Below are 112,250 nucleotides of genomic sequence, written 5' to 3'. Positions count from 1 at the left end.
ATTAGTGCCCCTTGAATCATAAAAATATGCATGATACTGCGGCGCGATGCACCTTGTGTTCGCAAAATGGCAATGTCTGCCTGCTTATCATTGACCGTCATCACGAGCATGGAGACCAAATTAAAACCCGCGACGATTGTGATGATGAGCAAAATAATGGTCATCATGGTTTTTTCGGTTTTCACCGCAGAAAACCACGCGGGATTAATCGATGTCCAATCTTGTGTGAGTACGGGTTGGCTGGCGTTGTCTTCAATCCAGCGGCCGACCGTTTTGGCTTGATCCATGTCTTTGAGCTTTACTCGCAAGCCCATATTGCCTTCATGAAATAATTTTTTGGCATCATTAACATTAACGTAAGCATATGAATTGTCAATTTCATAATGCCCTGCTTTCAAAATACCCACCACATTAAATGGTCGCATGCGCGGCACCGCACCCGCAACCGTGATATTGGCTTCAGGCGCAAGCAAAGTCACTGGCTCACCTAATGCAAACGTATCTTTTTTAATCTCTAAACCCAGCCGACGAGCCAATTCAATACCCAAAACAATATTAAACTCGCCCTCTTTCAAGTCATCCAAGCGACCTTGAATGATTTTTTTCGGCACTTCAGAGACTTTACCCTCCTGCATTGGGTCGATTCCTTCGACCTTCACCCCAACCATCTCGCCATCTTGCAAAACAATAGACTGGCTGCTCATGTAGGGGGCAATACCAACCACCTCTTTATTTTTTTCAATACTTTGAGACAACGGCGACTCCCAGCCAGCGGGCGAGTCAGGTGCAGGATAGACTTGCACATGGGGCACGACCGACAACATTCGTTCGCGCACTTCGCGCTGAAAACCGTTCATCACGGACAGCACAATAATCAAAGCGGCCACGCCTAAGACAATGCCGACCATCGATAATGCGGAAATAAATGAAATAAATCGATTTTTAGTCGTGCCACGCGATGCCCGCGTGTATCGCCAACCCAACAGCCACTCAAAAGAATGTTTCATACAGCCCTTTTTATACTGTTTTTTATATAAACATAAAGAAACAGAATGTCGATAATATAATAATAAACACACAAAGTTAAAACCAAAATAAGGCAATAGTTTATCATGTACGGATAAATTTTCCCCGCTCGAATGCAATTTGAAAGCGGGCCAATTGAATCCATATTGAATCTATAAATACCCAATCCATCTAACACACCATGAATTCACGCCATTCCACCGTTTTTGAGAACATCACTTTGCCTGCTAAAGCACTTTCGTTTGCTCTGGCAAAAAACTTGCGCACGGGGGCGTCTTATAATTGGCACCGTACTTTTCCCGTACTCGCGCAACTTGACAAAATGGAGATGAAACGCAGTGCGGTGATTTTTCCAAATGATTGCCCTAACAGTGCGCATGATGCGTATGTTTTGGGACAAATTGGCCTCCCCCTTGATATGGGCATTGCTCTATTTGAAGCCATACATCAAGACATTCCACTTGCCATAAAAGACCTCGAGGATAAGTCTTTTGCCCAATGGTTCTGCCTATCACCAGTCCATTGGCGAGCGGGACGCGACCATGTCAACTTAATGGCGTTAACGGATGACGACATCACTTTAGACGAAACTAAAGTACTGGTGAACTCCATTGCGCCTTGGCTGGCAAAATGGGGCTGGCACATCCATGTTGCCTCACCTTCAAAATGGTTTGTACGCACCCTCGAACATTTCGATTACCACGCACCGAGCCTTAAACTGGCACAAAGCGACCAGTTAGAAAACTTTTTACCGCGCGGTCGCGCCCTTAGTCGCTGGCAAACCCTGTTGACAGAAATTCAAATGCTGTGGTTTGAAAATCCAGTGAATCAAGCTCGGGCAAAACGACAACAAGTTGCCATTAATAGTCTATGGTTGTACGGCGGCGTCAATACTCGCGTCATCAACGCAGATAAAGCACTACAATTTAGAGCCGTATCCGCCTCTATTGAAAAACCCAGTGTTAATAAAGTCAATGATATTCACGCGCATTTGGCTTGGTTAGACCAAAAAATGTTACCCGTATTGGATGCGGTTAAAACACATGGTAAAGCCACATTCAGCCTGCTGGGAGATACTTGGCAACAAGACATTGAGGTAACACAACCCTCATGGACCAACGCACTCAAAAGCAAAGTTTCCACGCAAAAAAAAGCACCGCTGCTTTGGTTGGAACAGCCTAAGTTTGATTTCATTCAATAAAACAGTTGTATGACCACCATTAATCAACGCCAGCCCAACCCGCACATTGCGGCCGAACTAGAATCGGCTGGACATTCAGCTTTACTGGCTCGCCTGCTTGCCGCACGCGGCGTCAATGGTGCGCAAGAAGCTCAACTTGAGTTAAACCAACTCATTTCACCCGCGTCTTTGCTCGGCATTGATGTCGCCGCACACGAATTGGCCAACGCCATTGAACAATCCAAGCACCTACTGATTATTGCCGACTATGATTGCGATGGCGCAACTGCTTGTGCGGTAGGACTTCGCGGTTTGCGCTCTTTGGGTGCTCATGTTGATTTTCTCGTGCCCAATCGCTTTGAATATGGTTATGGTTTATCGCCTGAAATTGTCACCTTAGCTGCGAATCATCCCGACTTTGACAAACCCGACCTCTTGCTCACTGTCGACAATGGGATGGCCAGCATTGAGGGCGTTGCTCATGCCAATGCCTTGGGCATGCCCGTGCTGATTACCGACCACCATTTACCCGCCGACGAAACACCCAGCGCAATAGCCATCGTCAACCCGAATCAACATGGTTGCCCATTCCCCAGCAAAAACTTAGCGGGAGTAGGCGTTATGTTTTATGTTTTAGTCGCTACCCGCGCAGAGCTAAAAAATCGTGGCTACTTCACACATCGCCCGATGCCCAATTTAGCAGAGCTACTCGATTTAGTCGCTTTGGGTACAGTGGCGGACGTGGTTAAACTCGATCATAACAATCGCATTCTCGTCGCGAATGGTTTGGCGCGCATGCGTGCAGGCAAAATGTGTGCAGGCATCAACGCCCTCCTCAATGTCGCAGGACGAGACTTTCGCAAGGCCTCAAGTTTTGATATGGGTTTCGCCATCGGCCCCCGCTTAAATGCAGCAGGTCGCTTGGATGACATGAGTTTGGGTATCCGTTGTCTGACAACCGATGACGAGCAAGAAGCATTGCAATTGGCGCAACAACTCGATGAAATGAACCGCGAGCGCAGAGCCATCGAACAACAAATGCGTGAAGAGGCTGAAGTCAATCTGTCTTCGCTCGATGTGGAAGTGCAATTTTCAATCTGTTTGACGCATGAAGAGTTTCATCAAGGGGTTATAGGCATCGTTGCGGGTCGCTTGAAAGAGAAATACCATCGCCCAACCATTGTTTTCGCACCCGATGGCAAAGAGTTCCTTAAAGGCTCTGGTCGTTCAATTAATGGCATCCATCTGCGCGATGTGCTGGACTGGGTCAATAAAAATGCCCCTGAAACCATTGTCAAATTTGGGGGGCATGCAATGGCCGCAGGCCTAACCATCGTGCGCGCAGACTTCGAACTGTTCAAAGATACTTTTGAACAAGCCGTCGTTGCCATGAGCGAACCTGAAGTGTTTACGAAGCAAATCGTCACCGATGGTCAGCTGCACTCGACTGATTTTAGTATTGCGAATGTGGATGCGATAAACAAACAAGTCTGGGGACAAGGTTTTGCAGCACCATTGTTTGAAGACCGCTTTGAAGTGATTGAACAACGGGTACTCAAAGACACTCATTTGAAATTAGTGCTTAAAAATCAAAATGGTACGTTCAATGCCATTTGGTTTTTTCATGCGGAAGAAATGCCTAAACATATCCAGTGCGTATATCAACTGCAACGCAATGACTGGAATGGCAAAACTGATTTACAATTTTTAATTGAATACGCCGTGCCGATTGACTAAACGTGCTTTGTTGTTTTAAATTCACGGGCATTTTTTAATCGTAATTTTTCCATATGAATCAATTTTGTTTACCCTTGTTTCTTAAGCACTTCATGACATTGTTGCTTTGCTTATCCATGTTTGATGCACGCGCCGAGCCTCGCGTGTTTGATAAAGCCACTTGGATAGAGTTGGCCAGTCAAACATGCATTCGCGAAGCACCACACAGTCGGACCGTTTCTGCACTACATATGAATGACAAGCAAATCCGTTACAGCTGCCGTTGCGTGGCCAAAGACATGCTCACGATTTTGCCAACAGAGGAGCGTTTGCGCTTGATGCAACAAATGCAAACACAGCACAACTTGCAACAAATTGAGCAACAAATGCTAAAAAATCCAAAAATTAAATCTTCGATTGCCGAATGCAGTGCGGCTTCATACTGGTGGAGCTAAATACGACTTAAATAAAAAACGCTTGCTCAAGCAAGCGTTTTTTATTGATGAAAAAATGAAGACATCGACGAAAAATCAATCGGTTTGAATTGTTCAATGATGTTTGCGCATTTTGGTTTTGCTCGAACTTGAACGATGAGCATGTTTGCCCCGCCCGCGCGAGGGAGCCGAGGCCTCTGCTGCATCCGCGGCATCGAATGCAATAAGGTCATCATCATTTTTGTCAGTACCCCCAAAAATAGAGAGTAAAATTTTGCCCAGCGATGATTTTTTCAAGTTTTCAGCCCCATCAACACTGTTTTCAGGCGTGGGCGCATCAATCAACTTTGCCGTACCAATGTCATATAAACGCACTTTAGAATGAGCCGCAAAAATCATTGGTTCTTTGCTGCTGGGGGTATCTTCGTCAGGTTTGGGGTTGTTTAAAACCACTCGTACCTTGGTGTCAGTCTGTACGACTTCACCCTTATTATTGAAGCCCAGTACTTCGGTTTGCTCCGACTCAGGCGCAATGAATTTTTTAAGGTTATCCATCACGCTCTTTTCAATATCGGTGTCAATGTCAACAGCTGTATCCATCTCCGCTGAGGCATCAACAGCTTTAGCTGCATCGATTGCTTGACCATCATTGTTTTTGGTTAACTCAGGTTTAAATATGCCCGCCACATCTTTAAAGATGTTCGGGAACATGTCCAAAGACTTTTGCACTGAAGTTTTGACTTGAACCTTACGAACCACGCCCTGATGTTTATCGTCATTATCCAAAGGCACATCGCTAAAGCTCGCCTTGTCTAATCCTTCATAGTGTCCGATGAAGTTCTTTTTCAACACATCTATGATTTTGCTGGATTTATCGAGATGATTGGAAAATGCATTGAGGTCAAATTCTGAATATTTACCAGAATTCTCGGGCGCATTTAAAAACATGTCTAACGCCGAAAAATCAGCAAAGAGATGTTTTTTCTGTCCATCATAAACGATTGGAAATGCCATCATGGTTTTTAAATTTTTGCTGTCATATCGAAAAGATGGCGTCATCTGATACATCTTATTGGGCATGTCTATCACGCCAATCGTCTCAGCACTTGAATGTTTTTGTAAACTGGACATGAACGAACTAAAAAAATTCGTCACATCCTCATCAGACTCCAGTTGATTTGTCGTGTTTAGTTTAATTTCATCTATGCCACTACTGGCGACAAAGCGATAATTGGGCATATCAAACGCATGTTCAATTCCTTTACTCACCAATTGTTGAGCAGGCATGTTTCGAATCTCAGTACTGGCGCAGCCAGTTAAAGATAAAACCGCCGCCACCGCACACCATCGCAACTCAAATTTCATACCTCTCCCAATCATGATATACCACGCTAAAATTTATAAATTGTATCCAAAATGATTTACTAATACCAACTTGATTTACGGATACAGGTTTTAATCAACTAAAGCGTAAGGCAAATCAAACCGTTTACCATCAACATCCATGCCTTGAACCGATAAGCAAGCATCACCATCTAACATGGCTAAACTCACCTCCAATAACGCATCAATCACATTCGTTTGCAATACATTTTGAGCCGCAGAGACCACCACACCTGCGGGTTGAGTTTCATCTAAACGACTGTACACATCGGCATTAACATTAAAACGCTCTAATGCAGCCTGAGCAAGAGCATCTCTTTCAAAACCCCAGCGTACAGCTATCATACGGCGTTTAAGTTTGCCAAGATAATGACTGCGAGCGACCACCTCTTGCCCAGGGTAACATCCTTTTTTGAAATTCACACCGCCGATACGGTCAAGATTAACCATTTGCGGTACAAATGCCTCGACCGTTGATACTTGGATAGACGGCTCGCCCGCCATCACAGCAAGCCAACGCCACGCCATCTCACTGATTGTAATAAACTCTTGTCGAGAAAGACTGGCAACATCAATAGCCCCCTTATCCGCAGGTACTATCATCAACTCGCGCGACAACTCGCTTCCTTCAACCATTGCGGGCAATATGCCCAAACGCGTTGTGTTGTTATCACGTTCTGCCACCCCAGCTGCCAAACACCCGTCGCCCGCGAAGCCGTACATATGATATTGCTCTGAGACATCATCCAAATTCACTTTAGCGCGCAAAACAAACATCCGCAAACGTTTCACAACTTGAACAATCAATTCTCGTTGCGTGATTAAAAACACATCATCGCCTTCGCAATACATTTGAAAAATAGCGTACAAACGCCCTTTTGCACTGCAATACCCCGCTAATTTAGTGATATCTTCGGTTAAATTTGAAACATTCTGCGTCAGTTGTGCATGCAAGAAGCTGCGTGCATCCTCGCCACTGACGCGAATCAGTCCGAGCTGCAAGGATAAATCACTAGATACCCCTTGTTTGAGTTGATTAAGAGTGAACTGCATTGAGTTGTGCATGCTTATGTTTCCCATTGTGTCCGATTGAAATCAAAAACTTGATTCAGATTAAGTATAAAATAACGACTTTCATTGTAAATCAAAAAACCCTCGTCCACCTAAATCGACTCTCGTCCTCACGTCTAATGAATTTACTGTTTAAATATAAAAAAGTCGCTATCTTCCTGTTGAGCTTATTGCTCATTATCTTTTGGGGCGCGACCCGCCTCGCATCGCCTCTGGGGGACAAAGGGCAAACCCAGACCCTCACTATTGCCAAAGGTGCAGGCGCATCAACTGTTGCCGAACAATTGGCTAAAATGTCTCGAGCATCAGGCGGTTCTGTCACTGCGTTTGAAATTGAAACCCTCTCTTTGCTGACTGGGCGCAGCAATGACTACAAAATGGGCGATTATGACATTAACCCTAAAGCCAGCTTAAGCAGTATTTTGGATAAAATTGCGCGGGGTGAAATTGCCCCGTTAAAAATTCGTATTGCTGAAGGTGCCACATGGGCGCAAATAAAATCGGTACTGCTTAAAGCCGACATGCAGCACGATGCGCAAGAGTTGGATGTCAAACAACTCGCGACCGTCCTCAAACTCGACACCGCCAGTGCAGAAGGCATGATTTTTCCAGACACCTATCAATACCGTCGCGGTGAAGCTGAAACCGCCGTGCTCAGTCGTGCTGCACAAATATTGCATAGTCGCCTCAATGCCGCGTGGGACAAACGCGCCGAAGGCTTACCTTACAAAACCCCTTACGAGGCTTTGACCATGGCCTCTATTATTGAAAAAGAGACGGGAGCCGCCGAAGACCGCGCAATGGTTGCGGCTGTATTTGTCAATCGCTTAAAAGTGCCAATGCGTTTACAAACAGACCCTACGGTCATTTACGGCATCGGTGCCGATTTCAATGGCAACTTGACCAAAGCCGACCTACAAACAGACACGCCTTTCAATACATACACCCAAGATGGTCTACCTCCCACACCGATTGCAACGGCGAGCATGGCCTCGATTGAAGCCGCACTTCATCCCGCTGACAGTAAAGTGCTCTATTTTGTTGCCCGTGGCGACGGCTCAAGTGAGTTTTCAGAAACGTTAAGTGAACATAACGCGGCGGTAAAAAAATATCAACTCAACCCAGTCAAAAAATCCGCGCAATAAAATGTATCAAATACCAACAAACACCGACGGCATCTACCGTTAAATGTTTGCTTTGTTCGCACTTAAAGACATCACGAAGGACACCATGACAAACACTGGTCTTTTCATCACAGTTGAAGGCGTTGACGGCGCAGGAAAATCGACACCGCTATCGTGGCTCAATCAAAGTTTACAAGCCATTGGTCGCACCGTTGTACTCACTCGCGAACCTGGTGGAACCGCTTTGGGTGAGCATTTGCGCGAGCTGCTTTTGCACGAAAAAATGGATTTGGAAACAGAAACCTTGTTGATGTTCGCCTCACGACGTGAGCACATTGCACAAGTGATTTTGCCTGCCTTGGCACGCGGCGACATCATCATCTCAGACCGTTTCACTGATGCGACTTACGCCTACCAAGGTGGCGGGCGGGGTGTAAGTTTAAGCAAAATTGAACAATTGGAAACTTGGGTTCAACATGACCTGCAACCGCATTTAACTTTATTATTTGATGTGCCTCTTGAGGTTGCGCAAGCTCGACTCGCGAAAGGCAGAAGCCAGCTCGACAAATTTGAACAAGAATCCATGGATTTTTTTCAACGCACCCGCCAAGCATACTTGGCTCGAGCCACTGCACACCCTGAGCGAATCGCCATCATCGACAGCACGGTTGACATTGAACAGACCCAAATTCAAATTGCCGCTGCTTTACAAACACATTTAAATATTGCCATTTGACATGACGACACTCCTACTGCCTTGGCACACCACATTTTTTGAACAATGGCATGCACAAAGCCAACGCTCTCATGCCTATCTACTCATTGCACCTGAAGACACGGGGGGTGAAGCCTTTTTGCATCAATTGGCCGCGAGCGTGTTGTGCGAAAAACCAAACGCAGACCACGCGCCTTGTGGTTCTTGCTCTGGTTGTCAACTATTGGCGGCATACAGCCACCCCGACTTAAGGGTGCTTCGCCCGAGCATTTTAGATGCCAATCATCCCGTTGAAGAGCTTCGACCTGAAAAACCAAGTAAACACATCACGATTGACGATGTCCGCGAATTGGCGAATATGGTCAATCAAACAAGCCATCGTGGTGGCACTCGCGTTGTTTTAATCTACCCCGCACACAAGCTGAACCTGAATGCGGCCAACGCTTTGCTTAAAACATTAGAAGAACCTCCTGCGAATACCTTATTCTTTTTGCTGGCACATGATGCCAAACAACTGTTACCGACCATCATTAGCCGCTGCCAGCGCGTCCATCTGTCTCGACCCAGCACCGCGCAAGCCATCGCTTATTTAAATCAACACTGCGGTGACAACCCAAACTGGTTGAATGATTTAACACAGGAAAATGGTGCGGTATTGCGAGTAGCTCAACTCCACTCAACGAATTACTTTACGCTACAAACACAATTTATCCATGCACTGGCTCAAGGCAAAGACATGGATGCACTGAAATTGGCAGAGCAGTTTGATAAACACATCAAAGATGCGGATAAAGCATACCTTTCAGGGGAAGCTCGAACATTAGACATGGGCGTGACACTGATGTGGTTACAACGCTGGTTGCACGATGGCCTGCTCACCGCTCAAGGTGTCGGCACGCCCCGCTACTACGCTCAACACGCCAAGGCTTTGACTTCGCTATTTAAAAACATGCCAACGTCATTGGTGCAGCGGGCTCACGCCATGCAAAACATGTTACTCAAAGAGCAACGCACCAGCGAACACCCGCTCAACATAAAAATTTGGCTGGAAAAACTACTGCTCCAATACACTCAACTTTTTTAATTGTGCGTATACTTCGTCACCGATTCTTTTGTTTTGTATTGAATTTTCATCAAACATAACCATTTAAACACCAAGAATCACTTGCATTCAACCTGCACGCAGTTGCACACGTCATCATTTTTAATTCATATAGGAGCATTTTATGCGTAAATTACTCGCCCTCATTGCCGCTGTAACCACCCTCACTTTAAGCGGCTGTGGCTACAACACCATGCAAGCTGAAGACGAAGCCATCAAGGCGAAATGGTCAGAAGTATTGAACCAATACCAGCGCCGTATTGATCTAATTCCAAACATTGTCAAAACCGCTCAAGCTGAAGCAAATTTTGAAAAAGGCACACTCGAAGAAGTGATTATGGCTCGCGCTTCGGCCACCAACGTCCAAGCCACTCCTGAACTGGTTAATGACCCCGAAGCATTCAAAAAATTTACTGAAGCACAAGGCTTATTACAAGGTTCTTTGTCTCGTTTGATGGTTGTTGCCGAGAACTACCCTAATCTAAAATCCAACCAAGCATTCCAAGAAGTGCGTGCACAATTGGAAGGCACAGAAAATCGCATCGCAGTGGCACGTAAAGCTTATATTGATGCCGTTCAAGCTTACAATACCACATTACGCACTTTTCCAAACAATTTGACCGCTAAAGCCATGGGCTACACCCCAAAAGCTAATTTCACAGTTGAAAATGAAGCCGCGTTGTCAAAAGCACCGTCTGTTGAATTTGACTCACCCAAGAAATAAGTTGTATTGCGCGTGATTAAACTGCTCGCTCTGAAGGTGTGAAAACAAACCAAACACCTCAGAACGAGCAGAGTAAAAATCAATGGCGGCGAAAGAGCCATACCGCAGAAGAAAATATTTTCACATGAAAAAAATAACATACCGCTGGTTTTATCGTGTCTTGCCGCTGTTGTTGAGTTGGACATTGTTATTCAGCACCATCCAAGTGGCACGGGCGCAAAATTTACAAGCCATTCCGCCCCTGACAGCACTGGTCATGGATGAGACCAATACGCTCTCTGCCGCTGAACTGGATAGACTCGATGCCAAACTTAAAACATATGAAAAAAACAAAGGCAGCCAGATAGGGATACTCATTGTGCCCACGACCGCGCCAGAAGATGTGTTCAGTTACGCTCAACGCGCTGCTGAGACCTACAAACTGGGCAGAAAAGGCGTGGGTGACGGCGTACTGATTGTCGTTGCTAAAAACGATCGCAAAATGCATCTGTACGTCATGCGTGCGCTTGAAGGCGCAATCCCTGATGCCTATGCCAAACGGATTATTAATGAACAAATGCAACCTGCATTTCGTCAGGGGCAATTTGCCGCAGGTTTAGATGCCGCCACCACACAAATCGAAAAATTGCTTGATGGGGAACAACTCCCCCCACCCACAGCCACGGCGGCCCAAAACAAAAACAATGATACAAACGACGTTTGGACACCCCTGCTGATGCTCACCCTCGCCGCCAGTTTCATCGGCTCTGGCATCGCCAAGTCCACCAATCGTTTATTGGTGGTACCCACTGCCGCTGCCATCACAGGTTTTATCGCACTCGACATGACTAGCCTGATCAGTGTCGCCGCACTGATTGCTGGGATTGTCGGTTTAGCCATCACGATTTTTGGCAAACACTATACGCAACTGGCGACACAACGCAGCAGCACACGCTCTCGATTTAATCAAAACTCGTCACGCCAAGGCCATGATGTTTTTTGGGGAGATGGCTTCGGTGGTAGAGGACATGGTGGTTTCAGCGGTGGCGGCTGGGGTGGCTCAGGTGGCGGCGGTGATGCTGGCGGCGGTGGCGCATCAGGAGGTTGGTAATGAAACATTTTAGCCCTTTAAATTTGACTTTTTTTGAACATACCAACCGACTTTTTCGTCATTGGTTCACCCCATCTTGGCGTTTAAAAAAGCTACTATCCAGCCATGACTTAGAAACCATTGCTCAACTTATAGAGGCATCGGAAACACATCACACGGCTGAAATCGCAGTGGCGCTCGAAACTCGCTTGCCTTGGTCATATCTCAGGCGTCAAGCATGCTCGCGTGAGCGTGCCTGGTCTATTTTTAGCAAAATGCAAGTTTGGGATACATCAGACAATAACGGCGTATTGCTGTATTTTTTATTGGCCGAACGCCGTATTGAAATCGTCGCTGACCGCGCATGCGCTCAAATCATCGACGAAGCACAATGGAACGCATGGTTACATATCCTGTACCTTGCCATACAAGAAAAAAACTTGGCTAACGGGATCCAAACGGTCATCTCTGAATTAAGTGCTCAATTAACTCTGTACTTTCCACAAACAGAACAGAATCAAAAAAACCTCGTGAGTAATCGACCTCACATTATTTAAAAAACATGAACACACAATTATCAAAAATTGATGAGTGGCTCATCAATCATCCCGAACAGCCTCAACTTAAAGGATTTAAGCGTTTTGTCTTTGAATTTTTATTTTTTGGTTTAAAGTGCGCCCGCGCCTGTTTATTTGCAGGTTTATTTTTCGCCTCCATCATGGTCATACCTAAAACAGGTGTATTAGGTATTCCCAAATACGATGTACTGCTCATCATTGCGCTCAGTATTCAGGGTTGGATGGTCTGGACTAAACTTGAAACATGGGACGAACTCAAAGCCATCACAGTATTTCATCTGGTGGGCTTTGCACTAGAAGCATTTAAAGTCTCTGGTAACGTTCAATCATGGTCATACCCAGATTTTGCTTATACAAAAGTACTCGGCGTACCTTTATTTTCGGGCTTCATGTACGCTGCGGTCGGCAGTTACATTATTCAAGCATGGCGACTATTCGACATGCGCATCCGCCATCATCCCTCGTATTGGCTTGCCACAATAGCAGCCTTGCTCATCTACATCAATTTTTTCACGCACCATTACATTGGCGACTATCGTTGGTACATCGGCGCATTTGTACTCGGCTTGTACTCGCGCACACGCGTGATTTTTCGCCCTTATGACAAAGACCGCTGGATGCCACTATTACTAGGCTTCATTCTAACGGGCTTTTTTATATGGCTGGCTGAAAATCTCGGTACATTTTTGGGGGTATGGCGATACCCCAACCAAATCGGGGCATGGGCAACCGTCCATATTGGCAAATGGAGCTCATGGGCGATGCTCGTGGTCATGACATTCACCATTATTGTTAACCTCAAACACGTGAAGGAAACAATCCACGTGCCTGAGCCTTGATTCATCTTTATCTTGAATCAAAATAAGCGTTTTAGTCCCCCAATTGGGTGGGCAACAAATTTAACCACGCTTGCACGGATGGGCGTTGCCATTGGCGACGGGCGTACGCTGCTAAGCGTGGAGGCACATCATCGCCATTGAGCAATAACCGATTGAGCATGATTGTCAAATCTAAATCAACTAGACTCCATTCTGCAAAAATATGCTCCCCGCCATGCGACAGCAGCTCCTCTGCCACTTTAAATAGCTTCTGCACAGCCACTTGCGCTTGAGCGGATAAAGGGGTCGTGGTGGGTTCGTAAAACACAACAATGGTTGAACGCTCCTGCCGTAAAATTAATAAGTCACTGCGTATCCAAGATTGGATTTGTCTTGCTCGTGCTCGATTCTCGGTATCTTTTGGATACATCGCATGCTCTGGAAAAAGGTCTTCCAAATATTCTGTAATCGCGCTGGACTCTGTTAATGAAAAATGACCATGCACTAAAGTCGGAACGCGATAAGTCAACGACGGGATGTCACGCTGCTCGCCCTTTTCTAAATCAACCGTTATAAGTTTAAACGGCAAATGTTTTTCTGTTAAAGCCACAAAGACCGACATTGCCCAAGGGCTGGTGTATGGTGCATCGACATATAACGTTAAGTCAGACATATAATCTCCAATACAATCGTGATATAAATAACATCACTTCTTAATTTAAATGTGAAAAAAATTAACACATCCCCATAGAATGAAAAATAATAAAATGCAATTATTTTTACTTTCACCGAGATATATTAAGTATATAAACGAAAAATGCCAATCGATATGTTTTCACTTATGATGTGAATTATTTTCACTTAAAATGAGTTTATTATGTTTAGTCTACCTCCACTTACGGCCCTTCGCGCTTTTGAATCAGTCGCCCGACTTGGCAGCGTCACGCGCGCTGCTGAAGAGCTACATGTCACACACAGCGCAATCAGTCACCAAGTGCGTTTGCTAGAAAAACACCTTGGCATAGCCCTCATAGACCGCCGCGCCCGACGCATGGATTTAACCCATGATGGCCGAGTATACGCTTATCAGATACGTCAATCATTACAACAAATCGGTGGAATCACAGAGCGCATCACCCAACGTAAGCAAAGTGAATATTTAACCATTGGAGTGATTCCATCATTTGCAACACATTGGCTGGTGCCTCGCTTACCTCTGTTTTGGCAAGAGTACCCTGATTGGAAAATTGAACTAATAGCCTCATTAGACATGCAAGACTTTGAGGACTCTTCTATCGACTGTCTTATTAGGTTTGGTGAAGTAAGAATGCAAGGCTTACACACTGAAAAAATCATGAGCGACTGGCAGTTGCTGGTCGCAAGAGATAATTATGACCGTTACACTGCCACACAAAACACAGCAGATGCTTTAAGTCTTGGCACGGCTATTTTAGCAAATGAAGATTTGGCAAATTGGTCTGTTACCGCCAATTTAGAAAACATCAGCGTCAGTGAAACACTGGTTGTCAATGATTCCAACCTTGCCATGGAGGCTTTACGCAATGGTGCTGTTGATTGCATACTGACCCGCTTGAGTATTGTAGCCCTTTGGATAGAGCAAGGCTGGCTTAAAAAAGTCACGCCTCACATGCCCTTACACCGTTCAAACTACCATTTACTCTGGCCCAATCGTAGTCACAACAGCCCTAAACTGAATATCTTTAAAAATTGGCTAAAAAATCAATGCAATGAATTTGAACAAAAAGTGTTGAGTGAGGCACTGTTTACACAACGAGACAACAGTCAAAATTTTAGTTTTTTAAAGACAAATAAACTCGATTTGCCCTTAAGTTTGAAGTAGATTCTGTGATTGAGCTACGCGCTGAAGGCGCACGGGGACAAACGTCGCACTGAACAAACCGCTGGCTTGCCATAGTTTGACGTGATGCTGTCGATAAGCGCGGTAATCAGCTTTGCTCATCCCTTTGCATGGATGGCTACGTTTGCTTGGTAGTGCTGAGTTTGACATGTGCGCCCCTGTAATTTATGGAGCACACAATATCGCAGGTTATTTAGGCGAGTTCAAGGTGGCTGGGGCGGACGCTTACAAAATTTTAGTCCTGATACATCATAAAAACGCGCGAAAAAAGAGTTCTAATCAATAAAGTTAGAACTCTTTTTCTTTGCGCCTTGCCACAAATCTGCTTTTATTTTTTATTTATTACATACAGAATAATTTGCAAGTTTTACTCATTAAAGTAACTCTGGTTTAATGGCCTTACGCATCATCACTGCATTCATTTTACTTGCCAAAGCCACAGGCGTTAACTTTGACATAATCGCCATCATGGTATTGCGAGCACCGGGAACAACAAGGGCTTTTTTACCAATCGCCCCTAGGCCTACTGCTGCAACATCTCTGGCTTCCATTGCTTTCATGGGTGTTTTATTCCAGTCCACAGGCACAGCTTTCGACATTGGCGTAATAGTCAAACCTGGAGACAAGACCGTGACATCAACGCCTTTAGATTTAAGTTCCCCATAGAGAGAAGCACCAAAATTAATCACGTATGCCTTTGTTCCCGCGTAACTCGCCAAATACGGATTGGGCATTTGACCTGAAAGACTCGCCAACATCAAGACACCACCTTGTTTTCTCGCAACCATCGGCTTGACATAATGGTGAGTTAACTGCATGGTCGCTTTGACATTCAAATCAATCATTTGCAACTCACGGGCCAAATCATTTTTTTCAAATGCGCCAGTCACTTCGACCGCCGCGCTGAGAATCAATAAGCCAATGTCAAGATGCTGGGTTTGTTCAAACAAACGAGCAATATCGTCTTGTTTAGACAAATCTGTGGCGATACTATGTGTCTGAACACCATACTTTGTCATGATTTTATGCGCTGATTGTTCTAACTCATCTTTGTTTCTAGCGACAAGAACAATGTTCAGCCCTTTTTCAGCGGCTTGTAGAGCAAGTTCTTCACCAATGCCCGATGTTGCACCCGTTACCAGCGCCCAAGGACCATATTTTTGACTCAATGACGACATGTGTTTCCTTTTTTAATGAATATAAGTTAATGAGATGTGGTTAAGCTTTTGAACAGCAAATTCATATTTGTAATGGCTTGGTGGTTTTGGCGCAAACCTCTAGCACATGTTAAGGCGCCATAGAAGCTGGCGTGCAGTAACTGTGCTATATCTTTGGCCGATAAATTTTTATCAAAAGCCCCTTGTTCTTGCGCCTCTAATACACAAGGCTGTATCGCCAGTACAAAACTATTGAACAATAAGGAGGTGCATTCTGCTACGGCCTCATTTTGCGCCCCAAGCTCTGACATGATGTTATTAACAAAGCAGCCCGCAAAGTTCAGTGAAGGCTGTTGCTCCAGCATTTGGATATAAAAATTTTTCAAACGTTCAACGGCAGGTTGCTCAGGTGGAAAAGACAATTGGTATCGAATTCTTTCTAAACTCGACTGCGCGAATACATTGAGCACTTCTATTAAAAAATTTTCTTTGCTTTTAAATGCGTTATAAAAAGCCCCTTTGGTCATACCTGTCTGTTGGCAAATCAGATTGACGCCAATGTTGTGATAGCTATTTTCGCAGAGGAGTTGCAATCCTTTTTCTAACGCCTCTTGTCGGTCATGTTTTTGGTTCATAGGAAGCCATTCTAATTCAAACAGACCGTTCGGTCAATTTAAAACAAAAAAATAATTAATAATGATAAATAAAAATACAGCTTATTTTGTTTGAGTAAATTTTCGGAAGCGCTCTCTGACGCTGCTTACCATTATTAATATTCATCCTATTGATTATTAATGCGATTTAAAAAAATTTAAAAAACTAAAGCCTGCTGAAAACTCTCAGCAGGCTTTAATGTATTTAGAATTCAAAGGATAAATGCTTTAGGAAAAATTTTTACAAAACCAGTCCGCCCCGCTCCGCAACGGTGTGCATATCTTTATCTCCGCGACCTGATAAATTGACCAAAAGCACCTGCTCAGGCGACATGGTTTTCGCCAATTTCAAGGCATACGCCACCGCATGAGAAGACTCAAGTGCAGGAATAATCCCTTCTACACGGCACAACGTATGAAAAGCCTCCAAAGCCTCATTGTCACTAATACCAACATATTCGGCGCGTTTAATGTCTTTTAAGTAAGCGTGTTCAGGGCCTACGCCAGGATAGTCAAGTCCAGCTGAAACAGAGTGTGTCTCGGTCACTTGACCATTTTTGTCTTGCAAAATATAGGTGCGATTGCCATGCAACACGCCGACACTGCCTTTATTTAGACTGGCGGCGTGACGCGGTGAATCCAAGCCATCACCCGCAGCCTCGACCCCAATCAGTCGCACATTTTCATGTGGAATATACGGATAAAAAATCCCCATTGCATTTGAGCCACCGCCAATGCAAGCCACCACCGCATCGGGTTGGCGTTGAATCATTTCTGGCATTTGCGTCAAACACTCATCACCGATGATGCGTTGAAAATCACGAACCATGGCAGGATATGGATGTGGTCCCGCCACAGTGCCAATGATATAAAACGTATTTTCCACGTTCGATACCCAATCGCGCATGGCTTCATTCAGAGCATCTTTTAGAGTTTTTGAGCCCGACTCAACAGGAATAACTCGCGCACCCAGTAATTTCATGCGATAAACATTGGCAGCTTGACGCGCAACATCTTCACTGCCCATATAAACATCACATTGCAAACCAAATCGTGCGCAGATTGTGGCTGTGGCGACACCGTGCTGCCCTGCTCCCGTTTCTGCGATGACACGGGGTTTGCCCATTTGGCGAGCCAGCAAGGCTTGTCCAATCACATTGTTAATTTTGTGCGCACCCGTATGATTTAAGTCTTCACGTTTAAGGTAAATCTGTGCACCACCATTTTCGGATGACAAGCGTTTGGCATGATAAATCGGAGATGGACGACCAACAAAATGCTTAAGTTCGTAAGCATATTCATCCTGAAACGCTTTGGTTGGCACAATGGTTTTGTAAGCTTCAAGTAACTCATCCAAGGCGGGAATCAAGGTTTCTGAAGCAAAGCGACCGCCATACACACCGAAATGGCCGTTGATGTCAGGAAAGTTATACATTTTAAAATCCTTAATATTTTAAATATCCATTTAAATGTTCAAGTAACCTCATCAGAGGCTCTTTTGTCTTGTATCTCAACACAGATACAACGAACACATTATTGTCTAGCGTCCGCTGCTTGTACCCGCTGTATAAATGCGTGCATTTTATCTTTGTCTTTCACGCCCTTAACGCCTGATTCAATCCCCGAAGATACATCCAACGCATAAGGTCGAACTGTCTGAATCGCACGGCTAATCGTATCAAGCCCTAGACCACCACTCAAAATAATTTTTTCACGCACATTATCTGGAATGACTTGCCAATCAAACTGATGCCCTGAACCACCATAACCAACACTATCGGCATCAAGTAAAACACCAGACACTTGATGAATATGAGCAGCCACTTCAGCCCAGTCCGTCTGCGCATTGACACGTACCGCCTTAATCACGGGGCGTTGTAAAATACGTTCCAGCCGCGTCGCAAAGGACCACGTTTCATCACCATGCAGCTGAACCGTGTGCAAAGGAACTTGATTCATTATGCTGACAATACCATCCGCTGCCGCATTGACAAATAAACCCACGGTATTGATAAAAGCAGGAATGTGTTTAACTAACTCAGCCACACGTTCAGGTTCAATGTAACGCGGACTTTGGTCATACAATACAAAACCCAGCGCATCCGCCCCTGCTTCAATCGCAGCATGAACGTCTTGCGCACGGGTGAAGCCACAAAATTTAACACGAGTTCTCATTATTTATAACCCAATTAACGCACTGGCATCGTCATTCGGCAAAGGCAAGCCAAAACGCTCATCATAATGGATAGCGGCTAAATACAGTCCGCTGGCGGAAAACGTGGGAGCAGACAAATTTCGGTTATTTTGTGTCAATAAAAAACCGAGCCAATCCACTTCTTGCTTACCCATGCCGACATAAATCAAGCTACCAACAATATTGCGCACCATGTGGTGTAAAAAAGCATTTGCAGTCACACTGACAACAACTAAATCACCCATTCGCTGGACCTTAATCGAATGCATGGTTTTTATCGGCGATTTGGCTTGACATTGCGAGGCACGAAAAGCCGAAAAATCATGTTCACCAATTAAAGCCTGTGCAGCAGCATTCATTTTTTCGGCATTTAATTGTCGATGAAACCAGCCTGCACGATTGGCCCAAATCGGCGAGCGTGTTGGATGATTATAAATCACATAATGGTAAGTTCGCTTGAAGGCATCAAAACGAGCATGAAAGTCATCAGGGACAGTTTTTGCCCACTGTACCGCAATGGTTTCAGGCAAAAATGCATTTGTTCCTCGAATCCACGACTGCTCATCTCGTTCAAAAGGTACATCAACATGTACCACCTGCGATAAAGCATGTACACCAGCATCTGTTCGTCCAGCGCACTGGACGAACAAAGGTAGTGTAGCAAATTGAGATAAGGCTGTTTGTAAAGTGTCTTGGACTGTTAGCCCATGCACTTGTGACTGCCAACCTTGAAAAGGCGTGCCGTCATATTGAATGCCGAGTGCGATGCGCGGCATTATACATACCCGTGGCTCAACCACTTCTTGCGCAACTGTGCCGCTAGGGTACACTGCTCTGCATCTCCACGGAATAAAACATCTGCGAGCATGCGTTCAGCAATTTGGTCATAGCCCGCATCGTGTGCCTCTTGTGCACGAGTCAACACCGCTTCAGGCGTGTTTTGATTCATCCATGATTGCAAGTAGGTGGGGTCAAGCATGCTTTCGAAATCCAACAGGTTAAATGATGGCTTAGTTGGCGCTTGTTGCAACGCAGGATTAACATAGCGATTCATAAATCCAGTCACATCTAAATCCAAACCGCTACTAAAAGAAGTCGTTGACGCATCGATTTCTGGATGGTTTTCAGCTTGCTCATCATGTTTTTTTGGTTGCAGATGGGTTTCATCAACCGATGACTTATGTTCAGTCGTCTGCGGAGTTTTTACAGCGGTTGTTAAATCAACGGTTTCATCCTCGTCACTGCGTACAGGCAATATGGCTACAGGTAAACCATATTTTGCCGTATTTAAGTATGGAAATGAAAAAGGTAAATTGGTTTTAACATCCTGAGCAGATTGAGTTATGCCGCTTTCAGATTGAACAACCGATTCGGTTTGAGCGACCAGAGATTCAACCACTGAACTCACTTCCTCTTTTTGCTCATTGCGCTCCGTTGATAACTCGGTTTTGAGATTATTGCCTGCTAATTTGACATCAACACGAGGCTGTGTAGCAATCATTGAGATTTGATTGCCATTTTCATCCGCCAACGACATGTTTGAACGGTCATTTTTAGTATCTTCACTTAAAACCGTTTTTGTATTGCGAGACCAGCGATAAACAAGACTCGCAAGCAATATCAACAAAACCACAACCAGTGCAACGACGGCCCAAACTGGAACGGCAATCATGGTATCCCAAGTTAATTTAGAGACAGAAGACAAATCTGTCAACGCAGGGGTTAACGTTTTAGACTCAGCGTCAGAGACGACAGCCGATGTTTGAGACAAAGCCTCTGTTGCAACAGGTGTAGACACAACAGCAGCTTCTGTCGTTGTTTTACTGTCAGAAGGAGTAGACTCAATTTTGAGTGGAGACTCCGTGACCATGGTGACGGATGCGGCTTGAGGCGCCACAGATGCACTCTCGCTTCCAGAGGCTTTAGGCTTCACCTGAACGTCTTGCGTTTTAGCTTGACCGAGTAAATCAGTTTTAGATGGTAAAACAAATTTTGAACCTATAATCAAAACATCTGGATTACCGCCTGCAAAAGCGTTGGGATTTGCCGCAATCAATTTCTCTAAGGTCTGATTAAAAGGAACGTTATGGGTTCGAGAGTATTTTTTTGCAATATCACGGACGTTATTGCCTTTTTGAATAACCATCGTAACCGCACCATCTTCAACTGCATTGACATGGCTTTGTATGCTCGTGGCTTGCGCACCTACTGAAGAATACACCAAAGCACCTGCAACACCTATTGTTGCAACCATTACTTTAAATGCTATCCGAGCGTTATATTTAGTTTTCATGTCAAATCCCAAAAGAGCACGCCGCCACTTTATTAAAAATGACGGCGAGACAGTTAAACACCATTGTTTAATCGCTTACGACGCCAAAACAATGCGCAGCATACGACGCAAAGGCTCTGCCGCACCCCACAGCAACTGATCACCAACTGTGAATGCTGATAAATACTCACCACCCATGGCCATTTTGCGTAAGCGTCCAACTGGAACGGTCAAAGTACCCGTCACCGCAGTAGGCGTTAAATCATTCATTGATGCAGTTCGCTCGTTCGGAACGAGCTTAACCCAGTCATTGGCTCGAGCCAACATGTCGTTGATTTCATCCAAAGGCACATCTTTTTTCAGCTTAATCGTCAATGCTTGGCTGTGACAACGCATCGCACCGATACGCACACATAACCCCTCAACATTAATAAAACCTGATTGCCCCGCTGTTTTGCCTAAAATTTTATTGGTTTCAGCCGCGCCCTTCCATTCTTCCTTAGATTGACCGTTGCCTAAGTCCTTGTCAATCCAAGGAATCAAACCACCTGCCAATGGCACACCAAAATGCTCTGCGGGATAGTCTGGTTCACGCATTTTAGCTGCGATTTTACGATCTATTTCAAGAATGCTTGAACGCGGGTCAGCCAATAAATCGCTCACTTCTGCATTTAATAAACCCATTTGTGAAATTAACTCACGCATATTCGCAGCACCGCCGCCAGAAGCAGCCTGATACGTCATGGAAGTCATCCAATCAATTAAATCGGCTTTAAACAAACCATCCAATGCCATCATCATCAAGCTGACTGTGCAATTGCCTCCAATGTAGTTTTTAACGCCTTTTGCCAAACCATCTTGAATCACATTCATATTGACAGGGTCAAGCACAATAATGGCATTATCGTCCATGCGCAACGATGAGGCTGCGTCAATCCAATAACCATTCCAACCCGCAGCTCGCAATTTTGGAAATATCGCGTTGGTGTAATCACCACCTTGACAGGTCACAATGATATCGCAAGTCTTTAAGGCATCTATACTGCTGCCATCATGTAAAACGCCATCACTTTTAGTAAAACTGGGCGCAGCACCACCCGCATTTGATGTGCTGAAAAAAACAGGCTCAAAATGTTCAAAATCTTTTTCTTGCAGCATACGATCCATTAAAACAGAACCAACCATACCGCGCCAACCGACCAAACCCACTCGTTGCATAACTCACTCCAAAAATACTTAAAAATTAAATCCTATTGACCAACTCGCTAGTGATGTCCATCACATCTCAGCCAATACAGCACCGCCCATTTCTACTGTACCGACTTTTATACCGCCTTCAGTCATGATATCGCCCGTGCGATAGCCTTTAGCCAAAACCGCTTTAACCGCATTATCAACGCGGTCGGCTGCTTCAGTTTGATTCAAACTGTGGCGCAGCATCATGGCAACAGATAAAATCATCGCCAGCGGATTTGCTAAGTTTTTGCCTGCAATATCAGGCGCCGAACCATGAATCGGTTCATACAACCCTTTACCATTGGCATCCAATGACGCCGAAGGTAGCATACCAATAGAGCCTGTCAACATAGAAGCGGCATCAGACAAAATATCACCAAACATATTGCCCGTGACCATGACATCGAACTGCTTAGGATTGCGCACCAGCTGCATCGCTGCATTATCAACCAACATGTGAGTCAACTCGACATCAGGATATTCTGCTGACACTTCAATCATGACGTCACGCCATAACTGCGTTGCTTCGAGTACATTCATTTTATCAACTGAACACAGCTTTTTATTGCGCTTTTGCGCTGTTTTAAAAGCACTGTGTGCAATACGACGAATTTCAGTTTCATTGTAAATCATGGTGTTGAAACCAACGCGTTCTTCGCCGTTTTCAGTCACTCGTTGCTCGATACCACGCGGCTCGCCAAAATAAATATCACCGACCAACTCACGCACAATAATGATGTCCAACCCCGCAATCACCTCAGGCTTCAGCGTTGAGGCCTCGACCAACTCTGGATAAACCACGGCTGGGCGCAAATTAGAAAACACTTGCATTTCTTTACGAATGGCCAATAAACCACGCTCGGGTCTTTGTTCTCGTGGCAATGAATCATATTGAGGCCCGCCCACTGCCGCAAGTAGCACCGCATCCGCTGCACGACATTTTTTTAGCGTTTCTTCAGGGAAAGGGTTACCCGTTTCGTCTACTGCGCAGCCCCCAATCAAAGCAGTGTCCCATTGAATATCTAAACCATCTGTTTTGAGTTTATTGAGCACACGAACCGCTTGCGCCATAATTTCAGGGCCAATACCGTCACCTGGGAGAAGTAAAATATTTTGTGTCATGTCTAAAATTCCAAACCGTAAAATGAGCCGCGCCCATTCTTTTCAATAATGATGAGCTGTGCTCACCTTGTATATGATCAAGCTGTTTTATTTAACCAAGGGTATAAGGTCAAGTGTTTTGTCTCAAAAGCTTTAATTTCTTCAGCATGACGCAACGTCAAACCAATGTCATCAAAACCATTCACTAAGCAATATTTACGAAATGTACTGATGTCAAATTGAAACGTCTCGTCCCCCGCTCGAACTACCTGCTCGGGCAAATCAATCGTGACCTCAAAGCCATTAAACGCAGCCGTCATATGAAACAGCTTATCCACTTGCGTCGCACTCAAAACGATGGGCAACACACCATTTTTATAACAGTTATTAAAAAAAATGTCTGCAAACGAAGGGGCAATAACAGCTCTAAAACCGTATTGCTGCAAAGCCCACGGTGCATGTTCACGCGACGAACCGCAGCCAAAATTATCACGCGCGATTAAAACACTTGCACCTTTGTAACGGGGTTGATTTAAAACAAAATCAGGGTTTATTGGGCGCTGGCTATTGTCTTGACCTGGCTGGCCCACATCTAAATAACGCCATTCATCAAACAAATTGTCACCAAAACCAGTGCGAGCAATAGACTTTAAAAACTGCTTGGGAATTATCGCATCAGTATCAACATTTTCGCGATCCAATGGCGCCACCAAGCCCTTATGTACGATAAATTTATCCATAAATTTTTCAATGATCAAAAACGGGAAACGCATTGCGGTAAAGACAGCAATGCGTTTTAAAATCAACCTTGATAAAACGGTTGATGCGCAAAGATATCAGTAACCAGTATTCGTATTGCTAGAAGGCGCAGTCGTACCTGGCGCAGGTACTTTTTCTTGCACATAATCACCGCCTTTTTTCACAGCACCGCCGACAGCCGACACATCTTTACCTATGCCATTGGCAAGGCCTTTGAATGTATTGCAACCTGCCAATACAACCGTAGCAAAGATTGATAAAGCGATAATTTTACGCATTTTTTCTACTCCTAAAAAATTACAAATATTGACCAATCACTGTTTAGTCAAAAAAACTGTTTTTTCACAAAAGTCAGGCAGACATAGCTTATGCCAACAAGCGAACATCAACAAAATGCCCTTCTATCGCCGCGGCAGCTGCCATTGCAGGGCTAACCAAGTGAGTGCGTCCACCTGCCCCCTGACGACCTTCAAAATTGCGATTTGAAGTTGAGGCGCAACGCTCACCCGCATCTAAGCGATCGGCATTCATGGCCAAACACATAGAGCAACCGGGTTCACGCCATTCAAATCCCGCATTTTTAAAAATAATATCTAAGCCTTCTGCTTCAGCCTGAGCTTTAACCAAACCCGAACCAGGGACAACCAAAGCCTGTTTAATATTACCAGCAACTTTTTTGCCTAAGCGCTTAACAACCCATGCCGCCGCGCGCATGTCTTCGATACGGCTGTTTGTGCATGAGCCAATAAAAACTTTGTCTACATTAATTGATGTCATTGGCACTCGTGGCTCTAATCCCATATAAGCCAAAGCGCGCTCCATTGCATCACGCTTAACGGGGTCTTTTTCAAGCTCTGGGTCAGGAACTTGAGCATCCACCGCCACGACCATTTCAGGCGATGTACCCCATGTGACTTGCGGTTTAATATGTTCAGCCTGTAGCTTCACCACCGCGTCAAAGGTTGCCCCCTCGTCTGAATGCAAAGTCCGCCAAACTTGTGCAGCCAATTCAAATTCTGCACCCTTAGGTCCAAACGGACGATTTTTCATGTAGTTGATTGTTAGCTCATCAACAGCCACCAAGCCTGCTCGCGCACCCGCTTCAATTGCCATGTTACAAATCGTCATTCGCCCTTCCATACTCAAAGCTCGAATGGCTGAACCTGCGAACTCAATCGTATAGCCAGTGCCACCCGCCGTACCAATTTCACCAATAACGGCAAGTACAATGTCTTTGGCGGTACAACCTGCGGGTAGCACACCATCGACTTGAACCAGCATGTTTTTAGCTTTTTTCATCATCATCGACTGGGTGGCCAACACATGTTCAACCTCAGAAGTGCCAATACCAAAAGCCAATGCACCCATAGCGCCATGCGTTGATGTATGAGAATCTCCACAAACAATGGTCATTCCTGGTAAGGTCGCGCCTTGCTCGGGTCCAATGACGTGCACAATCCCCTGACGGATGTCATTGATTTTAAATTCTGTAATGCCGTATTCATCGCAGTTTTTATCTAAAGTTTCTACTTGAATGCGTGAAATCGGGTCAACGATGCCTGCATTACCTTGCGATCGCTCCGTGGTCGGCACATTATGGTCACACACGGCCAAATTGGCATTCAGTCGCCACACGGGGCGAGAGGCTAAACGCAAGCCCTCAAACGCTTGTGGGCTCGTGACTTCGTGTAAAAGTTGACGGTCAATATAAATCAGTGCTGTGCCATCATCTTCAGTACGAATGACGTGCATGTCCCACAATTTGTCATACAATGTTTTCATTTTATTCCAAATCAAAAACTAAAAATTTACTGTGCTTTTTTTGAAGCTAAATAAAGCGGTCGAACTTTATCAGCCAGTTCGCGCAAGTTAGCTTGACGATTTTCGGGAGCGGGATGGGTACTCAAAATCTGTGGAACCCCGCCACCTTCAACTTTTTGCATCTTTTCCCAAAGTTTAGCCGCAGCATCCGGGTTATAACCCGCACGCGCGGCCAATTCTAGTCCTAACTGATCAGCCTCTGTTTCATGGGTTCGACTAAAAGGCAAATTAAAACCGACATCTGCGCCAATTGAAGCCAATTGACCTGCACTTGAAACACCATAGGCCTGTCCAACCGCTCCTAAAATGCCAGCAACGAAGTCAACACCTTGCTTGCGCGTGGCCTGTTCGCGGCTATGCTCGCGTAAAGCATGAGCAATTTCGTGCCCCATGACCTGAGCAATTTCATCATCTGTTAAATTTAAGCGCGTCACTAGACCGCTGTACACACCAATCTTGCCGCCTGGAAAACAAAACGCATTGATTTCTTTATCGGTAAAAACATTTTCCTCCCACGCCCATGTCTTAGCATCTGGCCGCAACACAGGTGCTTTGGCAATGAGGCGGTTGGCAATGCCACGAACTCGTGCCGTTAATGCTTTGTCCGTATTTAGTAGACCTTTGCTACGCGCATCGGCAACCATTTCAGCATAGCCTTTAGCGGCTTGAGCATTCATGGCCTGCGATGAAATAGAGAAGGACTGCTTGCGATTAACACCAACCACGTTATCGGTGGTGGTTACCTGCTGTGTGCCACATGAGGCTAACAATAAAGATGCAGCAACAATTGATGCTATTTTTGTTTTCATAAAATTCATTTTAAGTTCCACTGTCCAAATGCAAAACTGGGGTTGTCACCCGCACATCGGCATTTTGAGCGCGATTCAACAAAACATGGTCCATCAAAACTAAAGCCAACATGGCCTCTAAAATCGGGGTGGCTCTAATTCCTACGCATGGGTCATGACGCCCAAAAGTCTCAACTGTTGCAGCGTTGCCATGAACATCCATTGATTCGCGTGGAATACGAATGGACGATGTTGGCTTAATCGCCACATGGACAACCACAGGTTGACCTGTAGATATACCGCCAAGGACACCACCCGCGTGATTGGATTTAAAGCCTGATGGTGGCATTTCGTCTCCGTGCTGTGAGCCGCGCTGTTGCACGACATCAAAGCCATCACCCATTTCAACACCTTTAACGGCATTGACGCCCATCATGGCGTAAGCAATATCAGCATCCAGTTTGTCAAATAAAGGCGCACCTAAACCTACAGGGACATTGGTTGCACCGACCATAAGACGTGCGCCGACTGAATCGCCCTCTCGACGCAGTCCATCCATATATTCCTCTAGCGCGGGAACAATGTCCTTGTTGGCTGCAAAAAAAGGATTTTGATGGACGTAATCCCAATCTTGAAAAGGAATATCAATGTTGCCTAATGCCGTCATGCAACCAAAGAATTCGACACCGAACTTCTCATTCAACCATTTTTTTGCTACGGCTCCCGCAGCCACCATCGGGGCGGTCAAGCGCGCCGAAGAGCGCCCCCCCCCACGATAATCGCGAACACCATATTTATGCCAATAGGTATAATCAGCGTGACCTGGGCGAAATTGAACGGCAATATTACCATAATCGGCACTGCGTTGATCTTGGTTACGAATAAGTAAAGCAATTGGCGTACCTGTGGTTTTGCCTTCAAATACACCTGATAAAATTTCAACCTGATCGGCCTCTTGCCGCTGGGTCACATGGCGTGACGTGCCTGGACGGCGACGGTCAAGATCAGGCTGAATGTCTTCAACAGACAAGGCCAAGCCTGGCGGACAGCCATCAATCACACAGCCTATCGCAGGCCCGTGTGACTCACCAAAATTGGTGACACTAAAAAGCTGTCCAAAAGTGCTACCTGCCATAAAAAACCCTTCTGTTTATGTATAAGAATCATAATTTGATTGTTTATACGTTTTTTTGATGTCTTACACACAGTGAGGCACATCAAAAAATGATAAATTCTGACTGATTATAGCTGATTTTTTTGGCTTTTTGGCGCAAAAACAAAACCTGCAAACGGTGCTATTGCAGGTTTTTAGTAAAACAAACTATTAAACGTGATTTCAATTGAGAGTGTTGAGTTTTATCTAATCCGATTATTGCCAACACTGCTCTGAATTTGCGAATACAGCGGCTTGGCGTAAGCCTGATTGGTCAATGCTCAACGCGCCACAGAGGGCATCGATGGCTTTGGGTGTGGCATCCAAAATATAGGTATTTTGCCCTAGACTTCCGTTTCTGATGCTTAAAACATGTGAGGGTGCAGCCTGAGCAGACACGGATAATTTTTCTACAGTCGCATCCTCATAGGTGCTGGAACGTAAGAACTCTCGCTCCATTTGCTGTTGAGCCAAAAGTAGCATACTTTGCGCGGCCCATCGATTCGAGACCATCACATGGTTCTGGTAACGACCCACACTAATCATCGCCAGTATAGCGATGATTGCAATAACCAATAACAACTCTAATAATGTAAAGCCTTGATGATTAGTTTTATTTTTCATAAGACACTCCTAACGATGCCAAGCCACTTGAACCTGTCCGCCCAATAGAAAAGTCGGGCTGACTGTTTGTAACTGCTGATTTGAATTTAACAATTCAATATTGACATTGGCATAAACACAATTTGTTTTTATACAAGACGGATAGCGCAATTCACTTATTTCTGTGTAGCCTCCAGATTTTGTGGTTAAACGCAATACAGGCAACCACTCTTGCTGTCCAATGGCAGGAAGAGTGACGACATCGAGCATACATTGAGCCACCACACCATTCACCTGAGTGGACATCCGATTCATCCCTCCTTGCACCCAAGAAATTGAACGTGTAGCTGGCTTTAAATTCATACCTTGTAAATCACGGCGCAGTTGTGCCAAACACGCACGATGAATCCCATGAGAGCGCTGTTCATTATGCGCAGCGGCCAATATATTGGACGTTTCTTTCAAAGATAAACTTTGGTTTTGCAATAAGCTGCCCACAACCCCAGTCAGAATCAATAAAGTAACAAGCACAACAACGATGACAAAACCTTTTTGGCTTCCTTGCTTTTTAAACGCGCTCATGGTGCACCCGCAATGAACGACTCTGTATATACAGGCATGTCAATATGAGTTTTAACATACGCCTTACCTACGCCCGCAGGAGACAAAGCACCGCCTGCACAATCGGTATCGACAGGTACGGCTGGGGCAGCGGTTGCATTTTCTAACGTGATGATGCACAAGCTCACCAAGCGATTTGCAGGAGCTGTCATGCGCTTGCTCAGACCTAAATTATCATTAGTGACCGCCGTGTAATGAACGCTGGCATTGTCGTTCGCCAAATGACTTAAGCGTGCACGATAACCATTGCGTTCAGATGCCCCGCTGCCTCGACAGGTTAAGGTGTCAAGGACGCTATCTACACTATATTGATTGTAGACAATCGCCCACTTGCCGTCTTTTGAGAACACCGGCACATCAGTACCAGGTAAAAAGCTCCCACCTTTAGCATATTGCTCCGCCGTCAGCTGCCCATCTGCGCCACTGCCATTGCCGTTACAATCAGTCGCCGAGCCGACGGGCTGTATACTGCCTACATTCAAACCTGTACAGACGCCATTGTTTAAACAAACCAGTTGAACACCTAAATAATTTTTCTGTGTTTTTGAAAATAGCGATTTCGCCTCATCATCAAATCCAGCATCTACTAATAATGGATAAAAGCCTGATTGCGCAACGTCTCGCTGAATATTAGTCAACGCAATACGCGTCTGCGTCGATTGATCGTGATCTTCGCTGATATTCTTTTGATCGAAAACAACACCTGATGTAAACATCTGTACACCAACGACAACCAGCAATACCATGGACAAACTTATCAACAACTCGAGCAACGTAAACCCAGCCTGCTTGGGAAAATAACAAACAGAATTTCGCATCAAGGACCCACATCTATGTCAAGGCAATGCATCCCCAAAACAACCTCTCCGCAGTTTTTTCGCCAAACCGCATGACGCACATCATGCGCCTTCCATTGCAGGGTTATTCGCCGAACACCTTCGCCCACATGAGCGATTGAAAATTGTGCATTAGTCAAACCCGCATTCTTTGCTTGACTTTGTACTGCGGGTAAATCATTCATCTGCGCCCAACTGGATTTACTGACAGAGCCATCATCGTAATATCCAAGTAAAACCTCTTGATGGCTCACCAGCATGCGTTGAGATAAATTACTCAAAATCAAATGCCCCCGCCTCAACAACATATTGTCATGACTCTGCCGTAAGTTTTGAGCATGAGCCAGCATCACACCACCTACCACCACTGCGGCAATTAACATTGCGACCAGAACCTCTATCAGACTAAAACCCAACTGTTGAACGCTGGATTTTGTTTGATAACGATCTAAAAATTTGGATGACATGAATAATGGACTCATTGTTTTTGCATATTAGTTGAGCGTCACTCGCCCTGTACTCGCTAGGCTGATGCTTCGTACCGTCATCGCCTGAGCTGAGGCAACTGTAATTGTTCCATTAAATCCCGTCGCTAAACCTTGTGCCCCAAACACAATATGCATCCGCCCCCCCGTTGTGAGGCTCACCCCCGCAGGCACAGTTTCACTCCGTGCAAGCACTTGCATCAAAACATTACCTTCCCCTTTCACATACCAAATCCAAGCGTGCCACGCTTGGTTGGATGCCAAAGATAAACACGGAGCAACTACACCCACAACCGCTTTGGACTGGTTAGATGTCACAGGGCAACCCACCACCTCGACTGCATTGGCTTGCGCAAACACCCGAGCGGTCTCCATCTGCTGTGCCATTTGTGCGGCCACCCTATCCACTTCACGCTGAGCAAGTAAATATTGAAAATTTGGCACGACCAGCACTGAAATAATCGCCGCCATAGCAAGTACCATCAGCGTTTCCAAAAGGGTATAGCCGTTAGTCCAGCAATCTAAGTGACGTGTTTTTAAGCCGACAACAGACATACTCGGTATTTTAGTTGCACCATAAGACGTTTTATTTTAAAAAGATTTAAGTATAAACTAATAATGTATTTATTTTACTACAGAATAAACCAAAATGCGATATATAAAATAATTTTAAGTATATTTTAAATACATAATAAGAAAAATACTTGTGCTTGAAAAAATAGCACTGAAAACAATGGCATTTAAAATAATAAAATCTGCAACACTGCTATAAATACAAAAAAGGCGGTATAAACCGCCTTTTTAAGTGACTCAATTTTAATTGTTACAAACTACTTGTCCAAACCTGCCAAACATGTGTATTTAATCACTGTGTAATCTTCGATACCGTATTTAGAACCTTCGCGGCCTAAACCAGATTGTTTGACACCACCGAATGGAGCGATTTCAGTTGAAATTAAGCCTGAGTTGACGCCAACCATGCCATATTCCAAAGCTTCAGACACTCGGAATATACGACCAATGTCACGGCTATAAAAATACGATGCCAAACCAAACTCAGTATCATTGGCGTACTTAATCACTTCTTCTTCGGTTGAAAAACGGAACAATGGCGCCATAGGCCCAAAAGTTTCTTCTTTGGCAACGGCCATGTTTTGGGTCACCCCAGTCAAAATAGTGGGTTCAAAGAATGAGTGTCCAAGGGCGTGACGCTTACCCCCAAGAAGAACTTTTGCCCCTTTGGAAACGGCATCTGCAATATGCTCCTCTACCTTTTCCATGGCTTTTACATCAATCATTGGCCCTTGGGTGACACCATCTTCAACGCCATTACCCACTTTGAGTTTACCAACGGCGATTGCAAGCTTTTCGGCGAAAGCGTCGTACACACCGTCTTGCACATAAAGGCGGTTGGCGCAAACACAGGTTTGACCTGCATTGCGGTATTTAGAGGCAATGGCCCCCTCAACCGCCGCATCTAAATCAGCATCGTCAAAGACAATAAACGGTGCATTACCACCGAGTTCCATTGAGGCTTTTTTGATACTGGGCGCACATTGCTCCATCAAAACGCGCCCTACTTCAGTTGAGCCAGTGAACGTCAGTTTACGAACCACTGGATTTGAAGTAAATTCTGCACCAATGACGCGTGATTTTCCTGTGATGACTTGGAATACGCCAGCAGGCACGCCAGCACGGTGCGCCAATTCAGCCATGGCTAAAGCGGAAAAAGGCGTCAAATCCGCAGGGCGAACAATCATTGGACAGCCAGCTGCCAAGGCTGGTGCTGCTTTACGGGTAATCATCGCGTTGGGGAAGTTCCAAGGCGTAATGGCAACGCAAACACCAATTGGCTCTTTCGTCACCATCAAGCGACGATCGGCCATATGAGATGGAATGTTTTCACCATAGATGCGTTTTCCTTCTTCCGCAAACCAATCTATATATGATGCGCCGTAAGCAATTTCACCTTTGGCTTCAGCCAACGGTTTACCTTGTTCAGCGGTCAAAATCAAAGCGAGGTCATCTTGATTTTCCATCATCAAGTTATACCATTTGCGCAGAATAGCTCCGCGTTCTTTGGCGGTCTTTTTACGCCATGCTGGCCACGCCGCATTTGCATCGGCAATGGCTTTAGCCGTTTCAGCTTGACCTAAATGTGGAATTGTACCAATCACCTCGCCTGTCGCTGGATTAGTGACATCTATGGTTTCTTTACCCGAAACCCATTCGCCATTCAAATAGCATTGTTGTTTAAGTAAACTGGGATCCTTGAGGTTGAGCATATTGAATTCCTAATATTTTTTAATCACTGTAAATAAATCTTGACGTTTAAAACACTAAGGGGCGATTCTACCGTATTAATGAACAATATGCTCTAGCCACTTTGTGACAAATCTGACCTACACTTGCCTTTTGGATTGTTTTATCCCCTCGCCTACTCAGTGGCATTTTTAGCTTAGAGTTTAAGCTTTTGTATTTGCCTTAAACATTCATGGCGTGCTTGACGCGCTTTTAATGCCTCCTCAAGAGTAACCTCAACAAAGTTGACTTTTGTGTTTGGTGGCATCTGTCCAACTAAATCCATATCAGCACTAATGACAGCCCCCACCATCATATAGCCACCGCCAGAAACAGCGTCACGATGTAAAATAATAGGCTCTTGACCTGAGGGAACTTGGATGGAGCCAATTGGATAGCACGCATCCACAATATTAGATGGGTCATCACCTGCACCAAAAGGCGGCGTACGTGGTTTGAACTCAAGGGGTGAACCGCCTTTCAGTCGATAGCCTATCCGATCCGCCTCTGAGCTGACCATCCATGTCTCTGACAAAAATTGTTGTAGCGACTCTGACTTGACCCGATGGCTATAGATACCCAACATCACTCGCAGACTGTATTGTTTTTTGAGTGGTGTGCGTAATATTTCAGGCAACTGTTTATCCAAAACAGGCTGTACGTTTGGTTCGCCAATTGACAAAACATCTCCCGCACGCAAAGGACGACCTTCTACACCACCCAATGCACCCAGCACATAGGTTGAACGACTGCCAAGCGCAAGCGGCACATCAATTCCGCCCGCAAAGGCGATGTAGGCGCGAGCACCTGCTAAAGCAAAGCCAAAAGACAAAACCTGCCCTTTTTTAATCAGCAGCACTTGGTTCAAACTTTGCTCAACGCCATCAATTTTGGGCTGCATCTGCGCTCCAGTGATGGCAACACACATATCGTGTTGAAAGCGTAACTCAGGCCCCATCAAGGCACACTCAAGAACAGCTGCGTTATCGTCATTACCCAGCAGCGCATTGGCGGCTCTAAACGATATTTGATCCATGGCACCCGATGGCGGAATACCTAAATGATAGTGGCCTTGGCGACCTTGGTCTTGGATGGTGGTCATTAAACCGGGTTTAATCACTTCAATCGACATAAAGCGCCTCCAAAAGTTGTTGTGGATAAGCAATCGGTTCTTGTTCAAACGCATTGAGCGAGAAAGTCACTGGTTTTGACTTGAGTCGATAACTGTTGTTGGATAACTCAACCAAAATCTGGTCGTACTCTGTGCGAGTGATGGGTTTATATTTAACAATATCTCCTGGCTTGAAAAAAATCATGAACTCAGATAAATGCGTCACTCTCTGCTTAGGGTCATAAATCGGCAGCGGTGTCACGCCAAACATTTGATAGCCGCCCGCGCCGCGAACGGAGTAGATGCAACTGAAGCAGCCACCATGACCGACGGTGTGTTTGGGCGTATCCGTACGTGGGCGAAGGTATTTGGGAACTTGGATTTGTTTTTGTTGCTCCACCATTTGAAACATAAACGGTAAACCTGCCACAAAACCGACCATTGAAACAAACCAAGGGGTTTGCGAGTGCGCACTGATAAAATCGGCGACATCCTTAAAACCATTGATACGAGTCGCATATTCAATGTCAGTTGAGCTCGGGTCTTGGTGACGCTCGCGAAAGCGCATTAAGGTTTCATGCGTCCAAGGGTCGTTATATAACACTGGAATTTCAACAATGCGCGTATCTAAACACATGTCTTGTTCACCCAAACCCGCTTCAATATCTTTAAGTACACTGATGATATGCTGAACCGACAGCATATCTGGGTCGAATCGAATTTGAAACGAAGCATTGGCGGGACAAATCTCAGTAATCCCCAAAAGATTTTTCTCACGCAAAGCACGGGTCATCATCATGCCTTTAAAAAAGGACTTGAGCGACATCGCTTCTGATAGTTCAACAAATAGATGCTCGTCACCACCCAACGAGTAACGTGTGGCTTGTATGCTCATGATGCCTCCTTTTGCGATGCGGATGAACAATGATTCATCCATTGCTCAACCCAAACCGTATGAAAATCATTTTTTTGCACGTCATTGACCGACAAAAGCGATTTGAAAAAAGGTAATGTCGTGTGTACGCCTGCCACTTTAATTTCATCTAAGGCACGATGAAGACGCGCTAAAGCTGATGGACGGTCTTCAGCCCAAATAATAAGCTTGCCAATCAATGAATCATAATATGGCGGAATTGTATAACCGCTGTAAGCCATCGAATCGATGCGCACCCCTGCCCCCAAAGGCCAGACCACTTCGGTTAATGTCCCAGGCGAAGGCATGAAATTGTTGTCTGGATTCTCCGCATTGATGCGGATTTCAATTGCATGACCTCGCATCTGAATGTCATTTTGCTGGTAAGGCAACGCATGTCCTTGCGCGATAAGCAACATGGCTTTAATTAAATCAACCCCACAAATCTCTTCTGTAATGGTATGTTCGACCTGAATGCGCGTGTTCATTTCAATAAAGAAAAACTCTTGCGTGTCCACGTCATATAGATACTCCAAAGTCCCTGCGCTTTTGTATTTGACCTTTTTAGCCAACTTAACCGCGGACTCCAGTAGTTTTTGTCGTGTTTCTTCAGACAATATTTGCGCAGGTGCCTCTTCCCAAATTTTTTGGCGACGACGTTGCAATGAACAATCGCGTTCAAACAAATGCACCGCATTGTCACCATCACCTAAAATTTGCACTTCAATATGGCGAGCTCGGGCAATATAACGTTCCAAATACACCCCAGCATCACCAAATGCAGCCAGTGCTTCTTGCTGTGACTGCGGAATTTGTGCTTGCAACTCATCCGCATTATAAGCCACACGAATGCCCCGCCCACCGCCGCCTGCAGCCGCTTTTATCAGAATAGGGTAGCCCACATCATTTGCTGCGGCCAGTGCCGCCTCTATCGTCTGAACCAAACCATCGCTGCCAGGGACAACAGGCACACCTGCTTTTTTAGCCGTTTCAATCGCTTGCGCTTTATTGCCCATTTGGGCGATGAGCTCGTGCTGCGGCCCCACAAAAATCAGATTCGCTTCAACCACTTTGCGAGCAAAATCGGCATTTTCTGACAAAAAACCATAACCTGGATGAATCGCATCTGCGCCAGCATCCAAGGCCGCTTGAATAATTAAATCTTGATTTAAATAACTTTTCTTGGCATGAGGCGCACCCAAATTGACCGCCTCATCCGCCCATTTCACGGGCAAAGAGGTTTCATCGGCACTGCTATGTGCCACCACGCACGTCATGCCCATTTCTTTGGCTGAGCGCAAAATGCGTAATGCAATTTCGCCACGAGCACAAATTAATAATTTTTTTATCTCCCTCATGCCGAGACCTCAATGCGAAATAATACCTCGCCCACATCAACAGGCTCATCATTTTCTACGCACACCTCAATCACTATACCTGCGTGCTCACTGGTGATTTGATTGAACATTTTCATCACTTCAACCAAACCAACAACATCCCCAGCTTTAATCTCTTGCCCTACCAAAACAAACGGTGCAGCAGTTGGTGACTCTTTTTGATAAAACGTACCCGGAAGCGGGCTTAAAATCTCATAAATTTTGCTCATAATGACTCATCCTTATATTAATAAAAAACACTTTGCGAGCCAGTAGTGAATACTGCACTACAAACAACCCGCAAAGCGATAAAGCGCACGGATTACTCAACAGTCGCAAACCATTCGCGATGTGCGATTTGCAACATACCGTAATAAACCCCCACAGAAAAAAGGAAAGTCGCAACAGGTGCATAAGCCGCCCCGATGCCCGTCAATGTCATTAACAAGCCCATGCCTGAACCAATAAACCAAGCCGCTAAACCGCAAGGATTAAAATTAGGCACTTGATTTGAGTGATAAGGCAATGCCCCATCAAACAACTGGTCATAACGCTTTGACAGAATGTGCGTCAACGCCACCCCAACCCAAGCCGTGACAAAAATGCCTTGATAATTTAAAGCAGTCAAAATGTAACTGAACACATCGGTCGAGCGCATCATGACAAGCACGACCACACCAACGAGTATCGCCCACATCCATTTTTTGAGAGAAACACCAAGCAGCTTTTCAAAAAAAGCCTGCATATTCACTGTTGCTAAGTAGAAATTGGCACTGTTGATACGAGTTTGCGTGACCCAAACAAACAACAAAGCCAAACCGCCACCTAAGACCACAATCAATTGATCAACCACACCCGTTTCAGACACGGTCGCCAACTGACCTGATGTGATAAGGAAAATGCCTACCAAACCATTAATCAAAAAAGTCATCACGTAAAACGGCATGCCAAAATTAATTCGCGCATGATATTCAGTATCTTGTTTTGCACCAAAACGAGCAAAATCAAACGTAAACATCATCAGAATCCACACGCCCATGTATGCAATAAATACAGAAATCCAGCCATAAGAAGCCGCCCCACCTTGAGGCTCAAAACTCAGCCAATCGTTGCTATAGCCATACGTACCGACAGTCATGACAACCGCTAAAAGTAAGCCAAAGATATAAAACGGCAACAAAAAACCATTCAGCTTGTCCAACCAATGCTGCACACTGCCAAAAACCAGTGGGACGCTGTATAGAACAACCAGCACACATGCCCATTCATAGGATAAATTTGGAATCACTTTATTGGCCGCGACAGCAATCACTGAGCCTTCAAATACAGCGTAATAAATCGCTGTTAAAAAGAAAATAAGGGTGGCCAATAAAGCCCCAACCTTGCCAAATAAAATACGTGAAAATAGAGATACCGACAAACCCGTTTTAATTGCGTAGCGGGTCAAAACTGAATTAATCAAACCGTAAGCAACAACCGACAACAACATCCCAATAATCGTATTTTGAGTGCCAAAATTTATTGCTAAAGTAGCGGCCAAGAAAATATAAAACAACGCACTGCACACGCCCCACCACGCCATCGTGAGAGATGAGCGACTAGAACGCATGTCATCTGGAATCGCCAATGTTGCCACATCAACATCTTCTACAACATTCGGTATATTTGCAGCCATAATATGTCTCCTTTATAAATTTTTATGAGTTGCTACTGTACGGATTACACTCCTCAAAAATTGCTCATGCAAAAGATTGAACAGAAATACCCGCTTGATCGAGTTGCTTCCGAGTGTCTTGCATCAAAGCCAACGCGCCTTCCGTGTCACTATGGATACAAATGGACTCAAACTCAATTGAGATGGTATTGCCTTGAACCGTGTTCACAGTACCTTCAAGACACGCTTGCATGACCTTATCCGCAACATTTTTAGACGATAGCGAACCGACTCGACGAGTAAAAACAATACTGCCGCTGTCATCATAATCACGGTCCGCATAAAACTCGCGAATGACTGGATGCCCCTTAGCCCGAGCCATGCGTTCTATCACTGAACCCGCCATAACCAAAATGGGCAAACGGTCATCAATGCGATGCAATGTATCAACCAAGAGTTCAGCAAAGGCCTCATCCACCGCAGCGTGCATATACAACGCCCCGTGCAACTTAAAATGTTGCAGCGTTAAACCATGTAGATTCACAAACTCTCGTACTGCTCCCAATTGGTAAATTGTGTCGTTAACTAACTCTTGCGCACTGGCGCGTATGTGACGACGGCCAAAACCAAGTAAATCCCTGAAACCTGGGTGAACGCCAACGCCAAGGCCATGTTGCTTAGCCTGAATAATCGTATGATGAATAATATTCGGGTCGCCCGCATGAAATCCCGCCGCCAAATTGATTGAACTGACCAAAGGCATAATCTCTAAGTCAATGTCATCACCAATCCGCCACATGCCTAAGCCCTCGCCCATATCACAATTGATGTCTATATGTGTCTTACTCACAAGGTCTCCTATAAAAGTAAAATTAAAGAACAATTTAGATTTTTTGCAACTTTAACAAGCGACATCAATATAGTAAAGACGTATATTTTAATAACTCAATATCTGTTTTTTTGATAATATACTTAGAGCAGACTTAAACCACATCAATGGGACTCCATATGAGCTTTTCGATTCGTCAACTTAAATATTTTGTCGTTACCGCAGAACTTGGGCAAATTTCACAAGCAGCAAAAGAGCTGTGCATTTCTCAATCAGCCATCACAACAGCGATTAAAGAAGTCGAACATTATTTAAGACAAGATTTATTTATACGCAGTTCAAAAGGCGTATCTTTGACAGAAGCAGGTCAATTATTTTTGCCTAAAGCCCGACAGATTTTAGTCATGATAGATGAAACAACACGCTTACCCCTATCCGCTGCAGCGGTGGAGGGCGTGTTAAGGGTCGGGGTCACTTACACCGTGATAGGCTATTTTTTACCGCATCACATCCAACGTTTAACGCAACTGCATCCGAATCTAAAAATCGAAGTCTATGAACTGGATCGCAAGTCAATCGAAACCAAACTGCTCAATGATAAACTCGATTTTGGGGTACTGCTCACCTCAAATTTGAGCAACGAAACACTTCGTTATGAAACGTTTATCAATTCGACACGCCGATTATGGGTTTCAAGTCACCATGAACTACTTAGTGCAGCCAAAGTTTCTCTTAAAGATTTACAAAAGTATCCATACATCATGCTGACAGTCGATGAGGCAGAACAAACAGTATTGAAATACTGGGGAGAGGAGCAACCCAATGTGCAGTACCGCACGTCATCCATTGAAGCCATTCGCAGTATGGTCGCGAATGATAATGGCATTGCCATCTTGTCAGATATGGTTTACCGACCTTGGTCTTTGGAAGGAAAACGAATAGAAACCATTACCCTTCAAGAAAAAGTGCCCCCAATGGAGGTGGGGTTAGTCTGGAAAGGTGATGTGAAAAAAACCGTGCAAATGGAGGCTTTTTATGATTATTTTCATTCTATTTTTTGCACACCACTTTTCACAAAAACATCTTGAAGTCTTCAATAAAAGACAATTGTATTGATGCTGTAATAAAAAAACAGGCTCCTGAGCATGCGCACAAGAGCCTGTTTTATTACCGTTTTTAAAAATTATGCTTTAGCCGCATCACGCAAAACACTTTCTAAAATACCCATGCCTTCATCAAACACATTGTCTTGAATCGTCAATGGGAACAAGAAGCGAATCACGTTGGCATAAGTGCCACAAGACAACAACAATAAACCTTTGTTTAAAGCAGCAATACGCACTTTTTGCGTAAATTCTGGCGAAGGCAAGCCTGTTGCTGGGTCAACAAACTCAACGGCATTCATTGCGCCAGGGCCACGCACATCAGAAATTTGAGGCACGTCTTTACGAATCTCATTTAAACGAGCTTTAATTTTTTCACCCAAAACATTGGCACGATCAAGCAAGTTTTCAGAGTCAATAATATCAAGTACAGCATGCGCAGAAGCAATCGCCAACGCATTACCTGCGTAAGTACCACCCAAGCCGCCTGGAGCTGGCGCATCCATAATCTCAGCACGACCACACACACCCGATAACGGCATACCACCAGCCAAGCTCTTCGCAAACGTAATCAAATCAGCGTGTACGTCGTAGTGTTCCATTGCAAACATTTTACCCGTGCGACCAAAACCTGTTTGCACTTCATCCGCTATCAACAAAATACCATGTTCGTCGCAAATCTTGCGCAACTCACGCATGAACTCAACAGGGGCTTGATAGAAACCACCCTCACCTTGTACGGGTTCAAGAATAATCGCCGCGACTCGCGTTGGCTCAATATCCGCTTTAAATAAGTTGTGAATCGCTTTGAGCGAGTCGTGCACAGACACGCCATGCAACTCCACTGGAAATGGCGCGTGATAAATTTCAGATGGGAATGGGCCGAAACCAATTTTGTAAGGCGCAACTTTACCCGTCAAAGCCATGCCCATCATGGTGCGCCCATGAAAACCGCCTGTAAAGGCAATCACGCCCGCACGTTTGGTCGCGGCACGCGCAATTTTAATTGCATTTTCAACGGCTTCCGCACCTGTTGTGAAGAAAGCGGTTTTCTTGGCATGCATACCAGGCGTGCGGTCATTGATTTTTTCAGCCAATGACACATAGCCTTCGTAAGGGACAATTTGGTACGCCGTGTGAGTAAAACTATCCAACTGCGCTTTAATCGCCGCTACTTGTTTAGGATGACGATGTCCAGTATTAATCACGGCAATACCACCGCCAAAATCAATGAAACGGCGACCTTCAACGTCCCAAATTTCAGAATTTTCGGCACGAGCCGCGTAAAAATCGGTCATGACACCAACGCCGCGAGGCGTAGCCGCATTTTTCCGAGTTTGTAAATCAGCGTTTGACATAATGACATCCTTTTGAAGTGAAATAGAGTTTATAAATAAGTTAACGTCGCGCAAAAAACATGAAACATTTATGTTCAACAGGATTTTAAGCACATTCAACGTTGATTTTGAGTAATTTGAATCATTATAACCATATTTTTTTAGAACAATTTAACGTAATTTAGTGTTTTTTTATAAAAGAAAAGGAGGAATACCCTGCCTAAAATCAACACAAAAAAACTTTCATATTATCTGTGTCAACCTTGTAAGCTCTTGTAAGCAGCCCCCAAAGCTGTTTTTTAAAATTACACCCATATCACCATCGCTCAGGTATGATTGTCGGCATCAAAAAACTGGAGTCCTTTTATGCCTTCTGCACTTGCCCACCTCAAAGTCATCGACCTCTCACGCATCCTTGCAGGTCCTTTCGCCAGTCAAACCTTGGGCGATATGGGCGCGCAAGTCATTAAAATTGAACATCCTGCGGGTGATGATACCCGTCAATGGGGTCCCCCGTTTGTTGAACGCTCAGATGGCTCAAAAGATGCGGCTTATTATTTTTGCTGCAACCGCAACAAAAAAAATATCTGTTTAGACTTCACCCAAACAAGCGACCGAGAAACCTTGCTTCAACTGATTAATGACGCAGATGTATTAATAGAAAATTACAAGGTCGGCGGCTTGCGTAAATATGGACTTGATTATGAATCCATAAAGCACATCAACCCCAGCATCATTTATTGTTCTATTACTGGTTTTGGCCAAACAGGCCCCTATAAAGATCGCCCAGGTTATGATGCCTTAATACAGGGCATGGGTGGACTGATGAGTATCACTGGCGAAGCCGATGGCCCCCCACAAAAAGTAGGGGTCGCGGTCGTGGACTTGATGACAGGAATGTATGCCACAACAGCGATTTTAGCCGCTCTAAACTATAGAGACCAAACAGGTGTTGGGCAACACATCGACCTTGCTTTGCTTGACGTACAAGCCGCAATGCTCGCCAATCAAGCCTCAACCTATTTACTCAGCGGTGTAGTCCCTATGCGTAAAGGCAGCGCACACCCAAGCATTGCCCCCTACGAACCCATTCAAGTTGCTGACGGTTACATCATGCTTGCAATTGGCAATGACAAGCAATTTTCGGCTTTATGTGCTGCGGCTGGCTGTGAAAAAATAGCTCTGGATGACAAATTTTCAACCAATGCAGCACGAGTCAACCACCGTCGCGAGCTTGAAGGTGAACTCAAAACTTATATGATGTGCAAAACCATTGATGAGTGGATTGCACTTGGAGCGCAGCACGGCTTTCCTTGCGGTCCCATTAATACCATTGACCGTGTGTTCGATGATGCACAACTCCAGTCACGGAATATGTTGATATCTACCGAAGACGGCTCTCGTTTGGTCGCTAATCCTATTAAATTTTCTGAAACGCCCATTGTGCATTACACGACACCGCCCACCTTAAAACCGTAAATGCCATTTAGAGACCATTTAAAACCATTAACTTCGCTGAGATTAAAGATAGATGAGTTTAAATATTCATCTTGACGCTCACATCAAACAACCTTATACATACCAAAAAAGGTTAGAATGAGCGGCTTAAAATGTGTGTGTTTTTTGGAGAATTTGATGAATATTACGACTTACGTGACGCTGTTGTGCGTGCCGATTTTTTTTGGAATGATGCTTTGCTTTCATTGGGCTCGAATTTTAGGCAAAAGGCGGATTGAACAGACGGGTCATCCTGGTTTGGATTCCGATATTATGGTGGGTGCCGTCTTTGGTTTACTGGGGCTACTCATTGCTTTTTCTTTCTCTGGCGCATATTCACGTTACGAAGTCCGTCGACAAATTATCTTAGAAGAAACCAATGCCATTGGCACGGCTTATCTGCGTGTCGATTTGTTACCCGAACAGGCTCAACCTGAAGTCAGGGTTCTATTTAGAAAGTACACAGAATCACGCGCACGATTTTATGACGACCTGGCGAATGATGTACAAAAAGCATCGGACAACTTGGTCGAGACCGCTCAACTACAACAAGCCATTTGGACGGCCTCGGTTCAAAACACGGGGGGTACAGACAATAACGCCGCACGCATGCTGCTATTGCCTGCTTTAAATAATATGATAGACATCGTCACCACTCGCACTTTGGCGGTCCAAACCCACCCGCCGTCTTTAATTTTTATCAGCTTGGGCGTTTTGGCTTTGATATGTGCTTGGTTCGCTGGCTATGCAGCACGCGCTTCGGATAGACCTTTGACGTTCTACAGTTTGTCGTTTGCGTTGGTCATCTCATTTATGTTGTTCGTGATTTTAGACATTGAGTTTCCAGCCCATGGGTTCATCAATCTTAACGAGGTCAATGCCCTCTTATATAACTTAGCAGGCAGCATGCATTAAAAATGCTGAAACCATGTCAAACCTGTAGACATGGTTTCAGTTTTTAGAAGTCGTTTTGTGTATCAAAAGGTTCCTACTCCTCGCTATTATTGGTACAATGACGACGTTTCCTGCGCCATTCGCGATTTTACAGCCCTTACTCTTGACCCTATAAGCAACATTTAGCTGTGAAACATCATCAAGCAGGCGTGAGCGTCTCTCTGTCAGATGAACCCAATGCTTGATTGCTTGCAGCGCTCTTGAACCGCGCGGTTCAAGAGTACGGCTTAACGAATGGGGTGGGAAACGCTTTTTATTTTCCCCCACACTTATCATGCACACACGTGCATTTTTTTATGCCTCAAGCCTAAACCTTGATAAAACGAACACAAAGCGAGAACAACATGGATTTAATTTGGCTGGCTTACCCGATACTTGGCTGTTTCGTTGGTTTTTTAGCGGGCTTATTGGGTGTGGGCGGTGGCTTGGTGACCGTACCGTTATTGACTTTGATTTTACAAGCACAAGGCATTCATCATCCCGATTTGCACAAAATCGCATTGGCAAGCTCGACCACAACCATCGCATTCACTGCTTTTTCGAGCATGCGTTCACATGCGGCTCATCAAAACGTTCGCTGGGACATTGTGAAACACATTTTGCCAGGCATTATTTTAGGAACGTTTATCGGTGCTTATTTGGTGCATATTTTGCCCGTATCACCGTTACGCGCCGTGTTCGCGATGTTCGCCTTTTATACGGCGTACAATATGCTCAGCAGTCGTTTGCCTAAACCTTCGCGCACTTTACCTCGTAGCCCTGCATTGTTTGGCGTCGGCAATGCAGTCGGGATTTTGTCGACACTCATTTCCGCTGGGGGCGGCTTTATCTCTGTACCGTTTATGATATGGTGCAATGTGCCGACACGCTTAGCAATTGGCACTTCTGCAGCATTAGGCTTCCCAATTGCATTATTTGCGGTTGTCGGCTATCTGCTCACCGCCGACTCGGCTGTGAGCTTACCACCTCACACGTTCGCTTATATTTATTTTCCAGCAGTGCTGGGTATTGCCATGACCAGCATGCTGGTTGCGCCGATAGGTGCAAAAATAGCCCAACGCTGGGATGTGGCCGTGTTAAAAAAAATCTTTGCCTGTCTGCTCATCGTTTTGGGGATTCAGATGGTTTATAAAATGGGAACAGGGACATGAAATCAAGTGCCACGCGCCGTGCCTCCATACTGAGCTTATTGATAGTCGCATCTTTCGCCGCTCTGCCCGCGCACGCAAAAGATATTCCGCTACAACCATCTGCCGCACCCGTTCAGCAAGAAAAAATCGGCTTGGTGCTTTCAGGTGGCGGTGCGCGTGGTTTGGCTCATATTGGCGTGATTAAAGCCCTTGAGGCGCAGCATATTCCAATTGACTTCATCACAGGCACCAGTGCAGGCGCATTAATTGGCGGTATGTATGCCAGCGGCATGTCGATAAGCGAAATTGAAAATAAAATAAAATCAATGGATTTAGGTGACATTGCGTTTGCAAAAGCCGAGCGGCGTGAACAAACCCAAGTCACTCGCAACCTAGATTACAAAGGCAGTACCATTGCCGACATCAGTATTACCAATAGTGGTGCCGTGGCGTTTCCCCAATCGGTGTCAAACGGCACAAAAGCCGAAGAAGTCTTGCGAGACCTACTCAAGGACCACCCCTATGATGCTGACTTTGACAAGTTGCCCATTCCTTTTCGTGCCGTCGCAGCTGACTTAGCCACAGGCAAGGCCGTTGTTCTAAAAAACGGGCAGCTGGCTCAAGCCTTACGCGCCAGTATGTCCATTCCTGCGGTATTTCCGCCTGTCGAAATGAATGGACGGTTACTGGTAGACGGCATGATTGACCGTAATATGCCCGTTGACGTTGCCAAACAAATGGGGGCAACGCGCATCATCGCGGTTGATGTGGGCTCAGGCTTAGTGCCCAAAGACAGGCTCAACAGCGTATTGGGTGTATCTGAGCAAATGCTCGCGCTACTGGTTCAACGCAATATGGACGAACAAATCGCCCTGCTCTCATCGAAAGACATTCTCATTCGCCCACAAATGGGCGACATCGGCAGCCTAGAGTTCAATCGTGGCATGGAGGCGGCACAAGCAGGCTTTAACACCACTCAAACAATGACGAAACAGCTGGCGTCGTTCGCCGTACCGAACGATGTGTATCAAAATCTGATGGCGAAGCATCAACCTCAAGTCATGCCCGCCGTAAAGGTTGACTTTATCCGTGTACAAACCAATGGATTGGCCAGCCCAGCCTCTTTGCGCACACAGATTCAAATGCAAGAGGGACAGAACTTTGACCTTAATACGGTGAATCAAGACATCGCACGCATCATGAGTTCAGGGCGAATCAGCAACGTCGCATACGAAGTCCAAAAATTAGGCGAACACAATGAATTGGTTTACTTCGTTAAGGAAAAAGACATCGCCCAAAATGCGGTTCGTGCGGGCATAGAGGTGGTCAGCAATGGGTTATCCGACCAACAGTTTTCTTTGAACTTATCGCATCGTCGTGTTTGGCTCAACAGCTTAGGGGGGGAATGGCGCAGTCACGCCACTATAGGTAAAACCACCAGCTTTGACACCCAGCTCAACCAGCCTTTAAGTCATGCAGACACCGTGTTCGTGCGTCCTTATGCCAAAGTGTCTAATGAAAAACGCCCCGCTTACCTGAATGGTAGCCAAGTCAGTACCGAATACACCACTCATCATCAGACCTATGGGATTTTATTCGGTACACCAATTAACCGCATTGGCGAGTGGGGGCTGGGCTTATCTTATCGACGCGCCAGCCTATCAGGCAACATCAGTGCGTTACAAGCTGGGGCTGCAACCAAAATGGCACATACGACTGTGGATGCCCAATTGACCATTGACCAGTTAGATGATGTGTACATCCCGACCAGCGGCTATTTCTTCAAGGCTTTTGCCCATGTTTCTCCAACAAAAGCAGACAACGAAAAACGTTACGTTCAAGCGGGAGTTTTAGGCTTGTACGCAAAACGGTTTAATAACCATTCCATTGCATTCTCAATGGAAGCCACAGGACAAAGCAGCGACACTTCGCCCTACCTTTCACCGTTTGGGCTTGGCGGCTATCAACATTTATCAGGATATGCGCAAAATCAATTTGTTGGAAATAGAACCTTGTTTGGCAGCCTCACTTATCGTTTCAACACCCCTTGGCGCGTTTTAAACAATCCACTCATTGTCGGTGCGTCGCTTGAATCTGGTGCAGTATGGGCCAATGAGCCACTTGAAAATAGCGGCCTAAAATACTCAGGCAGTTTATTCGGTGCATTACAAACCCCTATTGGCCCTGCCCAACTGGGATTCAGCCTCACTAGACAAGGCAATGCCCGTTTGTATTTTTACTTGGGTAAAACTTTCACAGAAAACTCTTACTAAAATCAAATAAATTTGAAATTAATATGCATTCAACAACAGAAACAACCTCTGCAAACGCCCCAGCAACCGAGGCATCAACCGAATATGCCTCTGAACCCATAAGCACTTTACACAAGGCTTTGGATGGTAAACCAGACGATTGGCAGAGTGACCAACCCGTTAAGCCATTGCGCTTTACTTTTTCAGGCCGAGGACGAGATTACTTGTCTTTATGGCTCATCAACTGGATTTTTACCATTGCCACGTTGGGTATTTATTCGGCATGGGCCAAAGTCCGACGACTGCAATACGTGCATCAAAATACCCAATTAGCGGGCTATGCTTTTGGTTTCCATGGCGAGGCTCAAAAAATCTTAATAGGCCGCATCATTGGCATCGGCTTGATTATGCTTTCCAACAGCATGAATTGGATAAGCACTGAGCTCACGGGAACTTTCACTTTATGTCTTATTCTGATGTTTCCTTGGTTGTATCGCTCAAGCATTCGGTTCTATACTCGAAACACGAGCTATCGGAATATTCGCTTTAAATTCACGGGCACCTCTAAACGCATTTACGGCATTTATGTCACCAATATTTTGCTACTGCTGTTTACGTTGGGTTTTGCTTTTCCCTACACCGTATACCGCTTGCGCCGCTATCGTGTGAACAACTCCAATTGGGGGCATAACTCATTTAACTTTAGCAGCTCAACAGGCGCTTTTTTTCGCATATACATCTTAAGCTTCATCACTACAATTTTAATTTTAGCTGGTGTCGGTATTGCAGTTTTCTTTTCAGCAACATCTGCTATAGAGAAAATTGCTGAGGGAATCAACAATGAGAATGAAAATATTTACTTTATTTTTGTAGGCTTATATGCATTGTTTATTTATGCGGTGTATATGGTGGCTCACCTTCTGACACAAGATATGATTTATAAAGAATCATGGAATCACATCAATATTGGCCCAACGCGATTTTCATGTGACTTATCCATTCCTCGCTTATATTTAATTCGCATCGGCTGCTTTTTAGCCAGCATTGCAACATTAGGGATATTCATTCCATTTGCACACATGATTATCACAAAACATCGCATCGAAAGCATTAGCGTCATCCCCTCTCATGATTTTGACGTGATGCAAGCCATTTTAGACGAAGACACAACCCGTTCGGCTGAAGTCGCTGACATGTTTGACATTGACATTGGATGGTAAAAATTATGGCACGTATTGAATTTTATGACGGTACATCCGCACTTGCTCATCAAGCACAACTCTCTGTCATCAATGGTCAACTCATCATCCACGCTAACGAGCAGATGTTTACCATTCACTCGACAGACATTAACCCGACCCTTTCCACGCCCAATGGTCGACGTTTCATTCACTTGCCAAACAATATGGCATTGGAGTTTCACGACAATGCCGATGCCGAACGCATACTCGACGCTCTAAACACACCGCATCTTAAAAACATGCGCTGGTTTGACCGCCATTACCGCAGCTGGGGTTTTCTCCTTGGTAGTTTTTTGGTTTTTATAGGACTAATCGCAAGCCTATATGTTTTTGCCCTCCCCGCCGCTGCGAACTACATTTCAACTCGCTTACCCAGCCATATTCTCGACGACATCAGCAAAGAAGCCTTGGCACAAATGGAAAGCGATGGCGATTTGCTTCCATCCAAACTGTCAAAAGCCCGTCAAGCGGAGTTACTGAACAAATTTAATGCGCTTAAAAAACCAGATACTGATATTCCATTCACCCTGCATTTTTTCAGCTCGCCCGACACAGGCCCCAACGCCTTCGCCCTACCCTCTGGCGATGTGGTGTTGTTGGATGAATTGGTAAACATCACAACCAACGATGACCAAACCATGGGCGTACTTGCCCATGAACTCGGTCACGTTGCTCACCGCCACAGCATGCGCAATATCATACAAAGCAGCATTGTCAGTTTTGCCATCGCCAACTGGTTAGGCGACTATGGCAACACAATCGCCAATTTTGGAGCCGCCACTCTTCTTTCAGGTAAATACTCGCGCGATTTTGAGCGCGACGCTGACAACTATGCAATTTATATGATGAAAATCAACCAAATGTCCCCCGCCGAATTGGCCGATTTTTTCGTTATTTTGGATAGTGAACTATCTAAAAAAGCCAATCCAAATGAATCGGCCGACACCAATACACAACCCACAGCCGCGGCCAAACCAAACAAAAGTTTAAATATAGGCAATTTATTTGACGACCATCCGCCCACGCAAGAACGCATTGCGAACTTTCGCCAAGCAGCAAATACAAACTAATCAACAAAAAACAAACATCAAAACACCAACGACTCCATCGAATAACACTAATCATGAACACAACTCGCCCAAACTTCATCGACCAACTCCATAATGCTTGGCACACTCAAAACAGCCTGCTCTGCGTCGGCATCGACCCCGATATAACTAAAATGCCCGCTCCACTACGCGACATGCCCGCTGAACGTGCATTCTTCGAGTTTGGTCAAGCCATCATTGACGCAACTGCACCCTACGCCTGCAGTTTCAAACCACAAATCGCTTATTTTTCTGCTCACCATGCGGAAGATGCACTACAAGAACTCATCGCATACAGCCATAAACACCATCCTCATATTCCCGTCATCCTAGATGCCAAACGCGGCGACATTGGCAGCACCGCCGCGCAATACGCCATAGAAGCCTTTGAGCGTTTTAAAGCAGATGCCGTCACTGTCAATCCATACATGGGGTTCGATTCAGTTGAACCTTATTTGGCATATAGCGACAAAGGTGTCATTGTGCTGTGCCGTACCTCCAACCCTGGTGGCAGTGATTTACAATTTCTGAATGTTGACATCAACGGCCAAAGCAAACCCTTGTATCAACACGTCGCGCATTTGGTCGCAAACCAATGGAACGCAACGGGTCAATGCGCCCTCGTCGTCGGTGCAACCTTTCCAAATGAAATTAAACAGGTACGCGATATTGTGGGCGATATGCCTTTACTCATTCCCGGTATCGGCGCACAAGGCGGAGACCTTGCCGCAACTCTAGCGGCTGGCTTAAACGCCCGTGGAACGGGTGTAATGATTAACTCATCTCGAGCAATTATTTATGCCTCAAATGACGAGCATTTTGCACAAGCCGCTGCACAAGCCGCCCAAGAAACGACAATTGAGATAAATCGTCTTAAGTAAGCCCTATCACGTGTGTGAGCGTAAAAGCCCTTTTTCACCGTATGCTTCATGACCATTTCATCATTTTGTAATAATAGTGTAGTAAAATATTGCGGTTCAGGATTTTACTGACATCATTTTAATTTTCGCCCATATACAAAGGACGCATCATGTTCAATCGACTCATGCCCAAAGAAGGCAAATTTTTTGATTTGTTTAACCAACACGCTGAATTATTGGTCACCACTTCAAAAGAAGTTGTCAATTTATTCAACGACTTGGGTAACGCTGAACGTCACATGACAGCCATTAAAGAAAATGAAAAACGTGCTGATCGCATCACTTACGAAACAGTAGACTTGCTACACAAAACATTCATCACCCCGCTTGACCGTGACGACATGCTCAAATTGACCACGACAATGGATGACGTGATTGACTTGATGGAAGATGTTGCTGAAACAGTATCTCTGTACTATGTGACCAATAGCACAGAAGAAGCCAAACAATTAGCCGCCATCGGTGTCGCATGCTGTGAGCGCGTACGCTCAGCAGTTGCTTTACTCGAGAACATGAAAAATGCAGGTGCGATGCTCAAAATTTTGTCTGAAGTAGAACGTCTTGAGTCTGACGGCGACCGCATTTTGCGCAGTGCCATGTCAAAACTATTCCGCGAAGAAGAGGACGTTAAGGCTCTGATTAAATACAAAGCCGTGTATGAATTGCTCGAATCAATCACCGATAAATGCGAAGATGTGGCCAACATCATTCAAGGCATTGTGGTTGAAAATGCTTAATTCTCAAGTAGTTAACATCAATATTCAATTTTACAGGCGTTAATTATGGGAACTTTGCAAATCAGCATGAATGTGGTGATTATTTTGGTCATCCTTGCTTTGATTTTTGACTTCATGAATGGTTTTCACGACTCGGCGAACTCAATCGCCACCGTCGTTTCTACGGGCGTTCTGAAGCCACAACACGCGGTTTTGATGGCCGCGGCATTTAACTTCATCGCGTTTTATGTGTTGCCGCACACCGTGGCTGCCTCCATCGGTAAAGGCATTATTGTCGGTTCAGTTGTAGACCAGTACGTTATTTTTGGTGCACTGGCAGGTGCGATTATATGGAATGTGGTGACGTGGTACTTTGGCATTCCATCTTCATCATCACACGCTTTGATGGGTGGTTTAATTGGCGCCGCGGTCGCAAAAGCTGGTGTGGGTGCGTTATTAAGTGAAAAAATCATTCAAACAGTTTTGTTCATATTTATTGCTCCAGCAATGGGCTTTTTACTTGGTTCCCTTTTGATGTTACTCGTGTCATGGCTGTTTTACCGCAGCTCTCCTGCGCGTGTTGACCGCTGGTTCCGTCGTTTACAATTGGTTTCAGCAGCGGCTTACAGCTTAGGGCATGGCGGTAATGATGCACAAAAAACCATGGGTATCATCTGGTTGTTACTCATTGCAAGTGGCATTATCGGTCAAAATGACGCCTTGCCATCTTGGGTTGGCTACACATGTTTTAGTGCCATTGCTTTAGGTACGCTGTTTGGTGGTTGGCGCATCGTCAAAACCATGGGGCAAAAACTAACCAAGCTCAAACCTGTTGGTGGATTTTGTGCTGAAACAGCGGGTGCTGTCACTTTATTTACAGCGACCGCAATGGGCGTACCTGTATCGACCACTCACACCATTACAGGCGCGATTGTAGGTGTCGGTTCAACTCACCGCTTCTCTTCTGTCCGTTGGGGTTTAGCAGGTAATATCGTTTGGGCATGGATTCTCACCATTCCAGCTTCAGCATTTATCGCTGCGGTGTCTTGGTGGATTGGAACAAAGTTGTTTTAAGTAGTGACAAAAAGTAAGTATTTGGTTTAAAAATACAGATGTAAACAACACAATGCAGCCATATGGCTGCATTGTTCGTTTTAAGATAAATAAGGTGACAAAAAAAATTTATTCACCGTTTTAATGACCACGCCCTCCTGAGCGGCGCGGTGCAGATGTTTTTCCATTGCCGTTGCTATGATGACGCTGCCCAGATGCATTGAAGCCACCTCCGCCAGCCGCCTTGGGTCGAGCTGTCGTTTTATGAGCCGAGTGAGTATTACAGGCAGTCAAGTCTTTTGATTGAGACTTGACTGCGGGTTTAGGCGCATTATGCGCTTGGCCACCTCGCCCTTGACGCGGCTTCTGCAACGGTTCAGGTTTGACCGTTAAATCAGGTTCAAAACCTGCAATCACTTGGCGTGGCAATTCTCGTTTAATCAGTTTTTCGATGTCTTTGAGCAGCTTCAACTCATCAACACACACCAATGAAACGGCTTCACCTGTAGCACCCGCGCGCCCTGTTCGACCAATCCGATGCACATAATCTTCTGGAACATTGGGTAAATCAAAATTAACCACATGAGGCAGCTGGTCAATATCAATACCCCGTGCTGCAATATCTGTGGCAACCAACACCTGTAGTTTATTGTCTTTAAACTCGCTCAAAGCCTTGGTGCGTGCGCTTTGACTTTTGTTTCCATGAATCGCCATTGCACTAATGCCGCTTTTATCAAGCTGTTCAGCCAATCGATTCGCGCCGTGTTTGGTACGGGTAAACACCAAGACCTGAAACCAATTATTGGTTTTAATTAAATGTTCAAGTACCTGACGCTTTTTATCACGGTCAACAGGGTAAACCGTTTGTGCAATCACCTCAACCGTAGAGTTTCGTCGCGCCACCTCAATCATGGCAGGCTTATCAAGCAAATTGTCAGCCAGCGCTTTAATTTCATCTGAGAATGTCGCTGAAAACAATAGATTTTGACGTTTGCTAGGCAACATCTTCAAAATACGCTTGATATCATGGATAAAGCCCATATCCAACATACGATCAGCCTCATCAAGCACTAAAATTTCGATTTTTGATAAGTCAATATGACCTTGGTTGTGGTGGTCAATTAAGCGGCCAGGTGTCGCAACTAAAATATCCACGCCTTTTTTAAGTTGTGCGATTTGTGGATTGAGTCCAACCCCACCGAACATGACCATACTTTTTAATGGTAGATATTTGCCATAAACTTCTACATTTTCGAATACTTGCGCAGCAAGCTCGCGGGTGGGAGCCAAAATAAGCGCCCGAGGTTTTTGACTTTTACCAGAGATAGTGGTTGAGAGCTTCTGCAATAATGGCAAAACAAAACCTGCTGTTTTACCTGTGCCTGTTTGTGCGCCCGCCAATAAGTCACCACCTGCAAGCACTGCGGGAATGGCTTGCGCCTGAATCGGTGTGGGCGAATCATAGCCATGCTCGGTGATGGCGCGCACGATGGTATCGGCAAGGCCGAGTTCTTTAAATTTCATTGTGTTCTTTAAAATATTGTAATGAATGAAGACAGGTTCATCACCTGTCTCAACAACAGCATCAGTGCTGTATTTCTTTCAGTTTGAGATGCCCGCCATGTGAAACACATTGTCAGTCACGAGCAGTGAGGTGTTACTAAGTTTGAAATGATGCGGGGACTGAATCTAGCATCAAGTCTATCATTGTAACAGAATAATGCTCACAACCGCGCCAACCATTGCGCTTGCATCTGTTTGCTGGTTTGTTTATGTCCATCATGACTCCAGCCTGGTGGGCCAAAAATATATTTTGCGCGCTGATACCAGGTTAAATTGGCTTGTCTCACATCTTGCACAATGGACTTGAACTCATGAAAAATCAAATTGGCTACATAGCGTTTTTCCACATCATGTACCAAACCGTAGTGAATCGGTTGAACATCTGTCCCTTCAGGGGTAAATGTCCCAAAAGCTTTATCCCAAAAAATAAACAACATGCCCATATTTTTATCCAAATACGGTACGTTTGAAGCGTGATGTACACGGTGATGCGAGGGCGTTACCAATATTTTTTCTAAAAAACCCATTTTATCAACCACACGGGTATGAATTAAATTGCCATAAATTTGCGTCGCAGCATACACGAACATGATGTGCAAGGGGGTAAAGCCCAGCAAAGCGATTGGAACAAAATATACGAAGCGGTATAAAGGCTGGAACACCGATGAGCGAAAGCCCGTACTCAAATTAAAGTACATCGAGTTATGATGCGTGACATGCACAGCCCAGAGCAGGCGAACCCGATGGTCCATGTAGTGTTGCACATAATAAGCAAAGTCTTGCAGCAACACTAACAGTCCCCAGTACAACCACGGGTTGCTCATTTCAAAAACACGGTGCGAATATGCCCAAGTCAACACGCCAAAAGACACCAGTTTCATCAGCATGTCTAAACTGATATTGCACAGAGCAAAAACCACACTGGTCAACGTGTCCTTGGTCTGATACAGCCTCAACTGCATGGCACTTGAAAATATCACTTCTGCTGCAATAAACAACACAAAAAAAGGCACGCTGTACTGATACAACACCTCTTGCTTAAGCCATTCTGGCATGTTCAACTCCAATAAAAATCCGCTCATTACCTTTCGGATTTGAGCGGATTATGTTTTACTTTGTTATGCTTTGGGAGGCTCTTTGTCCACAACCTCGTTTTTCGAGTCATCCACCTTGTTTTGTTCGGCGTTTTCAGGGGATGCTGGAGCCGCGTCCATCATATTATTTGTCGCAGCAGGTGTGCTCGGTGCAGGCGCAATTGGGTTATGCGCTTTATTACGCTTGACCAAATACAACACCGCACCAACCAACAGGGCGATAGATAACAAAATGAAGATTATCTTAAAAATAAAACGACTCTTTGTTAATTTACTGGTGATGAGATAAGTATCCTTTCCCGCGACATCAATAAAATTAATAGCAACTGTATTCTCTTTAATGTCCTTGGCAGCCACCCCATCAATTGTCAACACATCCGCAGGCATGGTGACATTCATAGCCAGCACCATTCCCATTTGCTTATATGTCGCCGCTTGATCAGCCGCTACAGGCACTAAACCTCGCTGCAACACCATACTGGCTGCGTCGGCTTCTGTCGTTTCATTTTTAGCTGGATTCAAATCAGCAATCGTTTTAAACAATTGCACGGCATCAACAGACATTTGATTTTTATCTTTATCCACATTGATGCCATGAGCAGCATCACCCGTGAACTCACCTGAAACGACAAATTTACCTGGAGCAAGGTCTTTACACTTGAGCTCTTTGGTCAGTTTTTCATTCATTTTGTCGCAACTTAAATTCTTTGCAACCTCTGCACCGTCCTTACTTATTTGTTGTAGGGTCGGTAAAATTTTACTCATATCATACGTGGTGCTAAATGACACCTTGCTATCACTCGCAATTTTCGCATCAGATTTGATTTCAACGCACGCCGACAGTGCCGTTACGGTCACCACGGCTATTGCCCATTTACCCCAAAGCCACACATTTGCCTTTTTCATTCACAGTCCCTTGTATCTAAAATCTCTATCATTCATCTATACGGCGCACAATATAATGCACCATATATTCATTTTTTTGTACTTGCGCTTTGAGTACATGCCCCGTCTGTTTTGCAAACTGAGCCAAATCAGTCACCGCAGCTTTATCCGTCGTCAAAACCTTAAGCAGCTGCCCGCCCGACATTTTAGCCAATGCTTTTTTAGTCCTCAAAATGGGCAATGGGCAATTTAAACCGCACACATCTTCGGTGTGCGCCACCATTTTGTCCAGTTCAGCCAAAGCCAACTCATCCAACACCTGCATATTTTATCCTTATTTTGATAAGTTCATCATAAAAATAGAACGAACACCATGCAATAACTTATATTAAAACAAGCCCATTATGCGCAAAAAACCATTTACTACAATCATTTTTTGATTAAAGCCAACAACAATCCGAAACAGACCACAAGCATGCCCACCATCTGATAGAACTTAACGGTTTCACCCACCAAAAACACCGCCCAAATAATAGTAAACACGGGAATCAAATTAATATAATAGCCCGCACGAATGGCCCCCACGTATTTCACGCCAAAGTTCCAAAAAAACGTTGCAGCAATGGATGCAAAAATAGCCATATACCCAATTTGCCAAGCAACAGCAGACCAAGGAACATCAATCGAGACTGAACCTCCAAAGGCCACATTCATTGTCAGCCATAACAAAGTTCCAAGACAACCCAGCGTAAAAAAAACCTGCATAAACGCAAATGGATGCACGCGCGGCACAAAGCGTAAAAAGACCGTGTACAAGCTGTATGACAGCACACCCGCAAACACATACACATCGCCAAGATGCACGTTCAAGCTCGCCAAAGCCAACCAATCACCACGAAGCGCAATTTGTAAAACACCCAACATCGAAATCAAAGCACCAAACCATTGCCAAGCAGTGATGCGCTCGCGCAATAACAGCGCGGTTAAAGCACCAAACACAGCGGGGGTGGTTGCTAAAATCAGCGAAGCATTCACAATACTCGTGCTGCGCAGCCCAAGATACAAAAACGAGTTATAACCCACTGCCCCCGTCAATGCAAAACCCAGCATGTGCCAACGGTGTTTAAATAAAATATCCCAATCGCGTTTGACATAAGCCCATGAAAACGGCGCAAACAATACAGCTGCCAAGCCCCAACGCAACGTATTGAGCAACAAAGGCGGAACGTGAATAACCGTGAACTTGCCCAAGACAGTGTTGCCAGACCAAAATAATGGCGGCAACACCAACGCCCATAAAGCCAAGCGTAATTTATTGTTATTATTCTGATGGGTCATAGAATTTAAGCCCGCCATTTAAGCGGGACACTAGGGCAAGAACGATTACAAAAGGCTGAGATTACGCCACTTTCTCAATTGGAGTTGGCTTCATGGGAAAACCTAAGGCCTCACGTGACTCATAATAGGCCTGCGCGACCAAGCGCGACAAGTTACGGATGCGGCCAATATACGCGGCTCGTTCTGTCACTGAAATGGCACCGCGGGCATCGAGTAAGTTGAAAGTATGCGCCGCTTTAAGCACCTGCTCATAGGCAGGTAAAGCCAATTTACCAGCCCCTTCAATGGCCTCATTGCTGTCAGGATTCACCCCCATCAACACCTTAGCTTCGCGTTCATATTCAGAAAAATGGCGGAACAGCACTTCGGCATTTGACTTCTCAAAATTGTAAGTTGACTGTTCGACCTCATTTTGGTGGAACACATCACCATAAGTTAGCTCATGCACGACACCATTTTCTTCCCAGCGTGTCCAAATCAAATCGTACACATTTTCAACTTGCTGCAGATACATGGCCAAGCGTTCGATACCGTAAGTAATCTCGCCTAAGACAGGTTTACAATCAATGCCACCGACCTGTTGAAAGTAAGTGAACTGCGTCACTTCCATACCGTTGAGCCACACTTCCCAACCCAAGCCCCAAGCACCTAATGTCGGATTTTCCCAGTCATCCTCAACAAAACGCACATCATTGGTTTCTAAATCCAGCCCCAAAGCCTTAAGTGAACCTAAATACAAATCCAAAATATTTTCAGGTGCTGGTTTGAGTACGACTTGGTATTGATAATAATGCTGCATGCGGTTGGGGTTTTCACCATAACGCCCATCTTTGGGGCGGCGAGATGGTTGAACATAAGCCGCGCGCCAATGCTCTGGGCCTATCGCTCGCAAAAAAGTAGCCGTGTGGCTCGTGCCTGCACCGACTTCTAAATCATATGGTTGCAACAAAGCGCAACCTTGTGCACTCCAATAATTTTGCAACGTTAATATTGTGTCTTGAAAAGTTAAAACCGCTGACATAAAGCTCTTTCCATTGAAAGGATTAAATAAGGCGACATTGTACCGTTTTAGCCACGTGAAAAAAACAAAAAGGAATTTTTACATGCAATTGCTTCTCAAAGAGAAAAAGCACTTTTCCAAACCTCAGATTTTTTCGGATTGGTCGTTCCAATTCTCATTTTCACCCGCTGCATGCCCCGACGTGAATATTTGCTCGCCATTGCGGGCGTATCGTCATCACTGACAATTAAAGTTGGACTGCCCGCTTTAGGTGCGTATACATTATAAAACTGCAACACGGTGCGCACATAATTTTGGGTTTCTTTATACGGTGGAATTTGACGATTATATTTATACACCGCACCCTCGCCCGCATTATAAGCAGCGATGACCAACTCGGGACGACCTTTGAACATGCGCGACAAATCAGCTAAATAGCGGACACCCGCGTAAATATTACGCTCAGGATTCATCAATTGAGCCTCACTCACCCCATATCTGGCCGCCGTTGGTGCGATGACTTGCATGAGCCCCATCGCTGCTTTGGGTGAAATCGCGGTGGCATTAAAACCTGATTCGGCAGCCATTACCGCCTTAACCAAGTTCACATCCACACCGTTTTTACGTGCATGCTTAATAATGATAGGCTCATAACGAGCCATGCTCGGACTTTTTAACAATCGGGTCAGCACTGCTTTCGATGGTGCGGGAATGTTTAGGTTATTAGGGATGGACATGCGCCCCGAATTGTCATTGCCTAATAAAGAACCCCGTTTACCGCTGATACCAGCGTATTGCGCCATATCAGGCAAGTTTGCTTGCATGGTCGGCTCAGTCGTTGCCAAAACGACATCATCAGAGAGAACGGGGCCATCATTGGCGAATAATTGATAACGTTCGTCTAATTTTTGTAATGAATAATGGGGAATCCCTTGTTCATCAACGTAGACATACAAACCGCCTGCTCGTGCGGGAGCCGCGATGAGCATCGTCAACAGAGTGATTATGGGGATGGTATATTTTGCCAATAATTGCACAGCACAACCTTAAAAAACGACATACATAAAAAAATCTTACACCCACTCTAGCATAAAACACACATTTTTATTTTTTATGCTATTTTTAGATGTCGGCATTCACCAAGTTGCCTTTTTCCTCTAACCACGCACGGCGGGATGCCGCCTCGCCTTTGCCCATCAGCATCGTCATCATGATTTTGCTGTTGCCATCGTCGGCGACCCGCTCGGTATTTAAAGCCACCTGTGATAAGCGACGCGTGTCTGGATTCATGGTGGTTTCCCACAACTGCTCGGCGTTCATTTCGCCCAAGCCTTTAAAGCGAGACACCTGCCATGCGCCCTCTTTCATACCATCTTGCAATAATTTGTCCTGAACGCGATTTAATTCTTCGCTGTCTAAACAATAAACTTTTTGCGCCAGTTTTTTGCCTCGCGCGGGCACATCAACTCGAAACAGTGGCGGTCGAGCAATATAAATATTTCCCTGCTCAATCAACTTTGGAAAGTGTTTATAAAACAACGTCAACAACAACACTTGAATGTGTGAACCATCGACGTCCGCATCAGACAGAATACAAATTTTGCCGTAGCGTAAACCTGACAAATCGGGTTCATCGTTAGGGCCATGCGGGTCAACGCCTATCGCCACAGCCATGTCATGCACCTCATTGTTAGCGAACAATCGGTCTTTATCGACTTCTAAGGTGTTCAAGACTTTACCTCGCAAAGGTAAAATCGCTTGAAACTCTTTATTGCGCCCCATTTTCGCCGAACCACCTGCCGAATCGCCCTCGACAAGGAATAATTCATTATGCAATAAATCAGTTGACTCACAATCGGTCAGCTTACCTGGCAGAACCGCAACACCTGAACTTTTACGTTTTTCAACTTTTTGTGCCGCTTTGTTACGTGCTTGCGCTTGAGCGATGACCAACTCCGCCAACAATTTTCCGTAATCAACGTGCTGATTGAGCCACAACTCTAATGCGGGGCGCGTCGCTTGAGCCACCAATTTAACCGCATCACGATTATTCAGACGTTCTTTGGTTTGCCCCTGAAACTGCGGGTCGAGCACTTTTGCGGACAGTACAAAAGAAGTCCGTGCGAACACGTCATCCGAAATTAGTTTCACACCTTTAGGCAACAACGCATGCAACTCAATAAAACTTTTCACCGCACTAAATACGCCTTCACGCACACCCGCTTCGTGCGTACCACCTGCAGGCGTAGCAATCAGATTCACGTAGCTTTCTCGCACCAAACCGCCCTGCGCCGTCCAAGCCAAAACCCACGCCGCACCTTCACCTTTGGCAAAAGTGTCATCGCCTTCGGGAGCAAACCATTCCCCGCTAAAATACGGAATCAATGGTTCTTCCTCAAGGTTCTCGCGCAAATACCCTTGTAACCCATCCTCATAAAACCACGTTTGTTTTTGTCCCGTTTTTTCATTAGTCAGCGTGACTTTTACCCCAGGGAGTAGTACCGCTTTAGCACGGAGTACTCGCTCTAATTCAGCTTGAGGAATATTGGGGGAGTCAAAATATTTCGGGTCTGGTGCAACAGTGACGCGCGTACCATTTTTTTTGTCGCCACGGCTTGCTTCGCGCACTTCAAGCGGTCTGACCACATCGCCACCAGAAAATACTAAATTTGCTACTTGTTTATCTCGCCAAACAGTCACGCCTAGATGTGTTGACAACGCATTGGTGACCGAGACACCAACACCATGCAAGCCACCAGAGAAGGCATAGGCGCCACCATCTTTTTTGTTGAATTTGCCACCCGCATGCAGTCGCGTGAACACAATTTCAATCACGGGTACGCCCTCTTCGGGGTGAATACCAATTGGAATCCCTCGCCCGTCATCCTCGACACTCACCATACCATCTGCGTGCAAAGTAACGTCAATTGTGTGGCCAAAACCACCCAGTGCTTCGTCTGCCGCATTATCAATCACTTCTTGAATGATGTGTAACGGGCTTTCGGTGCGTGTATACATGCCTGGCCGTTCTTTGACGGGCTCTAGACCTTTTAAAACGCGAATGCTGTCTTCTGAATAGATTTGACTCATGATGGCCTGTGGAAAACTAAAAAATAAAAAACGCGCGAATATATCACTCGCGCGCTATTGTACCGTAATCAACTTGATAAAAGGGTTTGTCTGGCTATTTGTACGAACCAAGTTAAGCCCCATTCGATCCTTATTTTTTCCGAATGGGCAATTGCTCATTTTTCGGCAACTCACTTGCATCGACATACCATGCGGCCATTGAATCACAAAAAATATTTTGCATCGGGCGAATATTCGGGTCGTCATCTAACGTCCCAGCGGGTACAACCACAGCTTTTCCAGTTTTTGTCAGCCACGGTAAAGATGAACCGCAGTGACGGCAAAAGGTGGTCGCAAAATATTTTGTTGCTTCTGGCTCAAAACGTCCGAGTAACTCTTCGCCTCGCGTCCATTTGAATTGTTCAGGTGAAACCAGTATGTTCGCTGCATGTGCGCCACCCGTAAACTTACGACAACGCGAGCAATGACAATACTGAAAAACGCCCAAATGACCTGATATTTCATAAGCCACTTGATCACACAAGCAACTTCCAGAAGCAATCGCAGTCATCTTGTACCTTTATTTATCAAGTTCTGCCGAACATTCTTTTCGGAAAAAAGCCCATTCATCGCAAGACTTGCCATTTTTAAACGTACAAATACCATACTCATTGCCGTTCGCATCTTTTTTAATGCTCAATTCACCGCCTTGCTCAATGCAGTACACTGAAGCTGGGTTGGCCATTCCAATCGGTTTCATTGGTTTTTCTGCAGGCTTAGGCCCTTTAGGAGCAACACAGGCTTGCAAGCCAAAGCCTGAAAGAAGCAATAACATCAATGATATTTTTTTCATAAACACACCCTATCTCATAGCAACAAAAACCGAATTATAAAACACAATAACTAAACAATGATAATTAAAAAATGTCAATCTCGCCTCCTTATCCAAAAGAAGACGAGTGACAAATATTATTTGGCGTTATAAACGGTTTTTCCTTCTTTTATTGACTCAAGAACTTGGATTTTATTAATGTCCAATGGATTAATTTTTAATGGATTTTTATCTAAAATCACTAAATCAGCAAGCTTGCCAACCGATAACGTGCCTTTCGAGCTTTCTTCAAAGTACTGAATTGCAGCCCAATCTGTCAAAGTTTTAAGCCCTTCATACGGCGTGATTCGTTGCTCTGGCCCTAAGACTTTCCCACTTCGCGTCACCCGATTGACCGTGGCATCCAACACGCGCATTGAGTTTGGAAAAGTCACGGGTGCATCATGATGCGACGTCATGGTCATGCCCGCATCAATCACGTCGCGCGAAGGTGAAATGTAGTCCGCTCTCGGGTGACCGAGTACAGAGTCTGCATGCCAATCACCCCAATAATAGGTATGCATCGGAAATAAAGAAGGTAGTATTTTCAAACGAACCAATTCAGGAATTTGGTCTTTTCTCAATGTTTGCCCATGAATCATCACCGTACGGTGATCAGGGTAACCGTATTTTTGTTCCGCCACGTCAATCGCTTTCAAATACTGATCAATGGCTGCATCACCATTTGTATGAGCAAGAAGCTGCCATTTGTTTTTAAATGCAGTTTCTACATACTCCGTGGCTTTGGCATCATCCATCACAGGGAAGCCTTTATAGTCTTCTTTTTGACCTGCTGGCGGGACATGATAATGCTGGGTCAACCACGCTGTTTTGCCTTGAGGAGAACCATCAAGTGTCAACTTAACGCCACCAATTCGATATTTGTTTTTATAGGTATGGTTTGCGCTATAGTACACACTATCCATCGTCTTAGTGCCTAAAGTGATATCAGGATAGGACACCACATCAATAAAGAATTTATGCCTGTCCGCAGCCGAGCTTAAAGCAGCCATTTGCTCAACCGTTGTGCGACCATCTTGTGCCGTCAAATAGCCTTTTTTTGCGTATTCTTCCTGCCCCTTTTGGATGAAGCGATCATTTAACTCAGCATCGGCTTTACCTAAAAGTGGAAATAAAACATTGAAGGCGGCATTTTCTTCTAAAACCCCATTGGGTAAACCTTCTGCATTACGACGTAACGTACCCCCACTTGGATTTTTAGTGTCTTTATTGTATCCCAGCATTTGCATTGCTTTTGTATTGACAACCGCAATGTGACCTGATTGATGCATGATAATCACTGGAAGCTCTGTACTGACTCGATCCAAATCTGTGGCTTTAGGATGGTCTTTTGTTGCCAATTGCGAATCATCATAACCATTACCAATAATCCATCCAAACTTGTCTACAATGACTTTACCATCTTCTGTATTTTTCCAGTCATTAAGAATAGAGACAATAGAATCAACATCATGAGCTTCACCATCTGGAGGTGGGAGTAAATTCGCAACCGATGCCGTAAAACCGACATTATAAAAATGTCCGTGACCATCTAAAAACGCGGGCAATAGTGTTTTTCCTTTGAGGTCAATCAAACTGCCTTTAAAATCCTTAAGGGCTTTTTCTTTTGAACCCACAAAAACAATTTTGCCGTCTTTTACTGCGATGGCTTCTGCATAACTGGGTTGACTCCCCTCCATTGTAATAATATCGCCGCCATAATAAACTTTCGCTGCCTCCTCCGTTACAGGGGGGGACATCGATGTTGTTTCTTCGGCATAAGCCAAATTGCTAACAACAGATAAACTTAACAACCCCAGATACACACTATTTTTTTTAGTCCACTTATTCAATGACTTTCCCATAACGGCCTCCTTTGTTAAAAAACGTCCATCAAAACTCAAAAATGCCTATTTCAACATCTATGATAAAGCTCCCCTAAGCCTACGCACAGCACCTCAAGGCTTCGTGTCGGACCAAGTGTCTCTACCTTTAAAGACTGTACCTAAAATTTTGATGTCTTTAATTGTAATGGGTTCAACTTTAAGAGGATTGTTTTGCAGAACCACAAAATTTGCATCTTTGCCCTCTTTAATTGAACCAATTTCATTTTCTAAATTTAAAGTTCTTGCCGCAGTGATGGTAATCCCTTGTAAAGCCAGATAAGGATCAATTCTTTGGTCTTGAGAAAACTTACTCTGTTCTGCCGTCACGCGGTTTATCGCCGTCCACGCCAGCGTCAAAGGCTCAATTGGTGCCATGGCAAAATCGGAATGGAATGACACAGGCACGCCACGCTTCGTTAACGATTTAATCCGAACGAGATTTTCACCACGTGCTTTACCTAAGCCTTTCTCAGAATATTTATCCGCCAAAGCCCATAAATAATAGGGATTCACAGAGGCTTCAACACCTAAGTCTTTCACCTGCTGTGCTTGTTGATCTGAAAAATACCCCATGTGGTGAAGGGTGAAACGATGATTTACTCTAGGGTTTCTTTTTTCATTTTCGGCAACATACTGCAAAACCTGTTGAATACCTTGATCGCCATTCGCATGAACGTGAATTTTATAGCCTGCATCCCAATAATATTTCACTTGCTGTTGCAATAAATTCAATGGTGTCATCCATTCGCCTTGGTGACCGTCCGTATACCCACCTTCCATGCGCATGAGCTGAGAGTAAATCGCCCCATCTGCAAACAATTTAACTTGCTTCGGTAAAAAAGTAATATTGCTCGTATTGTATTGAGCAGGCAAGGTTTCCATAAAATCTTTTGCCTTTTCGTTACTGCCCTTCATGCCATAAAGCTGAGTGCCATTAGGAACGAGATAAACATTATAAGGCGGATTTTTTTCCATTTCTTTTTTTAGCAGCCCGTACTCCATGTTGAAATCGCTACTTGGAAAACCTGGTTCAGCCACCGTTGTAATGCCATTTTTTTTAATCAATTCAGTCATTGCCACCAAACCACGGCTATAGCGCTCTGGGACGATAAACCAAGGCGCAATTTTGGGTACTAAACTCAACCAGCCGCCCTCAAAGAAATGTCCTTTTTTCCAGTCGACTTGAGGGTTACCCTTGAAATCGGCTTCCTTGAGTTTCATCATTTCAATGGCCTTGTCATTCAAAAACACCTCATGCATTGAGCGATGCAGTACCGCAACAGGCTTGTCTGGCGAGATTTTATTCAACAACTCACGGTTCAAGTCGCCATGCCACAGCTGGTGATAACCCCATACCCAATACACTTCATCCTCTTTAGCATTTTTTTGGATGGAATCGCTTAAACGCTTAATGTAGGCATCATGACCAACCACGCCTTTTTTAGTCACATCGGGCAAAACCCAATCATAAGGTGCAATAATTTCATTGGGTAAAACAGTGGCTGCAATTGACGGATGCACATGCGGTTCAATAAAACCAGGCATCAATGTTTTACCTTTTAAATCAACTGCCTGTGCGTCCGCGTATCGTTTTTCAGCCTCTGTTTTTGACCCAAGAAAAACGATTTTTCCATTTTCAACCACGACCGCTTGAACATAGTTCGGCTGACTTCCCTCCATGGTTAAAATATCACCACCAAAAAACAACTTAGTTGCTTTAGTTGCTCCCACAGCCCCTTGTTCAGAACCTTGAGCAAAGGCCGCGTGGCCAGAAAGACATAAGCCCAATAAAGACAATAGCGCAATATTTTTTAGCTTATTGGCTGATTTGATTGTTTTTTTCATTTTTATTATCTCCTTCGTATTATCGTTAATCATCAACAACAAAATCTTTTAACAAAATATCACATTCACCACACTTTAGATAGAATTTTATTTCGAAACGGGCAAAATGCTAAAACGAAACAAACGAAAGCTTTTTTACTGATATAAACGCTGCGCACAAATAAAAAAAGATGGTACAAAAGTACCATCTTTTTTTAAACAGCTCGACGAACAAGCATTTCTTTAATCTTACCAATCGCCTTAGTTGGGTTAAGTTCTTTCGGACACACATCCACGCAGTTCATGATTGTATGACAACGGAACAAACGATAAGGGTCATCAAGATTATCTAAACGAGCCGCTGTGTCTTGGTCTCGCGTATCAGCGATAAAACGATAGGCCGCTAATAGACCTGCTGGGCCAACGAATTTATCTGGATTCCACCAAAATGATGGGCACGAAGTTGAGCAGCACGCACATAAAATACACTCATACAAGCCATTCAATTCATCGCGTTGCTCAGGGGATTGTAAGCGCTCTTTTTCTGGTGCCGCAGTATTGTTGACCAAGTACGGCTTAATCGAGTGATATTGATTGAAAAAATCAGTCATATCCACAATCAAATCACGCACAACAGGCAATCCAGGCAATGGACGTAAAGTGATTTTTTCGGGCAAGTCGTTCAAGTTGGTCAAACAAGCCAAACCATTTTTGCCATTGATATTCATGGCATCTGAACCGCATACACCCTCGCGGCATGAACGACGAAAAGAAATGCTTTCGTCTACCTTTTTCAATTTGACTAAAGCATCGAGGAGCATACGGTCACCATCTTCAAGATCTATCTTGATGGTTTGCATATACGGTTTCGCATCTTTATCTGGGTCGTATCGGTAGATTTCAAAAATTTTTGTTTTCATGAGTTTCTCTTGATTTTCTAGGATGGGCATCGCCCACCACCATTCAGGATTAGCCAAGGTGAGCACGGCTCACCCTACGTTTTCTTGATGCTTTAGAACGTCCGTGGCTTAGGTGGAACCGTATCCACCGTCAACGGTTTAGTCACCACAGGTTTATAATCCAAACGGTTGCCATCGGCATACCATAACGTGTGCTTCATCCATTCTTTATCATTACGGCCCAGCGGAAACTCAGGATGATCCGCACCGTGTTCGTAATCATAAACGGCATGCGCACCACGACACTCCGTACGAGCCGCGGCTGAGAACATGGTCGCTTTCGCCACTTCAATCAAGTTATCCACCTCAAGTGCTTCAACAAGCGCAGTGTTAAATACTTTTGATTTGTCTTTAACATGAATGTTCTTAACTTGCTCTGCCACCTTCATAATCTCTACAACGCCCGCATTCAAAGTGTCTTGCGTGCGGAATACAGCAGCATGTTTTTGCATCGTGGAGCGAATCGCATCGGCGACGTCTTGAGCATTTTCACCAGAAGTTGAATTTTGGAAACGTGCCAAACGAGCCAAAGTTTTATCTGCCGCATCTTTTGGCAAATCTTTATGATCCGCTGGCATTCTTTTGATGGATTCAACGATATGATTACCCGCTGCTCGACCGAATACAACTAAGTCCAGCAAAGAGTTCGTGCCTAAACGGTTTGCGCCGTGTACGGATACGCATGAGCATTCACCGACTGCATAAAAGCCATTGACCACTTTGTTACCACTGTTCATGCCATCATTCAAATCATTTGGCACAACCACTTGACCGTTGATGTTGGTTGGGATACCGCCCATCTGGTAGTGAATCGTCGGCACGACGGGAATCATTTCTTTAGACGCATCAACATTGGCGAACTTCTTGGCAATTTCAAAAATCGACGGCAGACGTTTCATGATGGTTTCTTTACCGATGTGGGTCACATCGAGCATCACGTGGTCTTTGTTCGGACCGCAACCGCGCCCTTCTTTGATTTCTTGATCCATTGAACGCGACACAAAGTCACGCGGTGCCAAGTCTTTCAGGGTCGGCGCATAACGTTCCATGAAGCGCTCGCCATTGCAATTGCGCAAAATACCACCTTCACCACGCACGCCTTCTGTAATCAAAACGCCTGCACCAGCCACGCCTGTTGGATGGAATTGCCAAAACTCCATATCTTCAAGCGGAATACCCGCGCGCGCCGCCATACCCAAACCATCGCCTGTGTTGATAAAAGCATTGGTTGACGCTTGGAATATACGCCCTGCCCCACCCGTTGCGAACAGGGTGATTTTCGCTTGCAGGTTCATCACTTCGCCTGTTTCCATTTCAAGTGCAGTCACACCCAACACGTCACCATCAGCGTCACGAATCAAATCCAAAGCCATCCATTCGACAAAAAACTGCGTATTGGCGCGCACATTGCGCTGATACAAGGTGTGCAGCAAAGCGTGACCAGTACGGTCGGCGGCCGCGCAAGCGCGTGGCACAGGCTTTTCACCATAATTTGCAGAGTGCCCACCGAATGGACGCTGATAAATCGTGCCATCTGGATTACGGTCAAACGGCATACCAAAGTGCTCTAACTCGTATACGACTTTAGGGGCTTCGCGGCACATAAACTCAATCGCGTCTTGGTCGCCCAGCCAGTCCGAACCTTTGACCGTATCATAAAAATGATAGTGCCAATTATCTTCAGACATATTGCCCAAAGATGCGCCAATACCACCCTGCGCGGCTACGGTATGTGAGCGTGTTGGAAATACTTTCGACAAGACCGCTACAGACAAACCTGCTTCAGAAAGTTGTAACGCTGCACGTAAGCCTGAACCACCTGCACCGACCACAACCACATCAAATTTTTTCGTTAAAATCGCCATGTTATGTCCTTAATTCCTTATTTCCACAAGGCTGAAACACCATAAGCGGCGCAACCAAGTAACCATAAAATCGTGAAAACATGCAGGGTTAAACGCAGCCCTACATTTTTAATGTAATCCATCCAAATATCACGGACGCCTATCCAAGCATGGTAGCAAACCGCCAATAAAGTAAAGAAAGTCAAAATTTTCATTGGCGCACAAGTCATGAACGCATGCCATGCCTCAAATGTAGTCGGTGCAATCAAAAACTGAACCAAAACGGCAATCACAAACAACAACACAAGCGCACCCGTGATGCGCTGAGCCAACCAATCTTTCCAGCCATAATGTGCACCTGAGGTGACGCGAGCAGTTCCTACTTTTACATTTTTCATTGGGAACCCCTCTTAAAATAAATTAAACAAACGGGCGCCGACAACTGCCGTCAACACCAAGCTAATCACTAAAACCGCGTTGGCCGTTGCACGACCGCTTTCTTTGTTGACCTTGATGTGCAAATCCATCATCAGGTAACGCACACCCGCACACGCATGGTGAAGAATGGCCCAAATCAAACCAAGCATCACCACTTTAACTAAAGGATGGGCTAGACAAGCAGCCATGACATCAAATTTTTCTTTCGTGCCAAAACTTGCAGCAATCAGTGCGAACAAAAGCGGCAACGCTAAAAACAGCGATAAACCACTGATGCGATGCAAAATAGAAACGATACCCGCAGCGGGCAAGCGATAATTTCTAATATCGGCAATGCCAATATTGCGAAACTCTGGCCGCTTTGGTGTTTGTGGCGTCTGACCCATAATACTAACCTCACATTAATTAAAAACCATTGATACTAAGCCAATTTTACTATTGGTTATCTTAGTACTGTCAAATTACTAACAGCTGACTTAAAAAACAGAAAAATCGACTCTATGTAAGTGCCTAGCCTCATCAAAGATAATTTCTTTATTTTTCAATATATTCATAAAAAAACATTCAACATCTGGGCGCATTTAAATCTATCATCCCAGCTAAGAGAACATTTTTGCAAATAAAAACGCTATTAACTAGCGTTTTAGTTGTATGACCTGTTGGTCATACCTATTAAATCAACTCATTTTTGTAGTGATACGCAGTCGTCAGATACCAACCGTGGCGCACTTCAACCAATTTATCAGCATAGCTGTACGACAAACGTTCGATAAACAACAACGGCTCATCAGCAGAAACTTCCAAAGATTCAGTGACTTGCGCATCACCCATGACCGCGCGCAGCTTTTCCACTGCCCGAATCATCCGCACATTATATTCTGCTTCGAACCAACCGTACAGTGTTCCTTTGTAATTCATCATTTGCTCTTGCGTGACATTATTAAAAATATGAGGCGAGAGCCAAATTTGTTCAAAGACTGCGGGCTTATTATTGAACGACAGTAAACGTGTAATTTTCACAGCCAAATCTTTTTTCGTCAAACCCAAATTCATTCGCACGTCTTCAGGAGGTGTGATGCGCTCAACACTGACGATATTAGAATTGGTTTTGACCTCCTCACCCGAGTCAGCATTCATGCTCAAGAACCTAAAGCGCACCTTTGCTTCTTGGTGGGTAGCGACAAAAGTGCCGCGTCCTTGACGACGCACGAGCAAATTTTCAGCGGCCAACTCATCCACAGCCTTACGAACGGTGCCTTGACTCACCTTATAACGCGCAGCCAGTTCAATTTCTGACGGAATCATCTCACCCGCATTCCATTCGCCTTGCTCTAAGCTGTGCAAGAGTAGGGCTTTAATTTGTTGGTACAAAGGGCTGAACACGGGCGAGGTGTCCACTGCCCCTAAATTTTGTTCTGCCATATAAGTATTCCAATCTTTCACATTTGATAATTTTTTAATGTCTCCCTGCGAATTGACACAACAAGTCATCAATTTGACGGCATTATGCCGTAAAACAAAAATACTGTCCAACACTCTTGCATCTTCTATAAGACATTAGAGTGTTGACACATCATAGCGGCTTGTTTACACTTTCGGCATTGATTATGTTGCTGTGCGCAAATTTGCAAAACACACCTGCAATTGCGACAAGCTGCGTTACAATGCCACGTTTAATTTATTCATATTCAACCGTTTTCTTAACTCTTAAAAAGGTGTTTATCATGACAAAAGCCCCCATGCGCGTTGCGGTCACTGGTGCCGCAGGTCAAATCTGTTACTCATTGTTGTTCCGCATTGCCAACGGTGACATGCTTGGTAAAGACCAGCCTGTGATTTTGCAACTTCTCGACATCACACCCGCATTACCTGCTGTTAATGGTGTCGTAATGGAGCTTGAAGATTGCGCATTCCCATTATTAGCAGGTGTTGTCGTGTCTGACGACCCAAATGTCGCATTCAAAGATGCAGACATTGCGATTTTAGTTGGCGCGCGTCCACGCTCAAAAGGCATGGAACGCAAAGATTTACTCGAAGCCAATGGCGCAATTTTCACTGTCCAAGGTAAAGCATTGAATGACCATGCCAGCCGCAACGTTAAAGTATTGGTTGTAGGCAACCCTGCCAATACCAATGCGTACATCGCGATGAAATCAGCCCCAGACTTGCCTCGTGAAAACTTCACGGCAATGCTCCGCCTCGACCACAACCGTGCCTTATCTCAAATCGCAGCAAAAACAGGTAAAGCAATTGACGCTATTGAAAAACTGGTTGTATGGGGCAATCACAGTCCAACAATGTACCCAGACACGCGTTTTGCGACCATTGCTGGCGAATCTGTTGACGCATTGATTAATGACCAAACTTGGACTCGTGATACGTTCATCCCTACCGTAGGCAAGCGCGGTGCAGCAATTATTGAAGCACGTGGTTTATCTTCTGCCGCATCAGCCGCTAATGCTGCGATTGACCACATTCACGATTGGGTGCTCGGTACAAATGGTAAATGGGTCACCATGGGTATTCCTTCAAACGGCGAATACGGCATTCCAGCCGACACCTTATACGGCATGCCAGTAACCTGCGAAAATGGAAAATATACACTCGTGAATGGTTTAGAAATTGACGAGTTCTCTCGCTCAAAAATGGATGCAACTTTGGCTGAACTCGAAGAAGAGAAAGCGGGTATTGCGCACTTGCTCGCTTAATACGTTTCATATCGCCCGTTCACATCAAAACCCCCGCTCTATCAGCGGGGGTTTTGTTTGGACTACACGGATGACTCCAATAACTCAATACAATATTTAAAGCTTTGATGGTTTTAAAATACAATTCATCAGGCGTTTGCTCATTCAAGCTTGAATGCTCACGCTCAGAATCGTACCACTGGAAATAATCCGAAATATCGGTTTGAGCGATTACGGCGGCTTCTACGGGGCATGTGCTGTTACTCCTTTGTGCCACTTGACTGACAGTTGAAGTAAACTTTGTCATTTATAAATTATGTTCAGTTCTTCAGAGCACATCTCTACAAAATGCAGGAGTTTGTCTATAGTATAAAGCCCAGCAAAATGCTGGGCTTTTCGTTTAGATGTTCGCTAATACTTAGAAAGTTAACTGAGTGGCAGCAATAACCCCCATTTTTCCACATGCATCGGTGTAATACCACTCAACGTCCATATCTTCAACTTTGTTGTAGGAAACTTCGGCGACACCGAATGTGTTGATAGAGGCTTTTTTCGTAAGTGTGCATAAGACTGGACCATTGGCAGATTCACGGACGTTGCTCGGTGGTGCATTGACCAAAGCCAACTCGCCTTTTGTTCCCGCACTACTTGATTTTTTGACCACGCCAGCTGTTTGTTTCTCAGCGTCCTTCTTTTCTTGCGCCTTTTGGGTTTGTTCTACTTTTGTTTGCATTTCTTTCTCTTTTGCTGCAACGGCGTTTGATACCGAATTTTGATTAAACCACATAAAGCCACCAGCGGCTATCGCACCAATTAGCAAGGCAAGAATCACATACAAAACAATCGGTTTTTGTGGTGTGGCCTGAGCCGTTTGAGGTGATGCTGGTGCTGGCGATATGGCTTCTACTTTATTCAGTGGGCTACCATCGTTTGCGCAAAAATTTTGATTATCGGCATATTGCTGTTGGCACTGTGGGCATTGCTTCATATAAGCTCCAATTGATTCATGGTATAAATAAAGAGCGCATTTTACCAAAAAAATTTAGAGATTTGGCATCAAATCCTTGGTTTTATCGGTTCTGTTGCCTTACGAGCGATACCGAATATCAGATGAATGACAGACCCGACAAAATTGCCATGGATAAGAGCACGCCAATAAAGCAGCCACCGACCAAACCTTTAAAAATAATACTCTTTCACTTGCAAGTCGTGGGAAGTCCGTATGCGTTTTCTACGGAAACTCCACTTAATACAAAAATGCCTTAGCGAGCATCAATTCACCCGCACGTCTGAGAGGTACGTTGAAAATTTGCTGCGCTTCTTTGGGGGTATTTTCATCTCGAATTACGATGATGCGTGCATTGGTGATGATTTGTTTGTCGCTGTTGCCACCATAGTAATTCACATATATTTGATACAAACCCGCTGCTGGATTCGGCGTGGCAAAAATTTCAGGACCGTAGCCATCGGTAGCATCAATATCAATCCCTCCACCACTTTTCAAAGTTTGCTGACCATACCACGCGTGCTCACCTTTCGGAGTGATGACGTGCAAATCAACATCGGTGTTGTTTGAATCCCATGACAAGATAATCCGAAGTTTAACGGGGGTTTTGCCCGCATTAGCCTCATAAAATTGACGGCGAGAAATCACCTTGCCATTCGTATCGCGAATCTCAACACTGTTACTGCCTGAGCCAAAAGCATAGGGACGTGCGTATTGACCAGCTTCGTTGACATCCAGTGGCATACTCGCACCATTGACGATAAGTTTTTTGGGTCGTCGGTCTTTGGGGTTGGCATTGATTTTGCCCATGATAAGGCTACTCACTGGCTTCCCTCCACTGTTGGTGCGACTGGCTGGGTAATGGGTGTCCTGTTTAAAATCAGCTGTGTTGGTGTCCTGATAGCGCCAACCACCTAAGGGACGTGTGGAATTCTGTGCATGGGCTGACAAGATAATGGCGCTCATGGGAATCAAGGCAAGCAGTAATTTGCTGATAAAGTGAAACTGGATTCGTTGCATGTATTTTCTCTCAGTAATATTTGACGTGACTTATTGAGCACGCCGCACGATTTTTTTCTGGTTGTGGGATTGGTTAATGTAGGAGGCTATTGATAACTTTTTCATCAGGTCTGTCGCCATTTGCTCAACCGTATTCTCATCTTGACCACTTGGATGATAGCGCAAAGCCAAATGTAGATATTCATGCCAGAGTGTGGTTTTGTCCTGAACCCCTCGCCAATCGCGTAAATAAATACGGTGGCTGGTTGCATCGGCATATGGATTACCATAGTCTAATCGACAAATTTGTAAATTATCTACATGTTCCAAACCTTTTGTACCTGCCAATATTCGTCGTACTTGGGGCAATGTCTGATTGAGATAGTTTTGAGCCGATTCAAGTTCTGCACATTGCTGTTGCAAGGGACTGATTTCCCAACTGGCTTTCGGGTACGCTTCACGTAATTGGGTAATAAAATTGATACCACGCACTGAATTTTGCACCGCCAACTGCCAATTCAATGTGTTGTCCGCCGATTGATTCTGATGATAAAAAATCGGACTGCCCGTCAATGTTAAACCCTCGGTGTAGGCTGCGACCTCTCGAGCGGCTTTTGATGCAGGATTAGGCGAGACCCGTTGAAAACGACTGTCATCATCTATGTGCCAGCACATTTGATGATAATGTCCATTATTTTTCAAATAGCTACGTGCCGCAATCGCCAAGGCTCGAGCGGCTTGAGTTTGTGTGGCATCGCCTTCTCTATCGACTACACGAGCTACATACTCCTCCGTACCTAGTTGACCCACTATTCGCCATATTAGGCCACTACGCAGTAAATGTAACTCACCTGCCGAGCGTACTGAGAGCTGCTGACCGTTAACAAACTTGACAACAAATTGTCCACGTAAAACACCCGCTTGCGCGACTTGACCCGTTCCAGAGACGAGCACTTGAGAAATCGGATAACGAGTGAAATAGTCAACCATAACACAACCTTCATCCACATTCTGCGTCGCAGGCGACAGCAACCGTGTGATTTGCATCGCATGCTGTTCTAACACGGTATGGCTACCACCCATACCACCCACCCAAAAACTGCTGCCATCGGCCAACCACCCTACTGCTCCACCGAAATACGCACCCAATATATTCGGATGATGCCATGTGAATGTCTTGAAGCGGTAGCCTGTGCCCAAGTTACTCAGCACATCGCCCCACGTCGGTTGCAAAAGCCGCTGCATGAGTGCTTCACGACTACGAATCATACTTTGTTGTGGTATTTGATTCATAGCCGTCAAAATTTGTTCAACGGGTAATTCGGTTTGAGGTGACAGATTGCGCAGTTGGTGAAGCCAAGTCACCTGTGGCGCGTGTTTTTTCCAGTAGTTTTGCCAATCAGACGAGGTGATACCCAAACGAGATGGTTCAAAATAAGGACCACACGAACGCGCCAAAGCGACATCCCGTTCAATGCGTTCGGTCACCATGCAGCAGTACTCATCATCGGCTTGCGCCGCTTGTCCTATATGACAGGTATAGGGATTTTCAGGCAAATTATTACCAGTGATATAGGCATAAACAAACAATTTCCACGCGCTGCCCAACGGTGCTTTAGTCATCGGCTGATGTGCCCCCGTATCCAGCCAAGTCATTCCGCCGAAACGATTCATGGTCGCCAGATACCAATCATCACTTTTTGCCTGTGCATGATTCACCGAAGCAAGCATGCCCACCACGCTCAGGCGAATCAAACTGCGCAAAAAAAGTACCCAAATGCTCATCTTTATTCCACACGCCAACTGGTTTTGTCACCCGATGTCACTACCATATCAGGACGATACATATTGTACGCACGAGCAGGCGGCAAGTGATAAGTGCCACGCTGAGAAAAACGCAACAGATGCTTGATGGTCTTTTTGCCACTCACTTCCCCCACAGGTACAGCATAACGACCTGTGAACACTTGGAATAGAGCTGCGGGGAGATTCGCCTGAGTCTCACCTTTATCGTCTGTGTCACCCACAATTTTCATGCCCCATGTGCCCGACTCGACTGCTGCACCAGCGGGCAAAGGCGCTTCAATCAGCACGTAGTTAAGTGGTTTTTTCGCGTCAATAGTCAACTCTTCCACATATAAAGCATCGCTACGCAACACATCGCCTTCATCCAAAGCCGATTTAGTGAAACTGCCATCTGAATTGGGTTTGAGTAAATACAAGTGACGGGTCAAGTTCGCGGATAATGCGCTGCTGGGCGTTGGTGGCTCACTACTGTCGTAGTTAAGTAACAAGCGCCCATCTGTACCTGCCCATGAGACTGACTTGGGCAATGGCTGTGTGTTTGGCCACAGAAAACGATTCACACCCGAGGTTCCTCTAGAGCTCAACCATGGCATTGGTAGTGTCATCACAGATGTTTTTTGCGTCACTGAAGTTAACTGAGTAGACGCTTCGCCAGAGTTTTCTGAATTAGACCCACTCGTCGCACTGTTGGACTTGGTCACCTCAGTAGTTGTATTAGAAGCAGGTTCAACAACTTTGACCGTTGGTGTCGCCATAGGGCTACGTTCAAGCCATGTTAAACTCAACGAGCGGTCAATCGTGGCATACGCGCCGCCGATACTGCCTAAATCACTCATGAGGGCATCCATATCTAAACTTGCATATCCAGTGTAGTGTAATAAGGCTCGCACCTGCGGTGCATTAATGGCAGATAAACGAGAAACCGCTGCAGTGACTTGTTCGGCAGCTTCATTGGGTATGGTTTGTTTAGTTGCTTTGAGCAAATAAGCGGTCATGACCCAAGCCATATCTCGTGATTGCAAGTTATTCTCTGTGAGAATCCAGCTGTCATGTACATTGAGATTTTGGTATTTTTGATATTCACTGTTTTGCAAATCACGCGCCACTCCCTGTACGAGACTGCCGACAGGCAAACCTATTTGACGCATCCAATCAAGCATCAACGCACGCTGCCATACAGGATATTTTGCGCCCTCTTCACTGTACATATCCACCAACAGTTGCCAGTGTTCTGCGGGCAAGCTCACATCCAACGCCCGAGCTGTATACCAATCTGCATAGTAAGCATAGGTGGTGAGAAAAGCATTGTCTGCCATCGCAGGACTGCCCCACCATGTAAATTTCGCCTCAGGCCCTGCCATACTGATGAGGCGTAAACGCTGTGTGTACAAGTCTTGAATGATATTGGCATAACGTGGTTCATCTTTAGACATCGTGCGTACAGCCAACGCCAGAGGAATCATGCGACTGGCAGTTTGCTCCACACAGCCGTATGGCTGCTCAATTAGGTCATCCATGATTTGATAAAAGCCCGCTCGACTGCCAACCAACCAGCGTAGCGAGACATTACGCGCATCTATTGGCAGATTTAACGAGTACTGACCGTTTTGCCCCCTCAACCACGCACTGTGTGTGTACAACCATCCCGCTGGTTGACTAGCCAATGACACATGAATCTCATCGAGGTTTTGACCGCTTCGTATGAGTTGAATCTGTGTTTCACCTACCTGGTTTCCTTTACGTGGCACATCAACGAAATTTATCCCTGGTTTAAGCGTCATCTTTTCGTTTTGTGTCAATGCACCAGAGACTTTCAGCTCAACACTCTGTTCGTCCTTGGTCTGATTAAACAAGGCTATATTGCTCACCACCGAGTCATCAGGACGCAACCACGTCGGACTGGTCCATTTGATATAAAAATCTTTGTGACTCAACACATGCGAGACACTTTGTCCAACCACACCATCCGAATTCATGGCACGTGCTGTCATACGCCAGCGTGTCAAGCCATCAGGCATTGTGAAACTGACTGTGGTTAAACCTTGAGCATCCGTGGTTAAATGAGGTGCCCATAATGCAGTGTCCACCTCATCACGTTTGGGTCGCTCGAGCACTTTAATGGCACGCTCTTGCACTTGTGCTTTTTTCGGAGTTTGTCCGAGTTGATTAGTCGATAAATCATAGCCGACGAACGAATCGCTGATGTGCGTGCGCACATTATTGCGCCGTGGATGGTAGAAAAAATCATGAATATTCGGTGCTATTTCAGGTTGCAATACGTACAACATTTCATCCACCACAGCCAAACTAACATTGGCGGCGACTGGCTGACCATTAAGTGTGGTTTTCACCGTTAAATTAACTTTTTCACCAGGTGCATATTGCGTTTTGTCCGCAGTCACGTTTACGGCGATTTGTGGCGCAGCAACCATAATGCCCGCATTGCTAAATGTAAATTGATTATTCTTAATGTACGCCGCAGAGAACGTCATATTCGGTGCCATCATTTCTGTCACAGGTACCGACACACGCCACTGTTGTGGTGCCACTCGTTCAGTTTTTAACCACGAATCGGCGTGATTCATCAAGCTCACTTGCTCGACCTTATCACGTTCCAAGGTGAGCAACGCATGATCCACAGGCTCAGGGAAAGTGACCAATGCTGTGGCTGTATCGCCCACTTGGTAGCTCGCTTTATCCCACACAATTTCAATATTACCCACGGGCACTTTCAGCTCTGGACCACTCACCCAATGACTGGTAGCACCAAGCAATGAGCCATCCTCGGCAAATACATTGACTGTGTAAGAACCCGATTGTACAAAGTTGATGGTAAACTCATTACCACCAATACGGCCTTCTTCGGTTTTTTGATCTTCTAAGCGCACCCATTGCCAACGCGTAGGTTTGTGCTCAGCTTCGCCATTGAGCAAACTTAAAGAGAAGGTCATGCCTTGATTGGGATTGGAAAAACGTGTCGGATGATTCACCTTCCATGTGCTGGCGGCGCGCTCAATGAGCAGTTCTTGTGTATGACGCACACGATACGCTGCACCATCTGTGGCTAAGGCAGAGACGATATAACGCGATGCTTGTGTTGCTTTTGGCAAAGTAATTTTGACTACGCCATCACCATCGGATTGGTACTGTTGATTGGTCAACTTTACGGGGAACTCGCCGCTATAGTCCAAATCACCTTCTATCACACTCAGGTTCTGTGCACGCAGCGTGAGGTCAACTTTGGCATTTTTAACAGGTTTGCCATCGGGATAACGCAATTGAAGCGCGGCAGAGATGTCTTGATTGGTTTTCAACTCGTTTTTATCGACAATCAAATTCATTTCAAAATGCGGCTTTTGAAACTCCGCCACCCGAAAAGCCGCGCCATACAATTCGTCAAGATAACCGATTTGAATTTCGTAGCCACCAGAACCAGCGGTTTTCGGCAACTCAATACTCGCATCAGCGCCTGTCATACCATTAAATTTGGCATTTGTGGTGGCCACTTGTGTACCATTACTATCAAAAACATTAATGGTAATCGGCGCATCTTTCAACGCTTTAGAGCGTTGTGCATCGATAAACTCGCGCCCCACTACTTTGATTTTAACGGTATCACCTGGCCGGTATAGCGGATGGTCTGTGGTTGCATAGAGTTTGGTATTGTAAATTTCGCTGTCATAATAGAAATTTTCCGAAATCAATACCCCACCCGCCGAATCCTGCGCATAAACGTAGGTTTGCTCAGTTGAAGCGTGCTGTAAAGATAACCAGCCTTGTTCGTTGGTCATGCCAGAACCTAACTGACCCACGCCATCTGTCCATTGTATGTGAGTCTTGGCACTTGGCTCACCACTTAAACGATTCGCCGTCCAGACGAACATACCATTCGAACTGGTCTTGCTCATCATCAAGTTATCAGAAACAAACACCAGCGTGATTGCTCTTTGCTCTCCCAGCATCGCCTCAACCAAATACAACCCAGGCTCTAACTGTCCAATAGGAATTTGTACATTACCATTGCTAAATTCAGTTGTTTTTTGGGTCGCTTCTGCCCCTTCAGTTGCGCTTTCTGCGACTTCCAACTCACTGTCCCCAACATTATCCCCAACATTTGCCCCTTCAATCAAAGCTTTAGATGGTTTAAGACTTTGACCAAACTGCAATGGGTAGCGAAAACGACTTTTTACATCCAAACCTTCAATTGGCTTATATTGAGGAGAGTATGCTGCTGGATGACCTTCGTACAAATCCTGTTTTGCTTTTAACTCTGGTGTATTCTGAACCGCGGCTTCTCGCGCATCATCCGAAAACATGTCGCGCCATAAAGTACGCGCAGACTGCATCACGCTATCCCACATGGCTATTAACGAATTCCACACACCGTCTTGTGCGCTGGCTGCTTTGACATTCACACGGTGCAAATTGGATTGTGCTTTTAAAAACTCTAAAGGCTTGGGCACTTGATACACCGTGATATCTAAACCTGCATTATCATGGACTACTTTCACATCCTGCACCTCAAGCCTCACTTGAGATTGTTCGTGACTGCCATAACTTTTATCCGACAAAATAAAAAATGCGCTCTGGCTGGACGCCTCGTCTTGTGCCCACGCATGATTGGTACCCAATAAAATACTGAGGCATACAAACATCATTTTTCGGCCTAAACCGCTAAATGAACGGTTTATAAATGAGGGAAATATCGTTTTCATCATGATTCAGTCAATCAATAGTTCGGCGTTAAAAAGGTTAAGCGATACACGCCTAGGAAATTTGGATTACTGGCTACAGGTTGCCAGCGGTTATCTTTTTTGTCCATGATTTGTGCTACGGTGTAGGCACGCAGACCATTGTCAGACGCTGTACGCGTCCCTGTGTGGTATGCGATGTATGAACCCATCCAAACCATTAAATGTTGATTTTGACCTTGGTCATAAAACAGTAAATCTCCAGGTTGGGCCTGCATCACATCTTTGCTGATAAATCGGCTGTTGTTAGCCACAAGGTCATACGCACTCACCCAAGCGTCTTGGCGGCCATCGCTGCGATACCACGCATGACGAAGACCTCGTTGATTCGCATCAAGCACAATATCCCCAGGTGTTTTTTGTCCTAAGAACCCATTCGCACGTAACCAATTTGAATCGTGTTCGCGCAGACTTTCTGCCACGGCAAAACGCACCAAACCTGCACAGTCATTTTGCTGCCATCTTGGTGTAGGCCCTTGCCTTAACTGTTGGTGAATAATCAACGTCATCCAATTGCGAAATGTTTGTGCTTGCGCAGGAGTTAAGCGCGGAATACTTTGCTGCACAGCCGAATGACTCACATCAGTGGGTTGCAATGCCGACAATGGTTGTGGGATGGCAGCCAAACACAGCGACAGCACAACGCCAACGAAACCCGAAAAAGAATGAATATCACTCATTTTACTTCTGCCAATTCAATGATTGCCAACCTGTTTTGCTCGCACTGTCGACCGTCGCGCTCATCTCGGCATGAGACGCCAGCGCCGTCATGCGGCTGGTCATGTGAAAATCAAACGCCGTTCTTAGCTTGCCTTTGCTTTTCATCGGTAACGCTTTGTGCCCTTCTTGCATAAATAAAGCTGCGAACTTGGTTGGATTCAAATAAAAATAAGGGATTTGACCCGCTACCTGCATTGAAGGTGCCGCCTCATATAAGTTGGGATAGGTTTTAGCAAAGACGGCTACCCCACGTTGTACCAGTGCAGCATCCAGCGAAAAATACACCACGCCACCAGAAGTAAATGCCATCGCTGGATTGGTGATTTTACTAATCGGCATTTTTCGCGAAATGATGGTCATACCATTTTGAGACTTGACGTTTAGAGCAAAGGACGGCGCAGAGTTATCGCGTGCGCGAGTTTGCTCAGTCTTGAGCGTATCAGTGAGTTTGCTAATTAATTCACTGGTTTCGTCTTGCTGAGTTTTGTTTTTAGTCAACGACTCTTCAAAACGTTTTTTGTATTCATCAGGTTCACTTTCTAACGTTTTCAATTCATCTTGATAGAGTGTCAAAAACTCTTGGTTCCGTTCTTTAATTTGCGGTAACAATTCTGGACTGGCGTTATCCTCTTCTTGCTCCATTCGTTTTTTGGATGCAGCGATATCTGCCTTAAGTGTTTTTCTTCGCGCTTCCCAACTTTTGCGATTAAACGCATCCGCCTCTTTCTCTAATTTTTTTTGCTCTGACTTTAAAGCACTTAATTGGTTGGTCGCTTTACGTAAGGCATTCGCGGCCTTGCGCACATCAGCCAAGTACGTTTTATTGGTCGATACAGTCCAGTTAAACAAGTCACTCATAGTTTTTGCTATGTCTGTATTTTTATCCGATGCTTCATTGAGTTGACCAATCAACAATGGTTTGGTCACACTGTTTGACTCACCCTCGTACCAGCAGGCAGCACCCGTGGGGTTAAATACTTTGCTTAAGTCTGGTTTTTCGTTGAGCGTGTCTGCTGCATCTAGGTTTTTTTGTACCTGTGACCAATCAATTGTGGTCGACACGCACCACGCCGCATTGCTCGGGATGTGTTGCCAAATTTGTATATTCGGGGCAGAAGTCCCTTCTGCCAAATGCACTTGGCTATGCCATGCACTGCCATCATAATAAAAGCGTAAGCCTCTTACATGAGGCATTAATGCACCATAGCCCTGCGCAAAAAATCGTTGAGATAATGCAATACTTTGTGCGACTTTTTCTTCATTGGGAGAGAGCAAATCCTTAGCTATCTTCTGACGCTCATCCACATCATCGTCCAGCATTTTTTCTAATAATTGACCCGCAGCGTCACTGAGTTTACCTCTGCCATCGTTGAGCATGGCTGCATCAGATACCAATGCCAAACGCTCCCCATGCACTGCAAGCACCATGTTGCGGCGAGGAGATAATTTCATTTGTAAAACAGGTACTTCATCGCCATCTACTTTAACACTGCCGATTTGACTCAGTTGTTTGTCCGCATTGAGTTTAATTTGTGCGAGCTGTTGCGCCACAGCAGTCAAGCCCTTGCGTTCAAAAGCAATTGCCCAATAGCGCAAGGCACTGCTACTATCGCGCCACAAATAGATATCTGCTGGTGACTGGGCTATACTTTGTACCAAGTTATCCTGCCAGTTGAGTTCATGTTCAAAGCTAATGCGGCGAATACTGCCTTTTAAACTGAGCCAATCTTCATCGGTATCATAAAAATACAAAAAATCCTCTGTCAAAACATCTTTAATTAGCGGTACCGTAAGCAAATCCCTTGGTAATTGAGACAAATTTTGACTATGAATCCAAGCATCAGGGCTAGAAAGTTCAACTAAAGCATCTTGACCTGATATTGAAGAAGTAGAAAAAACGTTCCCAAACCATAAACCAGCCGCAATCACTGGAGCCGCAATCAACAGAGGTAAAATCAAGCGGCGGCGCTGGTACCAAGGCCGCTTTGGCAAAAGGGGCTGAGGTAAATCTGATGAATTATCAGAGGTATTGTCATGATTCATGGTGGTTAGCATTGGGTGTTTTAAGATTGATAAATAATGGCTTTGAAAATAGATAAGGTCTGTAAACTTCTGTAAATTCTAAAAAGTCATGCTCTCATATAGAATGGTTTATCAAACATGAATCTTCAATAGCTTGAGATACGGGCGCATTGTGACACAATCTATACTTATTGCCAAACGAGATATATCTTGTAGATTACCAACCCGCGTCGTATAGCAAGAACTAAGTTTATCTCTGAGCATAAGTCAATTGGCTTCCATTTCAAGATACGATGCGCCGCCCCATGCGCCTTCAGTCAAAGGCTCGCTGTTCAGTGCGCTGGGTTACATGTCCCAAGCACTCCAGTTGACCACACCCTATTTGCTCGAGAATATCTGAACATCATATTTATGACTATGTCATTATTGCCAAACTTATTGGGAAACACGACCTTTCAAACAAATCAATGATAATTTTTTCGGACTTGCTGACTCTATAATTTGGTGTTATTTCAGTCTCGAATTTGACGAAGGCGTCCAAAAGTGTATAATTCGGCAGCACGCCATTGGCGTGAGCATCTAGGTCTGCTTTAATCTTCGCTGTCCATAAAATAGCCTTGGTTTTTAACTTGAAACATTTTGATTTACTTACGTCATTTCGACATACTTGAGCCAGCCATCTACCACTTTATTTTGCAATGCTTGCCATTTCAATCTTTTTTTGGATGCAGGGTTGATGCAGTTTTAAGCTAAAAATAGTGTTTTTGGGTGAGTTGTAATGTTTTAAAGTTTAAGAAAATGGTTTTTAAAAAACGAGCAGAACCCGCATAAAATAAAGAAAAAACCAGAATCCCAGTACATAGGCCGCCGTAGCTCAGGGGATAGAGCAATCCCCTCCTAAGGGATAGGTCACACGTTCGATTCGTGTCGGCGGCACCACAACACTAAAAACGACCGCAATCGGCGGTCGTTTTTTATTCCAAACAAAAATTCATAATCATGCGGTTTTAGATGCAGGTATTTTGACTGCGAAACTTGCCAAAGCCGCCATCAAAGCCAGTAACGCATCGACCCACCACATCCATGCGTAGCTGTGCGTATATTCGACTGCCACACCGCCTAAGTAGGCCCCTAAAAAAGCACCGACTTGATGTGACAACATGGTCATTCCAAACAAGGTTGCTAGATTACGCGGTCCAAATAAACTGCCCACCATACCCGCTGTTGGCGGCACGGTCGCAAGCCAAGATGCGCCTAAAACTGCGGCAAAGACGTACCACGTCCATTCTGTTTTGGGGGCAAACACATAAGCCACTACCGCAATCGCTCGTATCAAATACAACCACCCCAATACGCGCGGCATCGGTCGTGTTTGGCACAATTGCCCTACGATGATGCTGCCAATAATATTAAACAAACCAATAATGGCCAATGCCGTTCCAGCCAATTGAACGGGTAAACCGCAGACAGAAATTTCTCCAGGCAGGTGCGTCACTAAAAAAGCAATGTGAAAGCCACACGTAAAAAAGCCCAAATGCAACAGTTTATAATTAGGTGAACACCAAGCGTGACTAAAACTCACGCGCTCATTATTGACCACTCCGACTTTAGCTACAACCGTACTCTGTCCAGAAATAAAATACAAAAGCGGTGTGGCAGACACGGCTATCACGCCCAATACGACCGCCGCGCTTGTCCAGCCATAGGTTCCAATCAGAAAAGCCGTTAATGGCGCAAACACAAACTGCCCCAATGAGCTGCCTGCATTAATCAAACCTGAAGCAAAACCCCGTTTGTCTTCTGGAACATGCTGTGCGGCTGCGCCAAACAGCAATGAAAAACTTGCAAAACCTGCACCAACGGCTGCAAAAATGCCGAACGTCGCAAAAACACCTACGCGACCAATTTCAGGCACCCACGGCATCACCAGCATACCGACAGCCAGACAACCCATACCCAAAGCGACGACGACGCGTGTGCCCCAACGTTCTGCCAATAAACCCCCAACAGGTTGAGCGGCTCCCCACATAAACTGCCCCACCGCCATCGCTAGGCTGATGGTACTAATTGATAAACCTGTGCTAATCACCAAGGGGTTAACAAATAAACCCGTGGTTTGTCGAACGCCCATGGTGACCATCAAAATCACGCAGCAAGCGATGACCAAGGGTAAATAAGCTTGAGACGCGACTTTATATTGAGCAGATTGAGCGTTTGTGGGGGGCATGATGACCTTTCAAAAATAAACCGCCACTTATTGTCTAAGCGGCGGCTGCCATTGTACTTGAATTTACCTATGAGGCGCAGGTGTATAAGTGCGGTTAAACGGCGTCTACACCTGTTTCTCCTGTACGGATGCGAATCACTTCTTCGACGTTTTTGATGAAGATTTTGCCATCGCCAATCTTACCTGTATAAGCGGCTTTGATAATCGCATCAACGGCTGGGTTGACTTGTTCATCGCTCAGAACCAATTCAATCTTTACTTTTGGTAAAAAATCGACAACATATTCGGCTCCACGGTACAACTCGGTGTGACCTTTTTGGCGACCAAAACCTTTCACTTCGGTCACGGTTAAACCCATCACACCCACATCTGCCAATGCTTCACGTACTTCATCAAGTTTAAAGGGTTTAATAATCGCGCTAATTTCTTTCATGAGTGGCCTCTTTAATCATGGGGTGGAGACAAAAAACGGTACAAACTGGCGATGATTGTGCCACAAAAGGTTCTCCCTTTAAAGCCAACGAGCGAACAATATTGCAGCAAAAAAAGGATTTTTAGCACCAAATTGGTGCTTGGCGTCTTAAATGCGCCAAGCACTTGTTTAAACAGCCGTATGACAGGCGCAGGCTTCACCATGAGCCGCCGCTACCAATTCGTGCAAAATTCCACAGTTTTGGCTTTTGTCTGGATGCTGGCATTGATAATGTAAACGTGTGAGCTGTTTTTCTAATGCGATTAAACTGGCTAACCGAGCACGAATTTTTTGTAGCTGTTGCTCGATAAGTACATTCACTTTCGTACAATCGGTCTGCGGTTCTATCGTGAAAGCCAATAACTGCGCTGTATCGGCAATCGACATATCCAGAGAGCGACAATGTTTGATGAAGGCCAATTGTTCAACATGCTTTTCTGTGTACATACGATAGCCATTGTCTAATCGGGCGGGTGCTGGCAGTAATTGTTGTTGCTCATAATAACGAATGGTTTCCGCTGGGACGCCCGTAACTGCGGCAAGTTGGCTGATTTTCATACAAGTGCTCTCCTTCGTGACAAATATTTTACTTAAAAATACTTGACCCTATAGTGACATAAAGGTTTTAAATGTCGTTTTACACTTAAAAATTAGGCTGCTATGTCCACCGAACACCTCAAACACTCTGACCCTGTGGTTGAATCAAAACATTCGTGCGCACACAACCATTCTGATGCGCATCAACATGATGGCGAACATGAGCATGACCACGACCATGGTGATGCTTCCAAAATAAAAACGTATTTTCCAGCCATAAGCAGTTTAGTAATGCTTGTGCTGGGTATTGTGTTTGACTCGTATCTTAAATTAGATGGTTTTACGGGAATAATTCGTTTGGCTTGGTATGCTTTGGCTTATCTCCCCGTCGGTTGGCCTGTCATCAAAGAAGCGTTGGAAGCCGTGGCTCAAAAAAACTTTTTCAACGAGTTTTCGCTCATGGCTTTAGCCACTTTAGGTGCATTTGCGATTAAAGAATACCCAGAAGGCGTGGCCGTCATGTTGTTTTACAGCATTGGTGAGCTGTTTCAAGGTGCTGCAGTGAATCAAGCCAAGGGCAACATTAAAGCCCTGCTGGATGTACGCCCCGACACAGCCATGGTCTTGCGTGATGGTATATACCAAGCCGCCAAGCCAGAACGCGTCACAATCGGAGAGGTCATTCAGGTGCGCTCGGGTGAAAAGGTCGCTTTAGATGGTGAGCTTATCAGCGAAGGCAGTTCTTTTAATACCGCCGCGCTCACAGGTGAAAGCAAACCAAAAACCCTGCGTCAGGGAGAGTTGGTATTGGCGGGCATGATTAATCTCGACAAAGTCGTTGAGCTGAAAGTGACCAAAGCATTTGCCGACTCCTCGCTCGCTCGTATTTTAGACTTGGTACAAAATGCCAGCACCCGCAAGGCAAAAACCGAACTGATGATTCGTCGTTTCGCCAAAATATACACCCCAATTGTATTTTTTCTCGCCCTCGCCCTCGTTATCGTCCCCTACTTCGTCGCTGAAAACTATATTTTTAAAGAATGGCTCTATCGCGCACTGGTGTTTTTAGTCATTTCTTGCCCTTGCGCTTTGGTTATTTCCATTCCCCTGGGTTATTTTGGCGGCATTGGTGCAGCCTCGCGCAACGGCATTTTATTTAAGGGTGGCAATTACTTAGATGCCATGGCTAAGGTCAATACCGTCGTCATGGATAAAACAGGTACGCTCACCGAAGGCGTATTTAAGGTGCAACAGGTTCAAACACAGGATATGGACAGCAATGAGTTCATTGCTCTAGTGGCCGCCTTAGAGCAAAAATCAACCCACCCCATCGCAAAAGCAGTGGTTGAGTATGCAAAAGAGCAAAATCAAAAAATATTGGATGCCACAGAAGTTGAGGAAATTTCGGGGCATGGTTTGAAAGGTATGGTCAACAACAGCCAAGTGCTCGCGGGCAATATCAAGTTACTCAACAAATTCAATATCAATACCGCTCCAGAATTACAAGACATCATCGAAACCATCGTTGTGGTCGCGATTAACGGTCAATATGCAGGCCATATCACCATTGCAGACCAAATCAAAAGTGATGCCCAATTTGCCATTGAGTCCATGCGCGAACAAGGCGTGAGCCAAACCGTCATGCTCAGCGGCGACAAAAACAGCATCACTCAAAAAGTGGCAAAAAGCATCAACATTGACAATGCTTACGGCGACTTACTGCCCGAAGACAAAGTCACTCATGTTGAAACGTTAAAAAAAGATGAAACTAAAATCGTCGCATTCGTCGGCGATGGCATCAATGACGCGCCCGTATTGGCTTTAAGTGACGTGGGCATTGCCATGGGCGGCATGGGCAGCGACGCCGCCATTGAAACTGCCGACGTGGTGATTCAGACCGATCAACCCAGTAAAATCGCGACCGCCATCAAAATTAGCCGAGCCACAAAGAAAGTCGTGTGGCAAAACATAGCCCTTGCTTTTGTCGTTAAAGCGATTGTTTTAATGCTAGGTGCGGGAGGTTTAGCCACGATGTGGGAGGCTGTATTTGCCGACGTCGGGGTTGCACTACTGGCAATTTTAAATGCCGTTCGCATTCAAAAAATGAAGTTTTAACATGATTTAATTAACATATTTTAGATGCTGTAAACGTGTATTTAACGAAAAAAGGATGGCTCAGCCATCCTTTTTTTACTCGCTTAATTCACTTAACTTTATTTGTGATGAGTAGTCGTTTCAACCTCGGGCATCATAGACGAGTGGTGATGACTAATCAACCATTGACCATTTTTATATTCATAGACAAAAGAGTAACGCGCCTTAACCAAATTTTGATTACCCGCCTTGTCCGTCAATTTGAACGTATACACGCCCACATCGGTCGCCTTATTGCAACCTATTTTTACGTGGCTTTTATTGATGGTGCCTTGTGGATTTTTTTCCAAAAAATGAACGAAGTAATCTTGAATTTCATCATGGTTGGTACGGGGCTTATTCGACACGGTAGGCAACAGCACGGCATCATCTGCGTAATTAGCAGTCACTTTAGCGGCATCGTGGGTCTGAAGCGAATCATTCCAACGGTTAAATAAAGCTCTGACTTCCGCGGTAGACGTATTGGCACAAGCCTCAGCCACAGGCGCATAACTCTGTTCAGCTTTTTGAGCGAAAGACACATTTGCTACTAAAGCGAACGATGAAGCCAACAACAAACGAGAGATTTTTGGTATAGATGTTTTCATAAGTCAACTCCTTAAGTTTAATTAAAACCCCAAGACCGATGACCAACATCTTTAAATATGACAAACACATTGGCGCATAACACTTCGGTCTTGTGGTAAAAGTCCGAAGTCTCGCCAACGTTGTTCAATGAGCATTGACATGCATTTGAAAAACGCTTTAATTGCCGAGTATTAAACAAATAATACCGTATTGACGACAATTAAACAGGAGGCTACTCCCTTCGTGGCCGAATTATGCCCTACATAAAATTTTCATGTCAATTTTTTTTAATATTTTTTATTTATCATGGTTTTTATCACTCAACATCAAAACAAATGATATAAAAGAAGCGCAAATAACCTCATCAATACAAAGACACACAAAATAAGCCCATATAATCGGCCATACACAAGGTTTGGCGTGTTTTGCTTAAAATATGGCGTATATGGTTATTGCCCCTCAGTTAACTTTAATTGATAATAAGTAAGAGTTATCAAACAAAAGGAGATGTAAATGGAATTGGTTTTTGATCAGAATAAACCCGTACTCGTTACGGGCGCAACAGGTTACGTTGCAGGTTGGATTATTGAACGCTTGCTCACTTTGGGGTTGACCGTTCATGCGGCCGTGCGTAATCCCAGTGATGTCAAAAAAATAGCGCATTTGGATGCCTTAGCTAAAAAACACGCGGGCAATATTCGCTATTTTAAAGCCGACTTGTTAAATAACGGCGATTACGATGAGGCCATGAAGGGTTGTCAGGTGGTGTTTCATACAGCCTCACCTTTTGTCTTGAATGTTCAAGACCCACAAAAAGATTTAGTCGACCCAGCCGTCTTGGGCACTCGTAACGTTCTTGAGTCCGTTAATCGTTGTCCATCTGTTGAACGAGTGGTTCTCACCAGCAGTTGTGCCGCCATTTATGGTGACAACATCGATGTTGCGAATACCCCTAATAATATTTTGACCGAAGAGATATGGAACACCAGTTCTTCGCTGCAACATAACCCTTATTCATACTCTAAAACATTGGCAGAGGCCGAGGCTTGGAAAATGGCTGAAGCGCAAAACCATTGGCGTTTGGTGGTCATTAATCCATCATTAGTCATTGGGCCTGGTATAAACCCCAATGCAACATCCGAGAGTTTCAATCTGGTTCGTCAATTTGGTGATGGTCGAGCCAAAATGGGCGTGCCTAAGTTTTATATTGGTGTTGTCGATGTCCGTGATGTCGCCGATGCCCATGTCCGTGCCGCTTTTTTGCCAAACGCGCAAGGACGACACATTTTATCGGGTCATGACACCAACCTAGCTGAAATGGCGGCGTGTTTATTGCCTAAGTTTGGTAATAGCTACCCAATCCCCAAACGCATTTTGCCCAAATGGTTGGTTTGGCTTGTGGGCCCTTTGGCGGACAAAACCTTCACCCGTGAAATTATTCGTCGAAACGTCAACATCCCTTGGCACGCAGACAATAGCAAAAGTCGACGTGAGCTCGGCCTAATATACCGTTCGTTAAACGACTCCATGAACGAATTTTTTGAACAACTCGTACAATCAGGGCAGTTAAACGCTAAAAAATAATAAATTGGTGCGTAAGCAGAACATAACAATATGAAAACAATGAGCCACTTCCTCGTACAACCCAGTTGGCGCTTAATTATCACCGACTTGGGCTTAAATGTGGGGCATGTACTGCGCTCGGCACAACTTCCTGCGGATTTATTCAGCCGAGAAGAGGCCTACCTCAGTACGGCTCAATATTTCAAGTTATGGCAAGCCACTGAACAACTGTTGGGCAATCCCAAAGACCTCCCTTTGCGGATTGCCCAATCAGTTGCGATTGAGTCTTTTAGCCCACTTGTATTTGCGTGCATGTGCAGCGCAAACTTAAACGTCGCTCTAAAACGCTTGGCTGAATTTAAAAGTCTACTCGGCCCAATGACGCTGCATGTCGAGGAAGATGAGACAGATACATGCGCCCGACTTCGCTTTTGTGATACCGAAACACCCGTGCCCACAATGATTGCAGCAACGGAATTGGTATTCTTCACGCAACTGGCTCGTACCGCGACCCGTCAAATGATTGTGCCGTCACGCCTCAATTTGCAAGAACTGCCCAGCGATTTAACGCCTTACACCCAGTATTTTGGTCGTCCAATTGAACAAGGCGCTGACATAACAATCGCATTTTCAAAAGCAGATGCCGAGCGGCCTTTCTTGACTGAAAATTCGCCGATGTGGCAGTTTTTTGAACCCACTTTGCGAAAGCAGCTCAGTGAATTGACGCAACACAGCACTACCGCAGAAAAAGTTAAAAGTGTTTTATTGGAACTGCTACCAAGTGGACGCAGCAGCATGGATGCAGTTGCCAAAACTTTAGCCATGAGCGTGCGTAGTCTGCAACGCCATTTACACAGTGAAAATCTACATTTTCAGGAGGTTTTGCACCAGACCAGAAAAGATTTGGCGCAACACTATCTCAAAAAAAGCCATATTTCTTTAAATGAAATTGCTTATTTACTGGGCTTTCACGACAGTCAATCCTTTGCCAGAGCGTTCAAGCAATGGCAAGGTCAAACGCCATTGGCTTTTAGAAAACAAAAATAACGTGCTCGCACTGGCATCTTAAAAAAACAGCCTTTTCTCATCACTCGTTTATACGCAAGGCTTTTCAATATCTTTATTCGACAAAAATAATAAATTAAAAAAAAATTGTCAGGAATCCAATACAACCAACGACTACATTTCTAGAATGAAGCAAATAGTTCATTCTGCTTGTTACAGTCCAATGACATGCCTGATTTAAGCCCATGCAAAGGCGTGTCTTAATCATGTTTTTATAAGTTGTATTTAATTTTGGAGAATGAAAATGAAAAAAGTACCTGCTGGTTTTGCCGTTGCGGTCGCAGCCATGTTCACGACAATGGCTGCTCCTACTGTCGTTCATGCTGAAAAAATGTCTGTGCATTGTGGCGGCATTAACTCTTGTAAAGGCACCTCTTTGTGCAAAACAGCAACCAGCGCTTGCGCAGGTCAAAACTCTTGCAAAGGTCAAGGCTGGATTTCTGCGTCTAGTGAAAAAGCCTGTACAGACCAAGGCGGACATGTAGTTCCTTAATTTTTTAACGGTATCGATTCAGTTTAAAAAATTAAAAAGTTATGACGAGATTTTGTGTGGGCTTCCACACAAAATCCTGACTTTTTGTTAAAGCATGTATTTAAAAATGTGGCAACGTTCATCGGCCAAGCGTAAATACGCCAGACCGATAAGGTAAAACGATATGGGAACACCGCTCAAGGGCTTCGGTTTAGGCTTACGCCCCGAACACTACCAAGATTTTATTCATGACAAGCAACCTGTCGATTGGTTAGAGATTTTATCGGACAACTACATGGTTCCTGGTGGGAAGCCACTCTACTTTTTAGATAAAATTCGCAGCAATTACCCCATGGTGATGCATGGTGTTGCAATGAATTTAGGCTCTACTGACCCGTTAGATAAAGTGTATTTGCAATCATTAAAGGATTTAGAAAAACGGGTTGAGCCTGCATTAATTTCAGACCACTTGTGTTGGACAGGTGTTAATGGACGACGCATGCATGATTTATTGCCTTTACCCTACACAGAGGAGGCGGTGAAGCATGTTTCAGAACGCATTTTGCAAGCGCAAGATTTTTTAGGCCGACGACTCATCATTGAAAATTTGTCAACTTATATTGAAGCGCAAGCACCTCTAACCGAATGGGCGTTTGTCAACGCTGTCCTCAGTGAGGCTGACTGCGATATTTTGCTAGACATCAACAACATCTACGTCTCATCTCGGAACCATTCGTTTAATCCTTTAGATTACCTAAATGCCATACCCGTTGAGCGTGTCAAACAAATTCATTTGGCTGGGCATTCAGACATGGGGAACTATTGTATCGACACACACGACGCCCCTGTAAGTGATGCTGTCTGGACATTGTACGAGCAGGCCACTCAACGATTTGGAATCGTTCCAACCATGATTGAACGTGATGGCGATATTCCAGCGTTAGACGTGCTGGTCAACGAATTGAATATGGCACGAAAAATAGCAAAACGACATGAAGACAACATGAATTCAAACGACCCACAAGGAGGACGACATGAATCGCATGTTACTTTCTGATTGGCAAAATGACTTGCAGCAAAGTATTTTATCGAACACGAACCAACTGCAATCCCCCGTCAACGTGGGGCATATTCCGCAAGCGCAGCGTTTGGCGGTGTATCAACATGCATATATTGCTCGCTTAGAGGAAGCCTTACGAGCGAACTATCCCATGCTGCATCAATTGTTAGGTGATGATGACTTTTCAACGCTGCATAAACGGTATGTATTGGCTCACCCACCTGAACATGCTTCGATACGTTGGTACGGTGAAGCATTGGCTGTTTTTTTAAGCATAACAAAGCCCTACAGCGAGATACCCATTTTTTCTGAATTGGCTCAATTTGATTGGGCAATTAGGCATTCAATTGATGCGGCCAATGCCGAGCGATTATCCGCTTCCGATTTAAAAAGACTATCCGCCGAGCAATGGCTGGACTTGGAATTGTGCTTGCATCCATCTGTAACCTTGTTTGAATTTAATTGGAATGTCGTACCTGTCTGGCAAGCACTCAGCCAAGGCAGTGCGGTGCCTTCACCTGAAGCCGCTCAATCTTATTGGCTTGTTTGGCGAGACGAAACGGGCATGACTCAGTGGCTCAGTGCCAATCAACTGATGTTTCAGACCTTATCGCTCATCAAGCAACACAGCAGCTTCATTCATCTGTGCGATGCCATTTCCAAAGACATCGGCACCACCAACGAATCTGAACACATCGTTGCCCAAGTTTTATATCAATGCGTTGAATACAAGATTCTCTGCATGAGTAACACACATATTGGCTTATCAAATCAACTATAGGAGAATTATCATGTCTATTAAAAACATGGGATTTACATCATTTTTTCAGCCTGTTTGTACTGTATGGGGTAAGGTTTCAACATTACTAAGCGCGGCATCGCCATTGGTGGATTTGGCTGCACGTTTATATGTTGCAAAAGTATTTTTCATGTCAGGTTTAGTCAAAATACGAGACTGGGACAGCACTTTATTTTTATTTCAAGAAGAATACCATGTGCCTTTATTACCCCCTGATTTCGCCGCCTACCTCGCCACGACAGGAGAGCTGGTATTACCAATTTTATTGGTGTTAGGCTTAACCACTCGCTTTGCCGCAACAGGGTTATTTATCCTAAACCTAGTCGCTGTGTTATCGTACTATACGGCATTAAAAGACAGTCCTGCTGCATTACAAGACCACTTAGAATGGGGACTGATTTTGGGGTTGTTAATGACTCAAAAAATTCGCGCACTGACCGCCGATTATTGGCTCAAAAATTGGCTTAAATCTTAATTTTTTTAACATTGGGGACATCTGAATGGATTTGGACAATGAAAAGTTACAACGATGTTTGACTCAGTTACGCCCACGCTTATTTAATTTCGCCAGTTGGCAAATGGGTGACAAGCATGCTGCCGAAGACATCACCCAAGACACTTTACTAGCGGCTTATGAAAACATTGCCAATTGTAATGACACGACTTCGCTCGATAAATGGGTCTTTTCAATTTTAAGAAATAAAATTGTTGATTATTTTCGGAGTGCACACAAAAAACGCAGCATAAATTTTTCAAGTCTGTTTCAAGCAGAAGATGAGAACAATGATTTTTTAGATCATTTTTTTACATCCGATGGCTACTGGGCCAATGAAATTGAGCATGCCAACTGGTCGAACCCTGAAAATTGTTTACAAAACAAGCAATTTTGGGCGGTTTTGGATGCGTGTGTCAACCAACTCCCCAAAAACATGACGCAAGTTTTTACCATGCGGGCTATTTTAGAATTAGAGGCCGAGGAAATTTGTGACATATGTCAATTAACTCAGGCCAATTATTGGAAAATTTTAAGTCGCTCAAGAATTGGACTGCAACAATGCCTAACTTATCGTTGGTTTGGAGAACATAAATGATACGATGCAAAACATTTATCCAATGGGTTGTTACCGAGCAAATAAATCAACTGTCGATTTCCAAACGTGTACAAGCCACAATACACCCTTTGATGTGTTACAAGTGTCGAACTTTTAAACGCAATAACAAAGCGTTGAATCAAATACTGTCGGAATACGATGCCAACAAACCTGATGCAGGTTGAAACATTAAAAAAAGGCTTTGCACAAACAAAGCCTTTTTTAACGTTTGCTCATAAACAAACGAGCACTCTAACCACTTCTAACCACTGTTACGCAAACCCGCTGCCAAGCCATTAATCGCAATGTGGATGCCATTTTGCACCTCCTGTGACTCATCTCCTGCGCGATAGCGTTTGAGCAACTCAACTTGCAAATGATTCAACGGATCTAGGTAAGGCAATCGGTTGCGCAGGCTACGCGCAAGAGTTGGGTTATCCGATAGCAGGACATCTTGACCTGTAATTTGCATGAGTATACGAAACGTGCGTTGCCACTCGGCGATAATCTCTCCAAAAATACGCTCCGACAACACGCTATCCGTCACCATTTCAGCATAACGCGAGGCTATCGCCAAGTCTGTTTTCGACAAAACCATATCAATATTAGAAATCACTGATTTGAAAAATGGCCAATCTCGATACATCGCTTTCAATGTATTTAACCGATTGACATCACCGTCCACCCATTCTGTAAATGCAGAACCAACGCCGTACCAACCTGGCAACATGATGCGTGCTTGCGCCCACGAAAACACCCACGGAATGGCGCGCAAGTCTTCAATGCGAGTGGATGGTTTACGCGCCGAAGGACGTGAGCCGATATTCAATTGGGCAATTTCATTGATGGGCGTGGCGGCACGGAAAAAGTCGGTGAAGCCCTCGGTTTCATACACCAATTTGCGATAGGCTTTAAAACTCAAATCTGACATTTCGCGCATGGCGACCTCAAAATCGCCCCAATCTTTTGCATCCGAAGTGTGCATCGCGCTCGATTCCAAGCCCGCCGCGACTAAGGTTTCTAAATTGCGCAAGCCCAAGTCTGGGTCGCCGTATTTCGCGCCGATGACTTCGCCCTGCTCAGTGAGGCGAATTTTTCCTTGCACACTCCCTGCGGGTTGCGCCAAAATCGCTTCGTAGCTCGGTCCGCCACCGCGACCGACTGAACCGCCACGCCCATGAAAGAACGACATCGACACATTGGCTTGGGCGGCAATTTGTGTCAGGGCTTGCTGCGCTTCATACAACGACCAGTTGGAGGTCAAGAAACCACCGTCTTTATTGCTGTCTGAATAGCCAAGCATGACCTCTTGCGTGCGCCCACGGGCATCGAGCCATTGGTTGACCAAGGGCAACTTAAACCATGCGCGCATGACTTCTGGTGCGGCTTCTAAATCTTCAATGGTTTCAAACAAAGGGACGATGTCAAAGGCGCAAAATCCAGCCGCCCCTCCCGCCGCTAGCCCCGCCTCTTTCATCATCACCGCCACCTCAAGCATGTCCGACACGCTGGTGGCTTTGGAAATAATCGCTTGCTCAATTAAACGGTCGCCGAAACGTTCACGTAGCTCACGGGCTTTGTTAAAAATTGCCGTTTCACCCGTCAGCAACTCGCTTTTTGCCAACCAAGGATTGGTTAAAACACGAGAGCTGTTGAGCTCATTTAATAATAATTCGCAACGTTGGCTTTCGTTAAGTGCGCTGTAATCATCCACAACCTGAGCACCTTTGAGCAATTCAGCGACACATGCTTCATGTACATCGGAATTTTGTCGCAGGTCAATGGTCGCCAAATGAAAGCCGAAGACCTGCACCGCCTCAATCAAGTGATTCAAACGCCCCGCCACCAATGCCGCACTGTTATTGGCCCGCAATGAGGCTTCGATAATGCGCAAATCCACTAAAAAATCATCTGCGTGCCCATACATTGAGGCAGGCACTTGTGATGCGGGCACTGCCACTACACCGCACACATCATGAGCAGTTTGAGCCACTCGACCGTACAGACCAATAATAGCGCGGCGATACGGTTCATTCGCACGATGCGGCGAGGCGTCGCCTGAGCGATCCGCCAATTTTTGCAATTCGGGCGTGACTTGTACAATCGTGGTTGCCAATGGCAACTCACTACCTAACGCATGTAACTCAGCCAGATAGTGTTCAAACACTGCACTGGCTTGTGCATGGGCACAATAGTCGAGCGTTTCAGCGGTCACAAATGGATTGCCATCTCGGTCGCCACCAATCCACATCCCCATACGGATGGGCTGTAAATCTCGAATGTGCTCGCTGCACTCACCTGCGGCAAGAGACAAGGTTCGCGCTATATTTTGGTAGCGGGTCACCAAGGCGGGGATACGTTTTAAAAACGTCACAGGATAGTAACTGATGGCATTGTTAATTTCATCCGTGACTTTCAACTTAGAGGTTCGCAAAATCGAGGTTTGCCATAACGTCTGTACCAGACGGTCAATGTCTTGCGCCCACTCCTGCTCTTGTTCCTCATCCATCGCGCCAAAGTCACGACGCGTCAACAACTCCGCCAAGGCTCGGGTCAAATCCAGCATACTTTTGCGCTGCACCTGCGTCGGGTGCGCGGTTAATACGGGCACAACTGCCACTTGCGTCATGGCATGCAGCGCATCTTTCGCCGACACGCCTTTATTTTGAATATTTAACAATGCACGCGCCAAAGTACCTGTTTGCGGCGCAGCACCTTTTAAACGATAAATACGACGGCGGCGGTTTTGGTGCACATCCTCGGCAATATTCGCCAATTGCGAAAACAAACTAAAAGCACGAATCACGGTCAAAGCGGCAGAATCATCTAAGTTGGCACACATGTCGGTCAAGGCCTTACGCGCCGTTTGTGATGCGTGCGAATCGCTCTCGCTCGACTCACTTTTGCGAAAATGCACCGCAGCTTGGCGGATGCTTTCGGTATTGTCAAAGGCTTGCTGGCTCGCATGCACACGCAAGGCATCGCCTAACAAACGCCCCAATAACCGCGTGTCTTCAATTAAAGGTTGTTGTTTTTCATCGGCTTGCACGGGCAACAGCGGCGTTGCGGGTAAAGTCATGGTGTTCTCCTATGTGTTTCATACACAAAAACACAACCATGTCAGAATGGTTGTGACCCTCTTGCTTAATATTTTGTTTCTTCTTTTTCGTGTAATTTTTTGTAATGATTCGCTTGTAATCGCGAGCACTGCTTTAAAAAATAGGGATACAGCGGTTAGGCTTATTGATGTTTAAACACAGATTTAATGTTTAACTGTCGCTCTTTGACTTTGAATACCCCATGCAGTTTGAAGATGAAGTGTAGCGTGCAATTCAACATAATTCAAGGCGCGAAGTATTTCATCGTTAATTAAAAAAAGCGAGCTTACGCTCGCCTTTGTTTCGCTATGATTTCGCTTTGGTTGAAACGGGTTCAAGCACTCAGCTCCTCGTCATGCTTATGCCTGCAATGCCAGAACGGCCGCTTTCACTTGAGCGACTAATTCAGGGTGGGTCAACACATTTTGCGCCATGTCAAAGTTGTCATAAAACGAAGGCACGGATTGTGTCGCCAAAACCGTTGCACCAAAATAAGGCATTGAGTTTTTGGCCGCTGCCAACACATTACCTGCACCGCCAGGACCTGGGGAGGTGGATAACAACACAACTTTTTTATCTGCATAAACTTTAGGGCTGATACGAGATGCCCAATCAAATACGTTTTTATAGGCCGCTGAATAAGAACCGTTATGTTCTGCAAACGATATCACCAAGCCGTCCGCCGATGAAATTTTATCTAAAAATGACTGTGCCACAGGATGCTGACCTAACTCAGCTTCACGGTCTTGGCTGAATAAAGGCATATCAAAGTCATTCAAATCCAAAATTTCAATATCGGCTGTATCCAGTAAAGAGGTTGCGTACTGAACCAATTTTTTATTAATAGACTGACGACTGCTTGAAGCCGCAAAAGCAATGATTTTCATAATCTTCCTCGTGTGAAAAATTGTTTATTTGTTGATTCGCCAACTAAAGTACGAATCGATAAAAAGCTGCGATAGGATACTGCTACTCGAAAAAATTTGCTCGCCTAACCGAAAAAACCGTTCAAAAACAACAAGAGAAAAACGATTTTAGGTTCTACATCCTTTATCGCTTCACCTCAGGCATTACAAGCGACCATCCTGCTGTAACTGTAAGCCAATTTGGCGAATTTTTTGCTGAGCCACAGCCAAAGACTGAGCATTTGTATGGACCGAACTGCGCCCCAAAACCAAATCAGCCGCATGAGGCACGGCGCTGCCAAACATCACTTTAGCCCCCGATTCGCTGGTGATTTGAATGTCGCCGTTGGCGTCATCAAAGATAACCAACTGCTTTAAGCAAGATTGTCCATTCACCAGGGCATCGCCCTCATACACAAAAGCCCATGCAATGCTATGTTCTGCAGGCGTTTGATGCTGCCATGACGTGTTCGCCGACAACTCTATGGCAAAATAATCCATGTCTTGATGGGATTGAATGGGACTGCTCAAACCCTGCCAATGCCCTAAAAGCACTTTAGTCAACACCCCATTCGATTTGTGTTGGGGCACATCCTCTGGCGCTACATATTGCCCAACAGCAGGACCATCCTCGACCCCCGCAGGCATTGCCACCCACAATTGAAATCCAGTGACAAAGCCTGTGCCCAGCAATTGACCTTGATGCCAAGCGCCTCCGCCTGCATTCATCCACTCTAAACCACCTGCTTTCAAAATGCCGTTTTGTCCAGTGGTGTCTTCGTAACGCACATCACTGCCAGGCTGATACGTCAAAGTGGCGATACCTGAATGTGGATGCATGCCAAATCCGAAACCTGGTTCAACTTCGGCATTAAAAAAGTCTAAAAAGATAAAAGGCTTTAAATCCTGCCCCAAACCTTGTGGCCCAATTAAATTAACAATTGGACCATGACTGGCGGGTAAAGCTTTGAAGCTTAGAATGCTGCGTTCCATCGTTATTCACTCCTCACAAATTGATATTTTATTTGCATCTTTGATATAAACAACATCTTATATTGTTTCAAAAAATGAACAAAGACCAAAAACTAAATTCACTTTTGTTTTAATGGAATAATCACATGCCAGCTAAATACCATTGACCACGGACTCGCTCGATTGCCTTGGCTCGCCCAAAAATGCACCTCACAACAGCCTCTACTTATCTACACAGACGAAAAATCAAAACATCACAATTGGCATTTTGTGCAGTTTCAGCCTATAATCGCAGTCTTTACATTATTGATTAATTTGAGTTTTTCATGGAAATTGAACGCATCAACGCCATTGGCAACCAACTGAATGACCTTCGTGAGCGCATCGAAGCGCTATGGGGGTATCTTTGACTACGATACCAAAGCAGACCGCTTAATCGTTGTCAATGCTGAGCTAGAAGACCCAAATGTTTGGAACGACTCCAAGCGTGCTCAAGAATTAGGCAAAGAAAAAAAGTCTCTCGACAACACGGTTGACTTGTTAAATCATCTAAAATCACATCAAGCGGACACTGCCGAATTGTTTGAAATGGCAAAAGATGAAGACGATGTCGCCACCATCGCAGCTTTAGAGAGCGATGTGCACTCGCTGGAAGAGGAATTGGGCAAAGCTGAGTTTCGCCGTATGTTCTCAAACCCAATGGATTCAGCCAGTTGCTTTTTGGACATCCAAGCAGGGGCAGGCGGTACGGAGGCATGCGACTGGGCTTCGATGTTGTTACGCCAATACGTGCGCTATTGCGAACGCAAAGACTTTAAAGTCGAAATTTTGGAAGAATCAGCTGGCGATGTTGCAGGCATTAAGTCCGCCAGTTTGAAGGTCGATGGTGAATATGCGTACGGCATGTTGCGCACAGAAACAGGCGTTCATCGCTTGGTGCGCAAATCACCATTTGACTCGAACAATGGTCGCCACACGTCTTTTGCCAGTATTTTTGTGTATCCAGAAGTCGATGATTCGATTGAAATTGAAGTCAACCCAGCAGATTTACGGGTTGACACTTACCGCGCCTCTGGTGCAGGTGGGCAGCACATCAATAAAACCGACTCAGCGGTGCGTTTAACCCATATGCCTACAGGCATTGTGGTGCAGTGCCAAAATGACCGTTCGCAACACCGCAATCGCGCCGAAGCGATGCAAATGTTAAAGTCAAAGCTATACGAACTGGAACTGCGCAAGCGTCAAGGCGAGCAAGATAAGCTAGAAGCCTCGAAAAGCGATGTGGGTTGGGGACATCAAATCCGCTCGTATGTATTGGATCAGTCACGCATCAAAGACTTGCGCACCAATGTTGAAATTTCAAACACCACTAAAGTACTCGATGGCGACCTAGACGCTTTCATTGAAGCGAGCCTTAAACAAGGTGTTTAATCCTTATTAACAGAAAGATTGACGATGAAACGTGCTCATACAATTATTGCAACAGCCATAAGCATCAGTGCTTTGCTTGCCGCGCCTATGGCTCATGCTTTACAAATCACCAATTTTGACAAATTAACGCGCAAACAAATTGAACAGTCTTACTATTTCGACTGGAATCGTAACTCAACTTTTCGCGCCTCAATTATTAAAGCCTTTTCTGCTTCTGGGATTTCCATTCCAACTTGGCTACATCGCGGCGGCGGTCCTTCTGCCCCTTCTCAAGTGATTGACAGTGGCTCGACGCACTTTGTCTTACTCAACACGTGCAAACAACATGAATGCAGTGAAAATAACGTATATGTCTTATTTGACCCTGCGACAAAGGCCACTGCATTGGCAGGTAAATTAGACGACAAGCCTGTTTGGATTGGGGTAAAAAACCCTACCGTTAAACAAATTTTAAGCAACGCCAGCGGCTTGCGCTAAATTATTTTATTTTGCCGATTCAATCTAAAGTCCCTCATGTCGTTATTGATAAACGCTGGTTCGACATCGGCGTTTATTTTTATTTTTTCTAAAGCCAATCATGAACGCTCACACAACCCCAGACTCAAATACCCAAATCCACGATGAAAACACCATCATGGCAGAACGTCGTCATAAATTATCAGCATTGCGCGAACGCGGCAACGCCTATCCAAACGACTTCAGCCCCAGCCATCGTGCGGGCGACTTACAAGCGCAATACCAAGATACCGATAAAGCAGCACTTGAGGTCGCTCATGTGACCGTGTCGATTGCAGGCCGCATGATGCTCAAACGCGTGATGGGTAAAGCCAGCTTTGCGACGGTACAAGATGCAACGGGGCAAATTCAGTTTTACATCAACGACGAGGGCGTCGGCGCAGACGCTCATGAAGCTTTTAAACATTGGGACATGGGCGACATCGTGGCGGCTGAAGGCGTGCTGTTCAAAACCAATAAGGGCGAGCTGTCTTTGCGTTGCCAAACATTGCGATTATTAAGCAAATCATTGCGCCCTTTACCAGATAAATTTCACGGTTTAGCGGATCAAGAAATGAAGTACCGTCAACGCTACGTTGACCTCATCGTCACGCCCGAAACGCGCGAGACGTTTATCAAGCGAACCAAAGCCATGAACGCGATGCGTGCATTTATGGTTGAAAACAACTTCATGGAAGTCGAAACCCCGATGCTCCACGCCATCCCTGGGGGCGCGTCGGCTAAACCTTTCAAAACCCATCACAATGCGCTGGACATGGAGATGTTCCTGCGCATCGCCCCTGAGTTGTACCTCAAACGCTTGATTGTTGGCGGCTTTGAGCGCGTGTTTGAAGTCAACCGCAACTTCCGCAATGAAGGTGTGTCGGTGCGTCACAACCCAGAATTTACCATGATGGAGTTCTACGCGGCGTACACCGATTACCAATGGATTATGGATTACACCGAGCAAATTTTGCGCGAAGTCGCCATCCGTGCCACAGGCAGCGCGACCTTGACCTATCAAGGCAAAGAAGTCGACTTATCAAAACCATTTGACCGCTTAACCATCGTGCAAGCCATCGAAAAATACGCGCCCGATTACATCGGCAGCGACTTTAACGATGAAACCTTTTTGCGCAACGAGTTGAAGAAAAAAGGCGCTGACATCAACGCCCCTCAAATCAAAAACGCAGGCGTGGGCGCGTTGCAATTGGCCTTGTTTGAAGAAGTGGCGGAGCATTTGCTGTGGAACCCGACTTTCATCATTGATTACCCCATTGAAGTTTCACCGCTGGCCCGCGCCTCCGATGCTGTCGAAGGCATCACTGAACGCTTTGAATTGTTTATGACGGGACGCGAATACGCCAACGGCTTCTCTGAGTTGAACGACCCCGAAGACCAAGCCGCTCGCTTCATGGCGCAAGTCGCAGCCAAAGATGCAGGGGATGACGAAGCCATGTATTACGACGCCGACTACATTCGCGCACTTGAATACGGCATGCCTCCAACAGGCGGCTGCGGCATCGGTATTGACCGCTTCATGATGTTATTAACCGACAGTCCTAATATTCGTGACGTTCTGTTGTTTCCGCATTTGCGTAAAGAAGAGTTCTAAAAATAATACGGGAAAAATCAAAAATTTCCCGTATTTTTATGGCATGCCTGCCTAGTACTTATGAGCGAAGCAAACATTTCTCTTCATGTAAAAAATTGATGCACATCCAACACTTGATTTGTCACCCTGCACACACGCAGAGCCAAGCCAGCCGCGCCGTCACAATCGGTAACTTTGACGGCGTGCATCGCGGTCATGCGGCTATTTTTGATGCGCTGACAAAACACGCCTCAGCACATCAAATGGTACCAACCGTCGTCACTTTTGACCCGAACCCCAAGACTTTTTTTGCGGCGCAACGCGGTCAACCTGTACCAACACGTATTTCACCCTTGCGCAACAAACTGGAGCTTTTTAAACAACATGGCATCGCTGATGTGGTGATTTTACCTTTCAATCAACAACTGGCGAACATGGATGCACACGATTTCGTCAATCACATTTTGGTTAAAGCGCTCAACACTCAACATCTATTGATTGGCGATGATTTTCGTTTCGGTGCGGCTCGGAAGGGAGACTTTGCTTTACTTCAAAAGCTAAGCTCAACTTATGGTTACACCTTGGCCTCACAACATGCCTTTACGCAGGCGAGCGAACGAATCTCGAGTACCGCTGTACGTCAAGCCATTGCGGCAGGCGATATGGCTCTGGCAAAAATTTTATTGGGTCATGATTACGTACTGAGTGGACACATTATTTACGGTCAACAGTTGGGTCGCACCATCGGCGTGCCGACCATCAACTTGAAAATGCCCGACAATCTTGCGGCGCAAGGTATTTTTGCGGTCACTGTCGAACTGAGCGGGCAGACACACCAAGGCGTTGCCAGCATTGGCACACGCCCCTCGGTCAAGACCAATGGGCAATGTTGGTGTGAGGTTCATCTATTTGATTTTAATGAGAATGTATATGGTCAAATCGCCAAGGTGACATTGCATCACAAAATTCGAGACGAAGAAAAATTTAACGGCATGGATGCTTTGATGAATGCAATCAATCACGACATCCAACTGGCACGCGCGTTCTTTAATAATTAAGTCCATACGAAAAAATAAAAACCTACTTTTTCGTGTTTTTTAGTCAAAATCTTGTTGAAAGCCACCTCGCCTGAACGTCAATACTAAAGTATCGCGGTAACCCCCATCGTGTTCAATTGGCAAAATTGGGGTGGATTCATGAATGACTTTTTCGTCATCTAAAAACAATAAACTCCATGCGTCAGTCAAAGTAAAACGCTGCCCAAAAGAGCCGTTTGCTTCAAATACTCGCGTTTCTCCACCTTTAATACCTTTTCGCTCAACCAGTAAAACGGCGACAAAATCAACGCCATCACGATGTGCGCCCTCGGGTGTCGGGCGACCGATGCCATCGGTCGTATCAATCCTGAACTGGTGGGCTTCGATATACCAGGTTTGCTCACCTTTTAAAGCCGAACAATATTGCGCCAAAGCCTGCAGCAAGTTTTGCCACGCAGCAGTCGCAACCACAGTGGGCTGTATGGGTTCAAACAAACGCACCATGCCACCATGCAAAGCATTGTATGACAACGGCTGCCAATGCGGACGGTGCGTGACTTGCCTAAGACGACCATTCTCGACAATAAAAGAGGAATGGCGACGCCTGCGATAACGCCCACCATCTTTCAAATAGTTATCAGGTGGCAAATCATGCCAACTCTCGACGAGGGGTTGCAAATCAGCCTGCGCCATCGTACAGACATCCGCAGCACTCAAAACAGCATAACCTTGTTTTTGTACGGAAGAAACAAAGTGGTCAACAGCAACAACGGTCGGGGAAATAAGGTCGGACATGATGAGAGCACAAATGGAAAAATTCAAAGTGGCATTGTACGCATACCACTTCAACATGCGCAAATTGGTCTGAAAAACACCTTACAAAACTTAAATAAAATAGTACCACTTTAAATTTACCTCAAATGAAAACTAAAAAGAAACTTTTCCCCCTTGAAATATACAAACATTGCCATCATAATTAGCAGTCTATGGGGTAGACTGCTAAAATCATGCAAAGCACACGCACATTGCTGATTAGCCATATCCCAAGTTATTGATTTTAAAAATTTTTGTATTTAACCTTTTTAAGGAGTTATTCATGAACATTCGTCCTTTGCACGATCGTGTGATTGTTAAACGCGTTGATGCTGAGCGCACTACAGCTTCTGGCATCGTTATTCCAGAAAGCGCCACTGAAAAACCCGATCAAGGTGAAGTCATTGCTGTAGGTCCAGGCAAGCGTAACGATCAAGGCGTACAACAAGCCCTCGACGTTAAAGTCGGCGATCGCGTATTGTTTGGTAAATACGCAGGTCAAACCGTTAAAATTAACGGTGATGAAGTACTCGTGATGCGCGAAGAAGACATCATGGGCGTGATTCAAAAATAATTAAAAAATAAATTTGAACTGAATTTATTTTTTTAACCTGCTGTGTTTGTGCCAGAGCCTGCCTCTCGCAAACAATAGTGAAATAGTTATACTTTAGGAGTAAGAAATGCCAGCAAAACAAGTGTTATTCGGCGACAGCGCTCGCGCAAAAATGGTTGAAGGCGTTAACGTATTAGCCGATGCCGTTAAAGTTACCTTAGGCCCTAAAGGCCGCAATGTGGTATTGGAACGCAGCTTTGGCGGCCCAACTGTGACTAAAGACGGTGTATCTGTGGCCAAAGAAGTGGAATTAAAAGACAAATTCCAAAACATGGGCGCGCAAATGGTTAAAGAGGTGGCTTCACGCACATCTGACAATGCAGGTGACGGCACGACAACCGCAACAGTATTGGCACAATCAGTGGTTCGCGAAGGCATGAAATACGTGGCCGCAGGCATGAACCCAATGGATTTGAAGCGCGGCATCGACAAAGCGACCATCGCCGCCATCGAAGAATTGAAAAAAATCTCTCAACCAACGACTTCAAATAAAGAAATCGCCCAAGTCGGTACAATTTCTGCCAACTCTGACGACTCTATTGGCAACATCATTGCTGAAGCGATGGATAAAGTCGGTAAAGAAGGCGTGATTACGGTTGAAGACGGCAAGTCATTGCAAAATGAACTCGACGTGGTTGAAGGTATGCAATTTGACCGTGGCTACTTGTCACCTTACTTCATCAACAACGCTGAGAAACAAGTTGTTGAAATGGACAGCCCATTCGTTCTGTTGTACGACAAAAAAATCTCTAACATCCGTGATTTACTGCCTACTTTGGAACAAGTGGCTAAATCAGGTCGTCCATTGTTAATCGTTGCTGAAGACGTTGATGGCGAAGCCTTAGCGACTTTAGTCGTAAACAACATCCGTGGCATTTTGAAAACTGCAGCAGTTAAAGCCCCAGGCTTTGGCGACCGTCGCAAAGCCATGCTCGAAGACATCGCTATTTTGACAGGTGGCACGGTCATCGCTGAAGAAACAGGTTTGACTTTGGAACAAGTGACATTGGAACACTTGGGTCAAGCCAAACGCGTTGAAATCGGCAAAGAAAACACCATCATCATCGACGGCGCAGGCCAAACCGCCAATATCGAAGCCCGCGTTAAACAAATCCGCGCTCAAATCGAAGAATCAACGTCTGACTATGACCGCGAAAAATTGCAAGAACGCGTTGCCAAATTAGCAGGCGGTGTAGCCGTCATCAAAGTTGGTGCAGCCACCGAAGTTGAAATGAAAGAGAAAAAAGCCCGTGTTGAAGACGCGTTGCATGCGACTCGTGCTGCAGTTGAAGAAGGCATCGTGCCAGGCGGCGGCGTCGCCCTCCTCCGCGCACGCGCAGCCATCAGCGGCCTGACGGGTAGCAATGCAGACCAAAATGCAGGCATCCAAATCGTTTTGCGTGCCATGGAAGAACCATTGCGCCAAATCGTACAAAACGCAGGTGAAGAAGCTTCTGTCGTTGTAAACCGAGTGATTGCAGAAAAAGGTAACTTTGGTTACAACGCTTCAACCAGCGAATATGGCGATATGGTTGCCATGGGCGTTCTCGACCCAACTAAAGTCACCCGCACTGCATTGCAAAATGCCGCATCAGTTGCAGGCTTGATTTTGACAACAGACTGCATGATTGCTGAAATCCCTGAAGAAAAACCTGCGATGCCTGATATGGGTGGCATGGGCGGTATGGGTGGTATGGGCGGCATGATGTAAGACATCCCTGACTGACAAGGCTCAAACCAATAAAAAATATAAATTGAGCAGTCAATCAAATAAACAAAACCCCAGCGACGGCTGGGGTTTTGTTTATTAAGAATGATGTCAATATTTCGCACAAGCCCTATCAATTAAAACGTAAAAAACTCCCAATTTTATAAAAGAGACCAATTTTAAGCCCACAAACAGAACAAGCTTGGGGGCAGCACGCGAAATCAATTCAGTGAAAACCGCCGTCCAATCCCGATGCCAAACACCCAAGGGTTCGCTTTTAAGGTACCGAGGCTTTTCGAGCCAATATGCGCATCTGTTGATATGGTTAAGTACTTCACGTCTGCATTAAAAAAATATTTATCATTAATCATCACGTCCGTACCCACCTGCAAAGCCAGACCAACCCCTTGCTTGTCTATGCCAATTGATTTGCCATGCAAATTAAGGTCGTTGTTATGAAAATACGTGTAGTTTAAGCCTGCTCCCACATAAGGACGAATTTTTTTATCAGGACTGAAATGATATTGCAATGTCAATGTCGGCGGCGCAGCGCCCACACTGCCAAGATTGCCAAGGTCTGTTTTTAGTTCAACTCGTGTTAGCCCTAGACTTAATTCTGCCCCTATATTTTTGGTCATCATATACGTCACATCCAGCTCTGGCATGGGGTCGGAATCCAAGGAAGTATTGGTTCGTGGCAATAAACCATTATCACCTCTCGAGGAATGCAAGAGTGAGAGACGACCGCGCACAATCAAATCACCTGCGTCAGCAAAAACCACGCCCGCCCACAAGCAATTAACGACCACAATAGATTTTATCAATACCTTTTTCATACACTCCCTTTTCAGTTGGCCAAAATTTAAAAAACGTCACCCAATGCGCTCACTTATTAATAATTATAAATTTATATTTATAAAAGACACATTCTAACAACATAAATCTTGAGAAAGCAAACGAAAACGGCAAAAAAATAATTTACACATTATTTTTCAGTGCTTGTGCGTAAGTCTGTAAACACCTCTCTCGAGCCATACCGTGTTCAACCATTGGCTCAGGATAATCCTTCGTCCCGAACTCAGGCAACCAACGGCGTACATAGTCGCCATTTGGATCAAATTTTTTCATTTGTAAGGTTGGATTAAAAACCCGAAAATAAGGGGCCGCATCACAGCCGCAACCCGCGGCCCACTGCCAACCGCCATTGTTAGCGGCTAAATCATAGTCTAATAATTTTTGTGCAAAATAACGTTCGCCCCAACGCCAATCAATCAGTAAATGTTTAGTCAAAAATGAGGCAACAACCATACGGACGCGGTTGTGCATAAAACCCGTTTCATTAAGCTCACGCATTCCCGCATCAACCAAGGGATAACCCGTCTGCCCTGCACACCACTTTGAAAAATCAGATGACTGATTACGCCAGACAATTTGGTCGTAGATGGGTTTAAACGATTGGTTCACAAGTTGCGGGTGATGCCACAAAATCATCTGATAAAAATCCCGCCAAATCAATTCATTAAGAAATACTGAACTGCGTACCTGTGCATACGAGGCAACTTGCCGAATACTGACCGTGCCGAATCGCAAATGAACACCAAGCCTTGATGTGGCGGATAAAGCGGGATAATCACGTTGCTCTGCATAAACATCCAATACACCTAAATCCAGCATCTTGGTTGGAAAAGTCACGTTCATCGGTTCAAATTGCAATTGCTGCAAAGTCGGAATGGGTCGCTCTGCTTGGCGATGAACTGCCTCTATATACGAAATTGTTGGATATGAGCGTAAATAAAAGTCGTTAAGCAAGGACAACCATTTTTTTGAATACGGCGTAAAAACAGTATATGGCTGACCATCCGCCTTCATCACTTCATTTTTTTCAAAAACGACATGGTCCTTAAAAGCACGAAATGCAACGCCTTGAGTACCCAGATAATCATAAATTAATTTATCGCGTGCACGTGCATCAGGCTCATAATCTCGATTGGCATACACGGCTTGCACGTCATATTCATCCATCAACGCTTTAAAAACAGCCAAAGGCTCCCCATGACGCACATCTAACGTTGAACCAAACGAAACCAACTCTTTTTGTAACCGCTCAATGGCTTGATGGATAAAAACCACTCGCTTATCTGCCCTGCTCGTTAAGGCATCTAAAATTGTGGTGTCAAAAATAAATAAAGGCTGCACGCTCAGACCCGATGCCGACGCATTTTTTAAGGCTTGATATAACCCCCCGTTATCATCAAGACGTAAATCGCGTCGAAACCAAAACAAAATAACGGGTGTTTTCATGGTGGGTTGCTTAAAATTTATAAATAATGCTAAAAAACAGGCTCGTTCTTATAACGCAACGTAATAAATCTAATTTGTATAACTTTATTATAATGAATACATATATCAGTTAGTTGCTTAAATGACTAAATCAGGCATCAAAAAAGGGGCTACTGCCCCCTTTTTATACCTTATGCTTTATCACTCGATTTTTCTAATGGGTCGAGGGCCAGCCACATCCAAACGATAGCCGAAACCATAGACCGTTCTTAAAACAAAACCATTTTCAACGGTCAAATTCAACAAGTGTCGTAAACGATAGATATGGGTATCCAACGTTCGACTGCTCAAGTTATTACTTTTTTGCCAAACTTCAGAAAATATAAGCTCACGTGAAACGGGCTTACCTAAATTGCGGAAAAACAGCAAAGCTAAACTAAACTCTCGTTCAGTCAACTCAATTACCTGTCCTTTACAAGTGACTGTTTGTTCAAACGAATTGAATTCGTAATTACTGATTTTGATGATGCCACTGCCTTCTCTGGCCTCTAATCGAGGGGTAGCAACTGGCAACTCATTTTCTTTTTTAATCGCCAAACGAGAAATGATTTTATTCGCTCGAATCAATCGCTGTACACGTGCACCCAGCTCGCGCGGTCGAAATGGGGCCGTCAAATAATCATCTGCACCCGCATTAAAACAAGCCAACATATCACTCTCTGCGTGTAATTTCGAAATAACAACAACCGAAGTATATGCACGATTTTGTTGAGAGTCGTATTGGCGTATCGATTGCAAAATCATATTGATGTTAATCACATCCACTGAACTGCCGATAACAACACAATCAAAATACTCTGTTTTTAGATTACTCAATAAATTGATACTGTCCGTGAACTCTCTGCACTCAACGATTTCATTCCAAAATATTTTTTCTTTATCAAATAATGAATGTTCGATGCTTTGGAGCGAGGTCATGCTATTTTCTAGAATTGCAATTTTCATATTATCTGCCGCTACGGCCCTTAAAAGCTTATAAATAAAGTTAGTTGTTGAATTGTTTTGTAACTCTACAGTTAACAATTACGGGTAAACCACATTTCATTCTATCTTTTTGCATGCTGTATAAAACGCATATGATTATAAATCTCATAAGAATACAAAACAATAGATTTTTTAATGACAAACTGACTTTAAAAGGCTTGATAAGACTGGCGTGAGGCAAGATTTACCAAAAGTAGATAAAAACACCATCCCTTTGGTAGGGCTATTGAAAATAATATACATGTCTTTTAATAAACATCTCCCGACCAAACGGCATCCACCCATTCTATCCAGTGCATTACTTTTTTATTTGTTGCACTCGCTATGTGTTGGATACAGCCAATATTGGCACTTAAAATAAATGAAGCATTTTCTTGTTTTAAATCACGCATCTTATTATTAAGTAGTTGAGTAGAGATGCTTGCTTGAGTAATGGCATAAGTCCCAGCGGAGCCACAACACAGATGTGTATTTAGGCTTGGCGTTAAGTGCATGCCAAGATTTATAAATTGCTTTTCTAAACGACCTTTGAGTCTTTGACCATGCTGCAATGTACAGGACTCATGATAAGCTACCGTTTTCATACTTTCAGGTAACTGATCAATGCAGGTTTTAAGTGTCTGAAAGATTGCTGGATTACCCTCAAGCAATAAGGCAACAATTTCAGAGACATCTCTTACTGCCGCGCTGATTCGTTGGGCTCTGTTTGCCCAAAGCTCATCATGGCGTAAAGCAAAAGCATACTCTTTCAATTGCAATCCACAAGCGGATGCATTAGAGACAATGAGTGCCTGTGGATGACGGGCAATGAGCGAGCTCCAAGCACCAATGTTATGACGCGCCTTCTCTAAAGCACCATCCATGTCATCAGCATGAGCAGACACTGCACCACAACACCCATCTTGCGCAATCAATACATTAACACCCCACGCTTGCAATAAGCGTCGGGTTGCATGGTTGATATTCGGTGACAATGAATTTTGAACGCATCCTTGATGCAAAATAACAGTCATCTGCGTAGATTCCATCTGTGTAACTACTAAAGACCTGGATTTTTTCAGTGCTGCAGGTTTTAGCTTTTTGGAATAATACCTAGGCAAACAGCCCCTACTCGACTGACCGACAAGCCATAACACTTGAAACATTTTGGGTCGACTAAGTATTTGTCGCATAACAGTCAATTTAAACCGACCTAGGCGCGAACGCACAGCTTTTTGTTTTAGGAATGTTCGCCCCCATTCCAAAATATGCCCATATTGCACACCTGATGGACAAGCGGTTTCACAAGCTCGACAAGTCAAACAACGGTCAAGATGCAATTGAACAGACGCTTCATCAGCTTGTCCTTCTAATAAATTTTTAATTTGATAAATACGTCCACGAGGGCTATCAAGCTCATCGCCCAAAATACCATACGTCGGGCGGTAATCATCCCAAACATAACAGCATTTCAAAGTGGAATTAAAAACCCCAGTTTTAGTAAAGCAATCAAATCTGTCAAGGGCGGCGTATCCGGCG

Annotated in this window: 103 protein-coding genes and 1 tRNA gene; 37 read left to right on the top strand and 67 right to left on the bottom strand. The window is 45.0% G+C overall.

The genetic code is table 11. The features are described from left to right. The coding region (locus tag DFR44_RS04905) for an ABC transporter permease (protein ID WP_133619621.1) at positions 1 to 1,007 on the bottom strand (1,007 nt) is incomplete at its 3' end. Between the two features lie 200 nt (positions 1,008 to 1,207). On the opposite strand from DFR44_RS04905, the gene DFR44_RS04900 reads away from it, so the two are divergent. From DFR44_RS04900 to DFR44_RS04890, 3 genes are all read left to right on the top strand, one after another. Next, positions 1,208 to 2,227: a hypothetical protein gene (locus DFR44_RS04900; protein ID WP_133619619.1), complete on the top strand. Its 1,020-nt coding sequence runs from the start codon at positions 1,208 to 1,210 to the stop codon at positions 2,225 to 2,227. A gap of 9 nt (positions 2,228 to 2,236) precedes the next feature. Then, a complete protein-coding gene (recJ, locus tag DFR44_RS04895) occupies positions 2,237 to 3,943 on the top strand; it encodes a single-stranded-DNA-specific exonuclease RecJ (protein WP_133619617.1) in 1,707 nt (568 codons plus the stop codon). 92 nt (positions 3,944 to 4,035) lie between these two features. Continuing rightward, on the top strand, positions 4,036 to 4,377 hold the full coding sequence (locus DFR44_RS04890) for a hypothetical protein (protein ID WP_133619615.1): 342 nt from the start codon (positions 4,036 to 4,038) through the stop codon (positions 4,375 to 4,377). Between the two features lie 93 nt (positions 4,378 to 4,470). On the opposite strand, the gene DFR44_RS04885 is transcribed toward DFR44_RS04890, so the two are convergent. Beyond that, the gene (locus DFR44_RS04885) at positions 4,471 to 5,721 is read right to left on the bottom strand and encodes a hypothetical protein (protein ID WP_133619613.1); all 1,251 of its coding nucleotides are present in this window, start codon (positions 5,719 to 5,721) and stop codon (positions 4,471 to 4,473) included. 90 nt (positions 5,722 to 5,811) lie between these two features. Then, positions 5,812 to 6,804, bottom strand: a complete 993-nt coding sequence (gene ygfZ, locus DFR44_RS04880; RefSeq protein ID WP_162845166.1) for a CAF17-like 4Fe-4S cluster assembly/insertion protein YgfZ — start codon at positions 6,802 to 6,804, stop codon at positions 5,812 to 5,814. A 125-nt stretch (positions 6,805 to 6,929) separates the two neighbouring features. Here ygfZ and mltG point away from each other — a divergent pair, with 125 nt between their 5' ends. The 7 genes from mltG to DFR44_RS04845 all read left to right on the top strand — a co-directional run bounded on the left by mltG (position 6,930) and on the right by DFR44_RS04845 (position 12,961). Beyond that, positions 6,930 to 7,955, top strand: coding sequence for an endolytic transglycosylase MltG (gene mltG / locus DFR44_RS04875; protein ID WP_133619608.1), 1,026 nt, complete (start codon positions 6,930 to 6,932; stop codon positions 7,953 to 7,955). An 85-nt stretch (positions 7,956 to 8,040) separates the two neighbouring features. Further along, positions 8,041 to 8,670 (top strand): dTMP kinase, encoded by a 630-nt coding sequence (tmk, locus tag DFR44_RS04870; protein ID WP_133619605.1) that lies wholly within the window; start codon positions 8,041 to 8,043, stop codon positions 8,668 to 8,670. A 1-nt stretch (position 8,671) separates the two neighbouring features. Continuing rightward, entirely contained in the window at positions 8,672 to 9,733 is a 1,062-nt protein-coding gene (gene holB, locus DFR44_RS04865) for a DNA polymerase III subunit delta' (RefSeq protein WP_133619602.1), read from the top strand. Between the two features lie 142 nt (positions 9,734 to 9,875). Beyond that, positions 9,876 to 10,475 carry a LemA family protein gene (locus DFR44_RS04860; RefSeq protein WP_133619599.1) on the top strand — a complete coding sequence of 200 codons (600 nt, stop codon included), beginning with the start codon at positions 9,876 to 9,878 and terminating at the stop codon, positions 10,473 to 10,475. Between the two features lie 124 nt (positions 10,476 to 10,599). After that, on the top strand, positions 10,600 to 11,565 hold the full coding sequence (locus DFR44_RS04855) for a TPM domain-containing protein (protein ID WP_162845165.1): 966 nt from the start codon (positions 10,600 to 10,602) through the stop codon (positions 11,563 to 11,565). Next, positions 11,565 to 12,101 carry a TPM domain-containing protein gene (locus tag DFR44_RS04850; protein WP_133619593.1) on the top strand — a complete coding sequence of 179 codons (537 nt, stop codon included), beginning with the start codon at positions 11,565 to 11,567 and terminating at the stop codon, positions 12,099 to 12,101. Before DFR44_RS04855 ends, DFR44_RS04850 begins: the two co-directional genes overlap by 1 nt. 5 nt (positions 12,102 to 12,106) lie before the next feature. After that, positions 12,107 to 12,961 (top strand): DUF817 domain-containing protein, encoded by an 855-nt coding sequence (locus DFR44_RS04845; RefSeq protein ID WP_133619590.1) that lies wholly within the window; start codon positions 12,107 to 12,109, stop codon positions 12,959 to 12,961. Between the two features lie 31 nt (positions 12,962 to 12,992). Here the strand turns inward: DFR44_RS04845 and yfcF are convergent, their stop codons facing one another. After that, complete coding sequence (yfcF, locus tag DFR44_RS04840; protein WP_133619587.1) at positions 12,993 to 13,613, bottom strand: glutathione transferase; 621 nt, start codon at positions 13,611 to 13,613, stop codon at positions 12,993 to 12,995. A gap of 204 nt (positions 13,614 to 13,817) precedes the next feature. Between yfcF and DFR44_RS04835 the strand changes: the two genes are divergently transcribed. Next, positions 13,818 to 14,801 (top strand): LysR substrate-binding domain-containing protein, encoded by a 984-nt coding sequence (locus DFR44_RS04835; protein WP_133619585.1) that lies wholly within the window; start codon positions 13,818 to 13,820, stop codon positions 14,799 to 14,801. Here the strand turns inward: DFR44_RS04835 and DFR44_RS04830 are convergent. The 26 genes from DFR44_RS04830 to DFR44_RS04705 form a co-directional block, all read right to left on the bottom strand. Continuing rightward, positions 14,787 to 14,969 (bottom strand): hypothetical protein, encoded by a 183-nt coding sequence (locus tag DFR44_RS04830; protein ID WP_133619583.1) that lies wholly within the window; start codon positions 14,967 to 14,969, stop codon positions 14,787 to 14,789. The two genes, DFR44_RS04835 and DFR44_RS04830, sit on opposite strands and share 15 nt — an antisense overlap. A 224-nt stretch (positions 14,970 to 15,193) precedes the next feature. Then, positions 15,194 to 15,997, bottom strand: a complete 804-nt coding sequence (locus tag DFR44_RS04825) for an SDR family NAD(P)-dependent oxidoreductase (RefSeq protein WP_133619581.1) — start codon at positions 15,995 to 15,997, stop codon at positions 15,194 to 15,196. Between the two features lie 26 nt (positions 15,998 to 16,023). Then, the gene (locus tag DFR44_RS04820; protein WP_133619579.1) at positions 16,024 to 16,611 is read right to left on the bottom strand and encodes a TetR/AcrR family transcriptional regulator; all 588 of its coding nucleotides are present in this window, start codon (positions 16,609 to 16,611) and stop codon (positions 16,024 to 16,026) included. Between the two features lie 259 nt (positions 16,612 to 16,870). Further along, on the bottom strand, positions 16,871 to 18,064 hold the full coding sequence (trpB, locus tag DFR44_RS04815; RefSeq protein WP_133619577.1) for a tryptophan synthase subunit beta: 1,194 nt from the start codon (positions 18,062 to 18,064) through the stop codon (positions 16,871 to 16,873). Positions 18,065 to 18,162: 98 nt separating this feature from the next. Further along, positions 18,163 to 18,804, bottom strand: a complete 642-nt coding sequence (locus DFR44_RS04810; RefSeq protein ID WP_133619575.1) for a phosphoribosylanthranilate isomerase — start codon at positions 18,802 to 18,804, stop codon at positions 18,163 to 18,165. Between the two features lie 3 nt (positions 18,805 to 18,807). Next, a complete protein-coding gene (gene truA, locus DFR44_RS04805; protein ID WP_133619573.1) occupies positions 18,808 to 19,599 on the bottom strand; it encodes a tRNA pseudouridine(38-40) synthase TruA in 792 nt (263 codons plus the stop codon). Then, positions 19,599 to 21,116 (bottom strand): type IV pilus assembly protein FimV, encoded by a 1,518-nt coding sequence (locus DFR44_RS04800; protein ID WP_133619572.1) that lies wholly within the window; start codon positions 21,114 to 21,116, stop codon positions 19,599 to 19,601. The genes truA and DFR44_RS04800 overlap by 1 nt, the downstream gene beginning before the upstream one ends. Before the next feature lie 75 nt (positions 21,117 to 21,191). Then, on the bottom strand, positions 21,192 to 22,313 hold the full coding sequence (gene asd, locus DFR44_RS04795; protein WP_133619571.1) for an aspartate-semialdehyde dehydrogenase: 1,122 nt from the start codon (positions 22,311 to 22,313) through the stop codon (positions 21,192 to 21,194). Positions 22,314 to 22,373: 60 nt separating this feature from the next. Then, positions 22,374 to 23,453 carry a 3-isopropylmalate dehydrogenase gene (gene leuB, locus DFR44_RS04790; RefSeq protein WP_133619570.1) on the bottom strand — a complete coding sequence of 360 codons (1,080 nt, stop codon included), beginning with the start codon at positions 23,451 to 23,453 and terminating at the stop codon, positions 22,374 to 22,376. A 77-nt stretch (positions 23,454 to 23,530) separates the two neighbouring features. Next, positions 23,531 to 24,172 carry a 3-isopropylmalate dehydratase small subunit gene (leuD, locus tag DFR44_RS04785; RefSeq protein ID WP_133619569.1) on the bottom strand — a complete coding sequence of 214 codons (642 nt, stop codon included), beginning with the start codon at positions 24,170 to 24,172 and terminating at the stop codon, positions 23,531 to 23,533. 96 nt (positions 24,173 to 24,268) lie between these two features. Beyond that, the gene (locus DFR44_RS04780; protein WP_133619568.1) at positions 24,269 to 24,469 is read right to left on the bottom strand and encodes a hypothetical protein; all 201 of its coding nucleotides are present in this window, start codon (positions 24,467 to 24,469) and stop codon (positions 24,269 to 24,271) included. 88 nt (positions 24,470 to 24,557) lie between these two features. After that, positions 24,558 to 25,973 (bottom strand): 3-isopropylmalate dehydratase large subunit, encoded by a 1,416-nt coding sequence (gene leuC / locus DFR44_RS04775; protein ID WP_133619567.1) that lies wholly within the window; start codon positions 25,971 to 25,973, stop codon positions 24,558 to 24,560. Between the two features lie 26 nt (positions 25,974 to 25,999). Beyond that, on the bottom strand, positions 26,000 to 26,821 hold the full coding sequence (locus DFR44_RS04770; RefSeq protein ID WP_133619566.1) for a M48 family metallopeptidase: 822 nt from the start codon (positions 26,819 to 26,821) through the stop codon (positions 26,000 to 26,002). 10 nt (positions 26,822 to 26,831) lie between these two features. Further along, entirely contained in the window at positions 26,832 to 27,935 is a 1,104-nt protein-coding gene (gene aroC / locus DFR44_RS04765; protein ID WP_133619565.1) for a chorismate synthase, read from the bottom strand. 234 nt (positions 27,936 to 28,169) lie between these two features. Continuing rightward, entirely contained in the window at positions 28,170 to 28,577 is a 408-nt protein-coding gene (locus DFR44_RS04760; RefSeq protein ID WP_133619635.1) for a type IV pilin protein, read from the bottom strand. Positions 28,578 to 28,586: 9 nt separating this feature from the next. After that, a complete protein-coding gene (locus tag DFR44_RS04755; RefSeq protein WP_133619564.1) occupies positions 28,587 to 29,138 on the bottom strand; it encodes a hypothetical protein in 552 nt (183 codons plus the stop codon). Then, positions 29,135 to 29,995, bottom strand: coding sequence for a PilW family protein (locus DFR44_RS04750; protein WP_133619563.1), 861 nt, complete (start codon positions 29,993 to 29,995; stop codon positions 29,135 to 29,137). Before DFR44_RS04750 ends, DFR44_RS04755 begins: the two co-directional genes overlap by 4 nt. Further along, positions 29,995 to 30,495, bottom strand: coding sequence for a type IV pilus modification PilV family protein (locus tag DFR44_RS04745; RefSeq protein WP_133619562.1), 501 nt, complete (start codon positions 30,493 to 30,495; stop codon positions 29,995 to 29,997). The genes DFR44_RS04750 and DFR44_RS04745 overlap by 1 nt, the downstream gene beginning before the upstream one ends. Positions 30,496 to 30,507: 12 nt before the next feature. Continuing rightward, positions 30,508 to 31,053 carry a GspH/FimT family pseudopilin gene (locus DFR44_RS04740; protein WP_133619633.1) on the bottom strand — a complete coding sequence of 182 codons (546 nt, stop codon included), beginning with the start codon at positions 31,051 to 31,053 and terminating at the stop codon, positions 30,508 to 30,510. A gap of 275 nt (positions 31,054 to 31,328) precedes the next feature. Then, complete coding sequence (gene gabD / locus DFR44_RS04735) at positions 31,329 to 32,783, bottom strand: NADP-dependent succinate-semialdehyde dehydrogenase (RefSeq protein ID WP_133619561.1); 1,455 nt, start codon at positions 32,781 to 32,783, stop codon at positions 31,329 to 31,331. Positions 32,784 to 32,956: 173 nt separating this feature from the next. Then, positions 32,957 to 33,931 carry a 5-oxoprolinase subunit C family protein gene (locus DFR44_RS04730; RefSeq protein WP_133619560.1) on the bottom strand — a complete coding sequence of 325 codons (975 nt, stop codon included), beginning with the start codon at positions 33,929 to 33,931 and terminating at the stop codon, positions 32,957 to 32,959. Next, entirely contained in the window at positions 33,921 to 34,805 is an 885-nt protein-coding gene (locus DFR44_RS04725; protein ID WP_133619559.1) for a 5-oxoprolinase subunit B family protein, read from the bottom strand. The genes DFR44_RS04730 and DFR44_RS04725 overlap by 11 nt, the downstream gene beginning before the upstream one ends. Beyond that, entirely contained in the window at positions 34,802 to 36,181 is a 1,380-nt protein-coding gene (locus tag DFR44_RS04720) for an acetyl-CoA carboxylase biotin carboxylase subunit (protein ID WP_133619558.1), read from the bottom strand. Before DFR44_RS04720 ends, DFR44_RS04725 begins: the two co-directional genes overlap by 4 nt. Beyond that, complete coding sequence (locus DFR44_RS04715; protein ID WP_133619557.1) at positions 36,178 to 36,429, bottom strand: acetyl-CoA carboxylase; 252 nt, start codon at positions 36,427 to 36,429, stop codon at positions 36,178 to 36,180. The genes DFR44_RS04720 and DFR44_RS04715 overlap by 4 nt, the downstream gene beginning before the upstream one ends. A gap of 92 nt (positions 36,430 to 36,521) precedes the next feature. Next, on the bottom strand, positions 36,522 to 37,874 hold the full coding sequence (locus DFR44_RS04710; RefSeq protein ID WP_133619556.1) for a purine-cytosine permease family protein: 1,353 nt from the start codon (positions 37,872 to 37,874) through the stop codon (positions 36,522 to 36,524). A 64-nt stretch (positions 37,875 to 37,938) separates the two neighbouring features. Continuing rightward, complete coding sequence (locus DFR44_RS04705) at positions 37,939 to 38,703, bottom strand: 5-oxoprolinase subunit PxpA (protein WP_133619555.1); 765 nt, start codon at positions 38,701 to 38,703, stop codon at positions 37,939 to 37,941. Between the two features lie 158 nt (positions 38,704 to 38,861). On the opposite strand from DFR44_RS04705, the gene DFR44_RS04700 reads away from it, so the two are divergent. Beyond that, positions 38,862 to 39,770: a LysR family transcriptional regulator gene (locus DFR44_RS04700; protein WP_133619554.1), complete on the top strand. Its 909-nt coding sequence runs from the start codon at positions 38,862 to 38,864 to the stop codon at positions 39,768 to 39,770. 95 nt (positions 39,771 to 39,865) lie between these two features. On the opposite strand, the gene gabT is transcribed toward DFR44_RS04700, so the two are convergent. Continuing rightward, entirely contained in the window at positions 39,866 to 41,143 is a 1,278-nt protein-coding gene (gene gabT, locus DFR44_RS04695) for a 4-aminobutyrate--2-oxoglutarate transaminase (protein ID WP_133619553.1), read from the bottom strand. Between the two features lie 345 nt (positions 41,144 to 41,488). Here gabT and DFR44_RS04690 point away from each other — a divergent pair, with 345 nt between their 5' ends. The 9 genes from DFR44_RS04690 to DFR44_RS04650 all read left to right on the top strand — a co-directional run bounded on the left by DFR44_RS04690 (position 41,489) and on the right by DFR44_RS04650 (position 51,994). Then, positions 41,489 to 42,601, top strand: coding sequence for a CaiB/BaiF CoA transferase family protein (locus tag DFR44_RS04690; RefSeq protein ID WP_133619552.1), 1,113 nt, complete (start codon positions 41,489 to 41,491; stop codon positions 42,599 to 42,601). A 156-nt stretch (positions 42,602 to 42,757) separates the two neighbouring features. After that, the gene (locus tag DFR44_RS04685) at positions 42,758 to 43,534 is read left to right on the top strand and encodes a bestrophin-like domain (RefSeq protein WP_133619551.1); all 777 of its coding nucleotides are present in this window, start codon (positions 42,758 to 42,760) and stop codon (positions 43,532 to 43,534) included. 383 nt (positions 43,535 to 43,917) lie between these two features. After that, on the top strand, positions 43,918 to 44,724 hold the full coding sequence (locus tag DFR44_RS04680; protein ID WP_133619550.1) for a sulfite exporter TauE/SafE family protein: 807 nt from the start codon (positions 43,918 to 43,920) through the stop codon (positions 44,722 to 44,724). Next, positions 44,721 to 46,976 carry a patatin-like phospholipase family protein gene (locus tag DFR44_RS04675; RefSeq protein ID WP_133619549.1) on the top strand — a complete coding sequence of 752 codons (2,256 nt, stop codon included), beginning with the start codon at positions 44,721 to 44,723 and terminating at the stop codon, positions 46,974 to 46,976. Before DFR44_RS04680 ends, DFR44_RS04675 begins: the two co-directional genes overlap by 4 nt. A 23-nt stretch (positions 46,977 to 46,999) precedes the next feature. Next, on the top strand, positions 47,000 to 48,175 hold the full coding sequence (locus DFR44_RS04670; protein WP_133619548.1) for a YjgN family protein: 1,176 nt from the start codon (positions 47,000 to 47,002) through the stop codon (positions 48,173 to 48,175). A gap of 5 nt (positions 48,176 to 48,180) precedes the next feature. Continuing rightward, positions 48,181 to 49,266 (top strand): M48 family metallopeptidase, encoded by a 1,086-nt coding sequence (locus DFR44_RS04665; RefSeq protein WP_162845163.1) that lies wholly within the window; start codon positions 48,181 to 48,183, stop codon positions 49,264 to 49,266. Between the two features lie 53 nt (positions 49,267 to 49,319). Then, complete coding sequence (gene pyrF, locus DFR44_RS04660; RefSeq protein WP_133619546.1) at positions 49,320 to 50,165, top strand: orotidine-5'-phosphate decarboxylase; 846 nt, start codon at positions 49,320 to 49,322, stop codon at positions 50,163 to 50,165. A gap of 149 nt (positions 50,166 to 50,314) precedes the next feature. Continuing rightward, positions 50,315 to 50,941: a DUF47 domain-containing protein gene (locus DFR44_RS04655; protein WP_133619545.1), complete on the top strand. Its 627-nt coding sequence runs from the start codon at positions 50,315 to 50,317 to the stop codon at positions 50,939 to 50,941. 45 nt (positions 50,942 to 50,986) lie between these two features. After that, complete coding sequence (locus DFR44_RS04650; RefSeq protein WP_133619544.1) at positions 50,987 to 51,994, top strand: inorganic phosphate transporter; 1,008 nt, start codon at positions 50,987 to 50,989, stop codon at positions 51,992 to 51,994. 120 nt (positions 51,995 to 52,114) lie between these two features. On the opposite strand, the gene DFR44_RS04645 is transcribed toward DFR44_RS04650, so the two are convergent. The 17 genes from DFR44_RS04645 to DFR44_RS04565 all read right to left on the bottom strand — a co-directional run bounded on the left by DFR44_RS04645 (position 52,115) and on the right by DFR44_RS04565 (position 70,166). Next, entirely contained in the window at positions 52,115 to 53,497 is a 1,383-nt protein-coding gene (locus DFR44_RS04645) for a DEAD/DEAH box helicase (RefSeq protein ID WP_133619543.1), read from the bottom strand. 200 nt (positions 53,498 to 53,697) lie between these two features. After that, a complete protein-coding gene (locus DFR44_RS04640; protein ID WP_133619542.1) occupies positions 53,698 to 54,591 on the bottom strand; it encodes a sterol desaturase family protein in 894 nt (297 codons plus the stop codon). A gap of 63 nt (positions 54,592 to 54,654) precedes the next feature. Then, positions 54,655 to 55,536: a hypothetical protein gene (locus tag DFR44_RS04635; RefSeq protein ID WP_133619541.1), complete on the bottom strand. Its 882-nt coding sequence runs from the start codon at positions 55,534 to 55,536 to the stop codon at positions 54,655 to 54,657. A gap of 28 nt (positions 55,537 to 55,564) precedes the next feature. Further along, a complete protein-coding gene (locus tag DFR44_RS04630; protein ID WP_246012049.1) occupies positions 55,565 to 55,840 on the bottom strand; it encodes a sulfurtransferase TusA family protein in 276 nt (91 codons plus the stop codon). Positions 55,841 to 55,944: 104 nt separating this feature from the next. Further along, positions 55,945 to 56,853: a DMT family transporter gene (locus tag DFR44_RS04625; RefSeq protein WP_162845162.1), complete on the bottom strand. Its 909-nt coding sequence runs from the start codon at positions 56,851 to 56,853 to the stop codon at positions 55,945 to 55,947. 61 nt (positions 56,854 to 56,914) lie between these two features. Then, positions 56,915 to 57,874 carry a glycine--tRNA ligase subunit alpha gene (gene glyQ / locus DFR44_RS04620; RefSeq protein ID WP_133619539.1) on the bottom strand — a complete coding sequence of 320 codons (960 nt, stop codon included), beginning with the start codon at positions 57,872 to 57,874 and terminating at the stop codon, positions 56,915 to 56,917. 95 nt (positions 57,875 to 57,969) lie between these two features. Continuing rightward, positions 57,970 to 58,890 carry a lytic transglycosylase domain-containing protein gene (locus DFR44_RS04615; protein WP_246012048.1) on the bottom strand — a complete coding sequence of 307 codons (921 nt, stop codon included), beginning with the start codon at positions 58,888 to 58,890 and terminating at the stop codon, positions 57,970 to 57,972. A gap of 85 nt (positions 58,891 to 58,975) precedes the next feature. Continuing rightward, on the bottom strand, positions 58,976 to 60,943 hold the full coding sequence (locus DFR44_RS04610) for a DNA topoisomerase IV subunit B (RefSeq protein ID WP_133619538.1): 1,968 nt from the start codon (positions 60,941 to 60,943) through the stop codon (positions 58,976 to 58,978). 130 nt (positions 60,944 to 61,073) lie between these two features. Then, a complete protein-coding gene (locus DFR44_RS04605; protein ID WP_133619537.1) occupies positions 61,074 to 61,493 on the bottom strand; it encodes a GFA family protein in 420 nt (139 codons plus the stop codon). Between the two features lie 9 nt (positions 61,494 to 61,502). Continuing rightward, on the bottom strand, positions 61,503 to 61,775 hold the full coding sequence (locus tag DFR44_RS04600; RefSeq protein WP_133619536.1) for a putative hemolysin: 273 nt from the start codon (positions 61,773 to 61,775) through the stop codon (positions 61,503 to 61,505). Between the two features lie 116 nt (positions 61,776 to 61,891). Next, entirely contained in the window at positions 61,892 to 63,658 is a 1,767-nt protein-coding gene (locus tag DFR44_RS04595; protein ID WP_211336898.1) for an amidohydrolase, read from the bottom strand. A gap of 93 nt (positions 63,659 to 63,751) precedes the next feature. Further along, complete coding sequence (locus DFR44_RS04590) at positions 63,752 to 65,524, bottom strand: amidohydrolase (protein WP_211336897.1); 1,773 nt, start codon at positions 65,522 to 65,524, stop codon at positions 63,752 to 63,754. 194 nt (positions 65,525 to 65,718) lie between these two features. Beyond that, the gene (locus DFR44_RS04585) at positions 65,719 to 66,423 is read right to left on the bottom strand and encodes a succinate dehydrogenase iron-sulfur subunit (RefSeq protein ID WP_133619534.1); all 705 of its coding nucleotides are present in this window, start codon (positions 66,421 to 66,423) and stop codon (positions 65,719 to 65,721) included. A gap of 92 nt (positions 66,424 to 66,515) precedes the next feature. Then, positions 66,516 to 68,327: a succinate dehydrogenase flavoprotein subunit gene (sdhA, locus tag DFR44_RS04580; protein ID WP_133619533.1), complete on the bottom strand. Its 1,812-nt coding sequence runs from the start codon at positions 68,325 to 68,327 to the stop codon at positions 66,516 to 66,518. A gap of 17 nt (positions 68,328 to 68,344) precedes the next feature. Beyond that, positions 68,345 to 68,704 (bottom strand): succinate dehydrogenase, hydrophobic membrane anchor protein, encoded by a 360-nt coding sequence (gene sdhD, locus DFR44_RS04575; protein ID WP_133619532.1) that lies wholly within the window; start codon positions 68,702 to 68,704, stop codon positions 68,345 to 68,347. A gap of 12 nt (positions 68,705 to 68,716) precedes the next feature. After that, entirely contained in the window at positions 68,717 to 69,130 is a 414-nt protein-coding gene (gene sdhC / locus DFR44_RS04570) for a succinate dehydrogenase, cytochrome b556 subunit (RefSeq protein WP_133619531.1), read from the bottom strand. A gap of 286 nt (positions 69,131 to 69,416) precedes the next feature. Then, the gene (locus DFR44_RS04565) at positions 69,417 to 70,166 is read right to left on the bottom strand and encodes a GntR family transcriptional regulator (protein WP_162845161.1); all 750 of its coding nucleotides are present in this window, start codon (positions 70,164 to 70,166) and stop codon (positions 69,417 to 69,419) included. A 302-nt stretch (positions 70,167 to 70,468) separates the two neighbouring features. On the opposite strand from DFR44_RS04565, the gene DFR44_RS04560 reads away from it, so the two are divergent. Then, positions 70,469 to 71,452: a malate dehydrogenase gene (locus tag DFR44_RS04560; protein ID WP_133619529.1), complete on the top strand. Its 984-nt coding sequence runs from the start codon at positions 70,469 to 70,471 to the stop codon at positions 71,450 to 71,452. Positions 71,453 to 71,471: 19 nt separating this feature from the next. Here the strand turns inward: DFR44_RS04560 and DFR44_RS04555 are convergent, their stop codons facing one another. The 7 genes from DFR44_RS04555 to DFR44_RS04525 all read right to left on the bottom strand — a co-directional run bounded on the left by DFR44_RS04555 (position 71,472) and on the right by DFR44_RS04525 (position 82,756). Further along, positions 71,472 to 71,738, bottom strand: a complete 267-nt coding sequence (locus tag DFR44_RS04555; protein WP_133619528.1) for a hypothetical protein — start codon at positions 71,736 to 71,738, stop codon at positions 71,472 to 71,474. Positions 71,739 to 71,849: 111 nt separating this feature from the next. Next, positions 71,850 to 72,419: a zinc ribbon domain-containing protein gene (locus DFR44_RS04550; protein ID WP_133619527.1), complete on the bottom strand. Its 570-nt coding sequence runs from the start codon at positions 72,417 to 72,419 to the stop codon at positions 71,850 to 71,852. Positions 72,420 to 72,677: 258 nt separating this feature from the next. Beyond that, on the bottom strand, positions 72,678 to 73,457 hold the full coding sequence (locus DFR44_RS04545) for a YfaP family protein (RefSeq protein WP_133619526.1): 780 nt from the start codon (positions 73,455 to 73,457) through the stop codon (positions 72,678 to 72,680). A 30-nt stretch (positions 73,458 to 73,487) separates the two neighbouring features. Next, a complete protein-coding gene (locus DFR44_RS04540; RefSeq protein ID WP_133619525.1) occupies positions 73,488 to 75,221 on the bottom strand; it encodes a DUF2300 domain-containing protein in 1,734 nt (577 codons plus the stop codon). Between the two features lie 2 nt (positions 75,222 to 75,223). After that, on the bottom strand, positions 75,224 to 79,900 hold the full coding sequence (locus DFR44_RS04535; protein ID WP_162845160.1) for an alpha-2-macroglobulin family protein: 4,677 nt from the start codon (positions 79,898 to 79,900) through the stop codon (positions 75,224 to 75,226). 71 nt (positions 79,901 to 79,971) lie between these two features. Next, entirely contained in the window at positions 79,972 to 80,673 is a 702-nt protein-coding gene (locus DFR44_RS04530; protein ID WP_133619523.1) for a DUF1175 family protein, read from the bottom strand. Between the two features lies 1 nt (position 80,674). Further along, on the bottom strand, positions 80,675 to 82,756 hold the full coding sequence (locus tag DFR44_RS04525) for a DUF2138 family protein (protein ID WP_162845159.1): 2,082 nt from the start codon (positions 82,754 to 82,756) through the stop codon (positions 80,675 to 80,677). A gap of 842 nt (positions 82,757 to 83,598) precedes the next feature. Between DFR44_RS04525 and DFR44_RS04520 the strand changes: the two genes are divergently transcribed. Then, positions 83,599 to 83,674: transfer RNA gene (locus tag DFR44_RS04520), tRNA-Arg, on the top strand. 58 nt (positions 83,675 to 83,732) lie between these two features. Here DFR44_RS04520 and DFR44_RS04515 read toward each other — a convergent pair. The 3 genes from DFR44_RS04515 to DFR44_RS04505 form a co-directional block, all read right to left on the bottom strand. Further along, positions 83,733 to 84,962 carry an MFS transporter gene (locus DFR44_RS04515; RefSeq protein ID WP_133619521.1) on the bottom strand — a complete coding sequence of 410 codons (1,230 nt, stop codon included), beginning with the start codon at positions 84,960 to 84,962 and terminating at the stop codon, positions 83,733 to 83,735. 94 nt (positions 84,963 to 85,056) lie between these two features. Next, the gene (locus DFR44_RS04510; protein ID WP_133619520.1) at positions 85,057 to 85,395 is read right to left on the bottom strand and encodes a P-II family nitrogen regulator; all 339 of its coding nucleotides are present in this window, start codon (positions 85,393 to 85,395) and stop codon (positions 85,057 to 85,059) included. Between the two features lie 168 nt (positions 85,396 to 85,563). Further along, entirely contained in the window at positions 85,564 to 85,992 is a 429-nt protein-coding gene (locus tag DFR44_RS04505; protein ID WP_133619519.1) for a Cd(II)/Pb(II)-responsive transcriptional regulator, read from the bottom strand. 102 nt (positions 85,993 to 86,094) lie between these two features. On the opposite strand from DFR44_RS04505, the gene DFR44_RS04500 reads away from it, so the two are divergent. Then, on the top strand, positions 86,095 to 88,086 hold the full coding sequence (locus tag DFR44_RS04500; protein ID WP_133619518.1) for a heavy metal translocating P-type ATPase: 1,992 nt from the start codon (positions 86,095 to 86,097) through the stop codon (positions 88,084 to 88,086). Between the two features lie 98 nt (positions 88,087 to 88,184). On the opposite strand, the gene DFR44_RS04495 is transcribed toward DFR44_RS04500, so the two are convergent. Further along, positions 88,185 to 88,712 carry an SgcJ/EcaC family oxidoreductase gene (locus DFR44_RS04495; protein ID WP_133619517.1) on the bottom strand — a complete coding sequence of 176 codons (528 nt, stop codon included), beginning with the start codon at positions 88,710 to 88,712 and terminating at the stop codon, positions 88,185 to 88,187. Between the two features lie 493 nt (positions 88,713 to 89,205). Between DFR44_RS04495 and DFR44_RS04490 the strand changes: the two genes are divergently transcribed. From DFR44_RS04490 to DFR44_RS04460, 7 genes are all read left to right on the top strand, one after another. Next, positions 89,206 to 90,276: an NAD-dependent epimerase/dehydratase family protein gene (locus tag DFR44_RS04490; protein ID WP_133619516.1), complete on the top strand. Its 1,071-nt coding sequence runs from the start codon at positions 89,206 to 89,208 to the stop codon at positions 90,274 to 90,276. A 30-nt stretch (positions 90,277 to 90,306) separates the two neighbouring features. Beyond that, the gene (locus tag DFR44_RS04485) at positions 90,307 to 91,302 is read left to right on the top strand and encodes an AraC family transcriptional regulator (RefSeq protein ID WP_133619515.1); all 996 of its coding nucleotides are present in this window, start codon (positions 90,307 to 90,309) and stop codon (positions 91,300 to 91,302) included. Positions 91,303 to 91,564: 262 nt separating this feature from the next. After that, entirely contained in the window at positions 91,565 to 91,813 is a 249-nt protein-coding gene (bufA2, locus tag DFR44_RS04480; RefSeq protein ID WP_211336896.1) for a BufA2 family periplasmic bufferin-type metallophore, read from the top strand. A 163-nt stretch (positions 91,814 to 91,976) separates the two neighbouring features. Then, positions 91,977 to 92,849 (top strand): MNIO family bufferin maturase, encoded by an 873-nt coding sequence (gene bufB, locus DFR44_RS04475; protein WP_133619513.1) that lies wholly within the window; start codon positions 91,977 to 91,979, stop codon positions 92,847 to 92,849. Continuing rightward, positions 92,827 to 93,633, top strand: a complete 807-nt coding sequence (locus tag DFR44_RS04470; RefSeq protein ID WP_133619512.1) for an HvfC/BufC N-terminal domain-containing protein — start codon at positions 92,827 to 92,829, stop codon at positions 93,631 to 93,633. The genes bufB and DFR44_RS04470 overlap by 23 nt, the downstream gene beginning before the upstream one ends. Before the next feature lie 10 nt (positions 93,634 to 93,643). Beyond that, complete coding sequence (locus DFR44_RS04465; RefSeq protein ID WP_246012047.1) at positions 93,644 to 94,126, top strand: DoxX family protein; 483 nt, start codon at positions 93,644 to 93,646, stop codon at positions 94,124 to 94,126. A gap of 25 nt (positions 94,127 to 94,151) precedes the next feature. Next, positions 94,152 to 94,742, top strand: a complete 591-nt coding sequence (locus DFR44_RS04460; RefSeq protein WP_133619511.1) for a sigma-70 family RNA polymerase sigma factor — start codon at positions 94,152 to 94,154, stop codon at positions 94,740 to 94,742. Between the two features lie 262 nt (positions 94,743 to 95,004). On the opposite strand, the gene ppc is transcribed toward DFR44_RS04460, so the two are convergent. From ppc to DFR44_RS04445, 3 genes are all read right to left on the bottom strand, one after another. Then, complete coding sequence (ppc, locus tag DFR44_RS04455) at positions 95,005 to 97,821, bottom strand: phosphoenolpyruvate carboxylase (protein ID WP_133619510.1); 2,817 nt, start codon at positions 97,819 to 97,821, stop codon at positions 95,005 to 95,007. A gap of 378 nt (positions 97,822 to 98,199) precedes the next feature. Continuing rightward, on the bottom strand, positions 98,200 to 98,727 hold the full coding sequence (locus tag DFR44_RS04450) for an NADPH-dependent FMN reductase (protein ID WP_133619509.1): 528 nt from the start codon (positions 98,725 to 98,727) through the stop codon (positions 98,200 to 98,202). A gap of 183 nt (positions 98,728 to 98,910) precedes the next feature. After that, positions 98,911 to 99,738: a pirin family protein gene (locus DFR44_RS04445; RefSeq protein ID WP_133619508.1), complete on the bottom strand. Its 828-nt coding sequence runs from the start codon at positions 99,736 to 99,738 to the stop codon at positions 98,911 to 98,913. Between the two features lie 305 nt (positions 99,739 to 100,043). Here DFR44_RS04445 and prfB point away from each other — a divergent pair. The 4 genes from prfB (at position 100,044) to DFR44_RS04425 (ending at position 104,295) form a co-directional block, all read left to right on the top strand. Then, positions 100,044 to 101,148 (top strand): peptide chain release factor 2 gene (gene prfB / locus DFR44_RS04440; protein ID WP_133619507.1). Its coding sequence is split into 2 segments (ribosomal slippage): positions 100,044 to 100,124 and positions 100,126 to 101,148, totalling 1,104 coding nucleotides; the frame shifts between segments, so codons are not numbered across the junction. Positions 101,149 to 101,172: 24 nt separating this feature from the next. Further along, on the top strand, positions 101,173 to 101,625 hold the full coding sequence (locus DFR44_RS04435; protein WP_133619506.1) for an Ivy family c-type lysozyme inhibitor: 453 nt from the start codon (positions 101,173 to 101,175) through the stop codon (positions 101,623 to 101,625). Between the two features lie 100 nt (positions 101,626 to 101,725). After that, a complete protein-coding gene (gene lysS, locus DFR44_RS04430) occupies positions 101,726 to 103,258 on the top strand; it encodes a lysine--tRNA ligase (protein WP_133619505.1) in 1,533 nt (510 codons plus the stop codon). Positions 103,259 to 103,356: 98 nt separating this feature from the next. After that, entirely contained in the window at positions 103,357 to 104,295 is a 939-nt protein-coding gene (locus tag DFR44_RS04425; protein ID WP_162845158.1) for a bifunctional riboflavin kinase/FAD synthetase, read from the top strand. Positions 104,296 to 104,334: 39 nt separating this feature from the next. On the opposite strand, the gene DFR44_RS04420 is transcribed toward DFR44_RS04425, so the two are convergent. Then, entirely contained in the window at positions 104,335 to 105,069 is a 735-nt protein-coding gene (locus tag DFR44_RS04420) for a 2OG-Fe dioxygenase family protein (protein WP_133619623.1), read from the bottom strand. Positions 105,070 to 105,370: 301 nt separating this feature from the next. Between DFR44_RS04420 and DFR44_RS04415 the strand changes: the two genes are divergently transcribed. Together DFR44_RS04415 and groL are read left to right on the top strand one after the other, a co-directional pair. Beyond that, the gene (locus tag DFR44_RS04415) at positions 105,371 to 105,661 is read left to right on the top strand and encodes a co-chaperone GroES (RefSeq protein ID WP_133619503.1); all 291 of its coding nucleotides are present in this window, start codon (positions 105,371 to 105,373) and stop codon (positions 105,659 to 105,661) included. Positions 105,662 to 105,767: 106 nt separating this feature from the next. After that, positions 105,768 to 107,411, top strand: coding sequence for a chaperonin GroEL (groL, locus tag DFR44_RS04410; RefSeq protein ID WP_133619502.1), 1,644 nt, complete (start codon positions 105,768 to 105,770; stop codon positions 107,409 to 107,411). Positions 107,412 to 107,629: 218 nt separating this feature from the next. Here the strand turns inward: groL and DFR44_RS04405 are convergent, their stop codons facing one another. The 4 genes from DFR44_RS04405 to glcF all read right to left on the bottom strand — a co-directional run bounded on the left by DFR44_RS04405 (position 107,630) and on the right by glcF (position 112,186). After that, complete coding sequence (locus tag DFR44_RS04405) at positions 107,630 to 108,244, bottom strand: OmpW/AlkL family protein (RefSeq protein ID WP_133619501.1); 615 nt, start codon at positions 108,242 to 108,244, stop codon at positions 107,630 to 107,632. A 142-nt stretch (positions 108,245 to 108,386) separates the two neighbouring features. Beyond that, the gene (locus DFR44_RS04400; protein WP_133619500.1) at positions 108,387 to 109,709 is read right to left on the bottom strand and encodes a cryptochrome/photolyase family protein; all 1,323 of its coding nucleotides are present in this window, start codon (positions 109,707 to 109,709) and stop codon (positions 108,387 to 108,389) included. A gap of 180 nt (positions 109,710 to 109,889) precedes the next feature. Continuing rightward, complete coding sequence (locus DFR44_RS04395; protein WP_133619499.1) at positions 109,890 to 110,693, bottom strand: response regulator transcription factor; 804 nt, start codon at positions 110,691 to 110,693, stop codon at positions 109,890 to 109,892. Between the two features lie 287 nt (positions 110,694 to 110,980). Beyond that, positions 110,981 to 112,186: a glycolate oxidase subunit GlcF gene (gene glcF, locus DFR44_RS04390; RefSeq protein WP_133619498.1), complete on the bottom strand. Its 1,206-nt coding sequence runs from the start codon at positions 112,184 to 112,186 to the stop codon at positions 110,981 to 110,983. Positions 112,187 to 112,250: the final 64 nt, after the last annotated feature.

It is taken from the genome of Hydromonas duriensis (assembly GCF_004363775.1).
GTDB lineage: Bacteria > Pseudomonadota > Gammaproteobacteria > Burkholderiales > Burkholderiaceae > Hydromonas > Hydromonas duriensis.
Note: the sequence above shows the minus strand (reverse complement) of the source record. Positions and strands in the feature narration are given on the sequence as shown.

Coding starts and splice junctions, on each gene's coding strand:
- DFR44_RS04900 (WP_133619619.1), top strand. CDS start 1,208: ATGAATTCACGCCATTCCACCGTTTTTGAGAACATCACTTTGCCTGCT.
- recJ (WP_133619617.1), top strand. CDS start 2,237: ATGACCACCATTAATCAACGCCAGCCCAACCCGCACATTGCGGCCGAA.
- DFR44_RS04890 (WP_133619615.1), top strand. CDS start 4,036: ATGACATTGTTGCTTTGCTTATCCATGTTTGATGCACGCGCCGAGCCT.
- DFR44_RS04885 (WP_133619613.1), bottom strand. CDS start 5,721: ATGAAATTTGAGTTGCGATGGTGTGCGGTGGCGGCGGTTTTATCTTTA.
- ygfZ (WP_162845166.1), bottom strand. CDS start 6,804: ATGCACAACTCAATGCAGTTCACTCTTAATCAACTCAAACAAGGGGTA.
- mltG (WP_133619608.1), top strand. CDS start 6,930: ATGAATTTACTGTTTAAATATAAAAAAGTCGCTATCTTCCTGTTGAGC.
- tmk (WP_133619605.1), top strand. CDS start 8,041: ATGACAAACACTGGTCTTTTCATCACAGTTGAAGGCGTTGACGGCGCA.
- holB (WP_133619602.1), top strand. CDS start 8,672: ATGACGACACTCCTACTGCCTTGGCACACCACATTTTTTGAACAATGG.
- DFR44_RS04860 (WP_133619599.1), top strand. CDS start 9,876: ATGCGTAAATTACTCGCCCTCATTGCCGCTGTAACCACCCTCACTTTA.
- DFR44_RS04855 (WP_162845165.1), top strand. CDS start 10,600: ATGAAAAAAATAACATACCGCTGGTTTTATCGTGTCTTGCCGCTGTTG.
- DFR44_RS04850 (WP_133619593.1), top strand. CDS start 11,565: ATGAAACATTTTAGCCCTTTAAATTTGACTTTTTTTGAACATACCAAC.
- DFR44_RS04845 (WP_133619590.1), top strand. CDS start 12,107: ATGAACACACAATTATCAAAAATTGATGAGTGGCTCATCAATCATCCC.
- yfcF (WP_133619587.1), bottom strand. CDS start 13,613: ATGTCTGACTTAACGTTATATGTCGATGCACCATACACCAGCCCTTGG.
- DFR44_RS04835 (WP_133619585.1), top strand. CDS start 13,818: ATGTTTAGTCTACCTCCACTTACGGCCCTTCGCGCTTTTGAATCAGTC.
- DFR44_RS04830 (WP_133619583.1), bottom strand. CDS start 14,969: ATGTCAAACTCAGCACTACCAAGCAAACGTAGCCATCCATGCAAAGGG.
- DFR44_RS04825 (WP_133619581.1), bottom strand. CDS start 15,997: ATGTCGTCATTGAGTCAAAAATATGGTCCTTGGGCGCTGGTAACGGGT.
- DFR44_RS04820 (WP_133619579.1), bottom strand. CDS start 16,611: ATGAACCAAAAACATGACCGACAAGAGGCGTTAGAAAAAGGATTGCAA.
- trpB (WP_133619577.1), bottom strand. CDS start 18,064: ATGTATAACTTTCCTGACATCAACGGCCATTTCGGTGTGTATGGCGGT.
- DFR44_RS04810 (WP_133619575.1), bottom strand. CDS start 18,804: ATGAGAACTCGTGTTAAATTTTGTGGCTTCACCCGTGCGCAAGACGTT.
- truA (WP_133619573.1), bottom strand. CDS start 19,599: ATGCCGCGCATCGCACTCGGCATTCAATATGACGGCACGCCTTTTCAA.
- DFR44_RS04800 (WP_133619572.1), bottom strand. CDS start 21,116: ATGAAAACTAAATATAACGCTCGGATAGCATTTAAAGTAATGGTTGCA.
- asd (WP_133619571.1), bottom strand. CDS start 22,313: ATGCAACGAGTGGGTTTGGTCGGTTGGCGCGGTATGGTTGGTTCTGTT.
- leuB (WP_133619570.1), bottom strand. CDS start 23,453: ATGACACAAAATATTTTACTTCTCCCAGGTGACGGTATTGGCCCTGAA.
- leuD (WP_133619569.1), bottom strand. CDS start 24,172: ATGGATAAATTTATCGTACATAAGGGCTTGGTGGCGCCATTGGATCGC.
- DFR44_RS04780 (WP_133619568.1), bottom strand. CDS start 24,469: ATGCGTAAAATTATCGCTTTATCAATCTTTGCTACGGTTGTATTGGCA.
- leuC (WP_133619567.1), bottom strand. CDS start 25,973: ATGAAAACATTGTATGACAAATTGTGGGACATGCACGTCATTCGTACT.
- DFR44_RS04770 (WP_133619566.1), bottom strand. CDS start 26,821: ATGAAAACAAAAATAGCATCAATTGTTGCTGCATCTTTATTGTTAGCC.
- aroC (WP_133619565.1), bottom strand. CDS start 27,935: ATGGCAGGTAGCACTTTTGGACAGCTTTTTAGTGTCACCAATTTTGGT.
- DFR44_RS04760 (WP_133619635.1), bottom strand. CDS start 28,577: ATGAAAAATAAAACTAATCATCAAGGCTTTACATTATTAGAGTTGTTA.
- DFR44_RS04755 (WP_133619564.1), bottom strand. CDS start 29,138: ATGAGCGCGTTTAAAAAGCAAGGAAGCCAAAAAGGTTTTGTCATCGTT.
- DFR44_RS04750 (WP_133619563.1), bottom strand. CDS start 29,995: ATGCGAAATTCTGTTTGTTATTTTCCCAAGCAGGCTGGGTTTACGTTG.
- DFR44_RS04745 (WP_133619562.1), bottom strand. CDS start 30,495: ATGAGTCCATTATTCATGTCATCCAAATTTTTAGATCGTTATCAAACA.
- DFR44_RS04740 (WP_133619633.1), bottom strand. CDS start 31,053: ATGTCTGTTGTCGGCTTAAAAACACGTCACTTAGATTGCTGGACTAAC.
- gabD (WP_133619561.1), bottom strand. CDS start 32,783: ATGCTCAACCTCAAGGATCCCAGTTTACTTAAACAACAATGCTATTTG.
- DFR44_RS04730 (WP_133619560.1), bottom strand. CDS start 33,931: ATGTCGATTGAAGTGATTAAACCCGGTTTAATGACCACCATCCAAGAC.
- DFR44_RS04725 (WP_133619559.1), bottom strand. CDS start 34,805: ATGAGCATACAAGCCACACGTTACTCGTTGGGTGGTGACGAGCATCTA.
- DFR44_RS04720 (WP_133619558.1), bottom strand. CDS start 36,181: ATGAGGGAGATAAAAAAATTATTAATTTGTGCTCGTGGCGAAATTGCA.
- DFR44_RS04715 (WP_133619557.1), bottom strand. CDS start 36,429: ATGAGCAAAATTTATGAGATTTTAAGCCCGCTTCCGGGTACGTTTTAT.
- DFR44_RS04710 (WP_133619556.1), bottom strand. CDS start 37,874: ATGGCTGCAAATATACCGAATGTTGTAGAAGATGTTGATGTGGCAACA.
- DFR44_RS04700 (WP_133619554.1), top strand. CDS start 38,862: ATGAGCTTTTCGATTCGTCAACTTAAATATTTTGTCGTTACCGCAGAA.
- gabT (WP_133619553.1), bottom strand. CDS start 41,143: ATGTCAAACGCTGATTTACAAACTCGGAAAAATGCGGCTACGCCTCGC.
- DFR44_RS04690 (WP_133619552.1), top strand. CDS start 41,489: ATGCCTTCTGCACTTGCCCACCTCAAAGTCATCGACCTCTCACGCATC.
- DFR44_RS04685 (WP_133619551.1), top strand. CDS start 42,758: ATGAATATTACGACTTACGTGACGCTGTTGTGCGTGCCGATTTTTTTT.
- DFR44_RS04680 (WP_133619550.1), top strand. CDS start 43,918: ATGGATTTAATTTGGCTGGCTTACCCGATACTTGGCTGTTTCGTTGGT.
- DFR44_RS04675 (WP_133619549.1), top strand. CDS start 44,721: ATGAAATCAAGTGCCACGCGCCGTGCCTCCATACTGAGCTTATTGATA.
- DFR44_RS04670 (WP_133619548.1), top strand. CDS start 47,000: ATGCATTCAACAACAGAAACAACCTCTGCAAACGCCCCAGCAACCGAG.
- DFR44_RS04665 (WP_162845163.1), top strand. CDS start 48,181: ATGGCACGTATTGAATTTTATGACGGTACATCCGCACTTGCTCATCAA.
- pyrF (WP_133619546.1), top strand. CDS start 49,320: ATGAACACAACTCGCCCAAACTTCATCGACCAACTCCATAATGCTTGG.
- DFR44_RS04655 (WP_133619545.1), top strand. CDS start 50,315: ATGTTCAATCGACTCATGCCCAAAGAAGGCAAATTTTTTGATTTGTTT.
- DFR44_RS04650 (WP_133619544.1), top strand. CDS start 50,987: ATGGGAACTTTGCAAATCAGCATGAATGTGGTGATTATTTTGGTCATC.
- DFR44_RS04645 (WP_133619543.1), bottom strand. CDS start 53,497: ATGAAATTTAAAGAACTCGGCCTTGCCGATACCATCGTGCGCGCCATC.
- DFR44_RS04640 (WP_133619542.1), bottom strand. CDS start 54,591: ATGCCAGAATGGCTTAAGCAAGAGGTGTTGTATCAGTACAGCGTGCCT.
- DFR44_RS04635 (WP_133619541.1), bottom strand. CDS start 55,536: ATGAAAAAGGCAAATGTGTGGCTTTGGGGTAAATGGGCAATAGCCGTG.
- DFR44_RS04630 (WP_246012049.1), bottom strand. CDS start 55,840: ATGCAGGTGTTGGATGAGTTGGCTTTGGCTGAACTGGACAAAATGGTG.
- DFR44_RS04625 (WP_162845162.1), bottom strand. CDS start 56,853: ATGACCCATCAGAATAATAACAATAAATTACGCTTGGCTTTATGGGCG.
- glyQ (WP_133619539.1), bottom strand. CDS start 57,874: ATGTCAGCGGTTTTAACTTTTCAAGACACAATATTAACGTTGCAAAAT.
- DFR44_RS04610 (WP_133619538.1), bottom strand. CDS start 60,943: ATGAGTCAAATCTATTCAGAAGACAGCATTCGCGTTTTAAAAGGTCTA.
- DFR44_RS04605 (WP_133619537.1), bottom strand. CDS start 61,493: ATGACTGCGATTGCTTCTGGAAGTTGCTTGTGTGATCAAGTGGCTTAT.
- DFR44_RS04600 (WP_133619536.1), bottom strand. CDS start 61,775: ATGAAAAAAATATCATTGATGTTATTGCTTCTTTCAGGCTTTGGCTTG.
- DFR44_RS04595 (WP_211336898.1), bottom strand. CDS start 63,658: ATGGGAAAGTCATTGAATAAGTGGACTAAAAAAAATAGTGTGTATCTG.
- DFR44_RS04590 (WP_211336897.1), bottom strand. CDS start 65,524: ATGAAAAAAACAATCAAATCAGCCAATAAGCTAAAAAATATTGCGCTA.
- DFR44_RS04585 (WP_133619534.1), bottom strand. CDS start 66,423: ATGAAAACAAAAATTTTTGAAATCTACCGATACGACCCAGATAAAGAT.
- sdhA (WP_133619533.1), bottom strand. CDS start 68,327: ATGGCGATTTTAACGAAAAAATTTGATGTGGTTGTGGTCGGTGCAGGT.
- sdhD (WP_133619532.1), bottom strand. CDS start 68,704: ATGAAAAATGTAAAAGTAGGAACTGCTCGCGTCACCTCAGGTGCACAT.
- sdhC (WP_133619531.1), bottom strand. CDS start 69,130: ATGGGTCAGACGCCACAAACACCAAAGCGGCCAGAGTTTCGCAATATT.
- DFR44_RS04565 (WP_162845161.1), bottom strand. CDS start 70,166: ATGGCAGAACAAAATTTAGGGGCAGTGGACACCTCGCCCGTGTTCAGC.
- DFR44_RS04560 (WP_133619529.1), top strand. CDS start 70,469: ATGACAAAAGCCCCCATGCGCGTTGCGGTCACTGGTGCCGCAGGTCAA.
- DFR44_RS04555 (WP_133619528.1), bottom strand. CDS start 71,738: ATGACAAAGTTTACTTCAACTGTCAGTCAAGTGGCACAAAGGAGTAAC.
- DFR44_RS04550 (WP_133619527.1), bottom strand. CDS start 72,419: ATGAAGCAATGCCCACAGTGCCAACAGCAATATGCCGATAATCAAAAT.
- DFR44_RS04545 (WP_133619526.1), bottom strand. CDS start 73,457: ATGCAACGAATCCAGTTTCACTTTATCAGCAAATTACTGCTTGCCTTG.
- DFR44_RS04540 (WP_133619525.1), bottom strand. CDS start 75,221: ATGAGCATTTGGGTACTTTTTTTGCGCAGTTTGATTCGCCTGAGCGTG.
- DFR44_RS04535 (WP_162845160.1), bottom strand. CDS start 79,900: ATGATGTTTGTATGCCTCAGTATTTTATTGGGTACCAATCATGCGTGG.
- DFR44_RS04530 (WP_133619523.1), bottom strand. CDS start 80,673: ATGAGTGATATTCATTCTTTTTCGGGTTTCGTTGGCGTTGTGCTGTCG.
- DFR44_RS04525 (WP_162845159.1), bottom strand. CDS start 82,756: ATGAATCATGACAATACCTCTGATAATTCATCAGATTTACCTCAGCCC.
- DFR44_RS04515 (WP_133619521.1), bottom strand. CDS start 84,962: ATGCCCCCCACAAACGCTCAATCTGCTCAATATAAAGTCGCGTCTCAA.
- DFR44_RS04510 (WP_133619520.1), bottom strand. CDS start 85,395: ATGAAAGAAATTAGCGCGATTATTAAACCCTTTAAACTTGATGAAGTA.
- DFR44_RS04505 (WP_133619519.1), bottom strand. CDS start 85,992: ATGAAAATCAGCCAACTTGCCGCAGTTACGGGCGTCCCAGCGGAAACC.
- DFR44_RS04500 (WP_133619518.1), top strand. CDS start 86,095: ATGTCCACCGAACACCTCAAACACTCTGACCCTGTGGTTGAATCAAAA.
- DFR44_RS04495 (WP_133619517.1), bottom strand. CDS start 88,712: ATGAAAACATCTATACCAAAAATCTCTCGTTTGTTGTTGGCTTCATCG.
- DFR44_RS04490 (WP_133619516.1), top strand. CDS start 89,206: ATGGAATTGGTTTTTGATCAGAATAAACCCGTACTCGTTACGGGCGCA.
- DFR44_RS04485 (WP_133619515.1), top strand. CDS start 90,307: ATGAAAACAATGAGCCACTTCCTCGTACAACCCAGTTGGCGCTTAATT.
- bufA2 (WP_211336896.1), top strand. CDS start 91,565: ATGAAAAAAGTACCTGCTGGTTTTGCCGTTGCGGTCGCAGCCATGTTC.
- bufB (WP_133619513.1), top strand. CDS start 91,977: ATGGGAACACCGCTCAAGGGCTTCGGTTTAGGCTTACGCCCCGAACAC.
- DFR44_RS04470 (WP_133619512.1), top strand. CDS start 92,827: ATGAATCGCATGTTACTTTCTGATTGGCAAAATGACTTGCAGCAAAGT.
- DFR44_RS04465 (WP_246012047.1), top strand. CDS start 93,644: ATGTCTATTAAAAACATGGGATTTACATCATTTTTTCAGCCTGTTTGT.
- DFR44_RS04460 (WP_133619511.1), top strand. CDS start 94,152: ATGGATTTGGACAATGAAAAGTTACAACGATGTTTGACTCAGTTACGC.
- ppc (WP_133619510.1), bottom strand. CDS start 97,821: ATGACTTTACCCGCAACGCCGCTGTTGCCCGTGCAAGCCGATGAAAAA.
- DFR44_RS04450 (WP_133619509.1), bottom strand. CDS start 98,727: ATGAAAATCATTGCTTTTGCGGCTTCAAGCAGTCGTCAGTCTATTAAT.
- DFR44_RS04445 (WP_133619508.1), bottom strand. CDS start 99,738: ATGGAACGCAGCATTCTAAGCTTCAAAGCTTTACCCGCCAGTCATGGT.
- DFR44_RS04435 (WP_133619506.1), top strand. CDS start 101,173: ATGAAACGTGCTCATACAATTATTGCAACAGCCATAAGCATCAGTGCT.
- lysS (WP_133619505.1), top strand. CDS start 101,726: ATGAACGCTCACACAACCCCAGACTCAAATACCCAAATCCACGATGAA.
- DFR44_RS04425 (WP_162845158.1), top strand. CDS start 103,357: ATGCACATCCAACACTTGATTTGTCACCCTGCACACACGCAGAGCCAA.
- DFR44_RS04420 (WP_133619623.1), bottom strand. CDS start 105,069: ATGTCCGACCTTATTTCCCCGACCGTTGTTGCTGTTGACCACTTTGTT.
- DFR44_RS04415 (WP_133619503.1), top strand. CDS start 105,371: ATGAACATTCGTCCTTTGCACGATCGTGTGATTGTTAAACGCGTTGAT.
- groL (WP_133619502.1), top strand. CDS start 105,768: ATGCCAGCAAAACAAGTGTTATTCGGCGACAGCGCTCGCGCAAAAATG.
- DFR44_RS04405 (WP_133619501.1), bottom strand. CDS start 108,244: ATGAAAAAGGTATTGATAAAATCTATTGTGGTCGTTAATTGCTTGTGG.
- DFR44_RS04400 (WP_133619500.1), bottom strand. CDS start 109,709: ATGAAAACACCCGTTATTTTGTTTTGGTTTCGACGCGATTTACGTCTT.
- DFR44_RS04395 (WP_133619499.1), bottom strand. CDS start 110,693: ATGAAAATTGCAATTCTAGAAAATAGCATGACCTCGCTCCAAAGCATC.